Genomic DNA, 115,343 nt, shown 5'->3' with positions numbered 1-115,343 from the left:
GTCACCAAAGCAACCCATCACGATGGCTCTGGGGGGCAGGGTCAGATAGGTGTGGTTAATACCGCTGAACTGGCCATAAAAACCGCCGCCAACCTCAAATCAATGGATACGATAAAACTAACGCTGACGTTAAAAGATGCGTTTGATAACCCTCTAAGTGGTATTGACGTTAAAAATATTGAATTAACCCACAACCAAACTAGTAATGTGCTTTGGGTTGATAACAAAGATGGGACCTACACTGCGGACTTAATGTTAACGGCATTGGGTGAAGACCACTTAGTCGCTAAGGTTAACAGTTCGCAAAGTGATCTGGTTAAGATTGATGTCGGGCATGCTGAAGGGGATAGTAAGGTTTCCCAGATTAAAATTCTGTCGTCCATGCCTGTACCTATGTTAGCGGGCGTAGGCGGTACACTGGTGCTTTCCATGACAGACAAAAACGGTCACCCAGTCGCCAATATTAATCAAGTGTCATTTGGCATCATAAATAATTTGGGGACTACCTTCAACGTCTCTCAATTGGCTAATGGTAACTATATTCTCACATTACCAACCCTACAGGCAGGGGGATACACCTTTAGGATTAGAATTAACAAAATATCCGACACTATAAGCCTCACAGTGGAAAAACCAAAAGCTATTCTCGCAGATAAACCTGATGGCTCGGGGGCTACAAACTCACGCGGCGTGGTGAAGAACGTACAATTTGACCCTATACAGATAACTCATCAGCAAGCCGGTAATAAACTAAAACTCACAGTCACCTTAACTGACCATTTTGATCATAAGCTAATCGGTGTTAGTCACGGCATTATGACCAAGACAAAACAAGCCAGCTCTGTAAAATGGCAGGATAACGCAGATGGCAGCTATTCCACGGAGTTGTTGTTGAGTAAAGTAGGGACAGATACGTTACAAGTAACCGTCAATAACATTTCCCAATCACAAACCATTCAAGTTAATGCCCCAGAAGGTAAATCTGCCGTTCACAGTGTGGAGTTAAAGGAGACTGGCAAGATGTTTATGGTCGGCGATTCCGTCAAATTACAATTAACATTGACAGATAGCCATGGTAACGGTGTTGAAAAGGTACAGGCTAGCGATATTCGATTAGAGCATAATAATACGCTTATCTCTGCACTCTCTTGGCAAAAACTAGGCACAGGGGTTTACACCACCACACTCCCGTTACATAAACAAGGGAGAAACACTTTTGTAAGTCGAGTTAACAACCAAGCAAGCACACCACTTGCCGTTAGCGTCAACGCACTAACCGGCCCAACACAGGTAAAAACCGTTCAGCTTAACGCCAGCACTAACCAACTGACAGTGGGAAGTAAAACAGAACTGACTCTGACATTATTAGACCAATGGAATAATGGTGTTGGCGGGATCACCGCTAAAGATATCACCATTAATGATGCGCATATTAAGAAAAACCTAACGGGTTTAATCTGGACGCCACAAGGAAATGGTATCTATACTGCACCAACAACGGTTTCTACCGTAGGGGTCCACTCGCTGAAAGCAACCGTTAATCTAATAGAAAGTCATAATGTATTGGTTGATGCGCAGCCGTCAACCAACCAAAGTCATATAAGTAAAGTTAAACTAACAACAAACTTAAGCACCATTACCGCAGGCAGTAAAGTCACGTTATCGCTAAAAATAACTGATATAAATGACAATCCAGTTATTAAACTCGATAATCATAAGATCACGCTGACTGAAAGTAACAACACCATACCCACTGTCTGGGATGAAGATCTCCACGGCTTAGGTATCTACTCCACCAGCATCAAGCTCACTAAGGTTAAAACACATAAGCTAAAGGCTGAAATTGGCCAGTTTACAGATATAACAAATGTCATGGTCAATTCACCATCGGGTAAAGATGCGGTGACGGCAATCGCCATTTCACCGATAGCCAGAAGTGAAGCAGGGGAAGCATCATCGTTCTTAATTCACTTAACTGACCAATATCGAAACCCTGTTAACAATGTCCTAAGTAGTGATATCACCGTGAAAATTAATGGGCAAAAACAGAACATTATATTTACGGAAAAAAATATATTGAACGGGTATACAGCTCACCTTCCTGCCACTAAAGCTAACAGTTATCAGATAATGGTGGAAGTTAACGGGCTATCAAAAACTGCCGAATGGGTCGTTAATCCCCCTATAGCGGTCCCAATCACTTCTTATGATAAAGATGGGTTAAGGCGCTCATTAGAGACGATTTTTGTTACTCACAACGCTCAAAGCACCACAATAAATTCAGGTGATAAAGTCACTCTAACTGTTGCGCTAAGAGATAAGTTCAATAACAAACTCACTGGTGCAAAAAACGCATTGAATTTACTGACTAATCTACAACCAACTACCGCATGGATAGAAGTCAGCGATGGGCTATATACTCAAGAAGTCATTATGAACAAGCTACACAAGCAATCAATTCAAGTGGTGGCAAATAAAATGCTCAGCGATAAGCTTGAGCTAACCATTTCACCTGCCGAAGGGGTAAGTCATGTCCATAAAACCCGACTTGAAACCAAAGAAGGCACCATTGAAGCAGGTAAAGAAGTCACCTTAACATTAACCCTAACCGATAGCGTTGATAATGGGGTTATCAAGGTCGATACTAACGATATTCAATTCACCAACAACCAAAAAGCCGTCAAGACGACATGGGCTAACATACAAGATGGCGTGTATACCACCAAACAACGGTTAGAAACCATGGGTAATTACCAGTTCAAAGCGATTGTAAACAACCAGCCAAGTCGTATACAGACCGTGGAAGCCACCTATCCAAGCGGAAAGGATGTGGTAAAAACAGCGGACATATCAGCAAATACCAGCATGGTTAGTGCAGGTGAAAATGTTGAGTTAACCTTAACACTGAAAGACCAATACCAAAACTTGGTGACTGGCGTCAATGGCTTGGATATTACTTTAGTCGATAACCATAGCAAACAAAAAATTGATAGCAGTAGCATTGCTTGGAACATGGAATCAGCGGGGGTTTATAAAGCCAAAGTTCCACTGACATTAGTCGGTAAGCATACGTTAACAGCCACCGTGAATACGGTATCCGCTCCAACCAACGAAATTACGGTGAACTCCCTAACAGGTGCTGCGAATGTGAAATCTGCAACACTTTCAACATCAGCAAAATCAATCATGCCGGGTACTAATGTAGCACTATCCTTAACCCTAAAAGATAAATATGACAACCCGGTCACCAAGGTCGACACAAAGGATATTTCCTTAACTGATGCGTTCGCGACCTTGCCTACAGCAAGCGTAACGTGGAGTAGCTCGCAAGATGGCGTTTATACGACTAACGTCCAGTTAAATAAGGTAGGAAGCCACACATTAACGACCTCAGTTAAGAATGTGCTGTCTAATGATACCGTGAAAGTTGAATCATTCAGTGGCACTCGCCATGTGAATAATGCAACATTGGCTCTGGACAATTCAACAATAACCGTTGGTAATTCAGTCACATTAACCCTATCACTTATCGATATGTATGGTAACAACGTTAGTCAGGTGCCGGACGGTGACATCACCATAACTTATGGTAATACGACACTCAGTCCAAACTGGTCATCTTCTACGAATGGAACCTATACTGCATCGCTGCCATTTAACAACGTCGGCACTGGGTCATTGCAGGCAAGGGTGAATAAATACGATAGCCTTGCTCAAACCCTGACAGTCGCTCATCCAAGTGGCCAAGATAAAGTAGCAAAAGCTAACTTAACGGTAAAAACAACGTCACTCAAGGCTGGGCAAGACGTTGAATTAACCTTAGTGTTAAAAGATAAGCACGATAACTTTGTGATTGGCGTCAATGGCTCGGATATTGCTTTAATAGATAGCCATAAACAAAAAATTGATAGTAGCCGTATTGCATGGGGCATGGCATCAGATGGCGTTTATAAAGCCAAGGTTCCACTGACATTAGTCGGTAAGCATACGTTAACCGCCACCGTGAATACGGTATCCGCTCCAACCAACGAAATTACGGTGAACCCACTTAAAGGTGCTGCAAACGTGATCTCTGCGACACTTTCAACACCAGCAAAATCAATCACACCGGGCACTAAGGTAACACTGTCCTTAACCCTAAAAGATACATATGGCAATCCTGTTACCAAGGTAGATGCAAAGGATATCACCTTAACTGATGTATTAGTGACCTTGCCTACACAAACCTTAATGTGGAATAGCACACAAGATGGCGTTTATACGACTGATGTCCAATTAAATAAGCTAGGAAACCACTCGTTAATAGCAGAAGTTAATAATGTACCATCTAGCCATACAGTAGCAGTTAAGCCATTAAGTGGCCCTAGCCATGTCAAAACAGTCAAGTCAACTGTACCCAAGAAGGTTAAAATGGGTGAAAATACATCAATAACAGTAACCTTAGCTGATATGTATGGGAATGGCGTTATTGGCGTCCAAATGGCCGATGTCACTATTTCAGATACGCAAAATAATACCTCCCCTTCATCTTGGACAGATAATAAGGATGGTAGCTACACAGCAAACATTGTATTTAATACCCTAGTGACAAAGAAAATTAAAGTCAGTGTCAATTCACTCTCACACACCCAAGATGTAGAGGTAGCCGTTGGTGTCCCGGTATTTAGAACTGGTCGCAGTGAGTTCTCCGTTGTTAACCGCGATATTGATAAACGCGGTCACTCTATAGCCACTATCCAATTAGTGCTAAAAGATACTGCTGGTAGCCTGATTACCGACCAATTCCCTACAATTAAGGTAAAAGGTGCGGCTTTGTATAATGATAACATGAAGGAACTCTCTAATTCCAAAGGGACTTATATCATTGATATATCCAGTGACAAACAAGGCACAGCGATTGTTGAAATAGATAAAGACTCCATCGGTGCAACAAACAGACCACCGACATTCACCTTTACCGCTTATGGAAAAGTACAGCTGGAGACTCATATTAACCCACATACTTTTGAATTCAACAGTGGTTTCCCTAAATTCGGATTCAAAGATGCAACCTTTACCATTAAGGTACCTGTTGGAAGGCCATCGGATTATAACTGGCAGGTATCTAAAAATTGGCTCACAGTCAATAACAATGGCGTAGTCACTTTCAACAAAAAACCAAGTTCTTCTTGGACGGCAGAAATCACAGGTCGTGCAAAATCAGGTGTTGGCCATGATGGGGTTGTCAAATTTAGTATTACCCCCCACATTTGGTTGGATCTCCGCTCATCTAAAGCGAGTACGCCTGAAGAGCACTGTAAAATCAACGGAGGAACTCTTTCCACTGTTACTGATTTTGCTTCAAACTTCGCAAGACAAACAGGTTCAATCATCCCTGAATGGGGGAACCTACAAAGATATCAATCCAGCATCTTCGCAATTCCGTATATCGTAGTTAAGCATGACCAAAGTTCTACCCATGATCGTACTTTGCTATCTATTGTAGATGGTGGCCTACTACCTTTTAACAGCAACTCCGGTGTAAAAATTTGGGACAATAGCGCTGTCTGCGCCTTTAAACCTTAACTCACCCTCCCCCCGCCTCGGCGGGGGTTTTTCTTTTTATCCCTTTCTCACCCCATCCCAATCTAACCCAAACTTTGCCAAATATTTTCGCAGCCTATCTGCATCATTTGGCTGTTTTTTATGTTGCCGTGAAATGGCAAACAGCTCACGCCCCGCTTCTGACAAAGAAGATGAACGCCGGCAAACTTCCAGCACGGTTGCTAACTGTTGCTGGTCGAATAAATCAATTTCGCCAATTTGCTTTGGTAATGTATTGGTTGATTTTGACTGCCATTGAGCTTGCAAACGGCCAATTTCCTCTTCGGCTACCGCTTTGGTAATACGCCCGCGTTCAGCAAACGTTGCCATTCGGTTAATGGAGGCACCCAACTCACGGAAATTTCCACGCCAATGGGCTTGAGGGGAACAGGCAAACTTCACATAAACGTTTCGAGCTTCGCTATCAAAACGAATTTGGCTTTGTTGGTCTTGGCAAAATTTGGCTAATTCATAATCAATATTCGGTTCGATGTCTTCACGGCGGTCACGCAAGCCCGGTAAGGCAAATGTCCACATATTGATACGGGCAAATAAGTCTTCACGAAATTTGCCCTCTTCCACTTGCTGCGCCAAATTACGGTGAGTCCCTGCAATTAATTGAAAGTCACTGTGAATTTCTTCATCTGAACCATAAGGAAAAAAGCTTTTCTCCTCAATGGCTTTCAATAGCATTGCTTGTTCATCTAGCCCAAGTTCCGCAATTTCATCGAGAAATAAAATACCGCCATCCGCTTCTTTCAGTAACCCACGCCTTGGGTTGATTGCCCCTGTGAACGCCCCTTTTACATGACCAAACAGCGTCGACATAGCGTTATCACCACGAAGCGTTGCACAGTTTACTTCCACAAATCGCCCTTTAACTTGATGGCGGCTTTCACGCAGTTGATAAATTCGCCGAGCTAAGAAAGACTTCCCCGCCCCCGTTGGCCCATTGAGTAAAATCGGGGCTTTAGAGCGTAATGCGACGCGTTCGATTTGCTCAATCATGGTATTAAATGCCGCGTTGCGGGTGGCAATACCCGATTTTAAAAACGAAACCTGCTGTTGCTGCTCTGTTTGGAAACGGCTGGTGATATGGGCGTAACGGCTAAGATCAAGGTCTATCACCGCATGAATACCGGCAGGGTCTTTCTCCCGCCCCTTTTGGCTTGGGGAGGTTTGAATTAACTTCGCAGGCAGGTAATGAGCCTCGGTTAATAAGAACCAGCAAATTTGCACCACATGGGTACCCGTAGTGATATGTACCAGATACTCTTCATTATCAGTATCAAATTGATAATGCGAAGAAAAATCCAGTAATGAGGTATAAACCTCTTCAAAATCCCACGGGTCAGCAATATCCACCTCATGCAGTACCACTTCCGTATTGGGAGAAGCTTGTTCAATGTCCTCTTTCACCCGGTGCGCCATGCCATAGTCATTCACCTGATGCAGTAATTCAAAACGACCAATATCCAAATTAGGCTGTTGGCAAAGGCCAACCGTTGGCCGCCATTTTGTCCAGCGATTGGCTTTTTTGCCTCTTCTATCGAGTACTGTGCCCAATACACCAATGACCACTTTGCGTTTCTTATTCATGATGAGTTTATATAAATTTATAAAATGCGATATAAAAAGATAATAAATAGCCTAATTCATTTCTCTTGGTAATGTTAGTAAAATTTAACCAGATATATTTATTTGTTATTTTTCAATAATATAAAATTTTTTAACTTACTTTAATAAAAGTTGGCACGCTTCTGGCAATTATATCTTCATCCACTGCCGGAAATTGTCTGAACTTCGAGTTCAACCGGTGCAGACATGGTGACTCAGTCACTACATGGTCTGTATGCCGCCGTCAGTAAGATACCTTGGTAATAGCCTAGCTATCAGGTTCGACTCCTGAAAAAAATACAAATCCAACTGTATAAAACTAAGCAGAAGTTAAGCTTGAAACCGCCACTCGAGAGCTTTGCCGAGTGATGAGCAGAAATTTAGACAGCCAATTTTGGCACTCTACTTTTCCCCTCACCACTTCGCTTTTTTCTTCAGTGCCGGATAAATATTGAAAAAGGAAAAATAATGAAAAAAATAAATATCGCTCAAGGACAAATCGCATTGACCGCTAAAAATGGGGATTTTAAACAATTACTGACTGCGGGTGAGCACCGTTTAAACGATTGGTTTAATCAATTGACGGTGTCATTGTTCACACTTGATAACGAACCTATTGATGAAAAACTGGCAGACCACTTACGCCAATTTCACCCTGATTGGGTTGATGATCACTGTATTGACATCGCTTTGACTGATGACGAGATTGGTTTTATATACTTGCACAATAGTTTGACAGAAATACTGCCACCTGCGAGCCGTCGGTTGTATTGGAAAAATGGCAATAATTTAAAAGTGGAGCCGCAGTCGCTAGAAAATAGCGTTATTGACTCTGTATTCGTTGCACGTCTGATGGGTAAAAAACGCATTAAAGGCAATGAGTTGGCCTTAATTAGCCAAGTACCTGCATGGCATGTCGGTATGCTAAAAATTGATGGTGAGATACAAGATTTATTACAACCGGGAACTTACGGTTATTGGAAAATCAACCACAAACCGGAAGTTGAGATAATAGACACTCGCTTACAATCATTAGAAGTTAGCGGACAAGAGATTTTAACCAAAGACAAAGTCACATTACGCATCAACCTGTGTGCCAACTGGCGCTATCACGATGTTTTGCTGGCATTCTCAAAACTGAGCCAGCCTGTAGAGCATTTATATCGTGAATTGCAGTTTTCAATACGAGAAATCGTGGGTACCCGAACCTTAGATGAACTTTTAGAAAACAAGCAGTTAATTGATGAGTTGATGTTGATTCAAGTCGCGCAGTGCGTCGTTGAGTTTGGCTTAGAAATCGATAGTATCGGTGTAAAAGACATCATTTTGCCGGGGGATATGCGCACTATTTTATCTCAAGTCGTTGAAGCCGAAAAATCGGCACAAGCTAACGTGATCCGCCGCCGTGAAGAAACCGCCGCGACTCGTTCACTGTTAAATACCGCAAAAGTGATGGAAAACAACCCAGTTGCGCTGCGTTTAAAAGAACTTGAAACCTTAGAAAGTATCGCACATCGAATCGACCAAATTTCCGTTTATGGTGGGTTAGATCAAGTATTAAACGGATTGGTAAAAATTAAGGAATAACAATGAATAACAATAACTTTAATCAATTAATTCAAGAAAATGGCGTGCCTGTAAAAATGTGGACCAACGGCGTGCCTGTAGACCCGAAAGCGGTAACACAACTACAAAACACCGCTAAAATGCCGTTTATTTTTAAGCACCTTGCGGTAATGCCGGATGTACACGTTGGAAAAGGTTCGACGATAGGAAGTGTTATACCAACCAAAGGGGCGATTATCCCTGCGGCAGTTGGCGTGGATATTGGCTGTGGGATGATTGCCGTGCGTACATCATTAACAGCGGCTGATTTACCAGATAGCCTGCAAAATATTCGTTTCGCTATCGAAGCGGCGGTACCACATGGTCGAACAACCCACCGCCATGGACGTGATAAAGGGGCTTGGTATCGTACACCGGATATTGTCGATACCCACTGGGCGCACTTGGATGAAGAGTTTAAACGTATCTGTGATAAATACCCAAAACTACGTAACACTAATCATTACAAACATTTAGGGACATTAGGAACGGGGAACCACTTTATTGAACTGTGTTTAGATGAACAAGACCGTGTATGGGTAATGCTACATAGCGGGTCACGCGGGGTGGGAAATGCGATAGGTAACTTGTTTATCACGCTGGCACAAAAAGATATGCAACAGCATATCGCCAATTTGCCGGATAGAGACCTTGCTTACTTTAAAGAAGGTAGTGTGCACTTTAATGACTATATGGAAGCAGTGGGTTGGGCGCAAGACTTTGCTCGCCATAACCGTGAAGTAATGATGCACCGCGTATTGGAAGCACTATCACGTGAAATTCCAAAGCCGTTTATCACAGAACAAGAAGCCGTAAATTGCCATCATAACTATGTGCAAAAAGAACAGCACTTTGGTGAAGAAGTACTGGTAACCCGAAAAGGCGCGGTATCTGCACGAAAAGGCCAAATGGGGATCATTCCAGGGTCAATGGGGGCGAAAAGTTTTATTGTGCGCGGTTTAGGTGACGAAGAAAGTTTTTGTTCATGCAGCCATGGTGCAGGGCGGGTCATGAGCCGGACAGAGGCTAAAAAACGTTTCTCTGTAAGTGACCAAAAAATAGCGACAGCCCATGTTGAGTGCCGAAAAGACAGTGATGTGATTGATGAAATACCGATGGCTTATAAAGACATTGATGCGGTGATGGCTGCGCAGTCCTCACTGGTAGAAATTGTTCATACCCTACGCCAAGTAGTGTGTGTAAAGGGATAAAAGGAGAAAGCATGGAAACTAGCCATGAAAGTATATCCGTGCTGATGAAAGAACGGATAGGTAAAACACTTAAAGAAATAGAAGAAACTCACCACGTTAAAATACTCTTTGCGTGTGAGTCGGGTAGTCGCGGTTGGGGCTTTGCCTCCCACGATAGCGACTATGACGTCCGGTTTATCTATGTTCACAAACTTGATTGGTACCTAACATTGGATAAAAAACGCGATGTGATAGAGAAACCAATTGATGATGAGTTAGATGTGTCGGGTTGGGAGCTTTCTAAAGCATTGAAATTAATGCGAAACTCAAACCCCGCATTAATCGAGTGGCTACACTCACCCATTGTGTATTTTAAGGATGAGGCATTTTTTACTCAACTAGAGCAACTGGCTGCACAATTTTATTCGCCACTAAAATCACGTTATCATTATTTATCAATAAGTAAGCGCAATTTACATACTGATTTTAAAGGCAAACAAGTTAAACTGAAAAAATACTTTTACCTATTGCGTGCTGTATTAGCATTACACTGGATAGAAAAAAGTAAAAACATGCCTCCAATGGCATTTTCAGAATTGGTGACTGCAACAGTCTCAGATAAATCAGTACGATTAGAAATTAATGAGTTGTTGGCGATAAAAAGCCAATCTGACGAAAGTCATTATGGTGCGAGACGGCCAGCTATAGACCAACTCGTATCAGAGACTATGACTAATGCAGAGCGAATGCAATTCCCTGAACCCGCTTGCCGTGATAGCCGTTTACTAGATAGTTTTTTCCGTACAGTTGTATTAGAAAATAACTAGCTATTGGTTATTCAAAAAAATAGACCATCAGAATATTTTTGATGGTCTTTCTTTAAAGGCAATGTCAAACACTTAAGAAAAATAATATTACCGCCAGCATGGGTTCTTCATAATTGAGAATTTCCCTGCGCCCATAAATGCCAATGCAATCGAGCTTAAGAAGAAATAAACAATACTTTCGATAGCCCAAGCGCCGGTTTTATCGAGTAAAAAAGTTTTATCCAAACCAATCATTAGCCATGCAACAACCATGGTAAACGCCACTAATAAAGCTGATGGACGCGTTAAAAAACCTAAAATAATAAAAATTGGGGCAACCACTTCACCTAAAATAGTCCCATAGGCAATAAATTCAGGTAAACCGTAAGAAGCCAGCAATGCCTTAATACCACTAGCCCCTGTTAATAATTTACTCATACCATGGAACAGCATTAGCCCACCAACCGAAAGGCGTAATAGCAACCTTCCTAAATCTTCATGAGACAATAAACGATTACATAGATTGACCACTTTATACCCCCTTAGAATATTTAAGCACATCATTAAGTAGTATGACTTAAAAACGTATTATGGCTTAGAAATATAAAGTAAGAATCATTTTAATTTGCATTTCTTATAACTAAATCAATTTTCATTTAATTATAATTTATTAACCTTTAACTCGTTCAAATATTACGTTTAATTAACGATTTAAACATCAAAAATACTGATCAATTAAGCCTAACATTAAAAACTTTATGAACAATTTTTTACCGTGACCAGAGCAAGCTCAGTCAACGCATTATAAAAAAGGCTCTGGTTTGTTCGATTTAATTGCTCAGAAAACTGTGGTAACCAACTTTCTAAATGTTCATGCAATAATTCTTTTAATGCCTCTTCTCTCACTTGTGAAGCTAAAACCGCCGCTTGAAATAACATTAAACCAACATGGTCTGACGGTTCTGGATAAGGTGTTTGTACCGTCAAACGCTCACGTTTTAAAAAATCACTTAGCGCCGCTGTTGATGAGCCTTGCAATACCCCTTCAGGGTCTAAATATACCGAGCCCCATGGTGGGGCTGGTAATGCATTTGGCCCAATAAATAGCGCTGTCCACTGAGTATTTAACGTCGCGATATCTATTTTAAGTGACTCCGTAATACGACGACTAAGTTGAGAACTTATTTTACAGGGCCACTGAGAGGCAAAATCATCGAGCTTGAAAAAATGAATAGCATAATCAGCTGCGTCGTCCTCTGGTGAAAATAAATAACAAGTACCCAATATATTAAATGCTGCTGCATAGTGTGAAAAATGGATCATACAACGGGTTATTTCCTAGGTAATAGCGGTTATTCATTTAAAGATGAATAGTATAAAAACAGTAACGTAACAGAAATTCAGCAACAATAGCGGCAACACAGCCTACAGCAAAATAAACCTGACTCGCTGATGCATGAATACCCAGCGTTGTTTGCCGAACTTGGCGATAAACCCCATACCCTAAAACCACGATAGCCAATATGCCAATTAACCAACTCCCTATGCGTAATGACCAAATTCCTTGATAAGCACGGATAGAATCAATAGGAAAGGTAATAGATTCATTATGATAGCCAGTGTGTAATAAATAGCTTTCGTATGCAGGCTGATAAACTAAACGCGCTAATAAGCTAAGAGCAATAACTGCCCATAATATCCACAACCCTCGGACTGGAATTTGCACATCAAGTGAACCAACATTAAAACGCAATAACATATTGATGAGTAAATAATACCCCGCTGCTCCCGCGGTAAGCATCGTGCCGTAAAACATCAAATAGGTGTTATCATTCATCCAAGTTAACATTGATGTATACCGATAAATTGACGCCATAGCATACACATCACAGAGCCCAGCAATAATGGCTAACCCTAACAACAGATATGACAATTCCTTTTTGAACCATAACCATAAAAAAGTCAGCCCAAGAAAAGCAAAGTAGCTTGCAGTGAGTACCACTTCACGACTTAACCAAGACGAGAAAATATTTAACAGTGAATTAGGGGCATTAAGTGGCACGCCTAGGTGCGTAATCGAAGATAACAATCCAACACCAGCAAGCACACAAGCAACCAATAAATACCATAAGAAAAACTGTGAGTTAATTTTCCCCGCTAACGCCGTGGATAATTTTTTCGCAAAGACCCCCAACATCACACTCAGCCCAATGGATGTTTGCATTAAAAATGTGAATAACAATAATGGCCATTCATTCATTTGGCATCTCCTTGTAAGTCTTGAGTACGACCCGCCCCTTGATGTGGGTGGATCACTAAATTGGGATGGGTAATTGAGGAATCTGGTAACCCACGGACATCCGCTTGGTCCCCATACTGTTTTCTTAGTTCATCAATGGGGCCAAACTGAATAGCCCCTAACGGGCAAGTCGCGACGCAGACGGGTTGCTCCCCTTTTAATTGCAAGTCGATACAAAAATCACATTTCGACATTTGCTTAGTTTCAGGGTTCATTTGAGGAGCACCATAGGGGCAAGACCAAGCGCAGGTTCCACAACCAACGCATTTGTCAGTGTTAACCATGACGATGCCGTCCCCTTCACGTTTATGCATAGCCGTCGTTGGGCAATTCTTTACACACATCGGGTCAGCACAATGGTTACATGAAATGGATAACGTATAAGCAAACACATTATTCACCAGCCCTCCCGTGCCGTTTTCAATAAATTCTCCCCCCGTTACTTCGTAAACACGGCGATACTTACGCCCCACATCAAGGTTATTTTTATCTTTACAGGCCACCTGACACGCTTTACAGCCTGAACAGCGCGCCGAATCAATATAGAACCCTAACTGTTTGTTACTGACAGCGGGATAAACGTGGAATTTACTCATGCTTTAGTTACCTCCACCAATAAAGTTTGATGGGCATTACCATGTGCCATTGCTGTACTACGTGCCGAGGTTAAAACGTTAGCACAACCACCTTGGTCAACCCCGTTCTCATCGGGCTGCCACCATGCTCCGGCCTGCAAGGCAACAACACCCGGCATAATGCGCTGAGTTATTTTGGCAGGCACCATGGTGACACCACGGTCGTTATTCACCTTGACGCGTTCTCCATCTGTAATGTTTCGTCGTTTAGCATCAATCGGGTTGATCCACAGTTCTTGTCGCTGTACTTCTTGTAACCACGGGTTAGCAAATTGCGTTGAATTGGCACGATTACGGCCTTTCCATGTAATTAGTTGCAATGGATAACGAGTCGTGAGGGTATCTTCAGGCCCTTCAATGGCAGGCACGTAATGTGATAGTGCTGGAATATCCGCATCCTGACGCTCATAAAGGCGTTTAGAGAAAATTTCGATTTTCCCTGATGGCGTTTCAAACGGGTGGTTTTGTATATCTTGGATATTTTTCTCAAAAGCAACATACCCCACATGCGGCTGATGCTTTAATAGATGACGGCGTTTTACCAAGAGTTCATCAAAGCTAGGAATATTATCTTCTGGGCGTTTTTTGTGCGCATCATTCACCAGATGTTCTATCCATTGCTTTTCTGTTCTACCTTCACTGAATACGTCACCTACTCCTAACTTTTCTGCGACTTCACATAACCATTCATAGTCACTACGGCGTTCAAATTCAGGCTCGATGACTTTTTCAGATAAAATGATGTAATTACCCGTCCCCCATGTGCCCCCGACGTTCCAGCGTTCTAAGAAACTGGTTTCAGGAAGCAAAATATCGGCATATTTAGCACTCGGTGTCATATATAAATCGCTGTAAACGATAAATTCGACTTTGCTTTCATCTTCCAGCACTTTAGCGGCATGCAAAATATCCGGATTCTGATTAGTCATATAATTACCCGCTAATGAAAAAATCATTTTGATTTCGGTATCGAGTTTTTCTGCATTTTTCAAACCGTTATCAGGGGTCACTAAATCTTTATTTTCACAGGCTTGAACCCAATTAGTGATATTGATTTTTGCTTTCACTGGGTTCTCAAATAAACTTGGGCCCGCTAAGGTTTTACGTAAATCAGGAGTGACTGCCATACCGTAGCCAGCAGCCCAACCGCCTTTACGCCCCACATTACCGGTAATAGTCGCCAACAAGGTCGCCCCTCTCGCTGAGCGCTCACCACAAATATGACGTTGAGGCCCCCAGCCCTGCATTAAGGCGGCAGGTTTGGTATTGGCATATTCACGAGCGAGTTGGCGAATAGTCTGTGCAGGGACCTTTGTAATCGGCTCTGCCCATTCAGGGGTTTTCACAATTCCATCTTTTTTCCCCATTAAATAAGCTATTAATGACTCGTTCTCGGGGACACCTTCAGGCATCTGATGTTCATCAAACCCGATGGTGTATTTATCAATAAAGGCTTGATCATGCAGGCCTTCGCTGATGATCACATACATCATCGCATCCATCATCGCGTTGTCTGTGGTGGGTAAGATAGGGACCCATTGATCAGCTAAGGATGATGCGGTGTCCGAGTAACGCGGGTCGACAACGATAAATTTAGTGCCATTCTTTTTCATCTTTTGGAAATAATGATTTGAATGACCAAAAATCGTTTCGTTAGGGTTGTGCCCCCATAAGATCACTAAAGGCGTATCTTCTAAGGTATCTAAGGTGCTACCACTCGCTGAGGTGCCATAAGTATATGGCGTGACTGCCATGGTATTGCCATTACTCACTGAATGGTAATTTTCCAGAAAGCCCCCCGTTAAGTTAAATAAACGGCGTAGCATGTTGGCACCAGAAAAAATACCGCCTGTTACCCCCGTACTCAAACTGACAAAACGCGATGCTGGGCCATATTGCGTATTAATACGCTGCATATTATCTGCAATTAACGTCGTCGCTTCTTCCCAGCTAATACGTTCAAAACGCCCTTCACCACGTTTACCAACCCTTTTCATTGGGTATTTCAAGCGATTTGGATGATAAACAAATTTTCGATAGCTACGACCACGTACACATGCACGCATGATCGGCATCTCTTCATCAAGGTCGGCATCAGGGCGTGTACTTATGCGTGTAACGACCCCCTCTTTGACATGTGCTCGAATATCACATTTTCCACCACAGTCAAAACTACTACAGGTTGATACGATGCGTTCCGCTGAGTTTTGAATGAGCTTAGTAGGGATGATCTCTGGGTCTTCTGGTGTTGAGGCAATGGTTTTAGCAGCAATAAAGGGGACAGCCATGAGTGCAGAGCTGCCTTGAATAAACCGACGGCGGGTTAGTGGTTCGATCAGATGTGTTTGGCTATCATTCCGATCTGGGTAATTTTTCATAGTAACTCTACCTCTGGCGTACATTAGGTTGCCGCGATAGAGTAAACATTTCCCTCTTAGCCAACTTTCGAAAAATCGCCAAACACATCGGAATTTCAGCCAACCATATAAAACATGTGGTTATATCAATAAAAATTGCCTATATTCATAAAACTAACAACAATATTTGAATCTCAGCCAACAAAATTGCCTATGCGAAATATTCCACTGAAAACAATTGATGCGACGCCTCGTGATGTTCTCGCCATTGGAACCGATTACTTACCGAATGTACTCTTGAGCTCTCATGTTCACCGTCGAGCTCAGTTTCTCTATGGTGCTACCGGGCTAATTGAAGTCAGCACCGCAGATGGCGAATGGGTGATCCCACCAGATAGCGGAGTTTGGATCCCCTGTAATACTCCCCATGAAACACGTATGCTGAATGTCAGCACTCGTAGTTTATATATCGAGCCAAAAGCAGCGCCGCGTAGGGGGAATCGATGTGAGGTATTACGGGTATCTCCATTACTTCGTCAGCTATTACTTGAAGCCGTTGATACCCCGCTCGAATATGACTTAAATGGTCGTGATGGCGCAATGTTCCAACTTATTTTACATGAAATAGAACAAGCGGAGCCGCTTCCTTTCTATGCCCCCATCCCCCGAGATGAGCATTTAGCAACACTGTGTCGTGAGTTTTTGAAATCACCACAAATTACCTCTCTTCCCCAAGAATGGGCAGCAAAACTCCATAAGAGTGAGCGCTCGTTTAGTCGTTTTTTTGGAACTCAAACAGGGTTGTCTTTCTCTGATTGGCGGCAACAAGCTTGTTTGTTAAGTGCAATCACCCATATTTCTGCTGGGAAGTCGATTACTGAAGTGGCATTTGATTTGGGCTATAGCAATGTGGGGTCATTTTCAACCATGTTTAAAAAGTGGTTAGGGCAAAGCCCATCAAGTTTTATTCAACGAATTTCTGGGTAAGCTTGCCTCAGATAGTGCTCAATCCTGAGCACTATCCACTGACTGCTAACTTTATACATTGATTGCCTTTTTCATTTTTTACTCTTACGCCTCCTAATATTATCCGTTAGGATAAAACAAAAAAGGAGCGTGCAATGACCACTCAGTTTTATAGTTATCAACCCACAAAAGGCCACGGGCTTCCTCATGACCCTATCCCATCGCTCATTGGCCCCCGACCAATTGGTTGGATTTCAACTTGTGATAGCCAAGGAAGAACAAACCTCGCACCTTACAGTTTTTTCAATATTTTCAACTACTCCCCTCCAATATTGGCATTTTCAAGTGTTGGTAAAAAAGATTCCGTCACCAATGCGATTGAAACGGGAGAATTTGTTTATAACCTCGCAACACTGGCGCTTGGTGAACAAGTGAATATGAGTAGCGCGACTCTGGCACGTGGTGAAAGCGAATTTGCCTTAACCCAACTATCAACATTACCATCCACATTAGTTTCTCCTCCACGTATTGCACAAACACCCGTATCAATGGAATGCATTGTCACTCAATATCAACAAATTAAACGGGCTGATGGCCAACTGTTAGATACTTGGATGGTAATGGGTGAGGTCGTGATGGTGCATATTGATGAATCAGCCCTACAAGATGGACTATATGACTGTGCAGGGCAAAAACCTCTGCTACGAGCGGGTGGCCCAGCAGATTATTATTGGATAGAACAACAGCAGAACCTAAAAATGTATCGCCCTAAATAACTTAAAATTAGAGTGGTCAATATTGTCTGGCTATTAACCACGTTAGTCCCTTCCCTTTATCAGTAGAACTTACACACTAGTTGCTCACTGCTATCTGGATAGGAAAAGTGCGCCGTAATTAAGTCAAACTGTGCTTCAGAGGTTTGAAATGGGTTTTCCCCTGTTAAATTACGCGCTGCTAACCTTGCTTTACACTTTTGATTATCAACGTTTAATACATGAAAAACATAAGATGCACCAGATGATTGCGCTAAAGATTTCAACCATTGGCGCTGGGTAGGCGTGTTTGCAGGGAAATCCATCACGACGGTATTACCCGCAGCAACAAGGTGCTGAATATGCTTTTCTAGCACTTTTTTCACTAAAGCACTTTTTTCAATATAATCAGATAGTTCTTTAATTTCATTAGGATATAGTGCAGAAAGCTATTCGTCTTCGCACAATAAAATAGTACGAGGCTGTTGCGATAGTGTTTTCGCTAAGGTGGATTTGCCTGATGCGATTTTCCCACAAAGAAAATGCAACTGGGGTTCACTATTAGGCTGTTGAGGGGCTTGTACTGAGTTCATCATAAATTCCTTGTTGGTCACTAACCAGACAAGAACAAAAAACCCGCCTTGTCTGGCGGGTTTAGGATGTAGCTTACCCCCACCACTATGTGATGGTAATAATAATGCTTAAGCCTGCTACAACCGAATACATATTTTTTACTAACCTAGAAAGAGGGACAGGCATAGTATCAACCCCCTTAAATAAATCAACAAGGTGATTTATTCTAAAAACGAAAAAGGTAATGTGACTGCGGAAGCTAAAATACCAAACCCGCTCTCCACAGCGTCAGCCACACAACCAACTGTATCCCATGCAGTCCAACCCTCGTCATCTGTTTGACCTAGCAAAACAAGTTCCTGTATGTGGCCTAAATTGATAGGTAGAATTTCCCATTGCGGTGAGTTAGTTAAATCCCCAGAAATATCAACCAATACCACACACCAGCCAAATGGGCTTGTCAAATCGCCGTATTGATGACGACCAATCCACTGACCAAAAATATCAACCCGATACCCTTTTTCTTCATTCGCTTTCGAGTCTATTTGACCGCATAGCCATAAGCTATCACGTTTTTCAGGAGCGATATCTTCAAGAGGTAACATCTTCAGTTTTAATTTTTTCTTTTCAGAGTCTAGTTCTTGTTTCTTTACAAGGCGCCAGTGGCACGGAATATAATCACTAATATCAAACTGTTCAGTACTGTTTTTAACCCTCAATAATGACCAACCATATTCACTATTAGGGTTACCAAATTCACTACGACGAATCCATTGACCATGCTCATCTTGGCGAAAGCCCTTATTGTCATTCACATGGGAAATAAAAATAGCTTCATCCCATAGTAAGTTCAGTTCTCTTTCCGTCAGTTGATATTTTTTTATCACGCTATTCCTTTTGAGCTAAAAATGGCCCAAGTTTTTGCTTGGGCCATTTAAATTAATGCTTTCCTTTTTTATGATGATTAAGAGTTTCTTCTTTTAAATCAAGTTCATCACGTAAACGATGGTAAACACGTTCATTGATATTTTTATTTTTGCGCATTAGGTAAAGCGCTTCACGTTTGGCTTTGAGCGCCGATTTAGACATATCGCGCTCCATTTCAATCATTCTATGTAAATCATAAACATCCGATTCACTTTCATCTGAATTATCAAGTCGCCTACCGTAGATTTCGAGTAGTTGAGCACCAACTTCAGTTCGCATCGCGATTTCATCCACATCTTCTGAAGGGTGGTTCATTAGGTCACGTAAATGTGCCATTGCAGCTTCGTTTAATGCTAAACGAGCACGAATTTCGTCGTTATCGTACGGTAAATCCTGTACTAAGCCTTTGGTCAAAATTGGCAAGGCAATGCTGGCAATTAATAGTGAACATAAAATCACCCCCATTGCTAAGAAAATAGCCACATCACGATTTGGAAATAATGAACCATCTGGCATCAATAAAGGTAACGTTAAAATACCGGCTAACGTAATCGCTCCGCGCACACCCGCTGTCGCCATTACTGCCATCATACGAATATGCATAACATCTGCTTCTTTACCGCGACGGCGTTTATGGAAGACTGTTAAAGTCATCGAGATCCACACCCAAGTAAAACGCAGAATCGCCAATGCAATTGTGATCACAGCAACATACACAAACAACATCCAAGGGTGGCTAGCACCTGCGGCTTCTGCAACTTCAGGCATATTGGTCCACATACCAGGCAACTGTTCGCCAAGTAAAATGAAAATCATCCCGTTTAATGCAGTTTGAACAGTATCCCACACCGCTTTACTTTGCATACGAGTCGCTGCTTGCATTCGGCCTGCTATTTTCTCATAGTGCATCGCAATACCGGCAACAACCGCAGCTAAAATACCGGAAACATGCAGATGCTCTGCCAGTAAGTAAGCAGTAAATGGCATTAGCAAGCTAATCATTATCTGAATTGCCGGCTCTTCCCCTGTGCGTTTAACTAAGAATTGATTTAGCCAACCAATCGCCCACGCAACTAGCAGGCCTATTAAAATCCCACCAAATGCCACAAATACAAACTGCCCAGCCGCAGAAACTAGTGAGAATGTCCCAGTTAACGCCGCTACAACCGCAAAGCTAAAACAAACTAATCCAGTGGCATCATTCAGTAATGATTCCCCCTCAAGGATATGCGCCATACGTGAAGGCAATGGGGAGTTCACTGTCATTGCTGACACTGAAACTGGGTCCGTAGGGGACAAAATAGCAGCTAACGCGAATGCGACGGCTAATGAAATGGCAGGGATTAACCAATGAATAAAAAAGCCCATACCAATAACGGTGACAACAACTAAACCTATGGCTAGCGACATTATCGGTTTAATTTCTTGAAATAAGGCTTCTTTAGGGATACGCCATCCATCAAGGAATAATAAAGGAGGAATAAATAAAAATAGAAATAGATGAGGTTCAAATTCAACGGTAAAACCATATAAAGACAAGCCAGCCCCTAGTGCTATCTGGATCAAGGGTAATGGAATAATATCTTTGAGCAGTCGTGAAACAAAAACGCTCACAACAACGGCTAATAAAAAAACGAGTACAAGTGTCACTACTGACATTGATTGCTCCATGTTTAGCTAATCATTAATTATCAGTAATGCAGTAAATAGATAAATTGAATCAATGTAAAGTAACTATTAATTATCAGATACAAAAAAAATAAAATTGGGAAATCGCCTAACAATCATTACGTTACAATTTTATTATTTTTTATCCCACCTCTTAATATCGCTAATTATCTATTTGATAGATAAAAATAAAAAATGCACACCATAATAAGTTAAGTATTAATATAGAAAATATACCTAAATCATCATTATTAGACTATTGACTGTTCTTTTAAAGATACTTTGTTTATTCACTAGTTTTATCTGTATGACGTTTATCTATATTGTTCCCCTCAAAACTATGGCGCTCAATCAGCTCCCGCAATATTTGCTTAAGCATTTTACTTTTACGAACACCTAGCGGTGCTAAAACAGCTTCTTCATGCTGCTGTGCTGCGATAAGGAGATCATCAACTAATGACATCCCGCTCGATGTCACGCTAACTAATGTTATTCGTTTATCACTACCATTATGGTTATTATGGCGGATCACATGCCCTTGCTGTTCAAGTCGTTGTAGCACACGTGTAATTGTTGGCTGCTTACTCACTGTTTTTTGCGAAAGCTCAGTAATCCCCATAGACCCATTACCTGCTAATGTGGATAACACCCGCCATTCCAATACAGAAAGCCCTTTGGTTTCCACGGTCGCGTGAAACTCTGAAGAGACCAGCATCCAAGCCTGCCCAAGCAGGGCAGGCAAATAATGATCAACAAAAATTTTTGAATCTGGCATTTGCTCCCCTTGATAAGCACTATGCATTAAATCACCGCCCCTCAAAGAGTAACAGAAAAGAGCAATAATTCAGCTAAAACTTACCATTTAGCAATGAACCAAACCCACCAATACCAGTCTCTAAACCCAACTTTTTCAACATCATATACGTGGTAGCCACCGAAGACGATAATACGGGTAGCCCTACGCGGTCTTCAATAAGCTGTATTGACGGTAACGAAGGCATCTGTACGCAAGCGGAAGCCACAATAGCATCCACTTGCGTATTCAATTTTTTGGTGATTTCAACGGGAGCTAGCGGGTTTTGCCGCCCCACATCCAAGTTATCAGGGATTTCTAGTGAAATGCTATCCACCACTTCAATGCCTTCATTTTCTATGTAATCAATCACTAACTGTGTGAGAGGTTTCATATAGGGCGTTAAGATAGACACTTTTTTTGCCCCAATAGCTTGTAACCCTTCCACTAATGCCCCTGCACTAGTTACAACTGGAGCTGGATGGCCATTATCCATGGTACGTTGAAATAAGCGTTTTTCAGAGACCCGATGGTAACCGTTCCCCATGCTCATGATCGCCACTAGGCAAGCATATCCCAGCACATCTACAGCAGCATCTGACAATTCAAGTGCGCAGCGGTCGCTATCTGAATCCATTTTTGCCAATTCGTCTTTGGTGACTTTTTGCATCCTCATACGGCTTGAGTGGAAAGTAAAACGCTCAGCAAATAGAGCTTCCCTAGCCCGTAATATAGCCGGGATCTCCGTTTCCATCGTGGTGTTGGATGAAGGTACAATTTGCCCGATCCGATATGTTCGCACTAAATTCATTGCCCTACCCCCCAAACGGTTCTTCTGAGCTGGGAAAAACATTTAATTCATCGATATCTTGCCCTTGGTGATTAAAGCGTGCAGCAGTCAGCGGGCGACGATTTACCTGTAAATCAAAAATATCAAACCGATTATAGTGCCCAGTAATATCATGCATTTGCCGTGGCTGAATACAACGATTCAAATCAATCTCACCATACACAATGCCTTCTTTGTCAACCAATGGTTCACCAATCACCCGCCCATCAGGGCCGATAATGCCAGAAAAAGCACTATTAGGCCGCGCCAGTAAGTCACGGGCTTCTGGATGAGAGGCAGACATCGCCTCAATAATTTCCTCTGATACTGTTGAGCAAGCAATAATGGTGAATACTTTGCCTTCAAAACAGTGTGCAGAAGCGCGCAGACGAATAGCATCCGCCATATCGTAATCTTTTGGCGCAACGGGTAAAGCAATATAGCTGGCGATATGCACTAATTCCCCTTGGGCTAATAAAGCAAACCTCGCTAAGGTATTGGTATTTTCCCCACACGCTAGGGCCCCCAATGGCCCAATACTCGTTTGGTGCACTTTTAATGAAGAGGCATCCCCATTGGCCCACGTCAGTTTTTCCGCCCATGTCGGTACCAGTTTGCGATGACGGCCTAAAATTTGCCCCTCATCCGAAATGGTGACTAATGTATTGTACAAAGTCGCGATGCCTGTAGGGCTGCGCTCATTGACCCCAATAACAACGTTAATGTGATGGCGTGCCGCAGCTTGCGCGACTTTTTGAATTTCCGGCCCCGGAACTTCGATTGCCGATTTACACAGTTTTTCAAACCACGGACTGCCGTCAATTGGGTTCATTACCCAACTCCAATACGGATAGCCTGCAATAAAAACCTCTGGAAAAGCCACTAATTTTGCACCGTTATCTGCGGCTTCCTCAATTAACCGACACACTTTATCCACAGTTGCGTCAGTGTCTAAAAAGACAGGAGCCGCCTGTACTGCTGCTGCTTTAAAACATTGAAGTTCTAACATGCTTCCCCCTTACACTGACACAACCGGATGACGCAATTCACCAATGTGTTCAACATAGGCCTCTATCACATCCCCCGGCCAAACCCACTCTTGAGGAGAGCGCCCCGCACCAACCCCCTCAGGCGTCCCAGTAGCAATAATATCCCCTGGCTCTAACGTAATACCTTGGCTGATATCTTCAATCAATGTATTCACATTGAATAACATATGACGGGTGTTTGAATCCTGTTTGGTCACACCATTCACTTTTAAGTTCAGGTTTAAATTATGGGGATCAGGGATTTCATCAGCAGTTACAATACATGGGCCAAACGGTGCATAAGTGTCTTGCCCTTTAGAGTAAATCCATTGCCCAGCACGGCGGCAATCACGCGCACTCATATCTATCATCAAGCTATAACCAAATACATAATTGAGGGCATCTTTAGCTGCAACCCTTTTCGCACGAGTCCCAATGACCACAGCAAGTTCGACCTCCCAATCTAATTGTTGGGTGATCTGCCCGTTATGTTCGATAGCATCTCCAGGGCCAATTACGGTCGTTGGCGGTTTAGAAAAAATAACCGGTTGTTTAGGCAATTCTTTCGAAGTATCTAAAGTACGACTGGACTCAGCAACATGCTCTACATAATTTAAACCTATGCCAAAAATATTTTTACGCGGACGAGGAATAGGCGCTAAAATTTTCACATTTTGCACTGGCCATGCCGTACCCGCAGGAAATAACCCTTGGTAGATATTAAGCAACTCATTACCCACGCGTACGCCTTGAGGGCCTAAATCAATAAAATCCAACATATTATCTGGTAGATATTGCCCCTGTTCTTCAGCTAGACGAGCTAAATCCACGACTTGCTGGTCAACAATAGCCCCTAAACGAGCAGCGGCAGTTACATCAGAACGGTAAGTTATTAAGCGCATATGATTTCTCCTTGAGTGCCACTTAGAATTGCACTCAGTTTCACGTAAAATTAGTTAATTAAAACCAGACAAAATTGTTATCAATAACTCAGCCTGTTAAGAGGCCACCTTTTGGTGCCCATCGTTATCTACTAAGGCTTCTTCGTAATACAGGCCTAAAGACTGCATCACGGGTAAATCATTAAAACAAAACAGACATGCGTCATCCGTTTGTGAAATATTGACGTGTTCATGGAACATCCACGACGGTACGCAGAAAATGTCACGCTCTTGCCAATCAAAGCGCTGGCCATTAATCACTGAATAACCTTGGCCTTTCGCAACTTGATAAATAAAGCTCCCCGTATGGCGATGGGCTTTGCCCACAAACCCCGGTCGTAGCAATTGCATACTAGCCCCAATTGTCGGCATCACTGCCCCTCCCGTTAATGGGTTGGTGTAGTGCATCAAAATGTCATCAAATACCGAGCCATCCGCGACTTTTGCCGCACGACGTAATGCATCGTAAGTTGGCCCCCATTGGTATTTAAATAATGGGGAATACGGTTTATCCCAGCCGATATCATGTGGCCTTAACGCAGTGCCGCCCCACATGCCAACAGGGTAATCAAGTGGGCGTGTCTGTACTTGGTGTAAATCAGGGTGAACTTTATAGAAACCGGCTTCCATGGCATTAACCAATGGAATATCAAGGCCATCTTGCCAAATGCACGGTAAACCATCTTCCGCTACCCCATGCTCATGCCATGTGCCGTTAGGTGTGAGTACAAAGTCGTTAGCTTCTAGCATCATTTTCTGCCCTTCTACGATGGTATAAGCACCACGACCTTCCATAATAAAACGCAACGCCGAAGAGGAATGAGCATGAGCAGAAGCGGCTTCTCCGGGATGCATGACTTGCAGACCGGAATACAACCACCCCACGGCGGCCGCCACATCTTGACGACCGGGGTTATTCAGGTAAATCACTCGACGCCCTGCTTTTTCTGGGGTCACTAATTCCACCGAACGCAACACATGCTCACGTAGGTCACGGTAACGCCACAAAACTGGCACAGAACTAGACTGAGGTTGCCACGGCTCTATTTTGTTTGCGACTGTCCATAAAGCGCCAGTTTTTAGTGCATCCAGTTGTTGGTAATACGCGACAAGTTCAGGGGTGTCAGCTACATCAGCTCGACCCGCCACATTTTCACGATATTGGTCATGGGACTGTGTTCTCATGCTATTTTCCTCTTCATTTGCCAACGCTCTTAGCGTGACCTCAACGATTGGGTAAGCTGTTGGCGCCCGTATTCATACGCTGCTGGCCACTGTGTTTCCCAGCCATAGCGAGCACATTCATGTAATAACCATGCTGGGTCAGATAACAATGGACGCGACAATGCACATAAATCTGCCCGCCCTGCTGCGATAATGCTGTTAACTTGGTCAGCGTCGGTGATCGCCCCAACGGCGATCACCGGGACCCCGGCTTCGTTACGAATGCGGTCAGCCATTGGTGTCTGGTACATCCGGCCATACACCGGCTGCTGTTGCGGCGAAACCTCCCCTGAAGAACAATCCACCATGTCGACTCCCACTTGTTTCATCGCACGAGCAATTTGCACCGCATCATCTACAGTGGTCCCCCCGTCTACCCAGTCGGTACTGGAAAGACGTACTGACAATGGTTTTGACCACACTTGGCGTACTGCGCTGATCACTGCCAATGGAAAACGCAGGCGATTTTCTAACACCCCGCCATACACATCGGTACGTTGGTTGGTTAATGGAGAAATAAAGCTCGACAGTAAATAACCATGACCAGCTTGTAATTCAAGCCAATCAAACCCTGCTGCCTCAGCACGCTTGGCAGCAGCGACAAATTGGTTAGTTATTATTGCCATTTGTGCTTCAGTAAGTTCTGCCGGTGTTTGTGAAATATTGGGTAAATACGGTAGAGCAGAAGCAGAAACTAGTGGCCAGTTCCCTTCTTTCAGAGGGTGATTTTCATTTTCCCAACCACGCTGAGTTGACCCTCGACGCCCTGCATGACCCAATTGAATACCAATTTTGGCACTGGTATTTTGATGTATAAAAGTCGTTATGCGCTGCCAAGCCGAGACTTGCTCGTCATTCCATAACCCAGCACACCCCTCAGTGACACGTGCATCTGGGGCGATAGCCGTCATTTCTGCCATGACTAACCCTATTCCTCCTAACGCACGGCTCCCTAGGTGTACCAAATGGAAGTCTTCAACCACGCCTTGATTGGCGCTGTATAATAAGGTCGGTGAAGCCACCACACGGTTACTCAAGGTAACCCCACGTAACTGATAAGGTGTCAGCATTGGCGGTATATTGACTGGCGGTGTGACACCCGCTTGCGCGGCGAACCACTGTTCGTATTTTTCCAGCCAAGGAGTATCACGAACACGCAGATTTTCATGGGAAATACGTTGAGAGCGCGTTAACAAAGAATAAGCAAACTGCTCGGGAGCAAGGTTTTCATAGCGGCTAACATTTTCGAACCACTCGGTGGAATTACGCGCCGCATTCTGAATTTTCAGGACTTCCACGCTACGTACTTGCTGATAATGTGCTAGCCCATTGCGTAAATCACCTTTTGCAGTTTTCAGGCTTTCACACAGCTCAATCGCATCTTCTAAGGCTAATTTGGTGCCTGAACCGATAGAAAAGTGCGCAGTGTGAGCCGCATCCCCCATTAACACGATAGGTACATCTTTCCCTGATGTTGGTTGAGTCCAGTGTACCCAGTTATCACAAATGACCCGCGGGAAACGGATCCAAATTGCTGCGCCACGTAAATGCGCAGCATTAGCCATCAATTTTTCCCCTTCAAGCCATGGAGCAAACAAGTTTTCACAGTAGGTAATCCCATCTTCTTGCGACATCTGGTCAATACCTGCTTTTAGCCAAGTTTCTTCTGTCGTTTCAACGATAAAGGTTGATAACCCTTCTTGAAATTGATAGGCATGAACTTGGAACCAACCGTGTTCATTTTCGGCGAATAGGAAGGTAAATGCATCGAAAATCTTTTTAGTACCTAACCAAACAAAACGGCAACGACGCGGGTCAATATCTGGTTTAAATACCTCTTCATAACGCGTACGTACCGCGCTGTTAATACCATCGGACGCAATGACTAAATCGGCTTGGTACTGACGGGCGATGTCTTGATCGTCCGTGACTTGAGTTTCGAATACTAGCTCGACACCTAGTTCAAGGCAGCGGTCTTGCAAGATATTGAGTAATTTTTTACGCCCTATACCAATAAAGCCATGCCCCCCACTGCGGTGGCAAGTCCCTTTGAAATGCACATCAATGTCATCCCAGTGACTGAATTCCGCAGCAATGGTCTCTGCCGACTCAGGGTCTGCACGGCGTAAGTTATGCAGTGTTGCATCTGAAAATACGACCCCCCACCCAAAAGTGTCATATGGCCGATTGCGTTCCACTACCACAACCCGATTTTGAGGATTTTGCCGTTTCATCAGTAACCCAAAGTATAAGCCTGCAGGCCCACCACCAATACATACAATATTCATCATATTTCCCCTTTTGCGCTTACGGGTTGTTGAGCAGTTAACGCCTGATACAGAATGTCGGGTATAGGAATAGCTTGATGTGTCACTAGCGAGGTGGTGACATAAGTTTGTGTCACTTGCATGCGTAATTCCCCCTCTCGCCCTATGCAGCGCTGACGTAAGGTCAAAGATTTGCTACCAATACGTTCGACATGAAGCTCTAGCATCACTTCATCCCCCATACGGCTAATCGCGGTAAACTCAGCGTCTAAGTGCACGGTCGGCAACCCAAACCGTTGTTCAAGGATATAACCGGCAAACCCTTGAGGAATGAATTCATCAAACCAGTGTTCAAGTAGGTTGTTAAACATCACAAAATACTGGGGATAAAAAACGATCCCAGCAGGGTCACACTGCGAAAAATGAATTTTATGTGGTCTAGAAAATTTCAGTAAGCTCATGATTTACCCTTAATTTATAGCCAGCCGTTGGCGACATTTTTCTAATTCTTTTCCATGTTCATCAGCCAATGCAGCTTCACGCAGTTCCCGCAAATTAATTGGCGCTAACTTGCTACCCTGCTGGGCAACGATATCCATTAATATTTGGAAATTACGCAACCCTCGAGCATGTGTATCGCTATACCCCTTAACCACACGCTGGCACTGCGTAATTTCTGCAGCTAGTGCAGGGTTGGTTTGTGCAGCCTGAGCCACTAGCTCTAGCCACTTTTCAATCCGTTGTGTTTCAAGTTGATAACGTAACGTCGAACGCCGTCCTTTTCGCCAAGCAGCTAATAGATACAACTGTAAAAAGCCAAAGAAAGAACTGGTAGTGATGGTGCGCCCTTTTTCTGTCACTTTGCGAAGCGCTTTGTGTAACCAATGTGGACGCATTAACCAGCGACCTAAATTTTTGGGAAGCGTTTCGCAGATTTCTTCAATGCGTGGATGCATAAATTCATTGATATTCAATAATTGGTTATCTTTTGCCTGTACTTCATCGCGTACTCGCGCAAATCGGCTATCACGGATTTTCAGGTCAGCCACACGGATGGTGTCCTCATAAGACATCCAAAGGGCCAAATGGCGTGCAAGTGCCCGCTGTAACCGCTCATCTTGGCCACCATTTTGCGCAAACAGGTTATTAAGGCGATTCAAGTACAACGTGGCATAAGCAGGGTCTTGGTAATCAATAAGCCGACGGATGCCTTCGGTGACCAGATAATGCACATGAGGAGAAAATTCATTTTCGACACGCGCTAGTAACGCTGAAACTTGCTTGTTTTTAGGTGTATGTATCACGTTTTGTGCTGATGGCGCTTGGTAAGGCTCTTCCGGGTGTACTGACTTTTCAGCACCTAATGCGAAAGCACGCAAGCTTGGTTTTACACCGACGCCACCACGAACAATCGTTTCCTCAAATTGCGTGCGGCTAAAGGGTAAGACCCCTGAACCAAACAACGCACCAAATAGAACCGCGCTGATGACACTGCCTGTATCCTGTGCCGCTTGTGACATATCAAAATGAATAAACTGGCGGGCAGATGAACTTGCGTGACGAATAAGTGCTTGGCTATCAACGCGCCCATCTCCCATCGCTGACTTTTCAGCAATTGAGTAAACACGGTGTGTCGAGCTGATTAAGGTCGTCCGTTCTGGTGTAACAAAACCCCGTTGAACTGCTCTGCCCGCTTCCATTAACTCAGAAGCCAGTACTACATCAACATCACCCGGCATAGGCATCAGGGCTAAAACTGGGCGTGGCGTTTGTAAGTTATCTGCGCCAGGAAATAACTCGACATAATAAATCGTCGCTCCCGTACGCTGGGCAACACCAGGTACTGAAGTTGTTTGCGCAAAATAACCATTTTCTTCGCCTAGATTGACTATCCAATCCGCAAGAACTCCGCCACCTTCACCACCCATCGCTAAAATCGCTATTTTGATGGGCTGCAATGCTATTGAGGATGAAAGCATTTATTCCCCCTTAAAAACTGAATTGTTCACGACGACGCGAATCACGACGTTGTAAATAACCAATAAACCAACCACGAATACGGTGGCATAGCTTGTCCCAGCCAGTTGGATTAGTGATAATCTGGGCTTTAAAAAATGAAGGGCATAAAACAGCGGCATGAGAAACCTCACCGCATAAGCCGCAGCCCACACAGCTATCCATTACTGTTGCAACTGGGTCAGTTCTCAATGGGTCTTGGTTGGGCTTGATGGATAAAGATGGGCACCCTGATAAACGAATACAGGAGTGATCTCCCGTACATGTATCAGGGTCGATACCGAAACGTTCACGCACGACTCGTTTACCCGCAGCAACATCAGTACGAACCTTTTTCTTTTCACGTCGCTGTTTATTCAACATACATTCGCTTTGTGCAATGAGAACTTTTGGCCCTTTCTCATCAGTAGTTAAAGCTTCACGTAATGTGTTAGTCATGGTTTTCAGGTCATAAGTGTGTTTAATGGTTTTAACCCAATTCACACCGACCCCTTTCACGGCCTTTTCGATTTCATGGCCCGTGCTACGCGTTGGGTTTAAAGCGGTTGATGAAAGAATATCTTGTCCACCCGTTGCTGATGTATAGCTGTTATCAACAACAATGGTTAAATTATCACTACGATTAAACACGCTATTCGCAATACCACTGGTTAAGCCGTTATGCCAAAAGCCGCCATCACCCATAACTGAAATAGCGCGCTTCCCTGCTTTTGCATTCAAGGCCGCAGCACCCGCACCTCCCAGCCCATATCCCATGGTGGTATTACCTAAATTAAAAGGAGGCAGTATGGAAAATAAATGGCAACCAATATCTGCACTGACATGGTGTTCACCCAATTCACATTCAACCAGTTTCATCGCAGTAAAAATAGGCCTTTCTGGGCAGCCAGTACAAAAACCGGGTGGGCGTGCATGTACCGAGCTATCTAATGTTGGCTCTGCTGCATTCACATATTCAGGTAGAGGGTCATCAAGCTGTTGAGTGGCAATGTTAATGGTTGGAATACGGATTTGCTTTGCAGCGGCTTTAACTTGAGGCTCAATTTTTCCGTAATGTTCAAGGAAAGAACGCAAGCCAGCAAGCACAGTCGCTGTATTGTATTCACCTGCCATCGGCAACATATCCTTGCCATGTAATTCAATATCAATATTTCGTTGGCGTAGGATATTTGCTACGTTTTGCTCTACAAAGTTCGGTTGCCCTTCCTCTAGAATAAGAATGGCCTTTTTATTGCGGCAAAAACGCTCAAATTCATCATCAATTAGAGGATAGGCCACATTCATCACGTATAACGGTATTTGGCTGTTACCAAAAACATCCGCTAATCCAATTTGGTTTAAAGCGCGGATCAACGTGTTATAGCACCCCCCTTGTAATGCAATGCCCACATCTTCTGCGTCTTCAGCAAAAAATTCATTCAGCTCACGCTGTTGGATAAATTTAATTGCAGCAGGCCAACGTGCTTCAATTTTTTCTTTTTCGTGCAAGAAACTTGCTGGCGGCAAAACAATACGGCTAACGTCTCTTGTCGGGTTTTCGAGGGCATCTTTTACGGTAAATTTAGGGTGTTGATTATCAGAGCAAATGAATTGCCCATGAACATGGCAAGAGCGAATACGCATCTGTAACATGACAGGCGTATTACTCGCTTCAGAAAGATCAAACCCATCTTTTACCGCTTGAACAATAGATGGCAAATTAGGACGAGGGTCAAGTAGCCACATTTGAGACTTCATCGCGAAAGCATGGCTACGCTCTTGCATAATAGACGAACCTTCGCCGTAATCTTCCCCAACAATGATCAGTGCCCCACCCAGTACCCCGCCAGAGGCTAGGTTTGCTAGAGCATCAGAAGCGACGTTAGTACCCACAGTTGCTTTAAAAGTTACTGCTCCGCGAAGAGGATAGTTCACGGAAGCCGCGAGGGTTGCGGCCGCCGTTGCTTCACTGGCACTGTTTTCAAAACGTATTCCATACTCAGATAAAATATCTTGTGCGTCAGCAAGTACATCCATTAAGTGTGAAATAGGCGCACCTTGGTAGCCAGCTACATAAGAAACACCTGATTCCAATAGTGCTTTTGTGACAGCAAGAATGCCTTCACCACTAAACGTTTCCCCTTGCCCTTGTCGTAATTTTTCAACTTCTTGTATAAACGATCGCTCAGCCATTTTTACCTCACCCGTAAACGTCAGAACGTTTTTATCTTTTTTGTGTTTCTTTCTTGTATCCTTTTTGTTAATGAAAGGTCAATCCATGATTAATCATGGATATTAGATTTATGCAGAGAGTGGATAAGGCTTGCAGATAGGGGACAAATCGCCAATGAAAACAACTAGAAAATACTCTTTTTCAGCAAAATAACTGAAAAGAATTAACCTCAAAAAATAAATTAATGATGCAACAAATAATATAATTGCAGTAAATAACCCCTATAAAAATAAAGGTATTAGCTATTTAATTCAACATAACAAAACTAATTAGATAATTAAATTGATAAATTCACTAATCGATAGATAAATAGAAACAACAACATGATAAATCATGAATAATTAGCTAATTAAATTATTAAAATAACGTTATATTTTATATTGTTAGCACCATCACAATAACCACATAGTTTCTATTTTTTTGCATTTTTTGGATAGTTTCTGCACGTTTTTAGCTAGGTAAGGAAAACTGTTTATGCTATGTTCAATTCACATTTGGTTAAAAAATAATTAATGAGATGTTAATTAAAAACGGAATATAACTGCTTTTACCCTGAATAGTGGATCACTCTTCTCTTAAAAAGAAGTGTCACATCATTAATCGTATACAATAACCATTTGAATTAATTTATAAAAAATATAAAAAAAGATAACAATGCAGCTAAAGATTGACCAAATATGAAATAAAGCTGAAAAATAATTTTGGAGGTACCTCCGATGTTGAGCAACTCGTGGCCCCATTCACCTGCACCTCAGATTGAAAATCAGCTCTGTTCTTCCGAGCGCTTATTGTTTACATCCGCAGATCCCGAGGAGATCAAGTCCATGGTTGGTCGGGTGATGAAGCCCCATCAGTTTCATTTACTCAACCCACATCAACGCCTTGATGCCCGTATGCATTATATTCCCATGGGGGATATTTCGCTGAGCCGTCTACGATATGGCGCTGACGTTACTATTGCTCCAGGGCAACTGCAGGACTTTTTCCTAGTACAAATGCCGTTGTCTGGCAGTGCGACCATTGAAAGTGGCGGAAAATGTATAGAGTCCACACCACAAATGGCATCGTTACTTAGCCCAGAAGAATCAACAACCATGCGTTGGAATAGCGATAACGATCAGTTTATGTTGCGTATTTCTCGCTCCTTACTAGAACGGTCTTTAGTTGGCCAGCTAGGACACACTTTAGATAAACCATTAGTTTTTCAGTTGGGTTTTGCATGGCAATCCTGTATTGCATGGCGCACCTTAATGAATTACTTAATTGAATGTGCTACACGTACACCGGATCTACTACAACATAAGTTGATCACCACACAAGTTGAGCAATTGGTTTCTGTCACTCTTCTCTCCACCCAAGGCCATAACTATACTGAAGATTCTGGAATGCGCAGAGCCACAATCCGTCCTCGCCATGTCAGGCGTGTGCAGGAATACTTAGAAGCTCATGCCCATGAACCTATTACAGTTGAGCAACTAGCCCACATTGCGGGAGTCAGTTTACGTAGCTTATATGCTGGCTTTAAAGAGTTTTTAGATATTAGCCCAATGCAATATCTACGCGATTTAAGAATGGAACGGGTAAGAGCCGAACTGCTTTCTGGGGAAGCGACCAGTGTCACGGGAGTCGCATTACGTTGGGGATTTGCTCATATGGGACGTTTTAGTGCGGAATATAAACAACGATATGGTGAAACGCCGAGCCAAAGTCTGAAAAAAGCCTAAATGATGTCTTACACAAAGCCCTACATCGCTATTTTAACACGGTGTAGGGCTTTAATTAATTATACTCGTTAGAATGGAATGGCCGCTTTTAAATAAATTTGCGATCCTTCTGGGCGGTTTCTCACTTCAAAATCTTTTTCCCATTTAGCCGTAAATAACCAGCCTTGAGGGTTGGCATAACGAATGGATGGCCCTATCGAATAGGCTCGGGCTTTTCCTTGTGCTGAATTTGGCCCACTATCATTTGTTGTTTGCATAAAAGCATACCCGCCAATCCCTGCAACCCAACCATTTCCAAAGCCCCAGCCTAAGCCATAATCAGCATGAAATGCTTGGCCTGAACGTGTTTTTGTATCGTTATTACGGAAGTTAAAATCATACATCATTTTTAAATCGGCATTCACACCAATTGGGGGAATATAACTTATTGCCCAGACAGGCTGTAATGCCCAGTAATTTTTCCCCAGACTTGATGGGTCAGTTTTACTGTATTTCCCTGTTGGGGCGTAGGCATCTAACCCCACCACATAGTGTAAATCTGCCGATGGATGAAAACCTAAGGCTGGTCCAAATGTCACATCGCCAAGGCCACGGCTGTTGTCTTTCTGACCTGCTGCCTTTGCGGTAACATCCAATAATGGCACAATCGTATGGAAAGCTAAGTCACCACCAAACACTTTTTGGTCTGTCACCCAAATCAGCCTTGGCGCTAATACATTCACATTTACACTAAAACCCGGCACAGGGATTTTATCCCCTTTGTTATCGCGAATACTGTCATAATGCGCATTTCCACCATATATCAGTACATGGACACCTTGTGGTGGTAGCGCCCCTGACATAAAGTTTTCGAGACCATCGGGATAAACACCTAATCCACCACCTTCGGTAGCGACCGCACCAAATGAAAGAATACTGAGACACGAACCTGCAACAAGCCTACTGATTATTTTTGTTTTCATCATATTTCCTGCCATAGTGGGTTGTCTTACTGTGTGTGCTTTGCCTGCGATAGTACAAATCCATTGCTGATTTATTTATGTCCTACGTTTGACTGCCAATTTTTGTGCAACAAGGTAACCAGAGCCACCACCAAGCCCGGGGCCGGGATGTGTTGATGCGCCAATATGAAAGAGATTTTTTACTGCTGTTTGATGTGCTTTTGTTTGCCCCGTCGCCGCAAAAGGACGTAACCAAAAGAATTGGTCTGGTGAGCAAGTCCCTGAGTAAGGATCACCGCCGACGAGATTGCAGTTATAGCGTTCAAGATCAGCTGGAGAAATCGCTTTACGGCCGACAATCAGTGAAGAGAACCCCGGCATAACTTGTTCTAAACGCTGCTGTATCCGATCAGCTACTGCTTCACGCACTTGCTCATTCCACTTTCCATCTTCTGGAATTGAAATTTCACCAGCACTATCACCTTTTAAGGTGCGAGGAAGCTCCTGCATTTGAACCCATAAAATCCACCCTCCATCGGGGGCTCTGCTTGGGTCAAGCGCTGTCGGCTGACCAATACCAAACGTCGGTTTATCAGGTAAGTAACCGTTATTCGCTTGGGCCACAGACAAACAAACCTGTTCCATACTTTCCGTAAAATGAACCAAAGGAACATGAAGAAGCTCAGGGTTACACCAAGGAGGAGGAGCACTCAGTGCAAAATGGATTTGCATCCCCGCACGCCCATAACGATAACCGTTTGACCTTTGCTTTATTTGTGGGGAAACATTATCAAGATCAAGCAATACGCCATATAACTGAGTCGGGGTAACATTGCATATCACGCTCTCTGAAGCGCTAATGTCCTGCCCATTAGCCCTAACCCCTATTGCTCGGCTATTCTTCCCGAGGCCTTGAGTAATAATTTTTTCAACGTGCATCCCTGTTTTGAGCTGCCCACCATGGGCTTCGATGACCTTCGAAAACGCCTCAACAATGCGCTCGCTCCCACCTTTTACAACAGGCATACCACCAGCAACTACCGCTGCAAATGTGAGTTTCCCAATTAGCGCAGAACTCGCTTCATCAGGCCCTAACCCTGTATGTAATACCCAAGGCGCCATTAAAGCTCGGCTAAAATCATGTTGTAGCTCACGCTCAGACCAACGGCGAAAGCTTTCTATTCCAGACTTAGCAAAATCCAATAACCCATCTACACCTCGTTTGCGCCATTGCGAAAATAATAATTTCAACATGCCCGCACTGTATGGGTTTTGACCTAATAAACCAAATGTCAGTGCTGCGTCTTGGTTAAATAGCGTCTCTGCCATTTTACGAAATGCCGTACCGTCTCCCGGTGCTAAACTATCAAGTTGCTTTGCTGCTTCAGCAATATCGCGCTTTAATGCAACAGACTGACCATCTGGCTGAACTAACCCTGTCGAATAATCACATTGGCAAAACTCTAAACCATATTTTTTTAAATAAGGTTCGAGTTCCTGATAACCGGGACTGCCTACGAATAACGAATACCAGCAAGACAGTAAGTCGTGGGTATACCCCTCAAATAAATTTTCAGTACGAATGCAGCCCCCTAAGCGGTCATTACGCTCTAGAACCAGTACTGATTTACCGCGTACCGCCAATAAAGCGGCACACATTAATGAGTTCATCCCGCTGCCAACAACAATGACTTGAGGGTGAGAGTGTGTTGTCATAAATCACCCCACCAGCGCTAGTACACGTAATGGGCTACCTGAGCCCCCTTCAATTTTTAAAGGAGCGGCAACAATGACGACGCCAGTTGCAGGTAATTTATCGAGGTTTTTTAAACATTGCAGGCCATATTTATTGCTGCCATGCATCAATGTGTGACAGGGATATGCAATTGGCCAACGATAAGATTGCCCTGCATCAGTATTAATAGTCTCAACACCAAACCCTTTCACATCACGCTCATGAATAAGCCACTCAACCGCTTCTTGCGATGGTCCGGGTGTGTGTGCACCATCTTCGTGCATATTTACATATTCCACAGGGTTATCGGCCTTTTTTGACCAATCCGTCCGAAATAATACCCATGCCCCTTTTGGGATTTTGCCGTGTTTGTGTTCCCATTGTTGTAGAAACTCTACCGTCAGTACCCAATCTGCATTGTTAGCCACTTCTTGGCTGGCATCGACCACAACCGCTGGTGCCACAAAATTTTCGACAGGGATCGTATCTACGGTATTATTGGCTTGGTCTTTGCCGCTTATCCAATGAATAGGTGCATCAAAATGGGTTCCTGTATGTTCCCCACAACTAAAATTATTCCAATACCACCCAGGGCCGTTATCATCGTAGCGGGAAATTTGTTCCATACTAAATGACCATACTTGCCCAAATTGTTCGGGTAACTGCAAGGCAGGAAACGATGGGGATAATGTCTGCGTCAAGTCAACAACGCGAATATTGCCCTGTTGCAATTCTTTTACGAATGTCATCAATGCTGGCTGGTTCATAATCTCTCCTACACCTAAAGGGCTTCATGTAAAGCGGTAAACGTGCCACCATGGAAAACCAGCGGCTTACCTGTTTCACTGCTAATCCGCCGAACATGTCCCACCATTAATAGGTGATCACCGATATGGTCTTGTTTATGATTTTCGCAAACTAAGGTGGCTATCGCGCCATGTAGCGCGGGGACACCTTCTGGCGTTACATGGGTCGCCACATCTGCAAATTTATTTTCGATGCGTGGGTTAGCAAAACGCATGGCCAGTTCTTGGTGCTCTTTACCTAAAATATTGATAGTGAAATGACGGCAATCACGAAACACAGATAAATTTGGTGAATGGTTAACTAGGCTCCATAACACCAATGGTGGGTCGAGTGATAACGATGCAAATGAGTTAATTGTTAACCCAACGTCACGGCCATCCGCTGCACGTGTGATCACAACCGCGACCCCTGTTGGATAACAACCGAGTAAATTGCGCAAGGCTTTAGGTTCAAATTCGGTATGGCCCCATTCCCTATCACACATGAATGTATCCTCTGCAATCATAGACATATTGGACTCCCCTTTTAGGCTCGAGCTTCTTCCATCATTTGTGATTGGATGTAAGCCTCGCAAGCTGCCCCATCTTTCCACCAAGGAAATAAGACTGGTGGGTAGTTGAATGCATTAGCGATAGTATGTGAGAGAGATGGCAACTGTTGAGCGGCATCCAAGAGATGTAAAATATGCGGTTCAGGAGGAGCCAATAAAGAGTTTGTCCACTCAACAACATAGCGACCATATTTCCAGAATTGTTCGAAAGTGTCGTTCATCCACTGGGCGGTATAAGGTTTATCTCCATGCGCTAAGATAGCGTCATAGTAAACTTTGCTGGCTTTCGTCGCATTGTTTGAACCTTGCCCTGTCAACGGGTCATTGGTGACTAGCGCATCACCTAAGCCGAACACAATTTTACCTGATGGCAGCGTTAACACGGGCTTACGCACTGTCGGCGCAAATCGTCCCGCTAGAATACCGTTATCATCTGTTAGCTCAATGTTATGGCAGCGCTCCCCTTCCCATGGTAAATAGGTGTTAAGGATCTTTTTACTGTAAGCCAAATGTTCTTGGGGAGTACGCGCCTCGTTCCATTGGTCCATTGGCCCACCGGGGACCCCTTCAAAGACCATAATGTGGCAATCACCGCTGTTCGTCAGAGAAGGGAATACGAAATATTCACCAACTCCAGGGATCAAGTTAAATGAAACTTGTGAATATTCAGGGGTTGGTAACATGCCGTGGACATAGGTCAATGCCAAAGCTCGCTGAGGTTTATCATACGGCGAACGGGTTTCATCACGCTCAAGGAGCTTGACTATTTCACCTTTGCCCCCTGCTAATATTACTAAATCATGGGTTTCCGCTAGGCGTTCGAGCTCTGCAATACCCACATCTTCAATACGTAAATTACCGCCACGAGCCGCAAATAGCTCCATCCAATATGGCATTTTGATACGCTGATCAACGGCTTGCGCATAGTTATCTAAGCGAGACCGCCATGTGATGGCTTTTTCACCCGCTTTTTCTGGATGTGGAACCGTAAAACCAATACCTTCAACGGGTGGGCAATCTTCTTCCCAAAAATTTAGCCCTAAATCACGCTCAAATTGTAGTGAAATATCGAACATGCACTGGCTCGACATCACACGGCCTTTTTTCACATCATCTGGCGTACGGTTTGTTGCAACTGTGACTTCATAGCCTTTATCGAGCAAGCCTAAAGCTAATGGCATACCCGCTTGACCACCACCTACGATAGCAATACGACGCATAGTATTTTCCTCTGCAAAGTCTTTAATATGGTGTCTTATTCAGCAAGACGGGGAATTGCGGGTTTAGCCTGTTCGGGTCCCATAGCCGAGTAACCGCCATCAACGGCGTAATCTGCGCCAGTGACAAAGCTCGCTAGGTCAGAAAGAAGGAACGCGACAACTTGAGCAACTTCTTCAGGGTCGCCAACGCGTTTTAATAAGTGGTAATCCGCAGCTACGCGGTCTGTTTTTTGCCGGTTGCCCCCCGTTATTTCATCCATGACACGAGACCAAGTCCAACCCGGTGACACAGAGTTCACACGGACCCCATCCTGCGCATAATCCATCGCTTGGCTACGAGTGACCTCTAACATAGTGGCTTTAGATGCGGGATATAACCAACGACCAGTTTGCGCAACGCTAGAAGAGATACTGGTGAAATTAACTATCGCCCCTTTACCCGACTTCGCTAAATGAGGTTTGGCAAACTGAGCCGCCATGACGGCACTGACAACATTAATATTTAAGGCAGTTAGCCAATCTTGCCTTGTGGATGACTGGCCTTCATCAAGATAAGTGGCGGCCAGATTAACTAAAAAATCGAGTTGACCATATTTTTGCGCAACACGGTCAATTCCCTGCTTAAGCTGCTGATCATCGGTAATATCTACTGGAAGAAAATCAATATTCGGCTCATTTTGAACAACTTTTTCACCATTCACTGCATCAATATCAAAAATAGTGACCGTCACGCCGTAATCGCTCAATATTTTCGCCACGGTTGCACCAATTTTGGTCGCACCTCCGGTAACGATGGCAATTTTACTATTTAAACCTCTCATCTTCGGCATCCTCTTTTTTACTCTCATTTAATTACAATGATTTCACAAAAAATTAACATGACGAATAATTACGCAAAAATAGCCAAAAGCTGTAGCCGATGGACGCAAAAATTATCCATTCAGTGCGGCAATTTAAATAATAATGTGTTGATATACCTAAACAAATAGCCACTTTTTGCAGTGGCTATCCAAATGGTGAGAAATGTGATGGGATGCAGGTAAGGGGAAATGACTTATGGGCGTTCCAAAATTCGTGCGCCGGGGCCTCTTTTTCCCAATACATCATCAGGGTTGCGAAGCGGGCAATCACTCAGTGATAAACAACCACAGCCAATACAATTATCTAATTCATTGCGCAAACGAGTTAACTGCCTGATCCGCTTATCTAAAGAAGAGCGCCACTGGGTGGACATTTCTTTCCATTGTTCCGATGTGAGTGAACTATTCGCAGGAAAACGCCCCAAAGCTTCTTGAATTTCATGTAGTGGTATCCCCGTACTTTGCGCAACTTTAATGATGGCAATATAACGCAGAACCACAGAGTGAAAACGTCGTTGATTTCCTTGCGTGCGTGTACTTTGGATCAACCCTTTTGACTCGTAAAAATGAACTGTCGACACCGCCACACCAGCAAGTTTAGCTACCTCACCAACGGTTAATGCCCTTGTAAAATCTATTTTTTTTCCACTTTCTTTGCGTGGTTTTATCGCTTTCGTGTCTTTCTCTGTCATTTTTGCGTCCCTTAGCTTGACCTCAACTTAACTTAACTTAAGGTTTTATAGTACCACCCTGCAAGTTTGTCAATTGACATTATTTTTTTAAAGGGGATAGGTTTATGCCATCGGTGATCACCAAATTGTTAGAAAGCAACAGCTTATGGATTATTGCTCGTTTGCTGATCTTGGTTTTATTTATTTCATCTGGTTTAGCCAAAGTTTTTGATTATGAGAATAGCCTTGCCGAAATGCGTGCTGCCGGTCTGCACCCGGATTGGTTTTTCAATATCGCATCTGCTTTTGTCATGTTAGCCGCTTCCGTTCTGGTGCTTTTCAACCGCCTTTTATGGCTTGGAACTGGTGCTCTAGCCGTATTTTTGTTTCTCACTATTGTGATTGTTCATACCTTTTGGAGCTATACAGGGGAAGAAGCCAAAATCGCTATGTTTTGGGCGATTGAGCATATTTCAGTCATCGGTGGCTTAATCGCTGTCGCTATTGCAGGGCATTTTCGAGGTCTTTATTTCGCGTTAAAAACGCAGAAATAGAAGGAAAATCTAATGAATAAAAAAACAATAATCATACTGTGTTCAATTTTAATTGCTGCAGGGGGCGGTAGTGCTATCTATTCTACCTATGCACAAAATGAAGATAATAAACAAGCTGCTTACCAGTACCCTCCCGTTAAAGTCGCGTTAGCCCCAGTCAGTTTAAACACGGCTCCACGAACTTTCTACGGAGTAGGTGAACTTGAAGCAGGAAGCCAAGTGCTAGTGGCAGCTGAAACCAGTGGCCGCATAACTAAAATTGCTTTTGGATCTGGTCAGCAAGTCAAAAAAGGCCAGCTATTAGTGCAACTCAATGATGCGGTTGAGCAAGCCGATTTATCGCGTTATCAAGCACAGTTGCGTAATGCTGCTCGTTTATACGAAAGAACCCGTTCCCTCGCAACACAGCATTTAGTCGCAGAAGCTCAAGTTGATAGTACACGGGCGGAACGCGATATCGCTCAAGGTTTGATCCGTCAAACCCAAGCTCTGATTGCGCAAAAAACCATCGTCGCACCTTTCGATGGCACAATAGGTATTCGCCAAGTACACGAAGGGCAATATTTGAGCCCCGGAGAAACTGTCGCTAGCCTTGTCAATACGAAAACATTAAAGCTCAATTTTTCATTAGATGAGCAGGCATCCCCCGAACTCCATCTGGGGCAGATTGTCGATATTACTGTCGATGCCTACCCAAATAAAACATTCCCAGCTCGGATCACTGCTATTGACCCATTAATCGGCAAATCTCGCACTATTGCCTTACAAGCAACATTAGACAATAGCGATGGGACACTGAAAGCTGGCATGTACGCCAATGTCAATGTGGTGCGCCAAGTCAGCAATCAAGTCCTCACCATCCCAGAAACTGCGGTTACTTATACTGCCTATGGCGATACCGTATTCATTACGCAAGGCGAAGGCAGCGCCATGACAGTTAAACGCGTTTCGGTGAAAACGGGGCAACGTTGGGATGGAAAAATAGAAATAGAGCAAGGGTTAACTGCCGACGATAAAGTCGTGACTTCAGGGCAATTGCGCTTAAACGATGGTTCTGCGGTGACACCTGTCGCACAAGACACCTTGTCTGAACCAATGACTCCGACCGTTCAAGGTTCTTAAGGAAGGCGCAATGAAATTTACTGATATTTTTGTTCGCCGGCCTGTCTTAGCTCTGGTCGTCAGCGCACTTATCGTGTTAATTGGCTTATTTGCACTAAGCAAGCTACCTATTCGCCAATATCCACAACTTGAAAGTGCAACTATTACCATTACGACACAATACCCCGGGGCATCAGCAAAGCTGATGCAAGGTTTTGTGACGCAACCTATTGCCCAAGCGGTTTCCTCAGTCGAGGGGGTCGATTATCTATCCTCATCCTCAGTACAAGGTAGCAGCCTTGTCACTGTACGAATGGAACTTAATCGAGACTCTACCCAAGCTCTTGCTCAAGTAATGGCTAAAGTAAACCAAGTTCGTTATAAGTTACCGAAAGAAGCTTATGACCCTGTTATTGAGCTTTCTTCTGGGGAATCCACCGCAGTTGCCTATATTGGCTTTTCCAGTACTAATTTCCAGCGCTAACGGATTATATCTCCCGCGTTATTGAGCCGATGTATTCCTCTATTGACGGCGTCGCCAAAGTCCAAGTTTTTGGTGGGCAACAACTTGCTATGCGTTTATGGCTTGATGCCGATAAGCTTGCAGGGCGAGGGCTAACAGCCGCCGACGTCGCGCAAGCTGTGCGCCAAAATAACTACCAAGCAGCTCCCGGAAAAATTAAAGGTGAATTCGTTATTTCTAACGTTTATGTCAATAGCGACCTCACCAATGTTGATGAATTCCGTGATCTGGTGATCCGAAATGACGGTAATGGATTAGTCCGCCTGAAAGATGTAGGAACCATTGAACTGGGCGCTTCATCCACTGAAACAAGTGGTTTGATGAATGGGGAGCCGGCTATTTACCTTGGTTTGTTTGCGACACCAACGGGGAACCCGTTAGTAATTGTTGATGGCATGAATCAATTAATGCCTGATATCACTAAAACCTTACCCCCGGGTGTTAAGGTGGAAATGGCATTTGAAACTTCACGCTTTATTAAAGCCTCTATTGACCAAGTGATCAGCACCTTAATTGAAGCCTTGCTCATTGTCATTGTGGTTATTTACCTGTGTTTAGGCTCAATTCGCAGTGTCATCATTCCAATCTTAGCCATTCCGTTATCAATGTTAGGCGCAGCCGCACTGATGATGGCTTTCGGCTTTAGTGTTAACTTGCTCACCTTGCTAGCAATGGTACTCGCCATTGGGCTCGTTGTGGATGACGCTATCGTTGTTGTCGAAAACGTTCATCGCCACATTGAGGAAGGGAAATCCCCTGTTTTAGCTGCATTAATTGGGGCTCGTGAAGTTGCAGGCCCTGTGATCGCGATGACCATTACCTTAGCCGCGGTATACGCCCCAATCGGCTTGATGTCAGGTTTAACTGGCGCGTTATTTAAAGAGTTTGCTCTAACGCTAGCAGGCGCAGTGATTGTCTCAGGTATTGTGGCGTTAACCCTTTCCCCTGTGATGAGCTCTTTCATGCTCAATTCAAAACAAAACGAAGGGCGCATGGCGCGAATGGCTGAAACGTTCTTCAGTACGTTAGCTCATTACTATACTATTGTATTGAATTTTTCTTTGAAAAACCGTTGGTTAACAGGTGTTATTGCAGTTGTGGTCTTTATCAGTTTGCCCCTACTTTACCAATCTGCCCCGCGTGAATTAGCCCCTGTTGAAGACCAATCTAGCGTATTAACCGCTATTAAATCGCCACAACACGCTAACCTAGAGTATGTTGAACGTTTCTCACGTAAATTACATGATGTTTTCATGGAGTTACCGGAAACAGAAAGCACATGGATTATTAACGGCACTGATGGCCCTTCCGCTAGTTTTGGGGGAACAAACCTCTCCTCATGGGAACAACGCGAGCGCCCTGCGTCGGCTATCCAAGCTGACTTACAAGGACGTGTTGGAGATGTTGAAGGAAATAGTATCTTTGTCTTCCAGTTACCTGCATTGCCGGGCTCAACAGGGGGACTACCGGTGCAAATGGTACTACGAAGCTCACAAGATTATTCCGTGCTTTACAAAACCATGGAAGAGATCAAACAGCAAGCGCGTGAAAGTGGGTTATTTATGGTGGTGGATAGCGACCTTGACTATAACAACCCAGTGGTTGAAGTCCGCATTAATCGTTCAAAAGCAAATAGTTTGGGGATCAGGATGCAAGATATTGGTGAATCCCTGACTTTATTAGTGGGTGAAAACTATATCAACCGCTTTGGAATGGATGGGCGCTCCTATGATGTGATCCCACAGAGTATTCGCAGCCAACGACTAACCCCTGACGCACTGTCACGGCACTATGTAAAATCGGAAACAGGAACGATGATCCCACTGTCAACTGTCGTAGATATCAATACGCAAGTTGAACCCAATAAGCTCACGCAATTTAATCAACAAAATGCGGCTATTTTCCAAGCAATTCCGGCTCCGGGAGTCACACTCGGCCAAGCAGTTGCTTATTTAGATGGCATTGCAAGTGAACTACCTGCCGGCTTCAGCCATGACTGGCAATCCGATTCGCGCCAATATAAACAAGAAGGTAACACCCTCGCCTTTGCCTTTATGGCGGCGCTCATCATCATTTATTTAGTTTTAGCTGCCCAATATGAAAGTTTAGTCGACCCACTGATTATCTTGATCACTGTTCCTTTATCTATTTGTGGAGCCTTGATCCCACTCGCGCTGGGTTATGCAACGTTGAATATTTATACCCAAATTGGCTTAGTGACATTAATCGGTTTAATCAGTAAACACGGCATATTAATGGTGGAATTTGCGAATGAGTTACAGGCCAATGAAGGTTTGGACAAACGCCATGCTATCCTCAAAGCAGCACAAATTCGCTTACGCCCAATCCTAATGACAACAGCAGCGATGGTCATTGGTTTAGTACCTTTGTTATTCGCGACAGGGGCAGGCGCCAATAGCCGCTTTGGATTAGGTTTGGTGATCGTAACAGGGATGCTAGTTGGCACGTTATTTACTTTATTTGTTCTGCCCACCATATATTCATTACTTGCCCGTAATCATAGTGCGACTGCACTGACACCAAGGCGTTATGAGCTTGCTGAAGCTAACCGCCTGATAAAAGAAACAGAGGAGGCTTCTCAATGAGCAATACGTTATCTGGTCGTTACCAAAGAAATAGTCGAACTGCGGATACAGTGGAAGTCGATGCAAATACAATGAGTAATAGTATGACAATGTTATTAATTTACCATGGGCTACCCCCTGTAATAGGGAAAAACCACCCGACAGGCAACAACCCTCACGGGAATAAGCCAACTCGCTAATCAGGCGATTAAATATAAATGGTATTACATTCCATGTAATACCATTTTTCTATTAACCCTCGTAGAAAGCGAAAACTAAGTTCCCCTCACGAATTATAATTGGGTTACCAGGAAGAGCATCAATGATCTCTTTTTGTGAACCATCTACCACCACCGCGACATTCTTATAGTGATTATTTTTTAATAAACCGGGTAACTGACCTAAGCTATAAAACCGATTAATAGCATCAGGGTATTTTAACCCATAGCTTAATTCACCAGTTTGGTGAAGCATCGTAATATCACTACGCTTTAGTACCCATGCTAAAGCTGTCCCTAACCCAACATTATTTGTCAGTAATATCGATTTGTTTTCTAACTGTTTATGGTATTTTTCAATTACATTTTGAGGCGTGTTATTACTTTCAACGCGATAAGGGATCACATGGCCGACACTCAAACTGATTGCCACGGTGCAAGCCGCAGCGAAGTACCAAAACCGTTGCTTAAAAGAAACCAATGCCACTAATAACCAGCAGATAAAAGCGGCGGCGGCCAACCATAATTTGTTACTTTCATCTGCCTGATAAATGTTAATTTTAGGTATATAAGGAGAAGCAATAATTAATGCCGCGGCAGCCCCACCGACCAATAGGTTAATAACGGCATTTAAGCGGATAGCGGTTGTTTTTTTCTCAGCCCGTACTTTTTCAATGTAAGCCGCCATTAAAATGGCAACCGGTGCAATGCAAGGTAAAATATAGGTTAGTAGCTTGCCTTTTGTGATGCTAAAAAATACAAATGGGGCGATAAACCACAATAAAAAGTAAAGGTAAATCCCTTTTTGCCGCCAAGCATAATGTATAGCCCCAAAAAGATAACCCAACCATGGTAAAACAGCAGCAAGTAATATAGGAATATAAAACCAAAATGGTGATTTGTTCTGTGCGTTGTCGGCCATAAAGCGTTGAATATGCTCAACCCAGAAGAAGTAATTCCAGTAGTCAGGCTCACGGCTAGCAATCACAAATGCCCAAGGTAAACAGATAACAAATGCCGTAAAGATTGACACAAAAGAAAAAACAAAGACTTCTTTGAATTGCTTAAAGTACACCGCGGCAAGAGAACAAACTAAAACAGGTAATACAAGCACTAAAAAGCCTTTCGTCAGAACTCCTAGTCCACAAGCCACCCCCATCATAATAAAAGCGCATAATCGATGAGAAAAACGTTGTGTGGTTAGACCCCATTGGAAAAAGAAAATCACCATCGTAATAAAAGCGGTGACTATTGGGTCTAGAATATTGTAGGTGCCTATCGTAAACACCATAAGCATCGAAAGGTAAATAAAGGCAGCGTTAAATGCGATACGTGCATTTTTCCATGACATTTTAGCGCTGAGATAAACAAATAACCCACTGACCAAAGTGCTAAAGACAGCGCCAAGGCGCACGGACACATTATTTTCACCAAATAACATTTGAAACAGTGCCCCAACCCAATAGCCAAAAATCGGTTTTTCGAAGTAACGAATATCAAGAAGTTCAGGCACACTCCAGTTATAGCTAATAATCAGTTCCCGGCTAATTTCGGCATAACGTAACTCGTCAGGCTGCCATAGCAACCTACCGTTTAACGGTAAAAAATAGGTCACTAAGATAAACCCAAATAGTAAGCACCACTTAAGGTAGGCAACTTTATTGTTTGCCATAATCATTTTTTCTCAACCATTCTTGTTATTGATATTTAATATCTTTTAGCTTATTCGCTTTAAATAAACACTTTTTACTGACTATTTAGTTATTATCGTTATGGCAATTAAACCCCGTTTAAACAAATCAAAAGTTAATTTGTATCAGGCTGATTCTTGGTAAACAATCCATAAATAGAAATTATATTTCATCAATAATAAATAGATAAGAATTGAACATTAAGGTTAAAACCTTACAGGGCCGTTCAGTTTTTCAAAATACTATATAAAACTAATTATTAATATAAAAATAAGAACTAATACAACAAACAAAACGAGTATCATCTTTTTTGGATAATAAAAAAGAAAAAACTGGTTATGATTTTACTTTACCATAACCAGTTTTTATCAAGTTTTACACCAATTATCTTGCCGCAACTAATGCCTGTTCAAGGTCAGCTAAAATATCATCAATATGTTCTATACCGATAGATAAACGGATCATATCCCGCGATACGCCTGCCTGTGCGAGTTCAGCATCATTTAATTGGCGATGCGTTGTGGACGCCGGATGGCAAGCTAATGATTTAGCATCACCAATGTTCACTAATCGTACAATCAGTTGCAGTGCATCAATAAAACGTGCTCCTGCTTCTTGGCCACCTTTAATACCGAAAGACATTATACTTGCCGGCTTTCCGTTCATATATTTCTGCGCTAAACCGTGCTCTGGATTGCTTGGTAAACCTGCATATTTCACCCATTCAACTTGTGGGTGCTTTTCAAGGAAATTAGCCACTTTTAATGCATTTTCTGTATGCCTATCCATTCTTAATGCTAGTGTTTCTAAGCCTTGTAAGATTAAAAATGAATTAAATGGCGACAACGCCGCCCCAGTTCCACGTAAAGGCGCAACACGGCAGCGAGCAATAAAGGCGGCAGCACCAAAGTGCTCTGTATAGCTTACACCATGATAAGCCACATCAGGCTCTATCAATAAAGAAAAGCGATTTGGATGCTCTGCCCAAGGGAATTTCCCTGAATCGATAACCATCCCGCCAAGTGATGTCCCATGACCACCAATATATTTAGTCAATGAATGAACCACAATATCCGCACCATGTTCAAAGGGACGGCATAAGTATGGGGTTGCCACTGTGTTATCGACAATCAGTGGAACACCATGGCGGTGAGCAACTTCGGCTAATGCGGCGATATCAACAATAAACCCTGCCGGATTGGAAATTGACTCACAAAAAACTGCGCGGGTTTTATCATCAATCAGCGCTTCAAGTGCGGCTAAATCATCATGCTCCGCAAAACGAGTTTCAATCCCTAAACGTGGTAACGCGTGGGCCAATAAGTTATATGTGCCACCGTACAATTTTGCGACGGAAACAATGTTATCACCTGCCTGCGCAATAGTTTGGATGGCATAAGTAATAGCTGCCATACCGGAAGCAACAGCCAGCCCAGCTACACCGCCTTCTAATGCTGCGACACGCTGTTCTAAAACATCATTTGTTGGGTTCATGATGCGTGTATAAATATTCCCCCCGACTTTTAAGTCGAAAAGGTCAGCGCCGTGCTGAGTGTCATCAAATGCATACGATGTAGTTTGGTAAATTGGAACCGCAACAGACTTGGTTGTTGGGTCTGGAGAGTAGCCCGCGTGAATCGATAATGTTTCTAATTTCATTTGTTATCCTTGTTATGACGCACTGGAAAACACGGCCAGAAGAGATAATTATAAGTGGGTTCTATGCTGTGATATCAATAGATATTACCTAAGACTATATACTAGGCAACTATTTGAACTTGAAATTATTTCATATAGATTAGTCTACACTCCATGCCTTAGAACGCTTTGCACCGCTCAACGCCGATAATTAATCACATAAGGTATTATTCTTATAATCTATTTCTTATTCATATAAAAAAAAGCCACAACCCATTGAGATTGTGGCTTTTTAAAACGAATCGAATTACCCGCGATTATTGAAATGCACCATAAATAACAGAAGTAATGGACGCTAATCCGCAGACAAAAGTGAATATTTGTGCTGGCTTTGACGTACTAAATTTTTTCATTGCAGGAACAATATTCATCGATACCACCGGTAGAATGAACAGGATAGCCGCGATCATTGGCGCCCCCATCGTTTCAATCATACCTAAAATGCTTGGGTTACGAATAGTGACGATCCATGTTGTTATCACAATAAATAACATAGATGCTGTCTCAATTTTCCTAACTGAGAAAGAAGAGCGGGATTTAATTAACCCAACTAAACCTTCGTGGGCACCTAAGAAGTGACCAAAATAGCTAGAAACAATCGCCGCAAAAGCAACAATCGGCCCTAAGTAAGACAAAATTGGTGATGGATTGATATTAGCAATATGCGATAACACGCTAATGTTCTCTTGCTTGGCAATTTCCAGTTCTGCTGGGCTTAAAGATAACACCACAGAAAAAACAAAGAACATCACAAAGCCTGTTAACATTAAGGCTGCACCACCTGTGATCATATCAGTTTTGACGATTGCTTTGTCACCAAATTGTTGACGTTGGTCTTTGGTAAATTGGCTGATAATCGGGCTATGGTTAAATGAAAATACGATCAGTGGGATAGCCATCCAAACTATAACTGGCATTGCACTCCAATCAGGCGACACTTCTAGCATCGACATATTCCACTCAGGGATTAAATATAAAGACAATGCTAATAAGATGAAAACTAATGGGTAAACCATCAAAGAAGTGAGTTTTAACATGAGGTCACGACCAAACACCACCCCTGCTGTCATTGCCGAAATCAACACACCTGACAGTAACCAACGCGGAGGTTGCGCCATGCCAAGCTGATTGACAATAAAAGAATCAACGGTATTGGTGATACCCACGCCATAAATTAATACAATTGGGTAAATAGCAAAGAAATAAGCAAAGGTAATGATATTTGCCCCAACTTTACCAAAGTGCTCTTCTACAGTATCAGTAATATCCGCATTCGGATTTTTTGCAGACAAAACAAAACGCGCTAACCCTTTATGTGCTAGCCAAATCATTGGGGTAGCAATTAATGCCAACACAACTAATGGCCAAAAACCCCCAGCACCTGCTTTAATAGGTAAGAATAAAACCCCTGCCCCTACGGCTGTTCCAAATAAAGAAAGTACCCATGTAAAATCCTTATACGTCCATTTACTTACTGGCTTATCCGTTGTAACCACTGTTTTTTCTATTGTGCTCATCTTGTATTCTTCATCATTAACGTTATTAAAATCAGATGCGCCGATTTTGCATGAAGTTAGTAAGACCGCCTAATTTAATTTACCTATTTTGTTCAACTTTTTGGCGTAGATCTCGTTAATAACGTCAAATAAAAAAACTCAATGTAATTCCTCTGTAAAAATCCTTTTTAGCTTGTGATTAAAATAATAAATTTTGCATCTAAAGAATTTAATTTTAAATGTGATAAAAAAATGGCTGAACTACCAGCTCAGCCATTTACATAAAAAATAGGTTGGGTTTATAGATAGACAGGAACTAAAATTTCAGTTGCAATGACCACAACAATTAAGCCAACTAGCACTGGAATTGACGTTCTTTTTACCACTTCAAACGGTGAAATTTTAGCCATCCCAGACACCGCAACGACGACACCTGAAACAGGTGATAATGTGCGCCCCAAGTTAGAAGCTTGTAACATTGGGATCACCAAATAAGCTGGGTTGACGCCCATCTGTTTTGCTAGATGTGGAATTAATTCGACAAAGGCATAAAACGGTGCATTACCAGACCCTGTTGTCATTGCAGCTAGCATTGTAATAATGACCAATGCAATCATCATGACAATCGCGCCCGAACCAAATGATTGTGCTAGGTCAATAAGCCCTTTGATAAAACCAATAGTACTTAAACCTTGTGCAAATACACCCGCCGCAACTAATAACATAACCACTGTAGCAAAGGCTTCAGCCATCCCTTTATAACAAACCTCTAAGCCACCATAGACGTGTTTTGCACTGAAACTACGAATGAATTCAATAACAGCAGCTAAAATAATACAACCAACAATGATTGTAACTATGTGCAGTTCAGGCGCCCACTTACCATCAAATACTAATACACCAATAATCGGAGTGAATGGTAAAATTGCATAAAAAGAAGGCGCATGAGTTTTGATTTCATTGACGTCAAGCATTTCCATTTTGACGTTTTCTTTTCTATCTAGATAACGCTGCCAGAAGAAATGTGCGATAGACATAGCAACAATTGCAGCAATAGAAATAGGCAAAGTCACTTTAAATGCAAAATCAACTAATGGCATTTCAGCAGCTTGCGCCGCTAAAATAACGTCACCTGAAGTCGGTGCCAGAATAATTGCCGCTGGTGAAGCACAAATTGCCGCCGCTGCACCACGGCTAATCCCGACATTCACCATCACGGGGAACAAGGTTGCCATCAATAACACCCCAAGACCAGTCGCAGAGGAAACCGCCAGCGACATCAAGCAAGCAACAATATAAGCCGCTACCATTAATAAATATGGCGAGTTGATCATTTTTAGCGGTTTTGATGCAATTTTAACAACCACATCATTGGCACCAATATGGGTCATGTAAGATGCAAACCCACATAGCACCATAATCATCATACCAAGGTCACCACCTCGGCTCATTAATAGGAATTTTATGTATTCCAAAATGTCTGTTGTACGCCACCCCGTCGTAGGAACAGAACTTGGTAAAATACTTTTGCCCATAATAGCGGTAATGATCAGAAGTAAAATCCCCCCTGTCATTAGCACGCCCGTTGCCGAATACCCTTTTATGATATAGCGCCCAACTCCAATGGCGACAATAACGCCGATTAAGAGCTCAATCATTTGTTTCTCCTGCCTGTCTCATTTTGTAATTATAAAAAATCACTCTGCCTAATAGTTAAGCAAAATTCACTGACAATGATCATGCCAGACGATATTTTTTAATATAGATATGAATAAAAACACAAGATAAAGAAATAATAAATCTTTTATAGAAGAGATTTTCTAGCGGATTTTACCAATTACCCTCTTCAGATAGGTAGAACAGACTAGATTAGGTTAAAAAAAAGAAATTGAAGTATATGCGGATACCAATGGGTTCGTCATCAAGATAGCTAATCAAATACAGAAAACCTGCATTGATATTAAAATCAGGAAACAATCAACTAAACAGTTCGTAAATCATATCGCCAAAAAAACCTCGATATTGTAAATAACGGATCTGTTTACTCTTTTCTTTAAAATCTTGGGGTAGGTCATCACCAAATTTTTTGCTGCGTACCAATGCCGCTTTCTCAAACCAATCCACATCAACATCAGCAAAATGTTTTTCAACTAAAGCTTCAGAAAAGCCTTTTTGACGCATTTCTTGCTTAATTCGCAACGGACCATAACCTTTGCGAATATAGCCCTGCATTAATAGTGCCACCACCCGATCATCATCAAGAAAGTGTTGCTCACTGAGTCGTTCAAGGGCTTTTTCAATCAACGATTCATCAATAATACCTTCATTTTTCTCATACATCCGTCGTTTCATACGGCTAAATAACTCAGCTTTACCGTAGTCACGGCGAGAAAGCATAAACAGGGCATATTGGTACAGGTCAGATTCATTCATAGTGTCAAACTATCATCATTAAATTGGGCACTTTACGCGCCCAGTCTAACACAAACCTTTGTACTCTAAATAATCCAAGGCATATATAGGCAACAAGCTTCGCCCATGTGACTTGAAGTCTAACGAATTAGTGAACTTGCGCGCCACTCAGTAGCTTGTATATCGTATCCGGCGTGTAACTTCCATCTTGGAAATAAATTGTCCAATCCGTAATATCATCACGGGTTAATGGATAAGTTTCCCCTTCTTGCATATCTTTCACATAAAAAGGATGGTTAATTAATCGGCCTTCAAACTGGTCACCATTCCAAGAAATTGGCTCAAACCACATATGTTCGTGCCCATCATAATCCTCTTCCGCATCATGATAACCAATGCCACATTTCACTAAGAAACGCCATTCAGTATCAGCTTCATCATCGTTTTTGCCTAAAAACTTCGCAAAAAAACCTTTCTTTTGAGTGACAGGTTTTGGACCATAATTATCTAACATGTGGGTGAAATACTCCCAGCGCAGCTTCGCTTTACGGGACATATCCGCCGTTTCTTCGTCTGTGCGCATAAACATCATCGCATTTTGATCTTCAAACCCTTCAAAGAAACTCTCTAATACTGGGTTTTCTTGTGTAACACGGAACAACATGACTGACGGGTGCTGATGAGACTCATCCCTGTCGTGCCAATCCCCCATAAAACGCTCAGAAGTTGCATCACCAAACTCAAAATTCATTTCTTCTAATGGCTTTAAGTTATCAATAGGCGTTGATTTACCGACATGAAGCAACCCTTCCTCAAATGGCAATGCCACCAGGTATTCGTAACCTGATTGTGTTTGCCCAATAAAAATTGGCTCGTTAAAGACGATTTTACCGTGTGTAATACTGTTGTTCACAAAGCTCCAGAATAATTCTGGGATACCATAATAAGATGCGATTGGGTGTGGAATAATAATTTCAGCTTCAGACAACCCACAACGGGCTAAACCATGGGTATGGAACCAATACATGGTTGGTGCGCGCTCTTCTTCCGGTTTATTTTCATTATCTTCTTGGTCATAAATAGCGTGCACAACATATAAAGAATCAATGCTTGGCATTAAATCATCTATTAATTGAAAATTAAGCCACTCACGAGTAAACACTTTCCCTGCTGCCGAAATATCCAGCCCTAAGAGTAAATCAGGCACTAAGATTTGAATGATTTTCAGTTGTTGAAGGTAACTGACTAACGGCTGCTCTTTGAATAAACATTCCACAATCACCGCTTGAGGAGCCGAACTCGCCTCCGCGTATAATTCTGGACTAATAGGGTCTGTCGCAAAATATGGGTTGATCGTATATTCAGGGTCGCTATCTACCAATGAAATATAGAAACGCAATTCCTCTTCACCTTTTTTACAGCTAAAAAAGAAACCGTCTTCATCTGGAATATAGTCTACTTCTCCATCCGTAAAATAGGTTTGTTCTTCTAAACGCTGCTCAAGTAACGAAGATGTCAATTCAGAACCTGGAATAGCGACCATCATAGATGCTTCTTTTTCGCCTTCACCTGCTGCAGTATCAAGGTAATATTGTTTATTGTTCATTTTAAGGCCTATTAATAAGTGACTTTAGCGAGGATATCAGCTTATATTCATTAAGAATATTGTGAATATTCTTAACAAATTCAGATTGTGATTTGATCCTTTATATTGTAACTAAGTAAACCAATAATCATTATTCGATAATAATTTATTCTACTTTTCATACGCTATTGGCTGAGGCACAATGACCTCCTTTCTCTGACTTGCTTCGTATTGATGAGGCAAAAGAACTAATTTCTATCTATATAGGTGTGAGAATATGATTGACCTGACAGAAGCACAAAAAGAATACATTGACGAACTCGCAATGCAGCGTGTTTACAATATGAATAGCGACGAAGTATTCGTACATGCTTTAGAACAAAAAATCCATCAAATGGAAGATCACTTAAAAGCCTATTTTCATGAACGTGTTAAGTTTCACCAACAGAATAAAAAATAATCTTTTACGCTCTTCGTGCCGGTAACCTTTTGTCTATCGGCACCTATTTTTCGGTTTTGGAAAGCACAATCTTAAACAAACTATCAACCTACACTCATTTTACCCAAAGAGTTAATAAAAAAGCATTAAGCGCTATCCCTAAAAAAAGATTAATGATAAAATTCCGATTATCGCTGTAAGACGAATAATAATCTGCTTTTACACCCCCTTTACTTCCTAAAATTGAGCCAATGTTATGAAACGCATCCAATTCAGTCATGTGCTAATCCTTTCTTCTTTTTTATGTATTCCCGTAAGCTTTGCCGATAGCGACCGTCCATTATTTTCAGTATCAGTTAGTGAGTCAGGGGTGCCACAAAACAATAACGAAGGCGGTATTACTCGTTCTTCTGCTACAGAGTCACGAGTACTGCCGATTTGGGGTGATGAAGCACGTGCCCGCGGTTATGATTTGCCGGAGCCATTTGGTGCAAGCTATGGTTATATGAACCTACGTCAAGATATTATTGTTGATAAGATCGCATTTGAAAGCCCTCGCTTTCCTGATCTATCAAAAATTGTAGCTGTTGAAGCAGGTCATACTCGCGAAAAAAATGAATCTCACATGCTGAAATTAGATACTTGGGTATTTCCATTTATGAATATTTATGGTGTTTATGGAAAAACAAAAGGAAATTCAACAAGTAAATTAAAAGGGGTTTACCTTGGCGGGCAATTATTAGATGAATTAGTGGGATTACCTTTCGAGCTAGATTTTAAAGGCAAAACCTATGGTGGTGGGGTAACATTCGCTGGAGGTTATAACCAATTTTTTAGCACGTTAGATTTTAACTATACAAGAACAAGCCTTGATATACTAGACGGCGAAATCACAGCATTCGTAGTCACACCTAGAGTTGGTTATGAATTTATATTTGATCCAATGTTCGATGGACAAGGGAATACCAAAGTTCAAGTTTGGACTGGTGCGATGTACCAAGATATTACTCAACGTTTTAAAGGTGATGTTAGTAAACTTAATATGCCTCCTGAACTAGATGGTTTAATGGGGTTATTAAATGATCCCAATATGAAATTCGACGTCAAACAGCACCTTGCCCATAAATGGAATAATACTGTCGGTGCTCGAGTCGAGTTTACTCGTAACTTTAATGTTTTAACCGAGGTTGGATTTAATAATCGAAATAGCTTCTTTATTTCTGGAGAATTCCGTTTTTAATGTGGTATTCGGCTATTATCCAAAGGCTGGCATTGGTCAGCCTTTTTATTCTTTTCCCTGCTAAAGCAGATATTCTCCCCGACCGCCAACAAATTGATGGCTGGTTAAACAACCTCGGGGGGGAAAACAGCTTTGATGACAGCAAACCCATTGATTGGGGCGTTTTGCCGGGGCCTTTTTATACCCCTGAAATGGGGATAGGCATCGGTACTGCGCTGGTTGGTTTATACCGGATAGATAAAGAAGATAAACAAACGCAACCTTCTTCAATTGGGTTAAGTGGCTTCGCTTCATCTACAGGCGCATTTGGTTTGAATTTCACTAATTATAATTTTATTGATAACGACCAGTGGCGATTATTTATTTCGGGTACCATCAATAACATTCCTACTTATTATTGGGGAAAGGGCTATTCTGCAGGTAAAAACGACCATAATAAAGAAAAGTACCATTCCCAAGAATTCCAAATAACGCCAAGAGCATTGTATAAACTAACGGATGCCACTTATATTGGACTCGGTTGGAACTTTTCATCAATTAATGCCAGCGACCCAGATGATGGTGCAAAAAAGTACTTCGCTAATTCCGTCGGTGGGCGTTCTGTTATCAACTCAGGGGTCAGCGCCTATTATAGTTATGATACCCGCGATTTTTTGCCTAACGCATACCAAGGGCAAACCTTTGAAGTGACTTACACTTATTTTGCGCCAAATCTTGGTAGCGACACCCGTTTTCAAACCACGCAATTACAATACGCTTACTACCATCAGATTGCCGAAGATACCGTGGTTGCACTTGATAATTATGCGCGGTTTTCAACAGGTAATGTGCCATGGAATCAATTATCGTTATTAGGTAATGGTAATCGAATGCGAGGCTATTACGAAGGTCGCTATCGCGACAATAATATATTCACTAGCCAAATAGAAATTAGGCATAAGCTAGATTGGCGTCATGGTATTGTCGGTTGGTTAGGCACAGGGACGATGAGCGATACACCGTCCGAACTAGGTCAAAGCCACTGGCTCCCTACTGTTGGTGTCGGGTATCGCTTTGAATTTAAGCCAAGAATGAATGTACGTTTGGATTTCGGCATTGGCCGTAATAGCACTGGTGTCTATTTTCAGGTCGGGGAGGCGTTTTAATGTTTAAGTGGGTTCAAGCGTCTTGTTTAGCCTTGCTATTAACTGCATGCCAAAATCATAGCAAGCTTGAATTGCCCGCTATTTCCCCCGTATTAACTTCGCATACCTTTGAAGAAGCTACACAAGATTGGTCCGTTATTCCTTCATTAGTTCCTCCTCAAGGCTTACGTGCATGCTGTGCCTTCGGGTACAACCTCCAAGCACAATTATGGGGGCTCCCCGTTCCTTTTTATACTATCGATAATATTGTAGAAGCCGATAGCCTTGGTGAGCATCATTATAATGATAGCTTTTTAGGGGCAAGTGCAGCTTTAATGGGGCTTAGTAATGAAAAAATTGGCTTATTATATACAGATAAAGGTGGGTTTATTGATATCTCGCATGTCAGAGATACTGCAGATTATACTTTTTACTTATTCAGCCAAATTTATCCACGCCTTGGCCAAGAATGGACACTTTCACTAAGTGAAGAACTGGCCAGTAGACAAATTCATTTCAGCCCCTTTACGCCACCGCCATCTGCATACCAACGTTATACGCTCAGTGCCTATCTTGCGGCTAAACTTGCTTTCCAACTTGCCGTATGGCACGAAATTGCACAATGGTATGGTTATCAATCGGTTCCAGGCTTTTCAGAAGGGATCTCGGCTTTTTCCCCTGAAGATCTTTACTCTAATTTGCTCGGAGCACGCCTTGCAATGACCGTTATTTTGCAGGGTCGAGCGAACTCTTTGCCGGTTTTTTCTCAATCCATAGAAAATATCTTACCTTTAGCCCTGCACCAATTGGGCGCATCAAATAGAGCCGAAACAAGTAAAATGTTCGATAACATTGATGGCCTATGGTGGAATAGCTACCGGAGAGTACCTGAAAAATTCCTTGTATTAACAAGGGACTATAATACCAGCGATGACAGACTACCTTTAATACCGACTCAAATCATACCTCAGGGAGGGTTGCGATTAACGCTGCCAGATAACTACCTACAATACAATTTACCACTACTTGCTCAGTTACGTTTGCAACCCACTGAAAATATGAGACAACTTCCTGTACCAAACCATTATTGGACTGTTGCGGACTTCCCGGCCCTTGCAGAAGAAGCTAAACAACAAGATATACAGCAACAGATTTTACAACCCTAAATTTCCCCTAAAAATTGCTCACTTAAACGAAATTATCACGGTCAAGGTGACGAGTAAAAATGAAGCTTAACTCGCTTTTTTTACCTTTCATACCGCCTATTTGTATTTCACTTTTGTTCCCTCTTTTATCGTTAGGAAAAAGAGGCCTTTCCCATTTTGATTATAAAATAAGCGACCAGGTGGCTATTTATTGAGCAAAATAGCCTTATAATAACTAAGTGAACTGTATGATAAATAATCGAATTTAACTTAAGTGCAGCCATTCAAAGTAAAAACAAGTAAGACATTTTAATATATAACCATAAAAACTAGATGTAAAAATATTATTTTTACATCAAAATCAATACAGTTAAAAATAAACAAAAAAACCCACAACCCAATACAGAAGTTTATCTAATATTAGCCGGATAAAAGTAGCTCGTAAAAATTTAATCTGCTAATATTCGCTCGAATTTTGTTCAGAGATACTTAGGAGAAGCAAATGCCCTCTCGAACGATGAGGACAAACGCCGTCTTCGCTTTCTTATTTTTACTTTTATTTTCGAGCCTCAGTATGGGCTCCACCAGTACCAGCACAATGCTCAATAAAGAGTACTCTAATAAAACTGTGCAAAATGTAAGTCAGGCCAAAACATCACTCCCTGATTTACGTAAATACCCTTCTGGTACACCACGAAAGAAAGCATTTTTGAAAACGGTTGTCCCTGTTATTGAAAAAGTTAATAAGCAGATTATGGAAGAGCGCAATTGGTTATTATCCGTTCGCGCAAATAAAAAATGGAGCGCTCAAGAACTGCGCCGTCTTAGCCAAATCTGTGATAGCTATGGTATGAAATGTAGCAACCCAAAACGCATCAATTGGGATAAGCTATTAAGTCGCGTAGATATCATGCCAACGCATTTAGTGGCCACACAAGCAGCAACAGAATCAGGTTGGGGTACATCACAACTTGCATTACAGAACGGTAACTTATTTGGTATGCGCTGCGGAAGTGGGTGCCGAACTAACAAAGGTAAAGTTAAAGGCTATTCAGCATACTCTTCAGTTGAAGATACCGTGACAGCGTATATGAAGAATATGAATACCCATAATGCTTATGAATCACTACGTAGTTCACGAGCAAAACAACGCCTATCAAAAGATGAGTTAGATACCACAAAACTTATCAATGATATGAAAGGGTACTCCGAGTTAGGTTCATCCTATAACCGTTATTTACAAGAAATGTACGCGAGTAATGAAGAACTGATTACACAAGCTCAAAAAAGAGCTGCCACTCGCATCTAATTATTGTATCACCAGGTACAAGATATAAAAAATCCACTTAACAAAGTGGATTTTTTTATCGCTATAAATTGCTCATGTTATAGCAGGCAGATACCCTGCGGGGGAATTGAATGCCGCCAACAAAATCATTACTCAAAATATGACGAGCAATATTCTGATTGCATAGAAGAAGAGATCAAATATCATATGCTCATCTTCTACCAAAATAATTAACATCTTTGAGTCTAATATGAATTTCTTCTCTTTTGAGTTTCTTGGCTCTTTCTTGATATTTTTTCTTATTTATTGGGCTTGTCAGCCCAGTGCAAAACTACAAAATGGTCTACTAATTACCGCAAGCTATTTTTTTGTTTATTCGTTTAACCCTGATTTTGCCTATATTTTATTTGGTTATACCCTATTCATTTATTTTCTCACAAACTGGGTGACAAATTGGCTATCAAATCGATGGGTCTATCTCATCCTAGCCACAGTTATTATCGGTTACTTCACCTACTTTAAATATTATTCTTTCTTTCAAGAAAGTATTCAGCAAACTTTAGATAAATTTGGTTTTAGTGTTGGGCTCCCTATTCTTGAAATACTGGCTCCACTCGGTCTTTCTTTTTATGCATTCCACTCTGTTAGTTATACAGTTTCAGTATGCCGTAAAGAAATTCCTAAAGCTGATTTTTTCGATGTCGCTTTATACCTTGCATTTTTTCCAAGTATTGTGGCGGGGCCGATTAACCGCGCAAAAAATTTCATGCCTCAAATCCAAGCAGAAAGCCGAACCATTCTCAATAGTCGCAAGGCAATCCTGTTGATTTCACTGGCGCTAATTAAGCTCTTTTTATTTAGTTCTTACTTATCCGAAAATTTTGTTAACCCTGTTTTTGATGCCCCTATCGGATATAGCGCAGGAGAGATCTTAGTAGCCACTTATGCCTATGCATGGAATATCTACTTTAACTTTTCCGGTTACACCAACCTTGTTACGGGCATCGCCTTATTATTAGGTTTCAGAGTACCCGTTAACTTTAATGCCCCTTATTTAGCCGCAAACCTAAAAGAATTTTGGGCACGTTGGCATATTAGCCTATCGACTTTTATTCGTGATTATATTTATATCCCACTAGGAGGTAACCGCAAAGGCTTTAGCCGTATGAATGCTAATGTATTCCTTGCTATGGTGATCTCCGGACTCTGGCATGGTGCCGCAATGACGTTCGTGGTGTGGGGAGCAATACATGGCTTAGGGATTGTTTTACTCAATTTAAAGAGTTTGTGTATGGAAAAATTGGGTCGGACAAAGGCACTCCCTAATAAAACATTATCAATTTGGGTCTCACGAATTATCACTTTCCATTTTGTCTGTTTTGCTTGGATCTTTTTCCGTAGTGCTTCTTTTGATGATGCGATATTAATGGTTAATCAAATTATTGCCCCAGGCTTTATTGCATCAATTAATGCAAGCCTAGGTCTGCTTATTGCATTTTGGGTCTTACTCATTACCTATCCTTACTTTGTACAAGGTTACCATTATGTGGCGAAAAAATACCAAGGTATCCCTTGGTATTACTACCCTATTCCACTTGCTCTTGTTTTAACAATTATGTTTATGCTTTCACCTTCAGGTATGCCGGGGTTTATTTATGCTAACTTCTGAGTTTAAAAAAAACCTAATTAAAACCGGCCAAGTTTTAGTTATTGTGTTACTAGCAGGACTGTTGTTGATTTGGTTAAACCAAGGTTCTTTGGAGCGATTCTGGCAACAAAAATATCATCAAGATACACCATGGGCGAAAATGGCAGGAAACCCTATTTGGGATTACGGTGCTTATTTACATGACGGTGCTCTCGAGGCGGGAAGTGTATTTACTTATCATGCTTCAGGGCAAAAAGCACAAGACGACCAGCAAGCCGCTGAATTAGCATTAGCAAATAAAAACAAGAAGCTGAGTTTCCCAGACGGTTTTCAAGTGGGCCTGCATTTTATGAATGGTTATATCTACCCAGCAGACAGCTTATCAATAACTTTCCCTGAGTTGCTTAAGCGCCCACAAGCGAGAGCAAAAAGCCTCAAGGGCAATTTAAGTCACTTAGCTATCAAGCAAAACCAACCTATTGTAGAGAAGCATATAGCCAACATTGAAAAAGGCCAGCAAGTTCTATTTGCAGGAGACTCAATGATGCAAGGCATTGCTCCACATGTTAAGAACAAGCTATTGAAAAAATATAATATCGATAGCATTAATTTAAGCAAACAAAGCACTGGCCTTGCCTATCCACGCTTTTTCAACTGGCCCCAAACTATCGCTAAGGCATTGAATGATAACCCTAATATTAAAGTTCTTGTTGTTTTCTTAGGGCCTAATGACCCTTGGGATATGCCACCAAAAACAGGTTATAAATACGTCAAATTTAAAAGTGAAGACTGGGAAAAAGTTTACCGAGAGCGTATTAATGATATAATATCGACCGCACGCCAGCACAATGTAGATGTTATTTGGGTTGGTCCTCCTAATATGCGTAAAAATACGCTATCCGATGGTATGAAATTCTTAAGAAGCCTCTACCAGTCTGAAGTTGAAAGTAACGGCGAAATTTATTTTTCTGTCAATGATGTCTTTAAATATAAAGGCGATAACTACTCTGACTATATCGGCGATGAAAGCAGTACAATTAAATTGAGAAGTGGCGATGGGATTCATTTCAGCAGTAAAGGGCAACAACTTATTGCAGAAAAAGTTTTCTCATTGATCCATTTCGAAGCAGAGGAAGAAAAGGAACCTCATGAAACTGAACAATCTGCGTCAAGCTAAGCTCAAAATTTTAGCGGGTAGCATCATTGCACTGCTATCGTTGGGCTTATTGTCTTGTCAAAATACATCAGACAAAACGCGCATACCAAGTTCGAAACAAGGACAAACTGTTATATCTCAAGGGCAATTAATCAACAATGCTGAGCCTAATTTAACGCAATTAGCAAATAAATTACGTCAAGGTAACCAGCAAGTTCATATTATTCAAATTGGTGATTCCCACACTGCGGCTGATTTTTTCAGCGGCAATTTAAGGAGTTTATTTCAGCAACGTTATGGTGATGCAGGTCCTGGCTTTATTCCTCCTATTTCTATTCCGGGGCAACGTACTGCAACCATTAACCGCATGAGCGAGAAAAAAGAATGGTCACTTTCTTCTAGCCGTAAAGATGAGCGTTTTGATTACCCCTTAGGGGGAATGATTGCTGAACCACAAGCCGCAAAGAGTAAAGTGCTACTCAAGCCGTTACAACCGGCTCTAGGGGCCTATCAGCTTCAAACGCTATACCAGAGCGCGAATGACTCTCAAATGAGTGTGGCTCCAGCTGTTTCACCTAATGTTGCACTCCCAGCAACAGGCTATCAGTGGTATTTTTCAACCCCGGTTAACACCCAGTTACCCGCAGAGGTTACGGTCAATAAAAGTGCTGGGTTAAAGATTGGTGGCTGGCTCGTACGTTCACAAAAGCCAGGGGTTATGCTTTCCGCGCTAGGGATCAATGGTGCAACACTTAGTATGGTAGATAAATGGCAACCACAATGGAGTGAGACTTTAGCTCAGCTGTCACCTGATATGGTGATTTTAGCTTATGGTACTAATGAAGCCTTTAATGATACGTTAGACCTTGCCGCTTATGAGCAAAATTTACGCGCTAAAATCCGCTTAATCCGCCAGCAAATGCCAAATAGCGTTATTTTATTAGTCGGGCCGAATGATTCGATTAAATTTAATGATGCCATGAATTGCCAAGCTCAAATGCCTGTAAACTTAATGAATGTTATTCAAATTCAGAAATCTGTTTCAGCTCAGGAACATACGCTGTTTTGGGACTGGCAAGCCTTTATGGGTGGCCCTTGTTCAATCCGTACATGGGCAGCACAAGACTTAGCACGACCAGACAATGTACACTTGTCTGTTGAGGGTTACAAAAAGAGTGCTCAAGGTTTATATAGCCAGTTGAGCCAGCTTTTACAGTAACGAAAAGCAAAAAGGTCAGCCGATTAAAGCTGACCTTTGTTTTTATACCTAAAAAATTACAAGAAAACGAAGAAAATCATACCGACAATGGCGCCCGTCGTCCCTAAGATAGTTTCCATTACCGTCCACGTTTTTAGAGTCTGCGCTTCAGTTGCACCAGTAAATTTACCAAACAACCAGAAACCTGAGTCATTAACATGACTTAAAATCAATGAACCACCGGAAATACAGATTGATAAAGCAGCAAGCTGCGCACCTGAATACCCTAATTCACTGATAACGGGTAAAACTAAACCTACCGCTGTTAAGCACGCAACCGTTGCAGAACCTTGGATAACACGTACAGCACCCGCTAAAACAAAACAGGCTACCGCAATAGGTAAACCCGCGCCGATTAGCGAATCCCCTAGCGCTGGACCAACACCTGAATCCACAAGAATTTGTTTGAAAACACCACCAGCCCCAGTCACCAACAGGATAATCCCCGCAGGCTGGATCGCCGCAGAACAAACTTCCATCAATTTTTCTTTATTCATACCATAACGGAAACCTAAACCATATATGGCAAGCAAGCATGCAAGTAATAAAGCAGTGAAAGGATGACCAATAAATTCGAGCCAATGTTCCAGAGTTGAGCCTTTCTCAACAAAATGAGTCCCAATTGTTTTTAAACCCACCAAAACTAATGGAAATAACACTAAACATAAGCTGAACCCAAAACTTGGCATTTTGCCATGTTCTGTATTTGGTGCTTTATAATCCGCAGGAATATCAATGTGTACAAACTGGCTAATAAATCGCCCATATAGAGGACCCGCTAGGATCATACTAGGAATTGCAGCACATAGACCAATGAGAATCATCCAGCCATAATCTGCGCCCATTTGTGAAGCAACCAGCATCGGTGTCGGCCCAGGCAACAAGAATGCCGCAGCGGCAGCAACCCCAGCAAATAATGGGATAGCTAAACGGACAACGTTATGCCCAGTTCGATTTGCCACTGCAAATACCACACCGATTAACAGCACTATGGCGACATCAAAAAATAATGGCAGTGCACAAATTAACCCTGCGATACCTACCGCATAGTGCGCATGTTTCTCACCGAAAAGGTTAAGTAACTTATTCGCAACCTGATCTAATGCCCCTGTTTCATGCAGGATTTTGCCAAACATTGCCCCTAATGCCACAACAATAGCAAGGAAACCTAGAGTCCCAGCCATTCCTTTTTGCATCGTCTCGGTTATTTGTTGAACTGGCATTCCTGAAAACAACCCTGCACCAATTGACACTATCATCAGTGCAACAAAAGCATGTAGGCGTGCATACATGACTAAAAACAGTAATAAAACTACCGAGCCAACCGCTGTGAGTACCAATGTTAATGTGCTAAGCGTCTCAACCGTGCTCATGATTTTTCTCCCGCGACAATTTGTTTAATCGTTAAGCAGGTATTACCGATGACATCTTCAAGAGTTTGGCGAATATCAACTATATGAACATCAGTTTCCGCTGCATTGGGTTCTTCTAAGGCTGCAAATTGTGTTTTTAACATTTCAGGTTTGAAGAAATGCCCTTTACGGGCTTTTAATCTTTCTTCAATAACCTCTGAATCCCCTTTTAAGTAGATAAAAAATAAATTTTTATTGTCTTCTCTTAATATATCTCGATATTTTTTCTTTAATGCTGAACATACAACTAAAGAAATAGAATTTGTTCTCTGCATAGCAAAAATTGCCTGGTTTAATGCGACTAACCAAGGTTGGCGGTCATCATCATTTAGCGCATGACCCGATGCCATTTTTAAAATATTTGCTTTAGGGTGCAGAAAGTCGCCATCAAGAAAGGCGGCATGTAATTCCTGAGCAACGCCATTTGCTACTGCAGATTTACCGCTACCCGATACCCCCATTAGTACAAATGCATAGTTTTGTTGTTGGGTATCACTCATAGGAAACTCCTCAGGCATTCAAAATTATTCTGGCTTTTAATTAATACCGTTATGTTACCGGTAACAAGTTACGGGTAACATTATCAGCAGTGAGGATTTATTTAGCAATCAAATTGGCGAAGAAGAGAACAGATCTGTGATGATTATCTCAATCTGAGTTTAGTGAAGATAGGCAAAGAAAAAAGAGGCACTAACAATATAGAAATTTAAAAGTATGTTTTATTTTAAATTTCAATTAACCCATCTTTAATATTCATCTAAATAATTCGTGGTGTCGCTAGGCGGCAAACGAGCCAAGCCCTAGGAGCATACTCCGGTATGTGACTAGGGTTGGTGAGTGCAGCCAATACTTTTAGTGCATACGCCGAAATTTAGCTTTAAGGCTATATTAAACCACACTATTTCCCTAAATAATTCGAATTAGAGGTAGGCGGCAAATTGAGGATATCTCAGGGAGCATACATAAGTATGTGACCTGAGTAGCCGAAAGCAGCCAACACCCCTATAATTTGAAGTATGACAGGAAATAATTAGATGCTCTCGCCCGTGAGTAGAGAAAACCCCACATCAAAATGTGTCTCCGTCAGCTTATTCCCTGACATTCTCGCCAGCAACACTTCTGCGGCTTTTCGCCCCATAAGGTCCCTTGGCGTCAAAATACTGGCTAATTTCGGTGTCATGACTTGCCCCACATCGTGACCATGGAACCCCGAGATGGCAAGGTCTTCCGGAATTTGAATACCTAAGCGCTGGCATTCAAAAATAGCGCCTATAGCCAAGTCATCATTAGTACAAAATAAGCCATCGGTATCAGGGTACTTAGCGCGACACTCATGCAATAATTGAGCACCTAGTGAATATGATGAACTGGCTTCTGTCATCAGATTACGCGGCTCAAGGTTGGCATCCAACATTGCTTGCTCATAGCCTTTTAAACGAATAAACGTACGCTCATCGTGCCTTGCCCCCAAATACACAACATGACGACAACCGCGTTCGAGCATCGCTTGAGTCATTTGGCGGGAAGCTTCAAAGTTATCAATCCCCACGGCAGTATCTAAACAAGGGGAAACGCTATCCATAATTTCAACCACAGGGATCCCTGAAGTTTTCAGCATGCGAAGCGTCCGTTCCGTATGGGTACGCTCAGCTAAAATCACCCCATCGATATTATAAGAAAGTAACGACATCAGCCGCTCCTCTTCTTTTTCGGGCAAATAGCCATAGTGTGCCAGCATCGTTTGATAACCATGACAGTCAGTGACTGCCTCGATACCTCGGATCACCTCAGCAAAAACTTGGTTGGTCAATGAAGGTAATAGCACCCCAATTGCATGGCTTGTTGCATTTGACAATATATCAGGAGCTTTATTAGGTATATACCCTGATATTTCAACAGCTTGAGCAATTTTTTCACGCAGAGATTCCGAAACTTGCTCTGGGTTTCGTAAAAAACGGCTCACCGTCATTTTTGTCACGCCAACTTGGTCGGCAACATCCTGCAAAGAAGGTCTTTTTTTCTTCATAATTCCAAAGTGATATCCCATTCGTTAACGGTGCTATGTTCTGCGATCTTTTGCTGGATAGCAATCTTTGTTGCTGATTCACATCACATAAACGTCGATTTTTCCTAAGAACGCCATTTTTGTGGTTGACTCTCTATCATGACTCCGTTAATTTCCGCGTTATATAATTATTATCATAACGAATAGATTAAATTTAAATATGGCCATAAATCGTAGGCATTTTATTAAATTGAGTGCCGTTCTCGCTACTTTTTACAGCTTACCGAGTTTTGCACAAACTCGTTATAAAGTTGAACAAGCCCTATTTGGTAAACTCCCCGCGCCAAATAATATTCAACGGGTAATAAGTTCAGGCCCACCTTCAGACTTATTACTGTTTGCACTTGCCCCTGAAAAAATGGTCGGGTTCGCTTCTATCTCCCTAAAAAAAGGGCAAACTGGCCTTTTCGCTCCACAGTGGCTTGAATTACCTGTTTATGGCCGTTTAGCGGGTCGTGGTAGCACATTATCCCTTGAACAACTGTTGTCCTATAACCCAGACCTAATTATTGACACTGGAAATATAGACGAAACTTATCGCTCACAAGGAGAGAAAGTCGCCAAACAAACAAATATTCCTTATTTATTAATCTCTGGGGGGCTACAAAACTCACCGCAACAACTCACTCAGCTAGGTGAAATCCTTGGTGCCATTCCACAAGCCCAAAAGCTCAGCCACCTTGCTCAGCGATACCTAGATGATGCGATTTCATTTGCGAGTAAAAACCGACAAAAACCACTGAGTTTTTACCTTGCACGCGGAGCAAAAGGTTTAGAAACCGGTGCTAAAGGCTCAATTCATACTGAAGCCATTGAAATGCTTGGGTTACATAATGTTGTAGATATTCCTAACTTCCATGGTCTTACCACAGTTTCGATGGAACAACTATATCAATGGAACCCAGATATCATTATAACGCAATATGAAGAAGCCATTGGGTTTATGACAACCTCCCCGTTGTGGAAAGGCTTAAATGCGATTAAAAACAATAAATTACTTATATTCAGTGGAATGCCATTCGGCTGGCTAGATGGGCCTCCAGGCATTAACCGCCTACTCGGCATGAGGCGATTACAAAGTCATTTTGATAAAAATATCGCAATACACATTAAATCCGATATTACCGAATATTTTGAGCTTTTTTATCATTCATCTTTAACGCCGGAGCAAGTTGACTTGCTGATAGAAAAATCATGAATGAACGACTTAATAAAGGCGCAAAACCCTTCATATTAGTTATTATTTTACTTATCAGCTTGGTTATTGCCCTTACAAGTGGTAAGTACTCACTTACTTTTAGTGAGCTTTATCACCTGCTTGTGAACCCACTTTCATCACAAACAACATTGAACGACCTTCGTCATGAAACAGTTTTTTGGCAAATACGCTTCCCTCGTACATTGGCCGCGATTTTAATTGGTGGTGGGCTTTCTATTGCAGGAGCTGCATACCAAGGAATGTTTCGTAACCCCTTAGTTTCCCCTGATATTTTAGGTGTTTCCGCAGGGGCTGGTGTCGGGGCGGTTATCGGGATATTCTTCGGTCAATCACTATTTTATATCCAGCTGTTTGCGTTTATTGGTGGCCTAATTACCGTTGCCTTAGTTTGCTTTATTGCTCACTTAGCAAGGCAACATGACCCAATCCTCTCGCTAGTTCTCGTCGGAGTTGCGGTCAGTGCTATTTGTGGCTCCGCTATCTCTTTAATGAAAATCCTTGCAGACCCCTATACACAACTACCTTCTATCACATTTTGGCTACTTGGCGGCCTATCTTCCATTACGCAAGAAGACTTAATATCCGTCTTGCCACTCATGGTCATTGCTATCATCCCACTATTGCTATTGCGTTGGCGTATGAATTTACTCAGCTTATCGGATGAAGAAGCCAAAAGTCTCGGGGTCAATGTCAGTTTGACACGCGCCATTTTCATTATTTGTGCCACGTTACTCACTGCGAGTGCTGTTTCTATCGCAGGAATTATTGGCTGGATTGGCTTAATTGTTCCGCATATCACCCGAATGATAGTGGGTGCTAACTTTCGTTATCAGCTTCCTGCCTCAATGGCGATTGGGGCAATCTTACTGCTTATTACTGATACACTAGCTCGGACTATTGCAGCAATCGAACTCCCATTAGGGATCTTAACTTCTGCCGTCGGCGCTCCCTTCTTTTTGGCTATATTATTACAAACTAGGCGGGTTAAATGAGTATTATGACCCTAAAAAATGTCGCTATTGGTTATCATCACACTGCAATAATTGATGACATCAATCTTTCTTTGCCTGAAAAAGAAATTACCTGCCTACTAGGAGCCAATGGGTGTGGCAAAACAACGCTAATGAAAACCATCTTAGGTTTGCTGCCCGCGATCAGTGGTGATATTTCACTGAATAACCGCTCTCTAAATTCACTATCACAGCGTGATATCGCGAAAGTAATTGCTTACGTACCTCAAGCACACGATACCCCTTTCACCTTCAACGTATTAGATATGGTAATGATGGGGCTCACCCCGCATATTTCATTATTTTCTGTACCCAGTAATGCCGAAAAAAACTTAGCACTTCAACAATTAGAGCGGCTCAGCATTCCACACCTTGCAACTCGACTGTACAGCACATTGAGCGGGGGGGAAAAACAGTTAGTATTGATAGCAAGAGCCTTGATACAAAGGCCATTACTCTTAATTATGGATGAACCTGCAGCTAGCCTTGATTTTGGTAACCAAATACGCCTACTTGAACAAATTGAAAAGCTTAAATCCCATGGTATGACGATATTGATGTCAACTCACCACCCACAACATGCTGCGGCGGTCGCTGACCATGTTATCTTGCTTGATAAGCAACACAGAGCAAGGCAAGGGATATCAAAAAGTATGTTAACACTTACTAACTTGGCAGCACTTTATAATGTGGATGAGCAAAGTATTGAAGCTCACTTCCAATTTCCATCATCATTTTCTTGTTAAGGTCAGGGATCATGTTAATTAACCAAATTGATTTCGCAAAAATGTACCAGCAACATATGCAGCAGGCACAACGCACCCGTAAAGAACCTGAGCATTGGGATAAAAAAGCTCAACAAATGGCACAAAATTGTGCCAATCCAAATGACCCATATTTGGTTCAGTTTCGTGAGTTAATGGATTTTACTGGGGCTCAAAGCCTACTGGATGTCGGCTGTGGCCCAGGCTCTATTAGCCTGTGTCTCGCCAATCAATTCAAAGAGGTCATTGGTATTGATTACAGTGGTGGCATGCTGGAAATGGCGAAAATTCGTGCAAAAGAGCTCGGCATTTCCAATGCCCACTTTGAAAAATTAGCGTGGGAAGATAACTGGGACACTCTGCCTAAAGTGGATATTGCCGTCGCTTCCCGTTCGACATTAGTGGATGATTTAAAAACCGCGCTGCTAAAACTCAACCGCCAAACAAAACTGCGCGTTTACACCACTCATACTATCAACCCAACCTTTATTGATGAAAATATTATTCGAGAAATTGGTCGCGAAGTAATACGTTTACCAACTTATATTTATGCAGTGAATATCCTACACCAAATGGGTATCAATGCCCGTGTAGACTTTATTAAGAGCCCGAATCAAGGCGGTTTTGATAGCTTTGAAGCCTTTGCCGATAGCGTCAATTGGTCACTAAAAAACATGACGCCGCAAGAAACAGAAGCTCTGTATCACTACTATCATGCACGAACTGCGTCAGGTGAGAAAATTCCTTATCCATCAAGAGATTGGGCGATGGTCTCATGGGATGTTGTCGATGAGGCCGATTTAACATTATGATTTATTTACCTGATGCATTAATCGACCAATTGCTGTTGGATGATATCCAATACGGCGACCTGACCACTCGCGCCTTAGGGCTACACTCCCAACTTGGTGTAATGACATTTTCCTCTAAACACGGCGGCTGTATTAGTGGGCTCCACATCGCCAAACGCATGTTAGAAAAACTCGGTATCCGTTGTGAGTGCCATTTTCAAGATGGCCAACACGTTGAACCTCAAAGTATTCTAATTCGTGCAACTGGGCCTATTGAAGCCCTGCATCAGGGCTGGAAAGCCACACAAAACGTGCTCGAATGGTGTTGTGGTGTGAGTCACTATACTCAGCAAATGGTCAGTATCTTGAAACAATATCAACCTAACGCACAGCTAGCCTGTACGCGAAAAACAATCCCAAACACTAAGCCCCTTGCCTTAACTGCGATTTTGGCGGGGGGCGCTATTGTTCATCGAGCAGGTAGTGCTGAAAGTATCTTGTTATTCACCAACCACCGGCAGTGCCTTGAACAACCAGATGATTGGCATACACATGTAAAAACATTGCGCCAAAACGCCCCCGAAAAACTGATTATTGTTGAGGCCGATGACTACCAACAGGCCGTTTTGGCGATTGAGGCACAGGCCGATATTGTGCAACTGGATAAACTCCCACCTGACCAAATTCAGCAATTACAAAAACTCGTACAGCAGCAACATTCTCCTTGCCAGTTATCGATTGCAGGGGGAATTAATTTAACAACCATTGAAGAGTTCGCCCAAATAGGTGTGCCGTTGCTAGTCACATCAGCTCCCTACTATGCGGCGCCTCGAGACATAAAAGTGAACATTTTTAAACAATAACCGAAAAAGTTCGCATAAAAAAAGCTATTTGCCAAAAACAGCCTACCCCGTAGGCTGCATTAACTTATGGCTAATCACGCATATCGTTATATAAAAAACAATATATCGAAATTAATGAAACGGGAAAGACATAATGAAAATAAAACAAATAACCTATTTGGTTGGGATGGCTTTATTCACAGCGCAAGGGCACGCCGCCTCAGTTAACAGCGAAAAAAATACTGATGTAATGTCAGTTTGGAGTACACCACTTGCTGCGGATGCGAATATCATCACGCAAGAGCAAATGACACAGTTGAATAAAACCAACGTGGCACAAGCATTGAGTACCATGCCAGGGGTTTCTATTCAAAAGTCAGGGAATCGTAACGAAACTCAAGTTAATGTGCGAGGTTTTGATAGCCGCCAAGTCCCTATCTTTTTTGATGGGGTCCCAACGTATGTCCCTTATGACGGCACCCTTGATCTTGGGCGTTTTATGACTAGCGAACTCGCGAGTGTTGAACTCTCTACAGGCTATACCTCATTACTGCAAGGGCCTAACTTGATGGGCGGTGCGATTAACTTAACGACCGCTACACCTAAAAAGCCATTTGAAGCCAATATCAACTTCAACCAAGGCTTTGCCCGCGGTGCAGATAACGCTCACAATATTAGTGCACGCTTAGGTGGCCGTAACGACCTAGGTTTTATCCAAGTTAGCGGTAGCCAATATAAGCAGCGTTTTATGGGAATACCAGATGCAGAAAATAACAATCCATTAGCAGGTAGCAATGGTCGCCGCCCGAATTCAGCCACAGATGATAAACGTATGATGGTAAAAGTCGGCTGGACACCCCGCGAAGCCGACGAGTATGTGATTACTTACCTAAAACAAGATGGTGATAAAAACAGTGCACCGAGCGTTACCAGTAAGAAACAACAAATTTGGCAATGGCCTGCCTATGATAAAGAAAGCATCTACTTCAATAGTACAACTCAAATAACTAATGATATCGCACTACAAAGCCGCCTATATCACGATACCTTTAAGAATACACTCCATCAATATAAGTCTGTGAAAGACTATAAGAAAGGTACTTACAACTACAGTCGTTATGATGACTATAGCAATGGTGCCGATATGCGTGTTGACTTCACGGTGCGTGAATTAGATATGCTTTCATTTGCCGCACACTGGAAAGAAGACATACACCGCGCTAGGTCTAAAAGAGATGTGCCATTCGACCGCTATAAAGATAATACCTATTCCATTGCTACGGAATATCAATGGGTTGCGACTGATAAGCTAGATATTGTCGGCGGTATTGGCTATGACTGGCGCAAAAGTGCTGATAGTAAACGTTATGATTATAAATCAGGCGACTTTAATACCTATGATGGAAATAACCAACATGCATTTAACTGGGAAGTGATGGCTCGCTACCACTTAACGAATGAAGATACCATCCAATTTTCTGTGTCAGAAAGAAGCCGTTTCCCAACGCAAAAAGAGCGTTATACAAAAAACAAAATGAAGAGTGATGATTCCTTCGTTATTAACCCTCACCTTGATGCAGAGCGTGCCCTTACCTACGACTTAACCTACAAAGGATATGTCACACCACAATGGACCTACACAACCAGTGTTTACTATAACCACGTTTCGGATGCCATCATGGCACACCATATTGGCAAAAATGCTGATGGCGGTGATTTGCTACAAAACCGCAATAGTGGCAAAGTCGACTACTTTGGCATTGATATAGGAACAACAGGGCAAATCACCGATTGGTTAGAAGCAGGCTTAAGCTACGGCTATATTCATGCTGATCCAAAACACTACAGTGTCAAACATGTCGCCGAGCTACCTACCCACAAAGCCTTTGCTTGGGTGAAATTGACTCCTTACGAACCGTTTAGTATTACGCTTACCGAAGAAGCAAGAAGTTGGGCATTTAACTATGTCGATAATGACAGCAAAGTACGTGGGTTCGCCAAAACTGACCTTCGTTTCGATTATGAATTAGGGAAAGGTATTTCAGTCAACACCTCTGTAAATAATCTATTTGATAAATCCTACGAATACACCAATGGCTATATAGAAGAAGGTCGTAACTATTGGTTAGGTATTGAATATAAATACTAACATTTAATATATTAGGCAGAGGTTTAATCCTTTGCCTAATATAAATTGCATTAGAGTTTAAATTATAGCATAAGTAAAATCTCAAAAACTAAGTACATTTACTTACTGCAAACACCAAATAATGAAATTATTTCTAATGCCATCAACTCTATAGGTTTATATATTTTTTTTACAACATAGATGATTTAAATTAAGACTTAAATCTCACTAAAATAAAAAAATCAGCGTTAAATAACGATAATCAGTTCAATTCAATAAATTTGTTAACAAACCACAAAAATGCTCACCCCACAATACTTGAAGTTAATTGATTCCCTATTTAGACTATAAGTACAAAAATAAAAACTCAAAAAATCACTTACCTCAAATTAATTAAAGATAACTTTAAATAATTACATTTTTATAACTTAATGCTATTTAAGCCTTTAATTTAGAGAGAGCAGAAAGTATTTATGAATAATTTACATGGTTACACCATTGATGATAAATATATTTTCGAGGAAAACTCAAGTTTAATTTTCTTAAAACTTGATCGCAGTCAATATATTGAGTTATCAAAAACAGCATCTCGATTGTTCGGTGAGATTATTTCATTAAATCTGAAAAAAGGAATCGCAACACGAGATGAACTTCTTACTAATGTGTGGGAAGAGTACGGTCTTGTAGGTTCAAATAATAATTTAAACACTTACATCAGTGAAATAAGAAAAAAGCTTGAGCAGATTGGTATTGATCCTAAATCAATCGTGACGGTACCTAAAAAAGGGTTCCGCCTTGATAGTCATATTTCTATCCACGAAAATGAAATTATCGATAAAGATTTAGATAAGCAAGAAACTGAAATAAAATTTGGTCCAACTCCAGTCAATAAGCAAAAAATAATCACAGTACAAAATCATCAAGTTAAAAGTTCACAAGTAAATAAAAAACCTATCAAATTGATATTACTAGCAATATCAACGTTAACAGTTTGTTACTTAGCCTATCTATTCATTTATAACTTAACACCTAAAGCTAATGCTACAAGTAGTTATTTAACTTTAAGTGCCCGGGAAAACTGTGTTATACAGACCCCCCTAGGCATGATAGGAAAGGTTTCAAATGAAAACATAAGCTTTATACAAGCCAGACTCGATAAATATAATATCTCCTGTAATGAACCAAAACGTATTATTCTTTTATCTAATTTAAACAGAACATATTCATTTGATAAAAATTTTTCCCTTAGTATCTGCAAAGAAATGAATAATAAATATGATTGTGTATCAATAAACGATCAGAGAATTTAAATGAAAAAATATATTATTGTCTCTATTCTTCTAGTCTCCACTGCATCAATCACCTCATATACCTTGAAACAAAAACAAAATGAGATAAAAATATGCCATTCTGAAATTGTTTGGATTAAAGATAATGGAAATCAAGATGGATTGAATATGAAATCAAAAGTTGCCATCCAATTAGATCAAGATAATCATGGCCGAATGAATTTATACGGTTATATTAAAAATAATGAGGTAACCTATCGTTTAGATAGAGCCGTTTACTTTGATTATCACGCCGTTGACTATAAAAATAATTATGTTATTAACTTTAAAACTTTGTCTATTACATCATCCGATAGTACACCCGAGTCCATTTTTTCCAAGTTCATTCAGTTAGAAAAAGATAAAATAAAATACTATGTCAATATTACTAAAATGGATGATAACATTTATATATTAAATGATGAAAGTTACTCTTCCTTTACCTGTAATATCAAGTAAAAAAAAGCCTACTAAATAGTAGGCAAAACCGTCAACATGGGAAAATGACGAATACAAAATATAGTTTAAATTATGGGATAGTAAGAACCAGTGTAATGCGGCCACTAAATTTCCCTGGAATAACAGTACCATTTGTTTTCAAAGTCGACTCTACACGCACAGGCCAAACTTTATTCTCTTGAACCGACTGTACAATTCCAATCGCTGCGGAACGGTTATTTAATGTAACATGTGATTTTAATGAACCATCTGGTCTTAAATTTACATCATCATATTGTAAGTTTGATGAGACTTTCACACTCATATCTTGGTTACAAATAACATAAAATAAGCTTGTTTGCATGTTGCCATTTAATTCATTAGCGTTTAATGACCCATGATTGAGTTCAAGTATACCTCCGTTACCATCAGGAGAAGTAAAGTAACATTTACCTGCTGGTGGCGGAGCAATACCACAAATTCCCCCAGGTAACATTGTTGCATAGCTTTTTTTCGCAGTTTCTCCTACAAAAATCCCCACACATTCATCAGTAGTGATCGAACCACTATGGCGGCTCTCTCCTCTACGAGGGAATGTCAACCCACACTGTGATTGTGCTGCTTCAATTATCGAAGCCATAGTAGGATAATTAGCAAAATTAATCCCACATGACCAATCAGCTCGGGAAGCTATTCCCCCTTTAGTTTTTCCTGAATGCAAATGGTTTATACTAAAATAACAATTCTTAGCCCCTTTGCTACCTAATACGGAAACACAAGGGTTCGGCTCCGTAGGTGAGTTTGCTTTCCAATAATCCATCTGATAGTAATAGGTATATCCATTTCCTTTTACTATATCTTCCACATATGAAAAATATGTTGAACCATAGCTTATTGATGTAATTAAAAAAAGAGGTATAAATAGTAATTGCTGTATTCTTTTTCCCATTTTAAATCTCTTTATAGTTGAATTAGAGGTTATTTCTATAAAAGTAGGCGTCTGAAAATAGAATTACTCATACTCAAATAAAAACGTAGCGATTGCCGAAATATGCCCGGTTTTAATTTGCTGGTTAGCAATAGAATCAGGTGTCGCTTTGAGAAAAGTATCAAACTTCAACTCATTTTTTCCTGACTGAGTAATAGGAATTAATGGAGAAACCTGATTGATTTTAATTTCCTCACCACTACTGAGCTTAAAACCAATGCCTAAGCCTGGATTAGATTCTGCACCTGTCAGGGCGATAAAACCTGGCATCTGACCATGTTCAGCCCCAGAAATTTTTACTTTCATTCTCTTTGCAATACTGAGATCACAATTAGATAGAGTAAGCGTCATTTCACGTCGCGGTAATTGATATGTTGGGTCATAAATATCCAGTAAACGGATATCACCAAAATCCACCTCAACATTCTTATTTTCAGGCAAAACCACACAAGGTGAGTTAACCAACCTTCCTTTTATTTTGACATTATTTGTTGCTGCTACAACAATATGGCTAGCTGTAAAGCTAAAAAATCCGATTAATAATAGCTGGTTGATTTTTTTCATTACTCGTACTCCACAACCATCGTTGCATTGGCAACAAAATCACCTGTTTTTATTTCATTATTTCCATTACGTATTAAAACAGCCCATAAAACGCCAGGAGAACTTGGGTCAATCAAATACTTTTTTCCAAGCTCTAAATCTTGGTCTGCTAATTGAAACTTAACAGCAAGATTATCGACCCCTGTACTTATTCCATTAAGGTCAAAAGCGCTTTTCGCACCATTTAATTTTAAGTACATGGCCCAATTATTTTTATTGTCACCGCATTGAATTTGGTAATTTACTTGTTTTTTCTGATCATTACCTTGTATCGATTTAACTGAAATAGTCTCGAAATCTACTTCAATATCTTTGCCATCATCAATGTGGCATGGTGGTGGCGTGATTAAATTACCTTTTATACTGATTTCAGTCTCATAATCCTTTGCATTTGAAACAAAAGGCAATGAGACCATCAATAAGACTGCACTCATAATCATTTTTACATTCAACATGTTTCAGTCCTTATTGATATTCCACTTTCAATGTTGCTGTCGCTGTAAAACTCTTTGCAGGAAGGTCTGTTCCACTTTTTTTGACTAATATCGCATCAAGCTTTGCAGGATTTGCAAAATTAAAAGAACGTTTACTTCTAAGTGGAAAATCTTTTGAATCTGCTGTAAAACGCACAGCCAAATTTCCAACGCTTGTTTTTAATAACCCCTGATCAAATGAAGATGAGAGTCCATCAATAAATATGTTTAATTTAGGTTTAATTCCATCCTTACAACTCACCGTATACTCTATGGGCTCTTTATAAACTTCACCTTGAACACGAGTCGTCATAACATCGCCAAAATCTATTTCGATGGTTTGTCCATTATTGATTGTGCAAGGTTTGGATAAAACTTCACCTTTAATATCAATATATAAGAATCCTGAAAATCCAAATACATTTGATATATTAAGAGTCATTAAAACCCCCAATATCCGCATTACATTTTTTCTGGATATCATAAAATTAATGGACATAATCATTAGCCTTATTTTCTAGGTACTACGGAACATTCTGTTGCTTGACAACTAAATTTCAAATCAACCGCACCACCAAAATCATTAAGATAAACTAAGGTTGGCATAGAGCCTAAGCCTCCAGAAACCGTACCTAAACTGGATTCATCAAAAGGGGCTATCATGACTGGCTCAAAATTTGTAACGTCTGTATTACCTTTTTTCAATTTAGTAATTGATAAAAAATAAGGTGATGGGTTTTTTACTAAATAATCAGCACCACGCTTAACAATTTTTATATTATTTTCTTGTGGGATAAATTCCATACGCTCTTTTATCATTATCGTTATCGGTCGATAAAAAATCTTAATTTTTGTTTGTAATGCAATTTGTAGAACATTGGCCTTTTCGCTACGTGGTGGAATTTCCCTTACATTCAAATAATAGATACTTTCCCTGTCCTTTGGTAACTGAGAAATAGCCGGCAAAGATTGGATTTTAATTTGACTTTTAGAATTTGCTTCTATTCTATGAACCGGCGGAGTCACAATAAAAGGCGATGTAACTTTCTCATTATTATCATTTTCTATCCATGCTTGTGCTAAGTATGGGCTTGTTGAGTGTTCATTTGTAAGCCCCATACTCACCGATTTATCATTTTCATTATAAATAACACGAGTTCTATCAAGCGCAATAGCCGCATAAGCCGATTGCATTAATAAAAACAAACTCATTACTGTTACTATTTTAGCATTTAGACTTATATTCATATTTTCACCGTTGACGTTAATACATTACTTATAATTATTTGCATGGTAATAATATTGTTTTTTCCATGCCAATTTCTATTTTTTCAGGTATTTGAATATGACATGATGATTTATCACCCCATTTAACTTTAAGGATATCTGATTGATTAATACCTGCTAAATAAACAAACCCATTATCTGATACAATTCCAACTTCAATATTTTTCTCATTGATAACGGATGATCCAAAAGGTGGATAACTATTATTTTCTAAACTGATAGTTCCTAATATTTTTTCACCTTTAATCACATTGAATTTCCGATAACCAATCGCCCCCTCAGTTAAGGTTGCATATTGGTTTGAATCCAATGCTTCGGCATTATCCGGTATGCTATTTATATCAATCCGTAAATTATTACGGTTGAAATCCATGATACTTGTGATAACAGCCTTACCATAACGATTTGTTTTAATGGGTGTTACTCCAGTTCGAACAGGGATCCCCTCAATACCATTCGTATCGATTAAGACTCTTGACCCTCCATTTATTGAGGTATTACGATGCAATGCTCCACCTTCTGGAGTAACTGTTAGCCCACCTTTTAGTTGCATAGATAATGCAGTTTGATTGTCCTGAGTGTACGTTCCATTGATATTAACTTGTGCTGCATCACCATCATAATTATACATACCTGATGTCGTTACTTTATTTTTATCCCACGTTCCCGCAGAAATAGAATATGTGCTTCGCTCATTAATACGGTCATAGTAATTGACATTATGACTACTATTACTAGAAAATGAGCCTGAATAACTAATACTTGCTTGATTATCATTTAATGGCACATTTAAATTTAAATAAACGCCATTATCATCATTTTGATGAGATTTGGTTTTATATGCAGTTAAACTTAAGCTTAAATTTTTTATTTTCCCCATATCAAAATAATTAGAAACCGTTAGGTTATATTGGTCAGTTGAAGAACGGTTCCAATAAGTTTGATGCGAGTAATTTAAATACATATTTGTATTATATTCAGGAAACGCCGTGCCAAATATAATGGTATATAATTCTTTACCGCTATCCATCGTGCTATCATTATAACGCCTATCAATAAATTGACTCATATTCATATAGTTTCTTTCAGAAAATCGATAGCCTGCAAATGTAATTTGGCTATTGATATCATCGAACTGTTTAGAATATGTTAAATTATAGGAGTTCCCTGTCAAAGTACGATGATTATCCGCTCTTCCCATCTCCGCTCTAGATACACTAATATTACCTGAAAGCACACCAAATGGAGCGAAATCACGCCCTATCCCTAACGCAATATTTTGATATTCTGAAGAACCTAAAACCCCACCATAAACAGTCGTGTTATTTGTTGCTCCCCACGATAAAGAACCTAAACTAAATACAGGCCCTTGAGTACTATGCTCATTTTTACTTGGCTTACCCAAAACAAGTTTATAAATAAGTTGCCCTGGTCGCGTTAATGTTCCCAACCTCGAAGTTTCAACTTTATAATTTGTGACATTACCATCCTGTTCTTGAACAGAGACGTCTAATGTCCCTCCTCCAAAAGAGTTAACATCCTGAATTCTAAATGGACCAGGGCTTACTTCTGTCTGGTAAATAATTCGGCCATCTTGTTTAACAATCACCGTTGCATTTGATTTTGCAACTCCCGCAATTTCAGGGGCATACCCTTGTAAACGAGGTGGAAGCATAGATTCATTAGTTTCTAAGCTCGCTCCCACGTAACGTATGCTATCGAATAATTCAGAAGATAAATATTGCTCACCAAATGTTAAGCGTGAATTTAACGCTCGAATTGCGCGATACAGGTAAAGTTGGTTCCATGACCATGATTGGCCACCTTTATTTAACTCACCCTTTTGAGTCTGCCAGTCTGCTCTAACGCGCCATGCACCGATATTTGTCCCCATGGTTCCTGTCGCAGTAATACCAGACTCAGTCCCTTTATCACCAGTACGCTTATTAACAATACGCCCAGTTGCATTGTAATCAATAAACGCACCTAAAATACCATCATCCCAACGAGATGGAGGATCCCAATTAGGGTCTTGATACTCCATAAATGCTTGAGGAATATTTATATCGACATTATTTTTTGCTAAGTCACCCTGAATACTCATATCAGGAATAGAACGAATATCTAAGCATTGGTCATTATGTAACCACGTTACTTTTTTACTCCAATTACTTTGTAAACCGAGTTGCTTATAAAGCTCTGGTGTAATACATGCAAGAGATATTTTATCGTCATAATCAGGTGTAAAAAAAATAATAGGTTGCTCCATAGAAATTTTAACTCTATTAACAGATACCGCTAATGAGTAATTTCCAGGAGGAATATAATTTGCGTGAGAGAATTTACTGAAGTCGACATTTTCAGTGCTGTCTGTTTCAAGAAAGTCCGTGTTAAAATCAATAGCCTCTTCGGAAAATACAAACACCGGCGTTAATATTAAAAGCATTAATTTTGTAATTAAATTGAGTCTTATGCTTTTCATTTAATTATGCGCCTATCAAACAAAGTAAAAAGGTATAGAAACATATGGCCTTCCATACGCCACATGTTTCTATTTATCTAACTCAAATAAGTCTTATTGATATACGATTTTGAAGTTAGCAACAGTATTGAAACTACCCGTTGTTGCTTTAGCGTTAGCATCTTCATTACCTTTAACATATGCTGCAAAATGTAGAGTTGTTTCTTTGCCATCTCCTGCATTTAATGCATAACCGTCACCAGTACCTGGGAATGCTTTACCAAATTCAACAACTTTGTCTGCACCGTTAGTAATTACGATACCTGCGTTTTTAACTTTTCCGCCTAAACCAAGTAATTCACCTGTAAAGCCTTGGAATCCAGAGATTGTTGGACCAGTAAACGTGATTTTTGCGTTTTTGTAAGTTTCAGTTGAACAATTTTTCAATACGATATCGAAATCTTTGCTGTCTGAACGATATTGGTTTGATGTCAGTTCATGTAATGCGATTTCACCAAACTCAACTAGTTGTTTTAGGTTATTTGCATCAATTGAACATGGAACATCGTTAATGAAACCAGTGAAACGGATTTCACCTTGTGAGCTTTCTACTGTTTTTGCTGGAACGACAGGATCTTCAGCTAATGCAGCTCCAGAGAAACCAATCCCAAAACCAATAGCTAGAGTTAATGCTAATTTATTCAATTTCATAAACATTTCCTTAAATAAGTAGGAAGGATTTTCCTCTTTCTGATTTTTATTGATAATTTGCGCTTATCAGTAAAGTTTTTCAGCACTCCAGCTTTATAAACTTCTTTCAGATTAGAGGGTTATATATAAATAAGGTCCTTCTCATTTATCATCTTTTTTAAAAACGTAAATCCATTACACTAGTTTTCTTGCTTTTTAATTAACAACTCAATTTTCGCTGTAACTTTTAAAAATTGACGTAGAAAACTAAATGAATATTTATACATACGCTTCAATTCTTTCTGATGTCAATTCTACAATCTCAATATATATTGTCAAAAATCACACCTGAAGTGAGTTTATATAGAATAATAACCCTATATTCACTTAAATATAAAATAAAAAACCAAAACAACTCATTTATATATGAATCAAATATGTCATTTAGGAAAATTTATATAAAATCTTCACTTTCTATTTATAAGATTTTCAAAATATTTCAAAATAAACAAAATTAGCCACTAAAATATAAAACTATACAGCAGAGGAAATTAATATATTTAATCTATAAATAGTAACTTAATTGAACAAAATCCAAGGAAAAAAAATTTTATCACTCATTTATAGGAAAAATAAAATTTCAGATAAGATAAATCTTAATTAAAATTTATATCAAAAGGTAACACTTAGTTTCAAAGAATTGTTTTAGACTAGTTACTCTTTTAAAAATTAAATGTTTAATTTTTGTTATTTATATATTGATAATGCTGTATATAAAAATATCTTCTTTATCTCCTTCATGAGTTATAAATTTTATTTTTCATTTTTTTATCTAACAAAGCTTAGCTAGATAGCTGTCTTCATCCTTTCACTTTTTCTTTTCAAGCTATTTCAGTCAGAAAACTATGATAAACTTGTTACCATAGTTGATACTTTGTTTTCGAAGTTGGGGTCAGTAAAATGAAAAAAATGAATGAAGATAAGATACTGGTAATGGCAGAACGCATTTGCCAGTCAAGAGGCGTTAGATTGACTCCACAGAGAGAAACTGTATTACGCCTTATCGCGCAACAACACGGTGCTATCAGTGCCTACGATTTATTAGACTTATTACGTGAAGTTGAACCACAAGCAAAGCCCCCTACCGTTTACCGTGGGCTTGAGTTTTTAATGGAACAAGGCTTTATTCATAAAATAGAGTCAACCAACAGTTATGTCGTTTGTCACCACTTTGATAACCCTAGCCATATTTCAGTGATGTTAATTTGTGACCACTGCGGTAGCGTAACTGAAAGTGATTGCACAACCATTGAAGCCGCTATTATCAGCCTAGCGGAAACCAACCAGTTCCGTTTGCGTCATACTGTGGTTGAAAACCATGGCTTATGTAAAAACTGTGATGAGATTGATAGCTGCCAAGATCACGCACATTGCCACCATGACCATCAACAGCCTATTACTACAAAGAAAAAGTAATAAATAGAAGTGATAGAGTTAACGGTGTTGCTTATATAAGAAAAGAATATTCGATGAGATGCAAAGAAAAGAGACAAAAGAAAAGGAACAAGTAAAGCAGGCAGATCTCTACACATCAATTTGAAATCTGCCAGCAATCATTGAATTATCAAACAAGCAGCGTCAACTTAGCGCTTACCAACCTGATAATTTAAGAATTAATACCAATCACTATTGCGGATCACGCCAACCGCTAAACCTTCAATTGTGAAGCTTTGTTCGCGTAAATCGACAATAATTGGTGCAAATTCAGGATTTTCAGCAATTAACTCAACACGATTACCTTGCTGTTTAAAGCGTTTAACAGTCACTTCATCATCAATACGCGCAACAATCACTTGGCCATTGTGTGCATTTTGTGTTTTATGAACCGCTAGTAGGTCACCATCCATAATACCGATGTCTTTCATCGACATACCATTCACACGTAATAGAAAATCTGCGTGAGGTTTGAAGAGTTCTGGATCAACTTGATAGTGACTTTCGATATGTTCTTGCGCTAATAAAGGTTCGCCAGCGGCAACACGCCCAATCAAAGGTAGCCCTTGATCATCAGCTTCTTCTTCAAGAAGCAAGCGGATACCCCGTGATGCCCCAGAAACAATTTCAATTACACCCTTGCGAGCCAAGGCTTTTAAATGTTCTTCTGCCGCATTAGGCGAACGAAAACCCAGGCTTGCTGCTATTTCAGCACGTGTAGGAGGCATACCCGTCTGCGAAATGTGATCACGCACCAGATCATAAACCTGCTGTTGTCGAGCCGTCAGTGCTTTCATTCCGTTCCCCTGTTTGTTTATACAGTCAGACTGTGAGTATATACAGGTAAATGAAGATTTGGAACAGTTAAATTGCTGAATTTAGGCATTTGTTATCGATTGACTTCTTTTTCGACTTTAAACTGTTTTTATTAACTAGCTGGCAAAATAACGTTGCCATAAAACCAGAGCCCAAATAAAAAGTGCTAAACCAATACTGACAAACACTGCGGCAGAGCCTATATCTTTCGCGCGGCCTGAAAGCTCATGGTATTCACTACCAATACGGTCAACAACAGCTTCTACGGCACTATTTAATAGCTCAACAATCGCCACCAGCACCACTGAACTAATTAGCAGTATTCTATCTATATAACTGATATCTAAGAAAAAGGCGATAATAATCGCAATTACTGCTGCAACAGATTCTTGACGAAATGCCGCTTCGTTTACCCAAGCGGCTTTTAGCCCTTTAAGGGAATATCCCGCGGCTTTAATTACACGGGTAAAGCCCTTAGTTTGACTTGCCATATTTATTCCTTAAAAAATACAAACAATAATCGATTTTTACGGTCAAAGTGAATTGTCAGTAACAGATCTGCCAGTAGATTTCTGGTATGATTGCGCAGCATTGTTAACAAGAGGCTATAATCATTTATGTCACTATGGCGTAAAATATATTACAACACGTTGAATTTACCACTTAAATTATTGGTAAAAAGTAAACTAATTCCATCGGACCCCATTGCAGAGTTGCAGCTTGATACTAACAGGCCAACACTGTATGTATTGCCTTACCACTCTAAGTCCGACCTCCTAACGCTACGGCATCAATGCTTGGCTATCGGTTTACCTGACCCTTTGGTTGATAACGACATCAATGGCACTAAGCTCCCTGCTTATGTGTTTATCGATGATGGCCCTCGCGTATTTCGCTATTATTCACCGGACCCGCGTAAAGATTCCGTCAAAACATTCCATGCTTATTTAGATTTGCACAAAAACAACCCTAATCTAGATATTCAAATGTTACCCGCGTCTGTAATGTTCGGGCGCTCTCCTGGTCGTGAAGGGCATACCCCTGCACCACCACTGAAACTATTAAATGGGGTGCAAAAGTTTTTTGCTATCCTGTGGTTAGGTCGTGACAGTTTTGTTCGCCTATCGCCACCCGTTTCTATTGGAAAAATGGCTCAGGACCACGGTACTGACACCATTATTGCCAATAAACTGGCACGTGTCGCCCGTATTCACTATTCACGCCAGCGCCTTGCTGCGGTTGGCCCGAAACTGCCGGCCCGCTATGAACTATTCAATAAGCTTCTGACCTCAAAAGCAATTGAAAAAGCCGTCGAAGACGAAGCACGCAGTAAAAAAATTCCATTGAAAAAAGCGCAGCAAAACGCAGTGAATATGATGGAAGAAATTGCTGCGAACTTCTCCTATGAAGCCGTGCGTTTAACTGACCGTGTGCTCAGTTGGACATGGAACCGCCTCTATCAAGGTATTAACGTGCAGCATGCTGAGCGCGTTCGCCAATTAGCGCAAGATGGTCATGAAATTGTGTATGTGCCCTCCCACCGAAGTCACATGGACTACTTACTGCTCTCCTATGTTCTTTACCATCAAGGTCTCGTTCCACCGCACATTGCTGCTGGTATTAACCTAAACTTCTGGCCTGCCGGTCCGATTTTTCGCCGTCTTGGCGCATTTTTTATCCGCCGTACTTTTAAAGGCAACAAATTGTATTCCACGGTTTTCCGTGAATATTTAAGTGAACTGTTTGCTCGTGGTTACTCTATCGAGTATTTCGTTGAAGGTGGGCGCTCCCGAACAGGCCGTTTATTGCAGCCCAAAACCGGGACACTATCAATGACGCTGCAAGCCATGCTACGTGGCGACTCACGCCCTATTACTATTGTGCCTATCTATATTGGCTATGAACACGTAATGGAGGTAGGGACCTACGCAAAAGAACTGCGCGGGGCAGAAAAAGAGAAAGAAGGTTTATTTTCCATGATCCGCGGGTTGCGCAAACTGCGTAACTTAGGTCAAGGGTATGTGAACTTTGGTCAGCCAATTTCTCTTTCTCATTATCTGAACCAGCGTGTCCCAGATTGGCGTGACTCAATTGATCCAATTGAGCCACAGCGCCCATCGTGGCTAAACCCAACAGTTAGCTCTTTAGCGGATAACATTATGGTAAATATCAATAATGCTGCCGCCGCTAACGCGATAAATTTATGTGCAACGGCTTTACTGGCCTCACGCCAACGTTCATTAACACGTGAACAACTCATTGAGCAAGTGGAATGTTACCTGCAATTATTACGTAATGTGCCGTATACGCCTGATGCGACAACGCCTAATAAAACGCCGGAACAACTGCTCGAACATGCATTGCAGATGGATAAATTCGAGGTAGAAAAAGACAGCATGGGGGATATTATTATTCTTCCTCGCGAAAATGCCGTTTTAATGACCTACTACCGTAACAATATCCATCACTTACTGGTACTACCGTCATTAATAACCAGTATTGTGCTGCATCATGAACGCATCAGCCGTCAAGAAATTTACTATCAAGTGAGCCAAATCTACCCGTTCCTAAAAGCAGAATTGTTTATGCGTTATAACGATGAACAGCTGCGTGAAACGGTAGATACTCTAATTGATGAACTGAATAATCAAAAGCTTATCTGCTTAAGAGACGACGATATTGTAGTGTTGAACCCACGCCGTATTCGTCCATTACAGCTCTTAGCAGCAGGTGTCCGTGAAACACTACAGCGCTACGCAATCACGCTGTCATTACTCAATGCCAGCCCTGAAATCAGCCGTAATACGTTGGAAAAAGAAAGCCGCATCCTTGCTCAACGCCTTTCTGTGCTGCACGGTATTAACGCCCCTGAGTTCTTTGATAAAGCAGTGTTTTCAACTCTCGTTGAAACGCTTAGAGAAGAAGGCTATATCGATAATAATGAAAACGATATTTTTACCACTAATGCCAAGAAGCTGTATGCAGTCCTTGTGCGCCTAATGTCCCCAGAAATTCGTTTAACCATTGAAAGTGTTAGCCAAGCTGATGAATTTTCAGAAGAAAAGAAAGAAGCAATACCCGAGGTAACGGCACAAACTACTGAGCCAGAAAAAGACTAGTTCGGTTTTGTGAAGCCTATAAAGCAAAAAGGTAATGTTTTTCAACATTACCTTTTTTGTTGGCTCATGGAAAATGATTTACTCGCTAAAAATAGCTCACCATAATGCCAATAAACAAAATCAAACCAACAAAATTATTATTCATAAAGGCTTTAAAGCAAGGAGCACGCTCGCGGTTCACCATTAGTTGTTGTTGATAAATAAATAACCCTGCAACAAGCGCCAAAGAAAGATAATAAGTTATCCCTAAGCCTGCTAAAGAACCTACAACCACCAGCAAACCCACCATCAGCAATTGCAATAAGCCGATAATTAATTTGTCATATTGGCCAAATAAGATTGCTGTCGATTTCACACCGATTTTTAAGTCATCATCACGGTCAACCATGGCATACTGTGTATCGTAAATCACAGACCAAATAATATTCACTAAGAATAATAACCAACACACCAGAGGCAGTGTTTCATTGACTGCAGAGAACGACATCGGAATTGACCAACCAAATGCAGCACCTAATACTACCTGAGGTAAATGACTGACTCGCTTAACAAAAGGATACACCCATGCTAAAGCTAGGCCCGCAATAGATAGCCAAATTGTCATTGAGTTAAGCGTTAAAACGAGTAAGAAGGAAAAGCCAACAAGCCCCGCAAACAGTATTTTAGCTTCCCTTTCAGTCACATCCCCACTAGGGAGTGGCCGATGCTTAGTGCGTTCTACGTGACCATCAAAATGACGATCGGCAAAATCATTAATGACGCAACCTGCGGCACGCATAAAAAACACCCCAGCAGTAAACACAATCAAAAGATGTAAACTTGGTGTGCTTTGAGCTGCAATCCATAATGCCCAATACGTTGGCCACAAGAGTAATAGTGAACCAATGGGCCTATCTATACGCATTAAACGGCTGTATGCATGCCATTTACTTAGCGTCATACTTCCCTCCACTTTGTCGTGCTCCTTATTCGATTCCATCATACTTCAAATTGGGTATATGTTTATACCACTCAATTCTGTAAGCCACTGATTTATGTTTGTTGGTGTTGCGTACTTACTGAATTTATGAAAATTTAAAATATTTAGGATAATTAACGATATGCAGGTGATTCAGGTAAAAATATTTCTGTTAATAACAATGGTTTAGCCGATAGTTTTAATCGAGAACTGCGAACCCAACGACCAGCACTAGAACCTATGCGAATATAATCCCGAGTTAAGCCATCACGGCTGAATAAATAACGCCCTAGAGGCATTCTACCTATATCAACCAATTGCTGGTCTTCATCAGTCAATGTTTCTTCTGGAATGACAGTACGGCCTAGTAACCAAGGAATACCATCCCCATACATGACGACTTCCCTGACCCAATAACGAGGGCTTTCAGGTAAAGATTGTGCCTCTTCAATGCTCAACATACCTTGCGATACATAGCGTTCTAAATAAGGTATCACGGTAACTTGCTGGCTGTGTTGTTCAAAGCGTTTTGTCATGGAACCAAGTTCTAACAACCAATCTAACGTATTGGCAGGAACTATTTTATCATCCTCAGCCAACCAATGAATGGGATGGGAGGTAAATAGTGTTTCATCCATTACTTAAATTTCCACCATGGATAACATGGTTATGATTTACTGTATTTCTTAGACGGTAGGATATCACGTTGTTTTGCTACAGGGTTAAAGTTAGCTAACAATTTATATAAAAAGTCACATTTTCAACACAAAATGTAAAAAAATAGTGAATAAATTTTTAATTACTAACGAGTTATAAACGATAATAAAATTTATTAACATCGTAATAATAAGAATTTATTAGGCAAGTCTCCGTCATTCATTATCTCAATAAAGCGGGAAGTTTTTACAGCTTCCCGCTTTTTCTTCATAAGACAGTGATATGACGTAATAAGAAAGGTTAACGCCAAGCTTTATAGTTATTAATCAAACCATTAGTCGAACTATCATGGCTATTGACTGTTTCGCTATTTTCTAATTCAGGCAAAATACGGCTGGCTAATTGTTTTCCTAATTCCACACCCCATTGATCGAAAGTGAAGATATTCAAAATCGCCCCTTGCGTGAAAATCTTATGTTCATACATTGCGATCAATGCCCCCAGTGAATAAGGGGTAATGGATTTCAATAAGATTGAGTTGGTTGGGCGGTTACCTTCGAATACCTTATACGGTGCCACATATTCCATGTCAGAGATATTTTTACCTTGCGCAGCAAATTCCGCATCAACAACTTCACGAGTTTTTCCAAAAGCTAGCGCTTCAGTTTGCGCAAAAAAGTTAGATAATAATTTTTCATGGTGATCGCCTAACGGGTTATGGGTCACCGCAGGCGCAATAAAGTCACAAGGGATCATTTTTGTCCCTTGGTGAATCAACTGATAAAAAGCGTGTTGACCGTTGGTTCCTGGCTCCCCCCAAATAATTGGGCCCGTTTGGTATGAAACTGGTTTTCCATCTCGGTCTATATACTTACCATTTGATTCCATATTGCCTTGCTGGAAGTACGCTGCAAAACGGTGCATATATTGGTCGTATGGCAGAATCGCTTCAGTTTCTGATTCAAAAAAATTGTTGTACCAAATGCCAATCAAACCTAACAGTACAGGGATGTTTTTTTCTAGTGGTGTTTGGGTGAAATGTTTATCCATAGCATGGGCACCATTCAATAACTGAACGAAATTGTCAAAACCCACGGATAAAATAATCGATAAGCCAATTGCTGACCATAAAGAGTAACGGCCTCCAACCCAATCCCAAAACTCAAACATATTATTAGTATCAATACCAAACTTAGCAACTTCTTCACTATTCGTTGATAGTGCCACAAAGTGTTTGGCAATATGCTGTTCGTCTTTTGCGGTAGCCAATAACCATTCACGTGCTGAATGCGCATTTGTCATGGTCTCTTGGGTCGTAAACGTTTTTGATGCAATTAAAAATAATGTCGTTTCAGGGTTCAGTTTCTTCAGCGTTTCCGCAATTTGTGTGCCATCCACATTAGAAACAAAATGCATATTTAAATGGTTTTTATATGGACGCAATGCTTCTGTAACCATAAATGGCCCAAGATCAGAACCACCAATACCGATATTAACAACATCTGTTATCGCTTTACCTGTATAACCTTTCCACTCTCCGCGAATAATGCGCTCGCTAAATTTCTGCATTTTTTCTAACACAGCATTAACATCTGGCATCACATCTTTACCATCAACATAAATCGGTGTGTTATCACGGTTACGTAAAGCCGTATGTAACACCGCTCGGTCTTCGGTACGGTTGATTTTTTCACCACTGAACATGCTCTTGATCGCGCTTTCTAGCTCAGTTTCTTTTGCTAACGCTAACAGGTTATCTAATGTTTCTTGTGTAATTCTATTTTTGGAGAAATCCACTAAGATTTGACCATCGAACGTTGCCGAAAAATGAGTAAAGCGGTCTTTATCCTGCGCAAACAAGTCACGCATATGAACATCCTTCATTTGCGCAAAATGTTGTTCTAGCGCCCGCCATGCAGCCGTTTGGCTTGGATTAATACTTTTCATGGATAACACTCTCCAAAATAATTTAAAATATAAATATATTGTACCTCGTCAAAGATACGAGACTTATCGGTTTTCTGCGTTATGTTGATATTCCCCAATTCCACGGCACTTTTCCAGACATAATTAACTCTTTCACTGAAATACGCACTTTCAATGTCATTTAACTTTAACAGCAGCGCGTACACGCTAAATCATTCGAGTTGCATGTAGGCGACAAGGGAAGATAGACCGATGAGCATACAAAAGTATGTGATTCGGCTATCTGAGCGCAGTCAACACCCATGCAGCTTGAAGGATGACCACCGCCATATACTCTAAATCATTCGAGTTGCATGTAGGCGACAAGAGAAGATAGACCGATGAGCATACAAAAGTATGTGATTCGGCTATCTGAGCGCAGTCAACACCCATGCAGCTTGAAGGATGACCACCGCCATATACTCTAAATCATTCGAGTTGCATGTAGGCGACAAGGGAAGATAGACCGATGAGCATACAAAAGTATGTGATTCGGCTATCTGAGCGCAGTCAACACCCATGCAGCTTGAAGGATGACGAGTATATTGAGAAAACCGATAATGAATTACCTATCATTAGAATTACTGATTTACTTCGATTCTTGATTGACGCAACGCTAATTACCCGATAAATCTATATAAAAATATAGTTTAACGACAGGGATCGATACCATGAATACAGTAGCGTCTTTATCAGACAACAGTCAGTTTGTTATCGCAAAATTTGGCGGCACTAGTGTCGCGAACTTTGAGGCAATGAACAATAGTGCCAATATCATTCTTTCTAATCCAAATGTTCGAGTCGTTGTGCTTTCTGCCTCCGCTGGAGTCACTAATTTGCTAATAGAACTCGCTGAAGGTTGTGATATTGATAAACGCAATGAGCTACTGAAAAAAGTTAAAGATATCCAATATGCGATTATTGATAATCTGCAAACTGCTGATGTGATCCGTGAAGAAATCAATCGATTACTTGATAATATCGCTCATTTAGCTGATTCCGCGTCTCTCGCCACTTCTGACGCATTGACGGATGAAATGGTTAGTCATGGTGAATTAATGTCAACCCTATTATTCGTAGAAGTCCTCCGCCAGCGCAATACCGAGTCACAATGGTTTGATGTCCGTAAAGTCATGAGAACCAATGAAAGTTTTGGTCGTGCAGAACCTGAGTTGGAGCAGTTGAAAACCCTTGCAGAACAACAGCTGTTACCTCGCTTAGCAGAATCAGTAGTTATTACCCAAGGGTTTATTGGCCGTGATCCAAAAGGCCGTACAACAACACTTGGGCGTGGTGGGAGTGATTATACCGCTGCACTGCTAGCTGAAGTCCTAAGCTTATCTCGCGTTGATATTTGGACTGACGTTCCAGGTATTTACTCTACTGACCCACGGGTCGTGCCAAATGCACAGCGTATTGATGAAATAGCATTCGATGAAGCTGCTGAAATGGCAACCTTTGGGGCAAAAATTTTGCATCCGGCAACACTGCTCCCCGCTGTACGTGCTGGTATCCCGGTTTTCGTTGGTTCAAGTAAATCCCCAGAAGCAGGTGGCACCATTGTTTCTGATAAAACCAGTAACCCACCACAATTCAGGGCATTAGCGCTACGCCGTAAACAAACATTATTAACTCTGCATAGCCTAAAAATGCTACATGCACGTGGTTTTTTAGCTGAAATATTTACGATTTTACTACGCCATAATATCTCGGTAGATTTAATCACAACTTCCGAAGTGAGTGTCGCTCTAACCTTAGATACAACCGGTTCAACAGGGACAAATGGCAGTTTGCTAACTAATGCACTGATGACTGAGCTTTCGGCTCTATGCCGTGTTGAAGTTGAAGAAAACTTAGCCTTAGTGGCCATCATCGGTAATGAATTATCGCAAGTAAATGGGTTAGGGAAACAAATCTTTGGTGCTTTAGAATCTTTCAATATTCGCATGATCAGCTACGGGGCCAGTAGCCACAATATTTGTTTACTGGTTCCCGGTGACGATGCTGAAAATATCGTTCGTACATTACATAGTAATTTATTCGAGTAACCAAACTACCGCTCTAAAACAAAGAAGGCGATATTCATAATCGCCTTCTTATTCAATCAGTTGACTTATTTTTCGTTTTAACGCTGTCAGTGTACTTTAACATTGCGGCTTTCACACCTTTGTTCTGCTGTAATAGTACTAAATTATGTTTGGCAGTGGCATTACCGAGTTCGACTGCGCGCTCAAACCACATGACTGCACGGAAGATATTTTTTTCTCCCCCTTCGCCACGAGCATACATTACAGCAAGGTTATTCTGTGCATCGCTGTTTTTCTTAAATGCGGCATTTTCCAAAAGCTCTCGGGCCTTTAACGAGTTTTGCGCAACGCCAGTCCCCGTTAAATAGAAAATTGCTAATTGATTTTTCGCCTCAATGCTATCCCCTTGTGCCAGTATTAACCAATTTGCAATTTGCGTAACATCGGCTTCTTTCCATTCACCAGCCAAATATAATTTGGCGAGCTTAATTTGTGCTGCGTTATAATCCTGATTGGCTAAATTTTGATACCATTCTACTGCCTTTACAGGGTTCTTTTGAATGCCACCTAACCCTTTCTCATAAAACTCAGCGACCTTCATTCCTGCTTCAAATGATTTGTTTTGTGCAGCTCTTTCATACCATGTGAATGCTTCAGCTAAGTCTTTAGTTACCCCATTGCCAAGCTCATAAACTTTTGCAATAGCCAGTTGCGCCGAAGCATTGTTTTGCTGCGCAGCCCTTTTATACCAATACATGGCTTGATAACTATTTTTCTCAATCGAGTTATGGCCTTCCTGATAAAAATCGCCCATATTGACTTGCGCAATTGCTGAACCCATATTTGCGGCTTGTCGATACAAGTAAACGGCCGTATCATCATCCTGCTCTACCCCGTCACCGTTTTCATACATAACAGCAAGGTTATTAACCGCCGCTGCAACATTATTTACCGCACTTCTTTCATACCATTCACGAGCCTTTGAATAATCAACTTCGCCACCAAGCCCATCATGATAAAATAACCCCATAGCAAACTGTGCATTTGCATGCTCTTGCTCCGCAGCCTCTGAATACCATGCTTTAGCCTGCTGATAGTTTTGCTCAACTCCTACACCATGTTCATATAAATACCCCATGGCATATTGGCAATAAGCATCCCCTTTTTCAGCGCCTCGGCGATACCAGTACTCCGCTTGTTTAAATTTTTTTTGATTTTGCAGCAGCATACCTAAATAATAATCGCCATCTGTATTATCTAAATCAGAAACTTTTTTAAACCAGCGATAAGCTTCCTGATCATTGCTCTGCAAAAAATCGGTTCCATCCATATAGGCTAGCCCGACATCCACCATCGCATCGACATCCCCTTCCTTAGCAGATTTTAATTTAGCTTTAAAATCATCAGGAAATACGACATCGTTGGCCTGACTTGCGGTTTCTAGCGGCTTATTTTTTGTAGAAGGAGCTTCCGAAGTCGCTTGAGCCAAAGACGCAGTGCTCAAACACACTGCTAGAAATAAATACCGTAATTTCATCACCATTACCCATTCATTGGCGTTATGTTATTAACATAACATTCCAATAAAAAATTCATAAGGGATTCAAGCTGAAAAAACGCTATTAGGAAGAAATTTCGTCGAAAAATTTAGGTAGTGTTCATTCATCGCTAAAACGGCCACTACCTAAACCAAAGATTAACCTATCAAAGGCTTAATTAACGCGGTAACCACCATGTTTACTGGCAAATAAATTGAATTTACCCCACTCAATCAGTAAATGTTCCAGTTTTTGGTGACTAATTTTGCATAACTCAGAAATTTGCGACACAACAAAGTGGTTTTCACTCACTAATTCCGGGGCGAAAACTTCAGCTATCCATTCACATTCTTTAGTCGTGACCAACCAACCATCATTGGTAGAAAATTTATGGACTGGGATCATGCCTTCTTTACTACTTTCTTGCGATAACAGTTTGTTTTCATCTAGTTGTGCTTGATGAAATGCAGCTATTTCGTCTTGTGAAGGCACTGGTTCTACGGCTAAACGCTCTTCCAGAAATAAATAAATCTCTTCTGCACGCGCCGGTGTTAACTCGCTTTTTAGCCAAATTTGGTTAAAACAGTGCTCATCAAGGGACTCATCCGTATCGAGTTTGTCCATAATTTGTAAGATACTCATCATCGCACTGACCGCATCTTCGCTCATGAGAAATGTTTCAGGCGCCGCACTGTTTTGGATCTGATAAGGAAATGCCACTGAATGCGGCAGTTCATTTTCAATAATAAATTCATAGCTCATCATTAGACCCCTTTAATGTCTTTCCCCATAAGATGGTGCCGAACACCTGAAAAATCAATACACTGTTTTATTAATCTTCTGGATCATAGCCTAAATTAGGTGCTAACCAACGCTCAAGTTCCGTCACCGACAGCCCCTTACGTTTTGAATAATCTTCAATTTGGTCTTTCTGTAATTGAGCCACTGCAAAATATTTGCTATCTGGATGACTAAAATACCAACCTGATACAGATGCCCCAGGCCACATCGCATATGAACTAGTGAGTTTCATTCCCACTTGGTTTTCAACATCTAATAGCTGCCAAATCTTCTCTTTTTCTGTGTGCTCAGGGCAAGCTGGATAGCCCGGTGCAGGCCGAATACCTTGGTAATTTTCACGGATCAACTCGTCATTACTTAAATTTTCATCTTTCGCATAACCCCAATACTGCATACGAACCTGTTGATGTAAAAATTCAGCAAATGCCTCTGCAAGCCTATCCGCCAGCGCTTTAACCATAATTTTATTATAATCATCATGCTGTTTTTCGTATTCATCCGCCAGCACATCCTCTTCTAAACCACCAGTAACAGCAAATGCACCGATATAATCGGCTTTACCACTGTCTTTAGGTGCCACAAAATCAGATAAACAATAATTCGGGAAATCCGTCTTTAAGGTTTGCTGACGTAGGTTCAAACTCACTGCTTGCACATGATGGCGTGTTTCGTCTGTATAGATTTCAACATCGTCACCAACACAGTTCGCGGGGAATAAGCCAAAAATACCTTTTGGTGTCAGTAAACGTTCTTTTTCGAGCTTATCTAACATCGCGTTAGCATCATTCAATAATTTACGTGCTTCTGACCCCACGACTTCGTCGTCTAAGATACGTGGGTACTTCCCAGCGAGCGACCACGTCATAAAAAATGGCGTCCAGTCAATATATTCACGTAAGGTTGTTATTGATGCATTAACCTCTTGAATACCCAAAAATTTCGGCACCGGCGGCTGATAATTAGACCAATCAATTTTCACCTTATTGGCTCGGGCAATATCAAGAGTGACTGGTGGTGTTTTTGGTCGTCTACGCCCATGTTGTAAACGTACCGTGTCATATTCACGGCGAGTACGCTCAACAAAATCTGCTTTTTGAGTATCAGACAATAACGCTGAAACCACACCAACAGTACGTGATGCATTTTGGACGTACGTGGTTGGTCCACTGTAGTTAGGTTCAATTTTCACTGCGGTATGTGCTTTCGACGTTGTTGCCCCCCCAATCAATAACGGCAACGTAAAGCCTTGTCTTTCCATCTCTTTTGCCACATGAACCATTTCATCAAGGGATGGCGTTATCAAGCCTGACAGGCCGATAATGTCGACATTTTGCTCACGTGCCGTTTTTAAAATTGTTTCGCATGGCACCATCACGCCTAAGTCGATGATTTCATAGTTATTACACTGAAGCACTACGCCAACAATATTTTTACCAATGTCGTGAACATCCCCTTTGACTGTTGCTAACAACACTTTACCAGCACTACTTCCCGATTGTTTAAGTTCTTGAATATACGGTTCTAAATACGCAACTGCTTGTTTCATCACCCGGGCAGATTTCACCACTTGTGGTAAAAACATTTTTCCTTCACCAAACAGATCCCCCACAACATTCATCCCGTTCATCAGCGGGCCTTCAATAACCTCGATGGGGCTTGATGCACGTTGGCGAGTTTCTTCTGTATCTTGAATGATAAATTCAGTGATCCCCTTAACAAGCGAATATTCAAGGCGTTTTTCTACGTCCCAACCTCGCCATTCCGCCTGTTGGATTTGCTGTTCTTGAGCACCAGCCCCGCGGTATTTTTCCGCTAATTCCAGTAACCGCTCAGTACTATCATTACGGCGATTTAATACCACATCTTCAACTGCATCTTTCAACTCAGCGGGTAGGTCGTCATAAATGGCTAATTGCCCTGCATTCACGATCCCCATATCCATTCCATTACGAATGGCGTAGTACAAGAAAACGGCGTGGATAGCTTCACGGACTGGGTCGTTCCCCCTGAAAGAGAAGGAAACATTCGATACCCCACCGGATATCATGGCATGTGGTAGTTGTTGTTTAATATCCTTACAAACATCAATAAAATCAACAGCATAATTATTATGCTCTTCAATCCCTGTCGCGACAGCAAAAATATTTGGGTCGAAAATGATATCTTCAGGGGGAAAGCCAACCTCTTCGGTCAACACCTGATAGGCGCGTCGGCAAATCTCAATTTTACGCTCACGTGTATCGGCTTGCCCTACCTCATCGAAGGCCATAACAACCACCGCAGCCCCGTATTTACGCAGCAGTTTGGCGTGTTCGACAAAGGTTTCAACCCCCTCTTTCATGGAGATAGAGTTAACAATTCCCTTACCTTGTATACACTTAAGCCCAGCTTCGATGACTTCCCATTTTGAAGAATCAATCATAATAGGAACACGAGCAATATCAGGTTCACCCGCGATTAAATTCAGAAAACGTACCATAGCAGCTTGGGAGTCCAGCATCCCCTCATCCATATTGATATCGATGATTTGAGCACCGCTTTCCACTTGTTGGCGCGCCACATCTAACGCTTCTAAATAGTTTTCCTCTTTAATCAGCCTTTTGAATTTTGCTGAACCCGTTACGTTCGTTCTTTCCCCAACATTTACAAACAGTGACTGTTTGCTGATATTCAATGGTTCTAAACCTGATAAACGACATTCAACAGGCAATTCAGGTAACTGACGCGGCATCACCCCTTTCACCGCTTCCGCCATTTTTTTAATATGTAATGGTGTTGTGCCACAACACCCACCGACGATATTTAAAAAACCTGCTGTTGCCCATTCATGAATTTGTTCAGCCATATTTTGTGCATCAAGGTCATACTCACCAAATGCATTTGGCAGGCCGGCATTTGGGTGAGCACTGACATAACACTCAGCAATTCTTGATAGCTCTGAAACATACTGACGAAGTTCATCAGGACCCAGTGCACAATTCAAACCAAATGAAAGTGGGGCCGCGTGACGCAATGAGTTATAAAATGCTTCTGTCGTTTGCCCCGATAAAGTACGCCCAGATGCATCAGTAATAGTGCCTGAAATCATAATAGGCAGCGAAACACCTAGCGCGTCTAATTCTGTTTCAACTGCAAAAATCGCCGCTTTAGCATTTAAGGTATCAAAAATAGTTTCGATCATAATTAGATCGACCCCACCTTTAACTAAAGATCGTGTAGATCCCCTGTAAGCTTCAACAAGTTGATCAAAAGTAACATTTCTATAAGCAGGGTCATTTACATCCGGAGAAATAGAAGCCGTACGATTGGTTGGGCCTAAAACACCCGCCACATAGCGAGGCTGCTCTGGCGTTTTTCGTGTCCATTCATCGGCACATTCGCGCGCAATACGTGCAGCAGTTTCATTAATTTCATCGGAAATGGCTTCCATTTTATAGTCAGCCATCGCAATAGGCGTGGAGTTAAAGGTGTTTGTCTCAACGATATCTGCACCTGCTGCAAAATATTGATGATGTATATCTCTAATAATCTCAGGCTGGGTTAGTACTAATAAGTCATTGTTACCTTTCACATCACAGGGCCAGTCAGCAAACCTATCCCCACGAAATTGTTCTTCCGACAACTTATGTTGTTGGATCATTGTTCCCATTGCACCATCTAATACCAATATACGTTTTTTTAATTCTTGTTCTAATTGATTAATTTTTTCGGACACTGCACTGCCCTCCTAAAATGGAACACTGAGAAATAAGTCAAATTTTTACTTATAACATCCTATCACAACTTTTAACTCGAAAATTCGCTGTTATGATGAGAGTTTTTCAGGTTGCATAAAATCGGTCTTTCAACTGATCCGATGAGTATTTTTAGGTGAGATAGTACATAATAGAAACAAAATTACCGTCAGGAGAGACTTAATGGCAACGGCACCAATTACTAAAAAGATAAAAAAGCAAAAGGGCCAGCAAGTGGAGCTACCGCTGCGGGGCAAGTTCAATCATTAAGTCGTGGGCTGACACTGTTGGAATACATTTCTGAATCCACCGGTGGCATTGCACTCACTGACCTTGCATTACAAGCTGGCTTACCAAATTCAACGACACATCGACTGTTGATGACATTAGAACAGCATGGTTTTGTGCGCCAAACGGGCGATCTTGGCTTATGGGTTATTGCATCTCATGCCTTTATTATTGGAAGTAGCTTTTTAGAAAGTCGTAATTTATTAGCGTTGGTTCACCCTATATTACGCCGTTTAATGGATGGGTCAGGGGAAACCGTCAATTTAGCTATCCTCGACCACTCGGAATATGATGCTGTTATTGTCGATCAAGTGCAATGCAACGCATTAATGAGGATGTCAGCACCTATTGGCGGGAAACTGCCTTTACACGCCTCTGGAGCCGGTAAGGCGTTTATTGCAAACTTACCCGAAGAAAAGCTAATCCCTCTTTTAAGCCGCAAAGGGTTACATGCCTATACTCCATACACGTTAACTAACCCATCAGCCTTAAAAGAAAACTTGCAACAAGCTAAAAAACAAGGGTTTTCCTATGATGATGAAGAGCATGCTTTAGGCTTAAGGTGCATTGGTGCCTGTATTTATGATGAACATAAAGAAGCCTTTGCTGCTATTTCTATTTCAGGGCCGTTATCACGTATTACAGATGACCGCATTACTGAATTAGGTGCGATGGTTATCAAGGCTGCAAAAGAAATTAGCCGTGAGTACGGCGCAAACCGTTAAATGACAAAAAGTGAAATGAGGCCCAAACCTCATTTCACTTTTATTATACTCATCAGCAATGTTAACCATTATGTAGCTTATATTTATAACTACTCCGTTTGCTCAAATAATTTGAAATTTTCCATATCTCGATATTTTTCAATTAAGGCTAACGCAATTGCCTCTGTTTCTGCATCGGCTAACCCTTCAATATCCCGCTGACGAAAGTGCAGCTGAAAGGCACGCAATGTCTTTTTGGTTTGGTCATCCAACTCGCCAGATAGAGGGATCGCCGAATAACCATAAAATTTCAGAGCCTTTTGAACACGTAACACATTAGCGGGTTCGTTAGCATTTCGCCCCGCTAAGTATTTACTAACTGTTTTAGCATCAGGCCATGCACCAATTCCTTGCTGAGCAAGACGCTGCCATGGAAATGCCCTACCTGGATCTTGTTTACGTAATGGTGCGATATCGCTATGACCGATAATATTTTCAGGCGGTATATTATACCGTTGCATAATATCTTGAACTAATGGAATCAATGCAACAATCTGCGATTCATTAAAAGGTACCCAAGTTTGGTTCCCAAGGCTATTTTCTTGAAGACCGGGATTTACTATCTCAATACCGATGGAAGTGTCATTCAAACCTTTTTGATGTTGCCAACGACTATAACCAGCATGCCAAGCTTTTAGCTGTTCGGGTACCAATTGTAATACAACTGGTTTACCGTATTTAAATTCAGGTTTACTGGGAATAAGATAGTGTGAACTCACATTCCCTTTTGTTAAAAGCTCTATCGAACGTGCATCATTAGAAACAGTGTAGTGTAAAATAATATATTGAATCCGTTCACTCGTATTTCTTGATGGGTAACGATTATCAAGGTAGTAGCCTTTATTAGATGCTGAAATCGAGCAACCAACAAGCAAAAACACAAATAATATCCCTATATATTTGAACATAAAACCATAACCTTAACTCATAATTAGTTAAGTTTTATTTAAGCATAATGTTATAGGGAACACTATTAAATAATGACATCTTAAAGAAAAAAAGTAGGAAAAAACGCAGGGTTCAAGATAAAAAGTAATAATATAAAATAAATAACAACTAGTTATGTATAATAATAAAGGTTACTTATAAATAAGAAATTTGATAAAATGCACATGAATATTCACGTTAAACCTTTTAAGCCCTTTACTGAAACTGAAAAGGTTTATTGAACAATAGCACTATATTTTATCTATAATAATCAGTTAGCTACAACCCCGTCCCTAACCATATATAAAATCATAAAAATTCAATTTAAAAATACAATTGATTATTTATATTTATAGAGTTTATTTTAAAATCAGTTTTTTCCTTTAAGTAATTACCACAATAAATAGTGCCAAAGGAGATTAGTCAAATTAATTGGTTATTTCCTATAAATTAAAATTATGATTCAAAGCATGTTTTTTAAGTTTAATACTTTTCTAATAATATAAAATAGTTATAAAAACTTACCAAAATAAAGATACTAACCCATCTAACTCTTTTTTTCATTCTCTACCTGTTTAGAAATAATTTTAGTTATTTCGTTAATATCAATATCGAGAAAAATGACAATTTCAATTAATTTATCTAAACTTAATTTATTAATTCCTAGTTCATAGCGTGATACTTGCTGCTGGCTCAAATGAATAACCGAACCTAATTCATTGCCTGATAACCCCTTGCTCACCCTAGCTTTTCGTAAATAATTTCCTAATAAAGCATAAATATTTTCCTTTTTAACTATATGCATATGCATACCATCTCCTAAATAAGAAAAAAAATTTTTAGCTAGTAATATTCATTATAAAATTAATCTTCATCATTTAAAATAGTTATGAACAATCAAATACATATTAATTGATAGGTAAACATGTTTTTTATATACAAAAAAATGAGACCTTTGTATTATTTATGTAGCAATGCATTGCTTTATAAAAAGTTTTTCACTTCTTAATTACATAATGTCTTTTGTTGGTTTTTCTTGATCAAATCGATAATTTAATATAATTTTACACTTTAAATGTCACTAGAAATAATTAGCAACCAATAAAAATGATTATGTTTTTCAATTCTTAGAATATTTTAATTTAAAATATATTTTATATTCGCAGCTAAACCATATAAAAACAAAGATTAACTCATATTTACACAATATAATTAGGTCAAAAGTTCATTTTTCAATTCAATAACCACCAATTAACAGATTAATAATCTATTTTTGACCTAAATACAATAATGCCTTCTTTTCCTTGTATGTAGTGCTGTAATTCAACATCACTAACTTTGAAATTTTCACGTAATGAAGAAGCATTCCTAAAAATTGTTTTGTTTCCTTTTTGTATTACAATACCAACGTGACTAACATCCAAGCCTCTATTCGTTGAGTAAACACCAATATAATCACCGGTCTTAAGCCTTGTAATCAAATCATTATCTATATATTTAGATGGAATATAGTTTATATCTCTATAGGTAATGGGCAACCCTAAAATATACGTCTTTCGATTACCTTTTAAATTAAGCTGCTTAGAAACGTTAACGGCATATGGGCTAATTTTAGCCGTAATGTCCTCTGCAACCGCGCTATCACCTTGTGCCCAATCCGAAAAAAAGTGGCGGCGGTTTTTGTATGTAATATCTTGATTAAAATAACGAATACTAGTCAGGTTCCTAAAAAATTGTGCACTATTTTCAGCCCCTTTAAATGCCTCAACGTACTCAATAAAGGTCATACAATCCATCGCTTCTAAATTAACGACTAAGTTTTCAGCAAAGAGTGGGCTCATATTTAACGTTTGTTTATCGTAGGGGGTATTTAAAAAATACTGAGTGAGCACATCAATTTTTTCTGCCGATGTTGAATGATATCGCTGCATTTCATTTTGTTGGTTGAATATACTGGTTAAAATTTTATGCGACCCCGATGTCAACACTACCTGAGCTTGGACATAATTAACCATTAGCAACATCAAGGTTGCAGTAACTAAGCGACGCATTCGCCCACTATTTGAATTTTTAGTATACACATTAACAATATTCCCAATTTACCTTAATTTTGCAGGCAACTGCTTCTATTTAATGACTATAGCATGAGTTTTAGTCCATTTCTTGTTCGATTTATTCCATAGTCAACCTTGATTAAGATCACATATAACTTCAAATATTCATTTTGAATATTGCAACTGTTCTATTTTCATTTAACAATGTTACCGGTAACATTTATTTTGTAACGTTATCTGGAATAGGTATAACGATAAGCACAACTTACATGACTTGCAGATTAATTGACTATAGGTCTGCATGATGGAGCAATTACCATGAGTTCTAATATCTCTGAAGTGACAAAATCTCCAGCACTCAATGAGGAACTTGAGCGCATTACACAGCGCATTATCTCTCGTTCTGCACAAGCTCGAGCAGCTTTCCTCAATAAAATTGAACGTGCTCGTAGTACAACTGTCCATCGAGCCTCGCTGGCTTGTGGTAACCTTGCTCATGGTTTTGCTGCCTGCCAAAATGATGAAAAGCAGATCCTTAAAAGTATGACGCGTTCTGATATTGCTATCATCAGCTCTTACAATGACATGCTTTCTGCTCATCGACCTTATGATAAATACCCTGAACAACTAAAAAAAGCGTTACTTGAATCGGGTTCTATTGGGCAAGTTGCAGCTGGTGTCCCTGCCATGTGTGATGGTGTAACTCAGGGGCAAGATGGGATGGAACTCTCTATGCTAAGTAGAGATGTCATCGCGATGTCTACAGCAATTGGTTTATCCCATAATATGTTTGATGGCGCTCTTTATTTGGGTATTTGCGATAAAATTGTTCCAGGCTTATTACTTGGAGCCCTCTCTTTTGGGCATTTACCTGCTATATTTGTCCCTGCTGGGCCGATGGCCACGGGCCTACCTAATAAAGAAAAAGTACGTATTCGCCAACTGTATGTGGAAGGAAAAGTCGATAGACTCGCGTTATTAGAAGCTGAAGCAGCATCATACCATGGTATTGGTACCTGCACATTCTATGGTACCGCTAATTCAAACCAAATGATGATGGAAGTCATGGGGTTACACTTACCAGGTGCATCGTTTGTCCCCCCTGATTCCCCATTACGCTATGCGCTAACAGATGCAACAGCACAGCAAATTACCCGGTTAACCGAGCAATCTGGCCATTATTTACCAATTGGTCGCCTCATTGATGAAAAAGTTATCGTCAATGGTATTGTTGCCTTACTAGCAACTGGCGGCTCTACCAATTTAACGATGCACCTTGTTGCCATCGCTAGAGCTGCCGGGGTCATTATCAACTGGGATGATTTTTCTGATATTTCTGCAATTGTACCGCTCATTTGCCGAATTTACCCTAATGGCCAAGCTGACATCAACCAATTTCAAGCCGCAGGTGGCGTCGCATTACTAGTCCACCAACTGCTGCAAAAAGGCTTGTTACACCAAGATGTTCATACTGTAGCAGGCTTTGGTTTAACGCGTTACACATTAGAGCCTTGGTTAAATAACGGGCAACTTGAATGGCGAGAAGGCCCCAAACATTCATTCAATACAGATGTTATTGCTGAAATTGACACGCCTTTTTCACCCCATGGAGGTACTAAATTACTCTCAGGTAATTTAGGCCGTGCTGTGATGAAAACGTCCGCGGTCCCCGAAGAAAATCAAATTATTGAAGCGCCTGCGGTAGTATTTAATAACCAAAATGATATCGCAAAACACTTTGAGTCAGGCAACCTTAATCGAGATTGTATCATCGTAGTTCGCTTCCAAGGCCCATCCGCTAACGGGATGCCTGAACTTCATAAATTAATGCCACCACTGGGAGTGCTTATCGATAAAGGTTATAAAGTTGCCTTAGTGACTGATGGCCGGCTATCAGGAGCATCAGGTAAAGTTCCATCCGCAATCCATGTCACTCCCGAAGCCTATAACGGTGGATTACTCGCAAAAGTAAAAGATGGCGATATCATTAGAGTAAATGCGTTAACTGGTGAATTACAATTACTTGTCGATGACACTGTATTAAACAAACGACAATCTTTCAAACCGGACTTAATCGCAGAACGTAGCGGTTGTGGCAGAGAACTTTTTGGCGCATTAAGAAGAAACTTGTCTGGCGCAGAAGAAGGTGCTTGTAGCATTGATTTTTAATCTATTGGTATTAAATAGGAATAAAAAATGAATAATTGGAACATAACCGCTGAAAGCGTGCTCAAACAAGGCCCTGTGGTCCCAGTCATTGTCATTAAAAAACTAGAACAAGCCGTCCCTCTCGCTAAAGCCTTGGTGAAAGGCGGCGTTAATGTACTTGAGGTCACATTACGTACCGAATGTGCAATTGAAGCAATTCGCCTGATTGCTCAAGAAGTCCCTGACGCCATTGTTGGGGCAGGGACTGTACTCAATGCGAAACAACTTGCTGATGTGACAAAAGCTGGCGCTAAATTTGCTATTAGCCCCGGTTTAACCGAAGAATTATTGAGTGCTGCAACCCAAGGAAATATCCCACTGATCCCCGGCATTTCAACGGTTTCAGAACTAATGCTGGGTATGAATTATGGTTTGAAAGCATTCAAGTTTTTCCCAGCAGAAGCGAATGGTGGCGTTAAAGCCTTAAAAGCCATTGTCGGCCCTTTCTCACACGTAAAGTTCTGCCCAACAGGGGGAATTTCACCAGAAAACTATCGTAGTTATTTAGAACTAGAGAGCGTTCTGTGTATTGGTGGCTCTTGGTTAGTGCCCGAAGAGGCTTTAACTACTGGCAACTACGAAAAAATAACCCAACTTGCCCAAGAAGCAGTATTGGGTGCAAAGCGTTAAAACAGCGAAATTCTATTTACCGTTGAGAACGATTCGATACTACTGACTGAGTCGTTCTCAATGTAGCTTTCTTTAACCCTATCAATTTTCTATCTCATGAATCATAAGCTATTTCATTAAACCTATGGCAAAAACGTAGCTCTTCTCGATATGCATAAACATCCTCGACATGACCTGCCAAAATTCGCTTTTGCAACTTTTGCCAGTAATCTGCCGAAAATAAATCGGCATGATAACGTCGCAGATAATCACCAATTTCTGCCGTTTGACAAATAAAAGAAACAAATTCTTCAGGAAAAACATCCTGTTCACCAATGCTATACCATGGCTCATTAGCGAGCTCTTGCTCAGGATATAATGCCACAGGAATTTTACGGAAATTAACTTCTGTCATATAACAAATTTCATCGTAGTCATAAAAAACAACCCGACCATGACGCGTAACACCAAAGTTTTTAAATAACATATCACCAGGGAAAATATTCGCCGCCGCCAACTGTTTAATTGCCAAGCCATACTCATTCAAAACACTTTTTAGCTGTTCCTCATTTGCGTTATCCATATAGATATTTAAAGGCACCATCTTTCTTTCCATGTACAAATGGCGGATCAACACTTGGTCTCCTAAATCTTCAATTTGTGAAGGAGCCTCGTTTAATAGCTCTGTCATCAATTCTTCACTAATAGCGCTTTTATCAATCACAAAATTTTCAAATTCTTGTGTATCTGCCATACGCCCAACTCTATCGTGTTCTTTGACAAGCCGATAACATTCCTGCACCCTTTCTTTCGTGACATCCTTTTGTGGGGCAAACTTATCTTTGATAATTTTGAAAACACGGTCAAAAGAAGGCGCTGTAAATACAAGCATCACCATTCCTTTAACACCTGGTGCAAGCGTAAATTGCTCACGGGCAAAATTAATATAAGCAAGATACTCACGGTAATACTCTGTTTTTCCATGTTTTTGACAACCAATCGCCATATATAATTCAGCAATGGATTTACTGGGCAAAATTTCCCGCAGCCAAAATACTAATGCCGCAGGGAAAGGTGCATACACCATAAAATAAGAGCGAGCAAAGCCAAACACAATACTCGCTTCATCAAATTCGGTGAGGCAGGTATCGATGTAAATTTGCTTATCATCATCATGATGAATGGGAAGTAAAAATGGATAGACTTCATCATCAATATAAATTTTACCAACTAACCAAGCAGCTTTGTTACGATAAAACAGTTCATTGGCAATATGAAAACAGACTTTTCGCTTTTCAAATCCTGAAAACCGTGAGTGCAATATATTGATAATACAATGAATATCAAACTCTAAATTTCGCCATTTTATTCTTAATGGTAACCCACTTAGAATCGAAAATAGTAACCCATACAGATTATCATCAACCTGATACTCCCAAGCCAATGGCCGAGGGGAAATAGAAAACCGCCTTACAGGCTGAGAAGTAAAAATGAATAAGTTATCTTGTGTAAGGTCTCGGTGTTGAAATAAACGGCAATAAACTGAATTAAAAAAACTTTCTGCTATCTCGAAGCGTGGGTAATCTGGCAACAACGTTTTATACACATTTTTTATTTCTGATAGTTTGTTTGGTGTTAAAGATTGAACTAACCCCATGAATTGTAGCTGGGCAACAACCAAACCAACATGGTGATCATAAAGTTGGATCCTTCTTTTCATTGCATGTTGGATAGCATGCCAATCCCCTTGCTCAAACCTTTCCTGAGCTCCTGAGGTTATCTCTAGAAAACGCCCATATTGCGCATCAAATCCTTGTAGAATGGTTTGGGCTATTATCTGTTCAGTCGTGAGTATCATACTCGCTCCTATTTGAACTAATTTAAAAAAAACAGGCACTCAACGTGCCTGCAAATTAATAGATACACCTAACCAATAAGGACACCGAATGAAATGAAGCCAATTAACTAGAATTGTTCTTCTTCTGTCGACCCTGTTAAAGCAGTGACTGAAGAAGTCCCCCCTTGAATAACCGTTGTAACTTTATCAAAATAACCAGTACCTACTTCTTGTTGGTGAGAAGAGAAGGTATAGCCTTTATTTATCGCCGCAAATTCAGGCTCTTGCACTTTTTCCACGTAATGTTTCATACCTTCACCTTGTGCATAAGCATGTGCAAGGTCAAACATGTTGAACCACATACTATGAATGCCCGCTAAAGTAATAAATTGGAAGCGATAACCCATGGCTGACAACTCATCTTGGAAACGTGCGATTGTGGAATCATCTAAATTTTTCTTCCAATTAAATGAAGGTGAGCAGTTGTAAGCCAATAATTTACCTGGGTATTTAGCATGAATTGCTTCAGCAAACTGGCGCGCAGCATCTAAGTCTGGTTTTGATGTTTCACACCACACGAGGTCTGCATAAGGCGCGTATGCCAAACCACGACTAATCGCTTGCTCGATACCTGCGTTAGTCCGGAAGAACCCTTCAGAAGTACGCTCACCAGTGACAAATGCCGAATCATATGGGTCACAATCAGATGTCAGAAGATCAGCTGCATCGGCATCAGTTCTTGCGATCAGGATCGTTGGTACACCAGAGACATCAGCGGCTAAACGTGCGGCAACTAATTTTTGAACAGCTTCTTGAGTCGGAACCAATACTTTACCGCCCATATGACCGCATTTTTTCACCGCAGCCAATTGGTCTTCAAAGTGCACAGCCGCTGCCCCTGCTTCTATCATATTTTTCATTAACTCAAAGGCATTCAATACCCCACCAAAACCGGCTTCTGCATCTGCAATAATCGGTAAAAAGAAATCAATATATTCTTTATTATCTGGCCCAATGCCATTCGCCCATTGAATTTGATCTGCCCGGCGAAAAGTATTGTTAATTTTCTGAACGACAGAAGGAACCGAATCAACTGGGTAAAGTGACTGATCAGGGTACATACTTGAGGCTGTATTTGCATCAGCAGCAACCTGCCAACCAGAAAGATAAATGGCCTCAACACCAGCTTTCGCTTGTTGTAATGCCTGCCCACCCGTCAATGCACCTAGTGCATTGACGTAGCCTTTCTTAGATTTGCCATTCAGTTGTTCCCAAAAGCGCTCTGCCCCCCTACGAGCAAGGGTATGCTCCGGATTAACAGAACCGCGAAGTTTGATAACTTCCTCAGCAGAATACGGGCGATTAATGCCTTTCCAACGTGGTTTCTTCCATTCATTTTCTAATTGGGCAATTTGGTCTAAGCGCGATGTCGTCATGATTAACTTCCTTTATAAGAATATGTAGGGTTTATCGAATTTATATTTGTTGTTACTAATCTAATAATTGGTAACCAGGAATAGTTAAGAACTCAATAAGTTCATCTTGTGTCGTAATTTGGCGCATTAGCTCCGCTGCTTCACGGAAACGACCATGCTGAAAACGCTTATCACCAAGTTCTTTTTGAATAACTTGAAGCTCTTCATCTAGCATTTCTTCGAACAACGCTTTTGTCACTTTTTCGCCGTTGGTTAGTGACTTTTCATGCCTGATCCATTGCCAAATCGAAGTTCGAGAAATTTCAGCGGTAGCAGCATCTTCCATTAAGCCATAGATAGGAACGCACCCATTACCTGAAATCCATGCTTCAATATATTGCACAGCGACCCGAATATTTGCCCTCATACCTGCATCGGTTCGTTCACCTGCGCAAGGTTTTAATAGTTGCTCCGCTGTGATTGGTTCGTCAGAATCACGAGTAACATGCAGTTGATTGGTGTTCTCTCCTAGAACTTGGTTAAAGACATCCATCACTGTATCTGCAAGACCTGGGTGAGCAACCCACGAACCATCGTGACCATTTTTTGCTTCAAGCTCTTTATCTGCTCTTACTTTAGCCAATATAGCTTGGTTCTCTGTTTCATCTTTACTTGGGATAAATGCGGACATTCCCCCCATAGCAAAAGCCCCACGACGATGACAAGTTTTAATAAGCAAACGTGAATAAGCACTTAGAAAATCTTGGGTCATCGTAACCACTTGGCGATCGGGTAGTACCCTATCTGGGTGCTCTTTTAATGTTTTGATATAACTAAAAATATAATCCCAACGACCACAATTTAACCCGACAATGTGGTGACGCATGTGATACAAAATTTCATCCATCTGGAATACCGCAGGTAAAGTTTCAATTAAAACTGTTGCTTTAATTGTTCCACGAGGCAAACTGACAGCATCTTCTGCAGCACTAAATACATCACTCCACCATTTTGCTTCCTGCCAAGATTCCAATTTAGGGATATAAAAATAAGGCCCACTTCCTTTCTTCAACAACGCTTGATAGTTATTAAAAAAGTAAAGTGCAAAATCAAATAGCCCCCCCGGAATATTTTTTCCCGCAAGTGATACATGCTTTTCGTCTAGATGTAGCCCTCGTACACGTGCAATTAAAACAGCAGGGTCAGATTTAAGCTGATAAACCTTACCTTTTTCATTGGTGTAAGAAATATCGCCATTAATTGCATCACTTAAATTGATTTGCCCATCAATCAATTTTTCCCATGAGGGAGAAAGAGAGTCTTCAAAGTCAGCCATAAATACTTTAACGTTAGAATTCAAAGCATTAATAACCATTTTTCGTTCGACAGGACCTGTTATTTCAACCCGGCGGTCACGTAAATCCTCAGGTATATTCTGTATTTTCCATTCTGATTTTTTAATGGAATCAAATTCCGAAATAAAATCCGGCAATTCGCCCGCATCAATTTTTTGTTGCCTTATGGTTCTTTGTTTTAGTAACTCTTCACGACGTGGTAAAAACGCCTCAACCAAATTTGAAAGAAACTCAATAGAATCATTATGTAAGACCCTAGTATCTTGCTGAGATATTTCCTTTGAAAATGCTAACTTTGATATTAACAATTGATTTTCCATTGACCTTTCCTCATTCACATCTGACTATGAATTAAGCTTACGATCAAATAACAAATAAATCAAAAACCGTTTCCATTTTATATAAAATACACCTTATCTTTATGATATTAATGGCATTTTACAATTATTTATTTTTGAACAATGATTCTTATAACAAGATAAATAGTGTTAAGCACTTGTTAAATAAAACAATTACTAAAAAGTAAAATTGTTAAATAATTTACCCCAAAAATAAAAAAAGCAGCCATAAATGGCTGCTTTAGTTTTAAATATTGTAAATTTTCTGGAATATTAATCTAAATAAAATGCTAACTATAATTAGTTAGAGTGACATAACAAACATTTTAAGCTCAACATCCCTTATTTTAATCTAGTGTAGGCTCCATGTGAGTAAGATCGAATGGTGTGATCTGGTACACATAATAATTAAGCCAATTCGAAAAAAGTAAGTGCCCATGGCTTCGCCAGCTAATTGTTGGGCCTTTATTAGGATCATTATTTTTAAAATAATTACATGGGATTTCTGGTGAAATACCTGCATCAACATCTCGCCAGTATTCTTGAGCGAGCGTATCTCTATCATATTCAGGGTGGCCAGTAACAAATGCCAAGCGTTTATCTTTTGATGCAAATAAATAAGCACCAGCTTCTTCTGAACTGGCTAAAATTTCAAGATCGGTATGCTTGCGGATAAGCTCTTCAGGGAAATCCGCATAACGAGAGTGTGGAGCATAGAATGAAGCATCAAACCCTCGCGTTAATAATGCATACGGCTCCAATGTATCATGCTGATATACGCCTGAAAGTTTTTCTTCTCTAGTCCATTTTGGCAAATCATAAAGAACTTTCAATGCAGCCTGTACGGCCCAACACACAAAGAGCGTTGAAGTAACATGGCTTTTCGCCCATCTAATTACCTTTTCTATTTGTTCCCAATAACATACATCGGTAAATTCAACTAGCCCTAACGGAGCTCCTGTTACGATTAAACCATCAAAATTTTGATCTTTAATATCTTCAAAATCACAATAAAAATTATTCAAATGCTCTGTAGGAGTATTTTTAGATTCCCTTTGGTCAATACGCAATAACTGGATATCAACCTGTAATGGTGTATTAGATAAAAGCCTTAAGAACTGATTTTCCGTTTCTATTTTTTTAGGCATTAAATTCAGTATTAACACTTTCAAGGGACGGATCTCCTGAAGGCTAGCTCTTGTCGTTGTCATGACAAAAACATTTTCTTCACGTAAGAAATTAACTGCGGGTAACTCGTCTGGTAAACGAATTGGCATCATTCATCCCCTTTTATATACTTTTATACGTTTAGACTTCTAGAATGCTAAATAATCTAACCAATGTTACTTACCTTGTCGAGCTTTTCAAGACTAATTGAAATAATTTCACGTAGATTCATTTGTCATGGCATTAACTTGAGTATACCTATCTTATAATGTATTGATTTTATATATTTTTTAATCAATAGTGATATTTTATAGATAGATATTCTACTTAGACGTTTTAAGCATTAGGTAAAACTAGGGCAGTATTCATCGCAGCTGAGCAGTGACTGTATTATTTAGTTATACATCGCAAAATTATTTCAAAATACTGTACCAAAAATTATTTAATAAACGTCTTTATGTCATTATCAAATGGCAGCTTTAGCTATTACTAAAATAATATGTAGTCGTTAATTTAAGCTCTAAAATGCCCTATATCCCAAAACTTGTGAGTTGTTACTTACTACTTTAGATCTGACACGCCTATTCAACACACCAATATCACTGTGTATTCAGAGTGAACAGATGTCCAACTTCCTCATGCCTTGCTCAGTCCTTACTCTACAGCCAAACTCACGCTAGCTTCTACTCTGCATTTGCTCCCCCCAACTCAGTGAGTTGTTACTCACTACTTTAGATCCGACACACCTATTCACCATACCAATATCATTACACTTTCCGCATGAACTAGAGCCAAACATCTCTCCCCCCTGCTTAGCCTTTCCCTAGCTGATTAATTTATTCTTATTTTTTCAGTGGATTAAACCAACCTCGATAAGTGAGTTGTTACTTACTACTTTAAATACGACGCACCTATTCACCACACCAATATCATTAAACTTTCCGCATGAACTAGTGCCAAACATCTCTACTCCCAGCTTAGCCTCTACCTTAGGCAATTGATTTAATTTGTTTTTTAACATATTAAACTCCCCCCAATAAGTGAGTTGTTACTTACTACTTTAAATCCGACATGCCCATTCAACACATCAATATCACTGTGCATTCAGAGTGAACAGATGCCCAACTTCCTCATGCCATGCTCAGTCCTTACTCTACAGCCAAGCTCACGCTAGCTTCACTCTGTATTTGCTCCCCCCAACTCAGTGAGTTGTTACTTACCACTTCAAATACGACACACCTATTCACCATACCAATATCATTAAACTTTCCGCATGAACTAGTGCCAAACATCTCTACTCCCAGCTTAGCCTCTACCTTAGGCAATTGATTTAATTTGTTTTTTAACATATTAAACTCCCCCCAATAAGTGAGTTGTTACTTACTACTTTAAATCCGACATGCCCATTCAACACATCAATATCACTGTGCATTCAGAGTGAACAGATGCCCAACTTCCTCATGCCATGCTCAGTCCTTACTCTACAGCCAAGCTCACGCTAGCTTCACTCTGTATTTGCTCCCCCCAACTCAGTGAGTTGTTACTTACCACTTCAAATACGACACACCTATCCACCATACCAATATCATTACACTTTTCGGATGAGCTGATGCTAAACCTCTCTACTCCTAGCTTTAGTCTCTCCCCTAGCTGATTGATTTATTTTTATTTCTCAATGTGTTAAACCAACCTCGATAAGTGAGCTGTTACTTACTACTTTAAATTCCACACACTTATTCAACATAACAATGTTATTGCACCGTTGAGGGAGGATTAACACCGCCTCAAATCACGGCCAGACGAAAACTTGAGGAATAAAAAATCAGGATGATGGGTTACAAAAACAGAGTCCGCTCAGTTCATAAGGAATAAAGGAATAAAGGAATAAAGGAATAAAGGAATAAAGGAATAAAGGAATAAAGGAATAAACAAGTTAAAACGAGATGGGCAGGAAAAGAATATCTCTGTACTAATGAGGGGTTAACCTAGTCCTCTGCTAATCAGACTGTTAATTTAAAAGCTAGACATTAGAAGTTAGAAGTTAGAAGTTAGAAGTTAGAAGTTAGCCTACAGGATAATAAAATATGCAGTGGTCTCAATGCCTCATTCCCCTAGGCAGAGCCCTCACAATCAGAGTCGCCCTGAGACTGAACACCTCACTCTTCGCTCCACACTGCCACGCCTCATCACCTACCCCCAAACGCAAAAAAGCCACCCAATGGGTGGCTTTCTCACTAATTTAATGTCTGGCAGTTCCCTACTCTCACATGGGGAGACCCCACACTACCATCGGCGCTACGGCGTTTCACTGCTGAGTTCGGCATGGGGTCAGGTGGGACCACCGCGCTATTGCCGCCAGACAAATTCGGTTTGTTCCCGTTTAGTACATTTCGTCACTAAACCAGAACTGCAATCTTGAACAAGCTGCTGTGTCCCTCGCCTCTCGGCTTCTCACGCTCATTGAATCAACCTCATCTCTCAATCTCTAAAACACCTTCGGTGTTGTCAGGTTAAGCCTCACGGTTCATTAGTATTGGTTAGCTCAACATATCGCTATGCTTACACACCCAACCTATCAACGTCTTAGTCTTAAACGTTCCTTTAGGACCCTTAAAGGGTCAGGGAAGACTCATCTCAAGGCAAGTTTCCCGCTTAGATGCTTTCAGCGGTTATCTCTTCCGCACTTAGCTACCGGGCAATGCCATTGGCATGACAACCCGAACACCAGTGGTGCGTCCACTCCGGTCCTCTCGTACTAGGAGCAGCCCCTTTCAATCTTCCAACGCCCACGGCAGATAGGGACCGAACTGTCTCAC

The 115,343-nt window shown here is 41.0% G+C and carries 90 protein-coding genes, 2 rRNA genes and 2 pseudogenes (2 of these 94 running past the window's edge); 34 read left to right on the top strand and 60 right to left on the bottom strand.

Annotated elements, in window-relative coordinates:
• Positions 1-5,565 carry the 3' end of an Ig-like domain-containing protein gene (locus RB151_RS02550; RefSeq protein WP_071547666.1) on the top strand. The gene continues 11,196 nt to the left of window position 1, outside the view, so 5,565 of the gene's 16,761 nt are visible here — the last part of the coding sequence; its start codon lies off the left edge, out of view; the stop codon is at positions 5,563-5,565.
• Positions 5,566-5,601: 36 nt separating this feature from the next.
• On the opposite strand, the gene rtcR is transcribed toward RB151_RS02550, so the two are convergent.
• Complete coding sequence (gene rtcR, locus RB151_RS02545; protein WP_042848430.1) at positions 5,602-7,182, bottom strand: RNA repair transcriptional activator RtcR; 1,581 nt, start codon at positions 7,180-7,182, stop codon at positions 5,602-5,604.
• A 486-nt stretch (positions 7,183-7,668) separates the two neighbouring features.
• Here rtcR and RB151_RS02540 point away from each other — a divergent pair, with 486 nt between their 5' ends.
• Genes RB151_RS02540 through RB151_RS02530 form a run of 3 tightly spaced genes read left to right on the top strand, consistent with a single transcriptional unit; the run spans position 7,669 to position 10,822 of the window.
• On the top strand, positions 7,669-8,787 hold the full coding sequence (locus RB151_RS02540) for a slipin family protein (RefSeq protein WP_042848432.1): 1,119 nt from the start codon (positions 7,669-7,671) through the stop codon (positions 8,785-8,787).
• A 2-nt stretch (positions 8,788-8,789) separates the two neighbouring features.
• Entirely contained in the window at positions 8,790-10,016 is a 1,227-nt protein-coding gene (locus RB151_RS02535) for an RtcB family protein (protein WP_071547665.1), read from the top strand.
• A gap of 11 nt (positions 10,017-10,027) precedes the next feature.
• Positions 10,028-10,822 carry a nucleotidyltransferase domain-containing protein gene (locus RB151_RS02530; RefSeq protein ID WP_071547664.1) on the top strand — a complete coding sequence of 265 codons (795 nt, stop codon included), beginning with the start codon at positions 10,028-10,030 and terminating at the stop codon, positions 10,820-10,822.
• A gap of 87 nt (positions 10,823-10,909) precedes the next feature.
• Here the strand turns inward: RB151_RS02530 and RB151_RS02525 are convergent, their stop codons facing one another.
• The 5 genes from RB151_RS02525 to RB151_RS02505 form a co-directional block, all read right to left on the bottom strand.
• Entirely contained in the window at positions 10,910-11,365 is a 456-nt protein-coding gene (locus RB151_RS02525; RefSeq protein ID WP_071547663.1) for a DoxX family protein, read from the bottom strand.
• A 192-nt stretch (positions 11,366-11,557) separates the two neighbouring features.
• Positions 11,558-12,124, bottom strand: a complete 567-nt coding sequence (locus tag RB151_RS02520) for a molecular chaperone TorD family protein (RefSeq protein WP_042848437.1) — start codon at positions 12,122-12,124, stop codon at positions 11,558-11,560.
• 37 nt (positions 12,125-12,161) lie between these two features.
• Positions 12,162-13,061 carry a dimethyl sulfoxide reductase anchor subunit family protein gene (locus tag RB151_RS02515; protein ID WP_042848439.1) on the bottom strand — a complete coding sequence of 300 codons (900 nt, stop codon included), beginning with the start codon at positions 13,059-13,061 and terminating at the stop codon, positions 12,162-12,164.
• Entirely contained in the window at positions 13,058-13,696 is a 639-nt protein-coding gene (locus RB151_RS02510; RefSeq protein WP_042848441.1) for a DMSO/selenate family reductase complex B subunit, read from the bottom strand. Before RB151_RS02510 ends, RB151_RS02515 begins: the two co-directional genes overlap by 4 nt.
• Positions 13,693-16,113 (bottom strand): DMSO/selenate family reductase complex A subunit, encoded by a 2,421-nt coding sequence (locus tag RB151_RS02505; RefSeq protein WP_071547662.1) that lies wholly within the window; start codon positions 16,111-16,113, stop codon positions 13,693-13,695. Before RB151_RS02505 ends, RB151_RS02510 begins: the two co-directional genes overlap by 4 nt.
• A gap of 192 nt (positions 16,114-16,305) precedes the next feature.
• Between RB151_RS02505 and RB151_RS02500 the strand changes: the two genes are divergently transcribed.
• A complete protein-coding gene (locus RB151_RS02500) occupies positions 16,306-17,079 on the top strand; it encodes an AraC family transcriptional regulator (RefSeq protein WP_071547661.1) in 774 nt (257 codons plus the stop codon).
• Between the two features lie 134 nt (positions 17,080-17,213).
• Positions 17,214-17,834 carry a flavin reductase family protein gene (locus RB151_RS02495; protein WP_048608763.1) on the top strand — a complete coding sequence of 207 codons (621 nt, stop codon included), beginning with the start codon at positions 17,214-17,216 and terminating at the stop codon, positions 17,832-17,834.
• 59 nt (positions 17,835-17,893) lie between these two features.
• On the opposite strand, the gene RB151_RS23565 is transcribed toward RB151_RS02495, so the two are convergent.
• The 13 genes from RB151_RS23565 to RB151_RS02435 all read right to left on the bottom strand — a co-directional run bounded on the left by RB151_RS23565 (position 17,894) and on the right by RB151_RS02435 (position 32,248).
• On the bottom strand, positions 17,894-18,196 hold the full coding sequence (locus RB151_RS23565) for an AAA family ATPase (RefSeq protein ID WP_230683894.1): 303 nt from the start codon (positions 18,194-18,196) through the stop codon (positions 17,894-17,896).
• A gap of 63 nt (positions 18,197-18,259) precedes the next feature.
• The gene (locus RB151_RS23560; protein WP_225833173.1) at positions 18,260-18,406 is read right to left on the bottom strand and encodes an ATP-binding protein; all 147 of its coding nucleotides are present in this window, start codon (positions 18,404-18,406) and stop codon (positions 18,260-18,262) included.
• Between the two features lie 198 nt (positions 18,407-18,604).
• Positions 18,605-19,270, bottom strand: a complete 666-nt coding sequence (locus RB151_RS02485; RefSeq protein WP_081363926.1) for a hypothetical protein — start codon at positions 19,268-19,270, stop codon at positions 18,605-18,607.
• 52 nt (positions 19,271-19,322) lie between these two features.
• Entirely contained in the window at positions 19,323-20,969 is a 1,647-nt protein-coding gene (locus RB151_RS02480; RefSeq protein WP_042848447.1) for a Na+/H+ antiporter, read from the bottom strand.
• Positions 20,970-21,264: 295 nt separating this feature from the next.
• Positions 21,265-21,753, bottom strand: a complete 489-nt coding sequence (locus RB151_RS02475; RefSeq protein ID WP_048608822.1) for a MarR family winged helix-turn-helix transcriptional regulator — start codon at positions 21,751-21,753, stop codon at positions 21,265-21,267.
• Between the two features lie 73 nt (positions 21,754-21,826).
• Complete coding sequence (locus RB151_RS02470) at positions 21,827-22,582, bottom strand: maleate cis-trans isomerase family protein (RefSeq protein ID WP_042848448.1); 756 nt, start codon at positions 22,580-22,582, stop codon at positions 21,827-21,829.
• Positions 22,583-22,586: 4 nt separating this feature from the next.
• On the bottom strand, positions 22,587-23,609 hold the full coding sequence (locus tag RB151_RS02465; RefSeq protein ID WP_071547660.1) for a carbon-nitrogen hydrolase family protein: 1,023 nt from the start codon (positions 23,607-23,609) through the stop codon (positions 22,587-22,589).
• A gap of 9 nt (positions 23,610-23,618) precedes the next feature.
• Positions 23,619-24,530: a fumarylacetoacetate hydrolase family protein gene (locus RB151_RS02460; RefSeq protein WP_071547659.1), complete on the bottom strand. Its 912-nt coding sequence runs from the start codon at positions 24,528-24,530 to the stop codon at positions 23,619-23,621.
• 96 nt (positions 24,531-24,626) lie between these two features.
• Positions 24,627-25,754 carry a cupin domain-containing protein gene (locus tag RB151_RS02455; protein WP_042848452.1) on the bottom strand — a complete coding sequence of 376 codons (1,128 nt, stop codon included), beginning with the start codon at positions 25,752-25,754 and terminating at the stop codon, positions 24,627-24,629.
• Positions 25,755-25,783: 29 nt separating this feature from the next.
• Complete coding sequence (locus RB151_RS02450; protein ID WP_225833170.1) at positions 25,784-28,084, bottom strand: bifunctional salicylyl-CoA 5-hydroxylase/oxidoreductase; 2,301 nt, start codon at positions 28,082-28,084, stop codon at positions 25,784-25,786.
• Positions 28,081-28,521 (bottom strand): acyl-CoA thioesterase, encoded by a 441-nt coding sequence (locus RB151_RS02445; protein WP_048608768.1) that lies wholly within the window; start codon positions 28,519-28,521, stop codon positions 28,081-28,083. Before RB151_RS02445 ends, RB151_RS02450 begins: the two co-directional genes overlap by 4 nt.
• Before the next feature lie 9 nt (positions 28,522-28,530).
• Positions 28,531-30,039, bottom strand: coding sequence for an indolepyruvate oxidoreductase subunit beta family protein (locus RB151_RS02440; RefSeq protein ID WP_048608769.1), 1,509 nt, complete (start codon positions 30,037-30,039; stop codon positions 28,531-28,533).
• Positions 30,040-30,049: 10 nt separating this feature from the next.
• Positions 30,050-32,248 carry an indolepyruvate ferredoxin oxidoreductase subunit alpha gene (locus RB151_RS02435; protein WP_071547658.1) on the bottom strand — a complete coding sequence of 733 codons (2,199 nt, stop codon included), beginning with the start codon at positions 32,246-32,248 and terminating at the stop codon, positions 30,050-30,052.
• A gap of 756 nt (positions 32,249-33,004) precedes the next feature.
• On the opposite strand from RB151_RS02435, the gene RB151_RS02430 reads away from it, so the two are divergent.
• Entirely contained in the window at positions 33,005-34,012 is a 1,008-nt protein-coding gene (locus tag RB151_RS02430; RefSeq protein ID WP_042848460.1) for an AraC family transcriptional regulator, read from the top strand.
• Between the two features lie 68 nt (positions 34,013-34,080).
• Here RB151_RS02430 and RB151_RS02425 read toward each other — a convergent pair whose 3' ends face one another.
• The 7 genes from RB151_RS02425 to soxR form a co-directional block, all read right to left on the bottom strand.
• A complete protein-coding gene (locus RB151_RS02425) occupies positions 34,081-34,977 on the bottom strand; it encodes a SphA family protein (protein WP_042848548.1) in 897 nt (298 codons plus the stop codon).
• A 72-nt stretch (positions 34,978-35,049) separates the two neighbouring features.
• Positions 35,050-36,669 (bottom strand): phytoene desaturase family protein, encoded by a 1,620-nt coding sequence (locus RB151_RS02420; protein WP_071547657.1) that lies wholly within the window; start codon positions 36,667-36,669, stop codon positions 35,050-35,052.
• A gap of 3 nt (positions 36,670-36,672) precedes the next feature.
• Positions 36,673-37,455 carry a cyclase family protein gene (locus tag RB151_RS02415; protein ID WP_042848463.1) on the bottom strand — a complete coding sequence of 261 codons (783 nt, stop codon included), beginning with the start codon at positions 37,453-37,455 and terminating at the stop codon, positions 36,673-36,675.
• 14 nt (positions 37,456-37,469) lie between these two features.
• Positions 37,470-38,006 (bottom strand): flavin reductase family protein, encoded by a 537-nt coding sequence (locus tag RB151_RS02410; RefSeq protein WP_225833164.1) that lies wholly within the window; start codon positions 38,004-38,006, stop codon positions 37,470-37,472.
• Positions 38,007-38,020: 14 nt separating this feature from the next.
• Positions 38,021-39,265 (bottom strand): styrene monooxygenase/indole monooxygenase family protein, encoded by a 1,245-nt coding sequence (locus tag RB151_RS02405; RefSeq protein WP_048608776.1) that lies wholly within the window; start codon positions 39,263-39,265, stop codon positions 38,021-38,023.
• A gap of 35 nt (positions 39,266-39,300) precedes the next feature.
• On the bottom strand, positions 39,301-40,086 hold the full coding sequence (locus RB151_RS02400) for an SDR family oxidoreductase (protein WP_042848466.1): 786 nt from the start codon (positions 40,084-40,086) through the stop codon (positions 39,301-39,303).
• Between the two features lie 233 nt (positions 40,087-40,319).
• A complete protein-coding gene (gene soxR / locus RB151_RS02395) occupies positions 40,320-40,817 on the bottom strand; it encodes a redox-sensitive transcriptional activator SoxR (protein ID WP_071547656.1) in 498 nt (165 codons plus the stop codon).
• 104 nt (positions 40,818-40,921) lie between these two features.
• Between soxR and RB151_RS02390 the strand changes: the two genes are divergently transcribed.
• The 4 genes and pseudogenes from RB151_RS02390 (at position 40,922) to RB151_RS24095 (ending at position 45,759) form a co-directional block, all read left to right on the top strand.
• Complete coding sequence (locus RB151_RS02390) at positions 40,922-41,350, top strand: DoxX family protein (protein ID WP_042848469.1); 429 nt, start codon at positions 40,922-40,924, stop codon at positions 41,348-41,350.
• Between the two features lie 12 nt (positions 41,351-41,362).
• Positions 41,363-42,472: an efflux RND transporter periplasmic adaptor subunit gene (locus RB151_RS02385; protein ID WP_042848470.1), complete on the top strand. Its 1,110-nt coding sequence runs from the start codon at positions 41,363-41,365 to the stop codon at positions 42,470-42,472.
• A 10-nt stretch (positions 42,473-42,482) separates the two neighbouring features.
• A pseudogene (locus RB151_RS02380) lies at positions 42,483-45,580 on the top strand (MexW/MexI family multidrug efflux RND transporter permease subunit).
• On the top strand, positions 45,577-45,759 hold the full coding sequence (locus RB151_RS24095; RefSeq protein ID WP_042848473.1) for a hypothetical protein: 183 nt from the start codon (positions 45,577-45,579) through the stop codon (positions 45,757-45,759). Before RB151_RS02380 ends, RB151_RS24095 begins: the two are co-directional and overlap by 4 nt.
• 52 nt (positions 45,760-45,811) lie before the next feature.
• Here RB151_RS24095 and arnT read toward each other — a convergent pair whose 3' ends face one another.
• The 6 genes from arnT to RB151_RS02345 all read right to left on the bottom strand — a co-directional run bounded on the left by arnT (position 45,812) and on the right by RB151_RS02345 (position 54,680).
• On the bottom strand, positions 45,812-47,455 hold the full coding sequence (arnT, locus tag RB151_RS02370; RefSeq protein WP_071547655.1) for a lipid IV(A) 4-amino-4-deoxy-L-arabinosyltransferase: 1,644 nt from the start codon (positions 47,453-47,455) through the stop codon (positions 45,812-45,814).
• A gap of 397 nt (positions 47,456-47,852) precedes the next feature.
• The gene (locus RB151_RS02365; protein ID WP_042848476.1) at positions 47,853-49,127 is read right to left on the bottom strand and encodes a bifunctional O-acetylhomoserine aminocarboxypropyltransferase/cysteine synthase; all 1,275 of its coding nucleotides are present in this window, start codon (positions 49,125-49,127) and stop codon (positions 47,853-47,855) included.
• Positions 49,128-49,423: 296 nt separating this feature from the next.
• Positions 49,424-50,683 carry an aromatic amino acid transport family protein gene (locus RB151_RS02360; RefSeq protein ID WP_042848477.1) on the bottom strand — a complete coding sequence of 420 codons (1,260 nt, stop codon included), beginning with the start codon at positions 50,681-50,683 and terminating at the stop codon, positions 49,424-49,426.
• Between the two features lie 278 nt (positions 50,684-50,961).
• A complete protein-coding gene (gene dcuC / locus RB151_RS02355; protein ID WP_042848478.1) occupies positions 50,962-52,320 on the bottom strand; it encodes an anaerobic C4-dicarboxylate transporter DcuC in 1,359 nt (452 codons plus the stop codon).
• A 319-nt stretch (positions 52,321-52,639) separates the two neighbouring features.
• Complete coding sequence (locus RB151_RS02350; protein ID WP_042848480.1) at positions 52,640-53,095, bottom strand: regulatory protein RecX; 456 nt, start codon at positions 53,093-53,095, stop codon at positions 52,640-52,642.
• Positions 53,096-53,222: 127 nt separating this feature from the next.
• Complete coding sequence (locus tag RB151_RS02345; protein ID WP_042848481.1) at positions 53,223-54,680, bottom strand: DUF4026 domain-containing protein; 1,458 nt, start codon at positions 54,678-54,680, stop codon at positions 53,223-53,225.
• A 256-nt stretch (positions 54,681-54,936) separates the two neighbouring features.
• Here RB151_RS02345 and RB151_RS02340 point away from each other — a divergent pair, with 256 nt between their 5' ends.
• The 8 genes from RB151_RS02340 to RB151_RS02305 all read left to right on the top strand — a co-directional run bounded on the left by RB151_RS02340 (position 54,937) and on the right by RB151_RS02305 (position 63,918).
• Positions 54,937-55,119 carry a hypothetical protein gene (locus RB151_RS02340; RefSeq protein WP_042848482.1) on the top strand — a complete coding sequence of 61 codons (183 nt, stop codon included), beginning with the start codon at positions 54,937-54,939 and terminating at the stop codon, positions 55,117-55,119.
• 235 nt (positions 55,120-55,354) lie between these two features.
• Complete coding sequence (locus tag RB151_RS02335; protein WP_071547654.1) at positions 55,355-56,338, top strand: hypothetical protein; 984 nt, start codon at positions 55,355-55,357, stop codon at positions 56,336-56,338.
• Positions 56,338-57,483 carry a BamA/TamA family outer membrane protein gene (locus RB151_RS02330; protein WP_042848485.1) on the top strand — a complete coding sequence of 382 codons (1,146 nt, stop codon included), beginning with the start codon at positions 56,338-56,340 and terminating at the stop codon, positions 57,481-57,483. The genes RB151_RS02335 and RB151_RS02330 overlap by 1 nt, the downstream gene beginning before the upstream one ends.
• Complete coding sequence (locus RB151_RS02325; protein WP_048608787.1) at positions 57,483-58,628, top strand: DUF4056 domain-containing protein; 1,146 nt, start codon at positions 57,483-57,485, stop codon at positions 58,626-58,628. The genes RB151_RS02330 and RB151_RS02325 overlap by 1 nt, the downstream gene beginning before the upstream one ends.
• Positions 58,629-59,109: 481 nt before the next feature.
• A complete protein-coding gene (locus tag RB151_RS02320) occupies positions 59,110-59,916 on the top strand; it encodes a protein bax (protein ID WP_042848487.1) in 807 nt (268 codons plus the stop codon).
• A gap of 229 nt (positions 59,917-60,145) precedes the next feature.
• Positions 60,146-61,564 (top strand): MBOAT family O-acyltransferase, encoded by a 1,419-nt coding sequence (locus RB151_RS02315; protein WP_071547653.1) that lies wholly within the window; start codon positions 60,146-60,148, stop codon positions 61,562-61,564.
• A complete protein-coding gene (locus RB151_RS02310; RefSeq protein ID WP_071547652.1) occupies positions 61,551-62,720 on the top strand; it encodes a GDSL-type esterase/lipase family protein in 1,170 nt (389 codons plus the stop codon). Before RB151_RS02315 ends, RB151_RS02310 begins: the two co-directional genes overlap by 14 nt.
• On the top strand, positions 62,692-63,918 hold the full coding sequence (locus RB151_RS02305; protein WP_071547651.1) for an SGNH/GDSL hydrolase family protein: 1,227 nt from the start codon (positions 62,692-62,694) through the stop codon (positions 63,916-63,918). The genes RB151_RS02310 and RB151_RS02305 overlap by 29 nt, the downstream gene beginning before the upstream one ends.
• Positions 63,919-63,974: 56 nt before the next feature.
• Here the strand turns inward: RB151_RS02305 and gntU are convergent, their stop codons facing one another.
• From gntU to gntR, 3 genes are all read right to left on the bottom strand, one after another.
• Entirely contained in the window at positions 63,975-65,330 is a 1,356-nt protein-coding gene (gene gntU / locus RB151_RS02300; RefSeq protein ID WP_042848492.1) for a gluconate transporter, read from the bottom strand.
• Positions 65,327-65,869, bottom strand: a complete 543-nt coding sequence (gntK, locus tag RB151_RS02295; RefSeq protein ID WP_042848493.1) for a gluconokinase — start codon at positions 65,867-65,869, stop codon at positions 65,327-65,329. Before gntK ends, gntU begins: the two co-directional genes overlap by 4 nt.
• Positions 65,870-66,399: 530 nt before the next feature.
• On the bottom strand, positions 66,400-67,395 hold the full coding sequence (gene gntR, locus RB151_RS02290) for a gluconate operon transcriptional repressor GntR (protein WP_042848495.1): 996 nt from the start codon (positions 67,393-67,395) through the stop codon (positions 66,400-66,402).
• A gap of 199 nt (positions 67,396-67,594) precedes the next feature.
• Between gntR and RB151_RS02285 the strand changes: the two genes are divergently transcribed.
• The 8 genes from RB151_RS02285 (at position 67,595) to RB151_RS02250 (ending at position 75,975) form a co-directional block, all read left to right on the top strand.
• Complete coding sequence (locus RB151_RS02285) at positions 67,595-68,632, top strand: ABC transporter substrate-binding protein (RefSeq protein WP_048608789.1); 1,038 nt, start codon at positions 67,595-67,597, stop codon at positions 68,630-68,632.
• Positions 68,629-69,645 carry a FecCD family ABC transporter permease gene (locus RB151_RS02280; protein ID WP_071547650.1) on the top strand — a complete coding sequence of 339 codons (1,017 nt, stop codon included), beginning with the start codon at positions 68,629-68,631 and terminating at the stop codon, positions 69,643-69,645. Before RB151_RS02285 ends, RB151_RS02280 begins: the two co-directional genes overlap by 4 nt.
• Positions 69,642-70,409, top strand: a complete 768-nt coding sequence (locus RB151_RS02275; RefSeq protein WP_048608794.1) for an ABC transporter ATP-binding protein — start codon at positions 69,642-69,644, stop codon at positions 70,407-70,409. Before RB151_RS02280 ends, RB151_RS02275 begins: the two co-directional genes overlap by 4 nt.
• 11 nt (positions 70,410-70,420) lie before the next feature.
• On the top strand, positions 70,421-71,239 hold the full coding sequence (locus RB151_RS02270) for a class I SAM-dependent methyltransferase (protein ID WP_048608796.1): 819 nt from the start codon (positions 70,421-70,423) through the stop codon (positions 71,237-71,239).
• Complete coding sequence (modD, locus tag RB151_RS02265) at positions 71,236-72,081, top strand: ModD protein (RefSeq protein WP_042848502.1); 846 nt, start codon at positions 71,236-71,238, stop codon at positions 72,079-72,081. Before RB151_RS02270 ends, modD begins: the two co-directional genes overlap by 4 nt.
• Before the next feature lie 133 nt (positions 72,082-72,214).
• Complete coding sequence (locus RB151_RS02260) at positions 72,215-74,209, top strand: TonB-dependent receptor plug domain-containing protein (RefSeq protein WP_048608798.1); 1,995 nt, start codon at positions 72,215-72,217, stop codon at positions 74,207-74,209.
• Between the two features lie 452 nt (positions 74,210-74,661).
• Positions 74,662-75,498: a winged helix-turn-helix domain-containing protein gene (locus tag RB151_RS02255; protein WP_048608800.1), complete on the top strand. Its 837-nt coding sequence runs from the start codon at positions 74,662-74,664 to the stop codon at positions 75,496-75,498.
• A complete protein-coding gene (locus RB151_RS02250; protein ID WP_042848506.1) occupies positions 75,499-75,975 on the top strand; it encodes a FidL-like protein in 477 nt (158 codons plus the stop codon).
• A 70-nt stretch (positions 75,976-76,045) separates the two neighbouring features.
• Here the strand turns inward: RB151_RS02250 and RB151_RS02245 are convergent, their stop codons facing one another.
• The 7 genes from RB151_RS02245 to RB151_RS02215 form a co-directional block, all read right to left on the bottom strand.
• Positions 76,046-76,903, bottom strand: coding sequence for a hypothetical protein (locus tag RB151_RS02245; protein ID WP_042848508.1), 858 nt, complete (start codon positions 76,901-76,903; stop codon positions 76,046-76,048).
• 63 nt (positions 76,904-76,966) lie between these two features.
• The gene (locus tag RB151_RS02240) at positions 76,967-77,506 is read right to left on the bottom strand and encodes a fimbrial protein (protein WP_042848509.1); all 540 of its coding nucleotides are present in this window, start codon (positions 77,504-77,506) and stop codon (positions 76,967-76,969) included.
• Positions 77,506-78,000 (bottom strand): fimbrial protein, encoded by a 495-nt coding sequence (locus tag RB151_RS02235; RefSeq protein ID WP_042848511.1) that lies wholly within the window; start codon positions 77,998-78,000, stop codon positions 77,506-77,508. The genes RB151_RS02240 and RB151_RS02235 overlap by 1 nt, the downstream gene beginning before the upstream one ends.
• A 10-nt stretch (positions 78,001-78,010) precedes the next feature.
• The gene (locus RB151_RS02230) at positions 78,011-78,460 is read right to left on the bottom strand and encodes a fimbrial protein (RefSeq protein ID WP_225833157.1); all 450 of its coding nucleotides are present in this window, start codon (positions 78,458-78,460) and stop codon (positions 78,011-78,013) included.
• Between the two features lie 68 nt (positions 78,461-78,528).
• Positions 78,529-79,266 (bottom strand): fimbria/pilus periplasmic chaperone, encoded by a 738-nt coding sequence (locus tag RB151_RS02225; RefSeq protein WP_071547649.1) that lies wholly within the window; start codon positions 79,264-79,266, stop codon positions 78,529-78,531.
• Positions 79,267-79,300: 34 nt separating this feature from the next.
• Positions 79,301-81,751 carry a fimbria/pilus outer membrane usher protein gene (locus RB151_RS02220; protein WP_225833154.1) on the bottom strand — a complete coding sequence of 817 codons (2,451 nt, stop codon included), beginning with the start codon at positions 81,749-81,751 and terminating at the stop codon, positions 79,301-79,303.
• 129 nt (positions 81,752-81,880) lie between these two features.
• The gene (locus RB151_RS02215; protein WP_042848515.1) at positions 81,881-82,477 is read right to left on the bottom strand and encodes a fimbrial protein; all 597 of its coding nucleotides are present in this window, start codon (positions 82,475-82,477) and stop codon (positions 81,881-81,883) included.
• A gap of 939 nt (positions 82,478-83,416) precedes the next feature.
• Between RB151_RS02215 and zur the strand changes: the two genes are divergently transcribed.
• Positions 83,417-83,932 (top strand): zinc uptake transcriptional repressor Zur, encoded by a 516-nt coding sequence (gene zur / locus RB151_RS02210; RefSeq protein ID WP_042848516.1) that lies wholly within the window; start codon positions 83,417-83,419, stop codon positions 83,930-83,932.
• A 197-nt stretch (positions 83,933-84,129) separates the two neighbouring features.
• On the opposite strand, the gene lexA is transcribed toward zur, so the two are convergent.
• Together lexA and RB151_RS02200 are read right to left on the bottom strand one after the other, a co-directional pair.
• Positions 84,130-84,747: a transcriptional repressor LexA gene (lexA, locus tag RB151_RS02205; protein WP_042848518.1), complete on the bottom strand. Its 618-nt coding sequence runs from the start codon at positions 84,745-84,747 to the stop codon at positions 84,130-84,132.
• A gap of 135 nt (positions 84,748-84,882) precedes the next feature.
• The gene (locus RB151_RS02200; RefSeq protein WP_042848519.1) at positions 84,883-85,257 is read right to left on the bottom strand and encodes a diacylglycerol kinase; all 375 of its coding nucleotides are present in this window, start codon (positions 85,255-85,257) and stop codon (positions 84,883-84,885) included.
• A gap of 126 nt (positions 85,258-85,383) precedes the next feature.
• Between RB151_RS02200 and plsB the strand changes: the two genes are divergently transcribed.
• Positions 85,384-87,885: a glycerol-3-phosphate 1-O-acyltransferase PlsB gene (gene plsB, locus RB151_RS02195; protein ID WP_071547647.1), complete on the top strand. Its 2,502-nt coding sequence runs from the start codon at positions 85,384-85,386 to the stop codon at positions 87,883-87,885.
• Between the two features lie 85 nt (positions 87,886-87,970).
• On the opposite strand, the gene ubiA is transcribed toward plsB, so the two are convergent.
• From ubiA to pgi, 3 genes are all read right to left on the bottom strand, one after another.
• Complete coding sequence (gene ubiA, locus RB151_RS02190; protein WP_042848521.1) at positions 87,971-88,825, bottom strand: 4-hydroxybenzoate octaprenyltransferase; 855 nt, start codon at positions 88,823-88,825, stop codon at positions 87,971-87,973.
• A 152-nt stretch (positions 88,826-88,977) separates the two neighbouring features.
• Positions 88,978-89,481, bottom strand: a complete 504-nt coding sequence (ubiC, locus tag RB151_RS02185; protein ID WP_071547646.1) for a chorismate lyase — start codon at positions 89,479-89,481, stop codon at positions 88,978-88,980.
• A 319-nt stretch (positions 89,482-89,800) separates the two neighbouring features.
• A complete protein-coding gene (gene pgi, locus RB151_RS02180) occupies positions 89,801-91,447 on the bottom strand; it encodes a glucose-6-phosphate isomerase (protein ID WP_071547645.1) in 1,647 nt (548 codons plus the stop codon).
• A gap of 487 nt (positions 91,448-91,934) precedes the next feature.
• Between pgi and RB151_RS23275 the strand changes: the two genes are divergently transcribed.
• Together RB151_RS23275 and lysC are read left to right on the top strand one after the other, a co-directional pair.
• Positions 91,935-92,096, top strand: coding sequence for a hypothetical protein (locus tag RB151_RS23275; protein ID WP_155405749.1), 162 nt, complete (start codon positions 91,935-91,937; stop codon positions 92,094-92,096).
• Between the two features lie 40 nt (positions 92,097-92,136).
• On the top strand, positions 92,137-93,513 hold the full coding sequence (lysC, locus tag RB151_RS02170) for a lysine-sensitive aspartokinase 3 (RefSeq protein WP_071547644.1): 1,377 nt from the start codon (positions 92,137-92,139) through the stop codon (positions 93,511-93,513).
• Positions 93,514-93,565: 52 nt separating this feature from the next.
• Here the strand turns inward: lysC and RB151_RS02165 are convergent, their stop codons facing one another.
• From RB151_RS02165 to metH, 3 genes are all read right to left on the bottom strand, one after another.
• Complete coding sequence (locus RB151_RS02165; RefSeq protein ID WP_042848529.1) at positions 93,566-95,029, bottom strand: SEL1-like repeat protein; 1,464 nt, start codon at positions 95,027-95,029, stop codon at positions 93,566-93,568.
• Positions 95,030-95,204: 175 nt separating this feature from the next.
• Positions 95,205-95,795 (bottom strand): hypothetical protein, encoded by a 591-nt coding sequence (locus tag RB151_RS02160; protein WP_173424840.1) that lies wholly within the window; start codon positions 95,793-95,795, stop codon positions 95,205-95,207.
• Between the two features lie 67 nt (positions 95,796-95,862).
• On the bottom strand, positions 95,863-99,546 hold the full coding sequence (metH, locus tag RB151_RS02155) for a methionine synthase (protein WP_071547643.1): 3,684 nt from the start codon (positions 99,544-99,546) through the stop codon (positions 95,863-95,865).
• A 202-nt stretch (positions 99,547-99,748) separates the two neighbouring features.
• Between metH and iclR the strand changes: the two are divergent.
• Positions 99,749-100,578: pseudogene (gene iclR / locus RB151_RS02150) on the top strand (glyoxylate bypass operon transcriptional repressor IclR).
• An 89-nt stretch (positions 100,579-100,667) separates the two neighbouring features.
• Here the strand turns inward: iclR and RB151_RS02145 are convergent.
• From RB151_RS02145 to RB151_RS02135, 3 genes are all read right to left on the bottom strand, one after another.
• Positions 100,668-101,525 carry an N-acetylmuramoyl-L-alanine amidase gene (locus RB151_RS02145; protein WP_042848535.1) on the bottom strand — a complete coding sequence of 286 codons (858 nt, stop codon included), beginning with the start codon at positions 101,523-101,525 and terminating at the stop codon, positions 100,668-100,670.
• 566 nt (positions 101,526-102,091) lie between these two features.
• Positions 102,092-102,355 (bottom strand): helix-turn-helix domain-containing protein, encoded by a 264-nt coding sequence (locus tag RB151_RS02140; RefSeq protein ID WP_173424841.1) that lies wholly within the window; start codon positions 102,353-102,355, stop codon positions 102,092-102,094.
• A gap of 448 nt (positions 102,356-102,803) precedes the next feature.
• The gene (locus RB151_RS02135; RefSeq protein WP_225833151.1) at positions 102,804-103,625 is read right to left on the bottom strand and encodes an N-acetylmuramoyl-L-alanine amidase-like domain-containing protein; all 822 of its coding nucleotides are present in this window, start codon (positions 103,623-103,625) and stop codon (positions 102,804-102,806) included.
• 291 nt (positions 103,626-103,916) lie between these two features.
• Between RB151_RS02135 and edd the strand changes: the two genes are divergently transcribed.
• A complete protein-coding gene (gene edd, locus RB151_RS02130) occupies positions 103,917-105,767 on the top strand; it encodes a phosphogluconate dehydratase (RefSeq protein ID WP_048608838.1) in 1,851 nt (616 codons plus the stop codon).
• Between the two features lie 27 nt (positions 105,768-105,794).
• The gene (locus tag RB151_RS02125; protein WP_071547641.1) at positions 105,795-106,436 is read left to right on the top strand and encodes a bifunctional 4-hydroxy-2-oxoglutarate aldolase/2-dehydro-3-deoxy-phosphogluconate aldolase; all 642 of its coding nucleotides are present in this window, start codon (positions 105,795-105,797) and stop codon (positions 106,434-106,436) included.
• A gap of 94 nt (positions 106,437-106,530) precedes the next feature.
• Here RB151_RS02125 and aceK read toward each other — a convergent pair whose 3' ends face one another.
• The 7 genes from aceK to RB151_RS02090 form a co-directional block, all read right to left on the bottom strand.
• Entirely contained in the window at positions 106,531-108,273 is a 1,743-nt protein-coding gene (gene aceK / locus RB151_RS02120; protein WP_042848538.1) for a bifunctional isocitrate dehydrogenase kinase/phosphatase, read from the bottom strand.
• 107 nt (positions 108,274-108,380) lie between these two features.
• A complete protein-coding gene (gene aceA / locus RB151_RS02115; protein ID WP_042848540.1) occupies positions 108,381-109,688 on the bottom strand; it encodes an isocitrate lyase in 1,308 nt (435 codons plus the stop codon).
• Between the two features lie 55 nt (positions 109,689-109,743).
• Positions 109,744-111,342, bottom strand: a complete 1,599-nt coding sequence (aceB, locus tag RB151_RS02110; protein ID WP_042848541.1) for a malate synthase A — start codon at positions 111,340-111,342, stop codon at positions 109,744-109,746.
• A gap of 365 nt (positions 111,343-111,707) precedes the next feature.
• Entirely contained in the window at positions 111,708-112,637 is a 930-nt protein-coding gene (metA, locus tag RB151_RS02105) for a homoserine O-acetyltransferase MetA (RefSeq protein WP_048608842.1), read from the bottom strand.
• Between the two features lie 1,038 nt (positions 112,638-113,675).
• Complete coding sequence (locus RB151_RS02100; RefSeq protein WP_071547640.1) at positions 113,676-113,876, bottom strand: hypothetical protein; 201 nt, start codon at positions 113,874-113,876, stop codon at positions 113,676-113,678.
• Positions 113,877-114,771: 895 nt separating this feature from the next.
• Positions 114,772-114,887, bottom strand: a 5S ribosomal RNA gene (gene rrf, locus RB151_RS02095).
• Between the two features lie 146 nt (positions 114,888-115,033).
• Positions 115,034-115,343, bottom strand: a 23S ribosomal RNA gene (locus tag RB151_RS02090); it runs 2,599 nt beyond the window's last position.

Source organism: Providencia rettgeri, assembly GCF_001874625.1.
GTDB classification, from domain to species: domain Bacteria; phylum Pseudomonadota; class Gammaproteobacteria; order Enterobacterales; family Enterobacteriaceae; genus Providencia; species Providencia huashanensis.
Note: the sequence above shows the minus strand (reverse complement) of the source record. Positions and strands in the feature narration are given on the sequence as shown.

Bases quoted from the DNA above. Each gene is read 5' to 3' on its own strand.
- RB151_RS24095 (WP_042848473.1), top strand. From the start codon at position 45,577: ATGAGCAATACGTTATCTGGTCGTTACCAAAGAAATAGTCGAACTGCG.
- RB151_RS02495 (WP_048608763.1), top strand. From the start codon at position 17,214: ATGACCACTCAGTTTTATAGTTATCAACCCACAAAAGGCCACGGGCTT.
- RB151_RS02100 (WP_071547640.1), bottom strand. From the start codon at position 113,876: ATGTTAAAAAACAAATTAAATCAATTGCCTAAGGTAGAGGCTAAGCTG.
- RB151_RS02420 (WP_071547657.1), bottom strand. From the start codon at position 36,669: ATGACAACACACTCTCACCCTCAAGTCATTGTTGTTGGCAGCGGGATG.
- metA (WP_048608842.1), bottom strand. From the start codon at position 112,637: ATGCCAATTCGTTTACCAGACGAGTTACCCGCAGTTAATTTCTTACGT.
- RB151_RS02235 (WP_042848511.1), bottom strand. From the start codon at position 78,000: ATGTTGAATGTAAAAATGATTATGAGTGCAGTCTTATTGATGGTCTCA.
- RB151_RS02410 (WP_225833164.1), bottom strand. From the start codon at position 38,006: ATGTCTATGATTGCAGAGGATACATTCATGTGTGATAGGGAATGGGGC.
- gntU (WP_042848492.1), bottom strand. From the start codon at position 65,330: ATGAGCACGGTTGAGACGCTTAGCACATTAACATTGGTACTCACAGCG.
- RB151_RS02445 (WP_048608768.1), bottom strand. From the start codon at position 28,521: ATGAGCTTACTGAAATTTTCTAGACCACATAAAATTCATTTTTCGCAG.
- aceK (WP_042848538.1), bottom strand. From the start codon at position 108,273: ATGATACTCACGACTGAACAGATAATAGCCCAAACCATTCTACAAGGA.
- arnT (WP_071547655.1), bottom strand. From the start codon at position 47,455: ATGATTATGGCAAACAATAAAGTTGCCTACCTTAAGTGGTGCTTACTA.
- RB151_RS02340 (WP_042848482.1), top strand. From the start codon at position 54,937: ATGATTGACCTGACAGAAGCACAAAAAGAATACATTGACGAACTCGCA.
- RB151_RS02165 (WP_042848529.1), bottom strand. From the start codon at position 95,029: ATGAAATTACGGTATTTATTTCTAGCAGTGTGTTTGAGCACTGCGTCT.
- RB151_RS23275 (WP_155405749.1), top strand. From the start codon at position 91,935: ATGAGCATACAAAAGTATGTGATTCGGCTATCTGAGCGCAGTCAACAC.
- soxR (WP_071547656.1), bottom strand. From the start codon at position 40,817: ATGACAGAGAAAGACACGAAAGCGATAAAACCACGCAAAGAAAGTGGA.
- ubiC (WP_071547646.1), bottom strand. From the start codon at position 89,481: ATGGATGAAACACTATTTACCTCCCATCCCATTCATTGGTTGGCTGAG.
- RB151_RS02350 (WP_042848480.1), bottom strand. From the start codon at position 53,095: ATGAATGAATCTGACCTGTACCAATATGCCCTGTTTATGCTTTCTCGC.
- RB151_RS02320 (WP_042848487.1), top strand. From the start codon at position 59,110: ATGCCCTCTCGAACGATGAGGACAAACGCCGTCTTCGCTTTCTTATTT.
- RB151_RS02430 (WP_042848460.1), top strand. From the start codon at position 33,005: ATGTTGAGCAACTCGTGGCCCCATTCACCTGCACCTCAGATTGAAAAT.
- RB151_RS02455 (WP_042848452.1), bottom strand. From the start codon at position 25,754: ATGAGAACACAGTCCCATGACCAATATCGTGAAAATGTGGCGGGTCGA.
- RB151_RS02520 (WP_042848437.1), bottom strand. From the start codon at position 12,124: ATGATCCATTTTTCACACTATGCAGCAGCATTTAATATATTGGGTACT.
- RB151_RS02405 (WP_048608776.1), bottom strand. From the start codon at position 39,265: ATGCGTCGTATTGCTATCGTAGGTGGTGGTCAAGCGGGTATGCCATTA.
- RB151_RS02145 (WP_042848535.1), bottom strand. From the start codon at position 101,525: ATGTTCAAATATATAGGGATATTATTTGTGTTTTTGCTTGTTGGTTGC.
- RB151_RS02230 (WP_225833157.1), bottom strand. From the start codon at position 78,460: ATGACTCTTAATATATCAAATGTATTTGGATTTTCAGGATTCTTATAT.
- RB151_RS02250 (WP_042848506.1), top strand. From the start codon at position 75,499: ATGAAAAAATATATTATTGTCTCTATTCTTCTAGTCTCCACTGCATCA.
- RB151_RS02535 (WP_071547665.1), top strand. From the start codon at position 8,790: ATGAATAACAATAACTTTAATCAATTAATTCAAGAAAATGGCGTGCCT.
- gntR (WP_042848495.1), bottom strand. From the start codon at position 67,395: ATGAAGAAAAAAAGACCTTCTTTGCAGGATGTTGCCGACCAAGTTGGC.
- RB151_RS02335 (WP_071547654.1), top strand. From the start codon at position 55,355: ATGAAACGCATCCAATTCAGTCATGTGCTAATCCTTTCTTCTTTTTTA.
- edd (WP_048608838.1), top strand. From the start codon at position 103,917: ATGAGTTCTAATATCTCTGAAGTGACAAAATCTCCAGCACTCAATGAG.
- RB151_RS02515 (WP_042848439.1), bottom strand. From the start codon at position 13,061: ATGAATGAATGGCCATTATTGTTATTCACATTTTTAATGCAAACATCC.
- RB151_RS02160 (WP_173424840.1), bottom strand. From the start codon at position 95,795: ATGATGAGCTATGAATTTATTATTGAAAATGAACTGCCGCATTCAGTG.
- RB151_RS02480 (WP_042848447.1), bottom strand. From the start codon at position 20,969: ATGTCAGTAGTGACACTTGTACTCGTTTTTTTATTAGCCGTTGTTGTG.
- RB151_RS02260 (WP_048608798.1), top strand. From the start codon at position 72,215: ATGAAAATAAAACAAATAACCTATTTGGTTGGGATGGCTTTATTCACA.
- RB151_RS02415 (WP_042848463.1), bottom strand. From the start codon at position 37,455: ATGAACCAGCCAGCATTGATGACATTCGTAAAAGAATTGCAACAGGGC.
- RB151_RS02435 (WP_071547658.1), bottom strand. From the start codon at position 32,248: ATGGCTGAGCGATCGTTTATACAAGAAGTTGAAAAATTACGACAAGGG.
- RB151_RS02470 (WP_042848448.1), bottom strand. From the start codon at position 22,582: ATGAATTTAGTGCGAACATATCGGATCGGGCAAATTGTACCTTCATCC.
- RB151_RS02440 (WP_048608769.1), bottom strand. From the start codon at position 30,039: ATGCTTTCATCCTCAATAGCATTGCAGCCCATCAAAATAGCGATTTTA.
- RB151_RS02255 (WP_048608800.1), top strand. From the start codon at position 74,662: ATGAATAATTTACATGGTTACACCATTGATGATAAATATATTTTCGAG.
- RB151_RS02270 (WP_048608796.1), top strand. From the start codon at position 70,421: ATGTTAATTAACCAAATTGATTTCGCAAAAATGTACCAGCAACATATG.
- RB151_RS02465 (WP_071547660.1), bottom strand. From the start codon at position 23,609: ATGTTAGAACTTCAATGTTTTAAAGCAGCAGCAGTACAGGCGGCTCCT.
- RB151_RS02330 (WP_042848485.1), top strand. From the start codon at position 56,338: ATGTGGTATTCGGCTATTATCCAAAGGCTGGCATTGGTCAGCCTTTTT.
- RB151_RS02460 (WP_071547659.1), bottom strand. From the start codon at position 24,530: ATGCGCTTAATAACTTACCGTTCTGATGTAACTGCCGCTGCTCGTTTA.
- RB151_RS23560 (WP_225833173.1), bottom strand. From the start codon at position 18,406: ATGATGAACTCAGTACAAGCCCCTCAACAGCCTAATAGTGAACCCCAG.
- ubiA (WP_042848521.1), bottom strand. From the start codon at position 88,825: ATGACGCTAAGTAAATGGCATGCATACAGCCGTTTAATGCGTATAGAT.
- RB151_RS02240 (WP_042848509.1), bottom strand. From the start codon at position 77,506: ATGAAAAAAATCAACCAGCTATTATTAATCGGATTTTTTAGCTTTACA.
- plsB (WP_071547647.1), top strand. From the start codon at position 85,384: ATGTCACTATGGCGTAAAATATATTACAACACGTTGAATTTACCACTT.
- RB151_RS02385 (WP_042848470.1), top strand. From the start codon at position 41,363: ATGAATAAAAAAACAATAATCATACTGTGTTCAATTTTAATTGCTGCA.
- RB151_RS02505 (WP_071547662.1), bottom strand. From the start codon at position 16,113: ATGAAAAATTACCCAGATCGGAATGATAGCCAAACACATCTGATCGAA.
- RB151_RS02510 (WP_042848441.1), bottom strand. From the start codon at position 13,696: ATGAGTAAATTCCACGTTTATCCCGCTGTCAGTAACAAACAGTTAGGG.
- aceA (WP_042848540.1), bottom strand. From the start codon at position 109,688: ATGACGACATCGCGCTTAGACCAAATTGCCCAATTAGAAAATGAATGG.
- RB151_RS02125 (WP_071547641.1), top strand. From the start codon at position 105,795: ATGAATAATTGGAACATAACCGCTGAAAGCGTGCTCAAACAAGGCCCT.
- RB151_RS02345 (WP_042848481.1), bottom strand. From the start codon at position 54,680: ATGAACAATAAACAATATTACCTTGATACTGCAGCAGGTGAAGGCGAA.
- RB151_RS02365 (WP_042848476.1), bottom strand. From the start codon at position 49,127: ATGAAATTAGAAACATTATCGATTCACGCGGGCTACTCTCCAGACCCA.
- pgi (WP_071547645.1), bottom strand. From the start codon at position 91,447: ATGAAAAGTATTAATCCAAGCCAAACGGCTGCATGGCGGGCGCTAGAA.
- RB151_RS02500 (WP_071547661.1), top strand. From the start codon at position 16,306: ATGCGAAATATTCCACTGAAAACAATTGATGCGACGCCTCGTGATGTT.
- RB151_RS02140 (WP_173424841.1), bottom strand. From the start codon at position 102,355: ATGCATATGCATATAGTTAAAAAGGAAAATATTTATGCTTTATTAGGA.
- RB151_RS02200 (WP_042848519.1), bottom strand. From the start codon at position 85,257: ATGGCAAGTCAAACTAAGGGCTTTACCCGTGTAATTAAAGCCGCGGGA.
- RB151_RS02245 (WP_042848508.1), bottom strand. From the start codon at position 76,903: ATGGGAAAAAGAATACAGCAATTACTATTTATACCTCTTTTTTTAATT.
- modD (WP_042848502.1), top strand. From the start codon at position 71,236: ATGATTTATTTACCTGATGCATTAATCGACCAATTGCTGTTGGATGAT.
- aceB (WP_042848541.1), bottom strand. From the start codon at position 111,342: ATGGAAAATCAATTGTTAATATCAAAGTTAGCATTTTCAAAGGAAATA.
- RB151_RS02475 (WP_048608822.1), bottom strand. From the start codon at position 21,753: ATGCCAGATTCAAAAATTTTTGTTGATCATTATTTGCCTGCCCTGCTT.
- RB151_RS02215 (WP_042848515.1), bottom strand. From the start codon at position 82,477: ATGAAATTGAATAAATTAGCATTAACTCTAGCTATTGGTTTTGGGATT.
- RB151_RS02280 (WP_071547650.1), top strand. From the start codon at position 68,629: ATGAATGAACGACTTAATAAAGGCGCAAAACCCTTCATATTAGTTATT.
- RB151_RS02220 (WP_225833154.1), bottom strand. From the start codon at position 81,751: ATGCTTTTAATATTAACGCCGGTGTTTGTATTTTCCGAAGAGGCTATT.
- dcuC (WP_042848478.1), bottom strand. From the start codon at position 52,320: ATGATTGAGCTCTTAATCGGCGTTATTGTCGCCATTGGAGTTGGGCGC.
- RB151_RS02525 (WP_071547663.1), bottom strand. From the start codon at position 11,365: ATGATGTGCTTAAATATTCTAAGGGGGTATAAAGTGGTCAATCTATGT.
- zur (WP_042848516.1), top strand. From the start codon at position 83,417: ATGAAAAAAATGAATGAAGATAAGATACTGGTAATGGCAGAACGCATT.
- RB151_RS02360 (WP_042848477.1), bottom strand. From the start codon at position 50,683: ATGAGCACAATAGAAAAAACAGTGGTTACAACGGATAAGCCAGTAAGT.
- rtcR (WP_042848430.1), bottom strand. From the start codon at position 7,182: ATGAATAAGAAACGCAAAGTGGTCATTGGTGTATTGGGCACAGTACTC.
- lysC (WP_071547644.1), top strand. From the start codon at position 92,137: ATGAATACAGTAGCGTCTTTATCAGACAACAGTCAGTTTGTTATCGCA.
- RB151_RS02275 (WP_048608794.1), top strand. From the start codon at position 69,642: ATGAGTATTATGACCCTAAAAAATGTCGCTATTGGTTATCATCACACT.
- lexA (WP_042848518.1), bottom strand. From the start codon at position 84,747: ATGAAAGCACTGACGGCTCGACAACAGCAGGTTTATGATCTGGTGCGT.
- RB151_RS02285 (WP_048608789.1), top strand. From the start codon at position 67,595: ATGGCCATAAATCGTAGGCATTTTATTAAATTGAGTGCCGTTCTCGCT.
- RB151_RS02425 (WP_042848548.1), bottom strand. From the start codon at position 34,977: ATGATGAAAACAAAAATAATCAGTAGGCTTGTTGCAGGTTCGTGTCTC.
- gntK (WP_042848493.1), bottom strand. From the start codon at position 65,869: ATGAGTGATACCCAACAACAAAACTATGCATTTGTACTAATGGGGGTA.
- RB151_RS02400 (WP_042848466.1), bottom strand. From the start codon at position 40,086: ATGAGAGGTTTAAATAGTAAAATTGCCATCGTTACCGGAGGTGCGACC.
- RB151_RS02390 (WP_042848469.1), top strand. From the start codon at position 40,922: ATGCCATCGGTGATCACCAAATTGTTAGAAAGCAACAGCTTATGGATT.
- RB151_RS02305 (WP_071547651.1), top strand. From the start codon at position 62,692: ATGAAACTGAACAATCTGCGTCAAGCTAAGCTCAAAATTTTAGCGGGT.
- RB151_RS02310 (WP_071547652.1), top strand. From the start codon at position 61,551: ATGCTAACTTCTGAGTTTAAAAAAAACCTAATTAAAACCGGCCAAGTT.
- RB151_RS02450 (WP_225833170.1), bottom strand. From the start codon at position 28,084: ATGATGAATATTGTATGTATTGGTGGTGGGCCTGCAGGCTTATACTTT.
- RB151_RS02225 (WP_071547649.1), bottom strand. From the start codon at position 79,266: ATGAATATAAGTCTAAATGCTAAAATAGTAACAGTAATGAGTTTGTTT.
- RB151_RS02530 (WP_071547664.1), top strand. From the start codon at position 10,028: ATGGAAACTAGCCATGAAAGTATATCCGTGCTGATGAAAGAACGGATA.
- RB151_RS02540 (WP_042848432.1), top strand. From the start codon at position 7,669: ATGAAAAAAATAAATATCGCTCAAGGACAAATCGCATTGACCGCTAAA.
- RB151_RS02315 (WP_071547653.1), top strand. From the start codon at position 60,146: ATGAATTTCTTCTCTTTTGAGTTTCTTGGCTCTTTCTTGATATTTTTT.
- RB151_RS02325 (WP_048608787.1), top strand. From the start codon at position 57,483: ATGTTTAAGTGGGTTCAAGCGTCTTGTTTAGCCTTGCTATTAACTGCA.